Origin of the sequence: Ancylobacter polymorphus (assembly GCF_030813495.1) — a bacterium.
Classification (GTDB): Bacteria; Pseudomonadota; Alphaproteobacteria; order Rhizobiales; family Xanthobacteraceae; genus Ancylobacter; species Ancylobacter polymorphus.
Genome location: NZ_JAUSUI010000005.1, coordinates 115,344 through 227,944, shown reverse-complemented (window position 1 = coordinate 227,944; position 112,601 = coordinate 115,344). Strand labels below are relative to the sequence as shown.

The window sequence follows — 112,601 nt, the reverse complement described above, 5'->3', positions numbered from 1 at the left end:
GCACATCGGGGGCTTCCGGCAGGCGGGCGGCGCTGGAGACGCCGAGGATGCGCAGCTTGCCGGCCTTGGCCTGCGCGTCATATTCCGACAGGCTGGAAATGCCGACCGTGACCTTGCCGCCGAGGATGGAGGCGAGCGATTCGCCGCCGCCGGAGAAGGCGATGTAGTTCACCTTGCGCGGATCGACGCCGATCGCCTTGGTGAACAGCCCGGCGGTGATGTGGTCGGTGCCGCCGGCCGAGCCGCCGGCCCAGGACACTTTCTGCGGGTCCGCCTTCAGCGCCGCGACCAGATCGGCCAGCGACTTCAGCGGCGAATTCGCCGGCACCGCGATCGCCTCATACTCGCCGGTGAGGCGGGCGATCGGGGTGACCATGGACAGGTTCACCGGCGACTTGTTGGTGATGATGGCGCCGACCATGACATAGCCGCCGACGATCATCACATTCGGATCGCCCTTGCTGCCATTGACGAATTGGGCGAGGCCGATGGTGCCGCCGGCGCCGGGCACGTTCAGCACCTGGACGTTCTGAACCAGCTTGTCGGTCTGCAGCACATGCTGAATGGACCGCGCCGTCTGGTCCCAGCCGCCGCCGGGCGCGGCGGGGGCGATGATCTTCAGCTCGTTGATCTCGGCATAGGCCGCACCGAGGGGCGCGGCAGCGACGGCGGCGGCGAGCAGCGCCCCGCGAAACAGATGCTTCATGGTTTCCTCCGAGGACTGGGCGACGGCGCATTGGACGCTGGCCGCCGCTTTGGACGCACTGACGGAAGCTAAGGCCGCCGGGGCCTCGCTGTCGAGTTCCCCGCAAGTATGAGTTGCCCTCGCCCCCACGAATTCGCACGGGAGCCATGCCGATGCTTGACGGGGGCGGCGCGCGGGGCGACATGCGAGAGACAGCGCAGCGCGGAGAGCCTCACATGGACCAGTTCGACGTCGACCTCTTCGTCATCGGCGGCGGCTCGGGTGGCGTGCGCGCCGCCCGCATCGCGGCAGGCCACGGGGCCAAGGTGATGCTGGCGGAGGAATACCGGCTCGGCGGCACCTGCGTCATCCGTGGCTGCGTGCCCAAGAAGCTGTTCGTCTATGCCGCCCGCTTCGCCCATGAATTCGAGGACGCCGCCGGCTTCGGCTGGAGCGTCGAAGGGGCCCGCTTCGACTGGCCGACGCTGATCGCCAACAAGGACAAGGAAATCGCCCGGCTGGAAGGCGCCTATACCGCCAACCTCGCCCGTTCCGGCGTCGAAATCGTGCACCAGAGGGCGAGCCTTGCCGGCCCGCACACCGTGCGCCTCGCCGACGGAACCGAGCTGCGGGCGCGCACCATCCTCATCGCCACGGGCGGGCGGCCCAATCGCGGGCTGGACTTCCCCGGCTGCGAGCTGGGCATCTCCTCCAACGAGATCTTCCACCTCGAACGCTTCCCCGCCCGCATCGTCATTCAGGGCGCGGGTTATATCGCGCTGGAATTTGCCAGCCTGCTCGCCGGGCTCGGCGCCAAGGTCACGGTCATCCATCGCGGCGACAAGCTGCTGCGCGGCTTCGACGGCGACATTCGCGACCGTATCGTCGACGAGATGGCGCAGACCGGGGTGGAGTTCGCCTTCAACGTCACCATCGAGGGCATTTATGCCGAGGGCGGCGAGAAGCGCGTGCGGCTCAATGACGGGCGCGACCTCTATGCGGACGAGGTGATGCTGGCCATCGGCCGGGTGCCGAACACGATCGGCCTCGGCCTCGACGCGGCCGAAGTGCATCTCGACGAGGCCGGCGCCATCGCAGTGGACGAACATTCCCGCACCAACATCCCCTCCATCTACGCGGTGGGCGATGTCACCAACCGGGTGAACCTCACCCCCGTCGCCATCCGCGAGGGCCACGCCTTCGCCGATACGGTGTTCGGCCAGCGGCCCTGGCAGGTGACCTACGACAACATTCCCACCGCCGTGTTCACCGAGCCGGAGATCGGCACGGTGGGGCTGACGGAGGAGGAGGCGCGGGCGCAGGGCCGGCGGCTCGACATCTACAAGACCGATTTCCGCCCGCTCAAGGCGACGCTGTCGGGCCGCACCTCGCGCGTGTTCATGAAGATCGTCGTCGACCAGGCCGATGACCGCGTGCTCGGTCTCCATCTCATTGGCGAGGGTTCGGGCGAGATAGTGCAGATGGCGGCGATCGCGATGAATATCGGTGCCACCAAGGCCGATTTCGACCGCACCATGGCGCTACACCCCTCCAGCGCGGAAGAACTGGTGACGCTGCGTTCCAGGCACGCCAGCAGCGACCCGCTGCCCGAGGCTTCCACCGAGGCGACCCCGGCTTTGTGAGCGGCGGGGCCGTCCAGGCGTCATCCCGGACAGCCGCAGGCTGAGCCGGGATCGCGAGCGAATGGAGAGCGGTCCCGGCTCTGCGCTGCGCTCCGGCCGGGACGACGCATGCGGTTACCCTGCAAGGCGGCCGGGCACATCAGGAGGACGGTGCAGGAGAGCGGCGTGCGCAAGGGCGCGCGGGGGCATGCCTGCCCTTGCGGCGCCGCACTGGCGCGGCGGCGAGGCTTGGGTGTATAAGGCCCGCCTTTCCGCCGGGAAGAGCCCGGCGTGTGTGGAGCTTTTGGAGGCCGTCATGTCTGATCGCTGGACGCCGGATAGCTGGAGGGCACTGCCCGTTCAGCAGGTGCCGGAATATCCGGACGCCGCCGCTTTGGCGGCGGTGGAGCGTCAGCTGGCCTCGTTTCCGCCGCTGGTGTTTGCCGGTGAGGCGCGGCGCCTGAAGCGCGAACTGGCGAAGGTCGCCAATGGCGAGGCCTTCCTGCTGCAGGGCGGCGACTGCGCCGAGAGTTTCGCCGAGCATTCGGCCGACAACATCCGCGATTTCTTCCGCGTCTTCCTGCAGATGGCGGTGGTGCTGACCTATGCCGGCGCCTCCCCCGTGGTGAAGGTGGGGCGCATCGCCGGCCAGTTCGCCAAGCCGCGCTCGGCGCCGATGGAAACCGTGAACGGGGTGGAGCTGCCCTCCTATCGCGGCGACATCGTCAACGACATCGAGTTCACGCCGGAAGCGCGCATCCCCGATCCGCGCCGCCAGCTGGAAGCGTACCGCCAGTCGGCGGCGACGCTGAATCTTCTGCGCGCCTTCGCCAATGGCGGCTATGCCAGCCTGGGCAATGCGCATCAGTGGATGCTCGGTTTCATCAAGGATAGCCCGCAGTCCGGCCGCTATCAGGCGCTCGCCGACCGCATCACCGAGGCGCTCGACTTCATGCGCGCCATCGGCATCGACCCGGAGCACCATCCGGAAATGCGCTCGACCGAGTTCTTCACCTCGCATGAGGCGCTGCTGCTCGGCTTCGAGGAAGCGCTGACCCGGGTGGATTCGACCACGGGCGACTGGTACGCCACCTCCGGCCACATGATCTGGATCGGCGACCGCACCCGCCAGGCCGACCACGCGCATATGGAATATTGCCGTGGCGTGAAGAACCCGCTCGGGCTGAAGTGCGGCCCGTCGCTGAAGCCGGATGACCTGATCCGCCTCATCGACACGCTGAACCCGCAGAACGAGGCCGGTCGTCTCACGCTGATCGCCCGCTTCGGCGCCGACAAGGTGGGCGACCACCTGCCGGCTCTGGTGCGCGCGGTGAAGCGCGAGGGCCGTACCGTGGTGTGGTCCTGCGACCCGATGCACGGCAACACCATCAAGGCGGCGTCGGGCTACAAGACCCGGCCCTTCGACCAGATCCTCAAGGAGGTGAAGGACTTCTTCGCCGTCCACGCGGCCGAGGGCACCTTCGCCGGCGGCGTGCATCTGGAAATGACCGGCAAGAACGTCACCGAATGCACCGGCGGCGCGCGCGCGATCTCGGATGCGGACCTCAAGGACCGCTACCACACCTATTGCGATCCGCGCCTCAATGCCGAGCAGGCCATCGAGATGGCCTTCCTCGTCGCCGAGCTGCTCAAGCAGGAGCGCTCGAACCGGGTGCGCCCGGTGACCGAGGCCGCCGAATAAGCCCGCGCCGCCCCGCGCGGGCGGGCGTCCGGGCAGCAACGCACCGCAGTCTTCGGGCTGCGGTGCTTTGGTGAGGAGGATGCGTGTCGCAGCCTGAGACCGCACGGTATATCCTGTTTGAAACCGAGAATGTGCGTGTCGTCCGCACCGGCGGCACCCGCAGCGATGTGGTGTTCGTCACCTTCGAACCGCATGTGCTCGACAAGAATCCCGAGCGTCAGGCCTTCGCCGAGAAGTTCCTGCGCGACAACGGCTTTCCCGCCTACCATTTCTTCGCCAACGACAATTTCTGGTTCCAGTACCCGGAAATGGAAGAGGTGCTGGACAGGGTGCGGGCCGATATCGCCCCCGGCACCGAGATCGTCGCCTATGCCGTGAGCATGGGCGCCTATGCCGCCATCCGCTTCGCCGGCCGGCTCGGGGTGACGCGTATCCTCGCCTTCTCCCCGCAATACAGCATCGATCCGAAGAAAGTGCCGTGGGACAGCCGCTGGGACCGGCTGTTCGACCGCCCGCGCCAGATCCTGTGGGAGCATCTGATGGCCCCGCGCGGCGTGCCGATCTATCTGTTCTACGATCCGCACAATCGCGACCGCCGGCATGTGCGGCTCTACGCGCGCGAGGCCGATGTGGTGCCGGTGCGGGTGCCCTATGTCGGCCATGGCTCGATCACCGCCGTGATGCAGAGCGGGCTGCTCGCCAAGGCGGTTCTTGATGTCGGCGAGAACCGCTTCGATGCGGCCGGCTTCCAGCGGGAACTCGCCTCACAGCTCGACCGCTCGCCGCTCTACCGCGAGAAGCGGGCGCTGAAGCGCCGGCGTTTCCACCGCCGCCTCATCGCCGACATCATCGACCGCTTCGGCCTCTGACGCCGCGCCGCGCCGGCGGGTCGCGGACATTATCGCGCAACCTTCGGAAATTGTGATTGTCTGCCGGCGACGCCTCTGTCTAGTTTGCCGTCGCATGAAGGGGCCCCTGCTGGCGGCCCAGCGAGGCAGGCGTGCGTGAGCTCATCTTCGAGAGCGAGAACTTAACGGTCGTCAAGGTTCACGGGGAGCGCGACGATACGGCGTTCGTGACTTTCGAATCGATGCGGGCGGATTGGCCCAAGGGCCGCAAGGGCTTCGGCGAGGAGTTCTTCGCCAAGCGCGCCCATACGGCCTATCATTTCCTGCCCTCTGGCAATTGCTGGTATCAATATCCTGAAATGTCCGAGGCGCTGGCGCGGGTGCGGGCCGATGTTCCGCGCGGCACGCGCATCATCACCTATGGCATGAGCATGGGCGGCTATGCCGCCTATCGCTTCTCCGCGCCGCTCGGCGCCGATGTGGTGATCGCCTTCTCGCCGCAATACAGCATCGACCGCTGGCGCGTGTGGTGGGAGCGGCGCTGGCGCTCGCAGAGCCGCTCTGTCATCTGGGACCGGCAGAGGCCGCGCGCCGAGGCGGTGAAATACGTCTTCTACGACCCGCTGAACCAGGACCGGCGCCATATCCGCGCCATGCGGCGGGAGGCGCCGCTGGAACTGGTGCGCATCTATTTCAGCGGCCATGCCTCCATCGCCTATGTCAATGACTGCGGCCTGCTGGAAACGGTGGTGATGGACATCGCCGAGGGGCGCTTCGACGCGGCCGGCTTCGAGCGGCGCATCTGGCAGCGGCGGCAGGTCTCGGAAACCTACGCCAAGGTCCGCCAGCGCAAGCGCACCGGCCTGTTCCGCCGGCTGCGCTACCTCGTCATCGAGCATCTTCTCGAACGCCGGCTCGGTACGGGCCGCGGTTCCGACGCGGCGGGGCTGACCCCCGACCGCGCGCGCTAAGGGCCTCACGATGCGAAAAGCTCTGTTTCGCTCCGAAAATATCGAGGTAGTGAAGGTATCAGGCGGGCACACTGATGTTGTCTTCGTTACCTTCGAACCGAAGTTGCTTGTTCGGCCCCCGGAACGGAGCGGCTTTGGCGAAGCCTTCTTCGCCAAGCGCGGCTACACCGCTTATCACGTGCGGTGCCGGGGCAATGACTGGTACCATTACCCGGACATGGAGGCCGGGCTGGCGGCACTCCGTGCCGATATCCCGCCCGCGACGCGCGTCGTGCTCTATGGCTCCAGCATGGGGGGCTATGCCGCGCTGCGCTTCTCCAACTGGCTCCGCGCCGATGCCGTCATCGCACTCGCCCCGCAGGCGAGTGTTGATCCGACCCGCGTCGGATGGGAAAAACGCTGGGCGCCGGAAACCTCGGTACTGATCTGGGACCGACTGCCGCCGCACCCGAACGCGGCCTGCTACGTCGTTTATGACCCCTTCGACGCGGATCGCCGGCATGTGGCAATTCTGCGGCGAGAGGCGGCGCTTGTACCCCTTCACAGCTATTTCAGCGGCCACCACGTTACAGAATATCTGATGGAGAGCGGCCTGCTGGAATCGCTGCTTGTGAGTGTAGCGCGGGGCGAGTTCGACCCGCCGGCCTGGCAGGCCGAGCTTTGGCGGCGCAGGCTGATGACATCGTACTACAGCGTCATTCGCCTGCGTAAATGCCGGACGCTGCTGCGCCGCTGGCGCTATGACCTCATCGAGCGCTGGCTCGATTTGCGCTACCGCCGAGTGGCTGCCCGCCGCCCCCTGGCGGCACTGCCTTTGGAGGCAGTGCCGCGCGGAGACTGAACATCAGTCCCAGCCTTCCAGCACGATCTTGCCGATGGTGCTGCCGCTCTCGATGGCGGCGTGGGCGCGCCTGAGATGTTCCGCGTTGATGGTGCCGAGCGCGGTGCCCGCCGTGGCGATCAGCGTGCCGGCATCGACGAGGCGCGACACCTCCCGCAGGATCTCGTGCTGACGGATCATGTCGGGGGTGGTGAACAGCGAGCGGGTGAACATCAGTTCCCAGTGCAGCGACAGGCTCTTGGCCTTGAGCGGCAGGGCGTCGAGGCTGGCCGGATCGTCGATGAGGGCGATGCGGCCCTGCGGGCGGGCGGCCTTGACGATCTCGGCCCAATGCCGGTCGGTCTGGGTCAGCGAATAGGTGTAGTCGATCGGCCCGAGCCCGGCGGCGGCGATCTCATCGCTGAGCGGGCGGGAATGGTCGATCACCGCATGGGCGCCGAGCCGCTCCACCCAGGCGCGGCTTTCCGGCCGCGACGCCGTGCCGATGACGGTGAGGCGGGTGAGCTGGCGGGCGAGCTGCACCACCATGGAGCCGACGCCGCCGGCGGCGCCGACAACCAGCAGGTTTGCCCCTTCGCCCCCGTCCACCGGCACCTGAAGCCGGTCGAACAGCCCTTCCCAGGCGGTGAGCGCGGTGAGCGGCAGGGCGGCGGCCTCGGCGAAGCCGAGCGAGGCGGGCTTCGGCCCGACGAGGCGCTCATCGACGAGGTGAAGCTCGGCATTGGTGCCGGGGCGGTTGAGGTCGCCGGCATAGAACACCGCGTCGCCGGGCTTGAACAGCGTCACCTCGGCGCCCACGGCCTCGACGATGCCGGCGGCGTCCCAGCCGAGAATCACCGGCGCCTCCGCGCTGCCCGCGCGGCGCATCCGCACCTTGGTGTCGACAGGATTGACCGAGACCGCCTTCACCCGCACCAGCAGGTCGCGCGGGCCGGGGGTCGGGGCGGCGGTCTCGAAATCGAACAGTGCCTGCGCCTCGGTGATGGGAAGCGAGGTGGTGTAGCCGATGGCCTTCATCTGGGTTCTCCTGCGCCGCGCCGCCAAGGGGCGCGTGGGGTGACGATCTGTCCCCAGATGTCGCGATGCGGACGCCGGGCGCAAGAACGCACGAAAATGTCGGCTGATATCGAAAAAGATACGCCCTTTTCCCCACGCCTCCGAAATCCTAGATTTGGCGCCCGGAGCGGAGACAGGCCATGGCAAGGCGGCATCAGGATTATGCGTGCGGCGAGGGCTGCCCGGTGGAGGCGGCGCTGGAGATCATCGGCGCCAAATGGAAGGGCGGCATCGTCTATCACCTGCTTTCCGGCGAGGTACGGTTCGCCGAACTCCGGCGGCGCATGGCCAATGTCACGCCACGCATCCTTGCCAAGGCGCTGCGCGAGCTGGAGGCGGACGGGGTGATCGCCCGCACGGTCTATCCCACCGTTCCGCCGCAGGTCGGCTACAGCCTCACCGACGAGGGGCAGGGCCTTCGTCCCGCTATTCTGGCGCTGCACCGCTGGGGCAGCCGGCGGCAAGGCGCGCGTGGCGGCACGCTGGCGGTCGCCGCCGAGTGAGTTTGCGCGCCAAGCCTCTGGCCTTCGCCGGCCGCGCTCTTTAGAAAACCCCGGCAAGCGCCGGGCGGCGCCGGGTTTGCTGCCGGGAACGTCCGCCGCTCTCTTCGCCTCGTCGCATCGGCCCGCCGGAGTGTCATGACCCGTCCCGAGTCTTCCCTGCCGGATCAGGCCTCGCCGGCGACCGATGGTCCGGCCAAAGACCGCCCGGCCAAGCGCGCGCGCTACCATATGCCCAAGCAGCGCAGCCCGCTGCGGCGCTGGATCACCGCCCGCACCCAGAAGACCGGCCGGCAGCTGGGCCAGCTGCTGTTCGACGCCGAAGGGCGCCCGCGCGCCTTTTTGCGCGCGCTGCTGTTCGACGCCTATCAGCGCCCGCGCCCCGGGCTGGAAGGGGTGATCTTCAAGGAGCCCGGTCGGCCGCGCCGTCCCTTCGCCGGCTGGCTTACTCAGGCCGATGCGACGCTGGCCCCGCTCGCCGCCGGTTTCGCCTTTCCCCCGCCCGTCGCCGGGCGGCGCACCGTGCTCGTGGTGATCGAGAGCCGCGCCAAGCCCGCCGCACGGCTGCTGCGCGCGCTGGCGCGGGACCACGCCGTGGTGGTGGCGGTGCTGGATGGCGGCGGCGACACCGGCGACAGTGGCGCGGTCGAGGTGCCGGTAGCGCTCGCCCGCTCCCGCGCGCCGCGCGCGGTGATGCTGGATGCGCTGGCCTATCGCGCCCGCGCCGAGCGGCCGCTCTTCGCCGTCACCGTGGGGCTTTCGACCATCGACGCCGCCGACGCGCTGGAACAGCGCAACATTCCCGTCGTCGCGGTGATCGGCGCGACGGAGAGCGAGAGGGCCGGGCCGCTGGCGCAAGACCTCGCGCAAAACCTCGCGCAGGACCTCGCGCTCGGCCCGGCGCTGGAACTGGCGCTGGACCGGGCGAGCGCGCTGGTCTTTCCCTCGCCGGCTGCGCGCGAGGCGGCGCTGGCGGCCATGCCGCGCTTCGCCGCAAGGCGGCGGCTGGTGGCGGCCGGGGACCCGCTGGGGGCGGGTGCCGCCGAGGTTGTCGCCATCGGCCGTGAGATTGGCGAGGAGCTGGACCGGGAAGTGGCGCTGGTGCTGGCGACCGAGCCGGAGCGGCTGGAAGTGCTCGACATCCCGCGCGAGAACGACCCGCCGGGCGATTTCACAGTGGTGGAGAAGCTGGAAGCGCGGATCGCCGACTGGCGGCGCAAGGCGCTGTTGAAGCGCCACCCCAACCGCCCGCCGCTGCGGCGGCCCTATTCCGGCTTCCACCCGCTGATCTATGCCGAGCACCACCCGGTCGCGTGCTTCGACCAGCGGCGCTACCCGCTCGCGCACTGGATCGAGCGCGGGCGCCCGGCGGGGCCGTGGGCGATCCCCGTCTTCGGGCCGCTGCCGGAGCCGCGCGCGAGCGGGCTGAGAACCGCGCTGCACGGGCATTTCTTCTATCCCGACCTGCTGCCGGAACTGCTGGAGCGCATCGCGGTCAATGCCGCGCGGCCCGACCTGTTCCTCACGACAGACACGCCGGCCAAGGCGGCGGAGCTGAGGGCGCTGACGGCGACCTATCCTGCGCCGGTGCGGATCGACGTGGTGCCCAATGTCGGGCGCGATGTCGGGCCGTTCCTCACCGCGCTGCGCGACGTGCTGGCGGGCGGCGGCTATGACGTGTTCCTGCATGTCCATGGCAAGAAGACCAAGGGAAGGCGCCGCGCCATCGGCGACCCGTGGCGGCATTTCCTGTGGGAGAACCTGATCGGCGGCGCGCACCCGATGCTCGACGCCGTGCTCGCCCATATGGAAGCGCAGCCGAGGGTCGGCCTCGTCTACCCCGAGGACACGCATCTGCTCGACTGGGCGCGCAATGGCCGCATCGCCGAGGAGCTGCGCGCGGATCTGGCGCTGAGCGAGCCGCCCGGCACCTATGTCGATTTTCCCGTCGGCAACATGTTCGCCATCCGCCCGGCGGCGCTGGCGCCCTATCTCGCGCTCGGCCTCGATTGGGCGGACTATCCCGCCGAGCCGATTCCCGATGACGGCACGCTGATGCACGGGCTGGAGCGGCTGCTGCCCATGGCGGTGCGCAAGGCCGGCTTCACCACCGCCGCCGTGCGCGTGCCGGGCACGGACTGGGACTGACGCGCGGAAACGAGGCGCGAAGACCGGGCACGGGGGGCGGCGATTGCCGCCACCGCAGGGGAAGGCTACATCACGCCGCATGTCCAGCACGCTCTCCTCCGCGCCCGCCGACCAGCTGCTCATTGCGGTTGCCCAGCTGAACCCCGTGGCCGGCGATATCGCCGGCAATGTGCGGCGCGTGCGCGAGGCGCGGGCCTTGGCGGGCGGACAGGGGGCCGAGTTGCTGGTGTTCCCCGAACTGTTCCTCTCCGGCGGCCTGCCCAGGGACCGGGCGCCCGCTTTCATCGCCGCCTGCCGGGGCGCGGTGGAGGAACTGGCACGCGACACCGGCGAGGACGGGCCGGCACTGCTGATCGGCGCGCCGTGGGACGAGGGCGGCCGGCTGTACAATGCCGCTCTGCTGCTCGATGGCGGCGCGGTGGCGGCGAGCCGCTTCAAGGTGGAACTGCCTGATGTCGGCGACGAACGGGGCGTGTTCACCCCCGGCCCGATGCCGGGGCCGATGGCGTTTCGCGGCGTGCGGCTCGGCGTGCCGCTGGGCGAGGACATCGCCGCGCCCGACGTGGCCGAATGCCTGATGGAGACGGGGGCGGAAATCCTGCTCGTCCCCAGCGCCTCGCCTTATCACCGCGACGCGCAGGACGCGCGGCTGAACCGCGTCGTGGCGCGGGTGGTGGAGAGCGGGCTGCCGCTGGCCTTCGTCAATCGTCTGGGCGGGCAGGGCGAGGCTGTGTTTGACGGTGGCTCCTTCGTGCTCAATGCCGACCGCTCGCTGGCGGTGCAACTGCCGAACTTCCAGGAGCGGGTCCGCATCACGCGCTGGGAACGCTGGGCCGATGGCTGGCGCTGCGAAGAGGGCGCGCGGGCGCCGCTGCTGGCCGGCGACGAGGCGGATTATGCCGCGGGCGTGCTGAGCCTTCGCGACCAGGTGGAAAAGAGCGGCGCGCGCGGGGCGCTGCTCGCCCTGTCCGCCGATCGCGATTCGGCGCTGGCGGCGGTGATGGCCGTGGACGCGCTGGGGCCGGAGCGGGTGCGGGCTGTGGCGCTGCCGTTTGACGCACCCTCGCCGGAAGCCTTCACGGAGACGGCGGCCCTCGCCGGGGCGCTGGGCGTGCGCGTCGACCGCGTGCCGCTCGACCCGGCAGTGGCGGCGCTGGAAGCGCTGCTGACGCCGCTCGCCGGTCCTGCCGAGCCGGAGGCCGCCGCCGCGCTGGCGTGCGGCATGCGCGGCGCGCTGCTCACCGCTCTGGCCGAACGGCTCGGCGCGCGCCTGGTGACGCCCGACGGCGCCCTGCGCCACCTCGACGCCGCGCGGCGGCACGCTCTGGCCGCGCTGCGCAACCGCTGGAAGCCGGCCGGGGCGCTCGGCCCGGAGGGGCCGGTTATCCCCGCAAAGCTGCTCGTCTCGACAGACGCGGAACCGGCCGGGGCGGACGGCCCGCCCTCGGCCTGATCGCGCGGGCCCCGCTCACCCCGCGAAATGGCGGGCCAGCGCCGTCCAGAGCGGCGCGGCGACGGCGAAGCCGATCACGCTGACGATCAGCGTCGAGGACGCGAGGCCGACATAGGTCTGTTCGCGGCCGGCGATGACGATGCCGGAAAAGGCCGGCGGCAGCGCGGCGAGCAGCACCACCTGTTCGAGATGGGTGGGGCTGACGCCCGTCATCACCGCGAGGGCGAGCATCGAGGCCGGCATCAGCCCGACCTTCACCAGCGAATTCCACAGCACTTCCGTGTTCAGCTGGAATTTATGCGCCGACAGCACCAGCCCGGCGGCGAACACGGCGACGCCTGATGTGGCGTGGCCGATCAGCGCCAGCGGCGCCTGCAACAGTTCCGGCATGCGCACGCCGGCCAGCACCAGCGCCACGGCGATCATCGGCGCCAGCACCACCGGCTCCTTCGCCGCCTTGATCAGTGCCGCCGCCGGCTTCGTGCCCTTGGGCGCGACGAAGAACATGCCGAGCGGCACGAGAATCACGTTCACGACCAGCGCGACGATGGCGACACTCAGTGCAGCCGTGCCGCCGAACAGCGGCGAGAGCACCGCCATGCCGAGAAAGCCCACGGTCGGCGCGCCGGCGCTGAGGCCGGCGATGCCCGCTTCGCGCCGGTCATGGCCGAAGACGAACAGCGCCCCGGCAAAGGCGACGAAGTACCAGAACAGCAGCACGATGACGGAGATCGACAGCAGCCGCGTGTCGGAGAACAGCGCCTCGCGCGAGGAATTGGCGATGGAGACAAAGAGCAGCGCCGGCAGGCAGTAGGTGAGTACCAGATGATTGAAGCCGGAGGCCTGGGCCTGATCGAAACTGGAGCGTTTTCCCGCGACATATCCAAGAGCGAGGACGAAGAAGATGGAGAAAATATCCTGGATGATCGGGGTCACGCGAAACTCCACTAATCCGCGCCGCAGCGCCTCATGCATATTGTCGACCACCGCAGCCTCTCATTTGCGGCTGCTGAGGTAAAGCTGTGGGGCGCTGCGCGCCGGCGCGAGTGCTTGCTCCGGGGGGGCGTCCTCGGCGATAAGACGCCATGCCCGACACCGCTCCCGACACCCCGCCCGTCCTGCGCTTCGCGCCTTCGCCCACCGGCCTGCTGCATGTCGGCAACGCCCGGACGGCGCTGTACAACGCCCTCTATGCGCGGCAATGGGGTGGAACGTTCATCCTGCGCTATGACGACACCGACACGGCGCGCTCCACCGACGCCTTCGCCGAGGCGATCGCGCAGGATGTCGCCTGGCTCGGCCTCGCCCCGGACCGGGTGGAGCACCAGTCGCGGCGGCTGCCGCGTTACGATGAGGCCGTGGCGCGGCTGAAGGCGCAGGGCCGGCTCTACCCGGCCTATGAGAGCGAGGAGGAACTGGAGGCGATGCGCCAGTCGCGGCGCCGGCGCGGGCTGCCGCCGGTCTATGACCGCGCGGCGCTGAAGCTCACCCCGGCGGAGCGCGCCGCGCGCGAGGCCGAGGGCCGCCGCCCGCATTGGCGCTTCCGTCTCGATGGCCGGCAGGTGGTGTGGGACGATCTGGTGCGCGGGCGGCAGGGCGTCGACACCGCCACCCTTTCCGACCCGGTGCTGGTGCGCGAGGACGGGTCCTATCTCTACACACTGACCTCGGTGGTCGACGATATCGACATGGGCGTGACCCATGTGGTGCGCGGCGAGGACCACGTGACCAATACCGGCGTGCAGATCGAGATCATCGAGGCGCTGGGTGGGTTTGTTCCGCGCTTCGGCCACCACAATCTGCTGGTGCTGCCGAGCGGGGAGGGGCTGTCCAAGCGGCTCGGCCATCTCTCGCTGCGGGCCTTGCGGGCGGAAGGGGAAGAGGCGCTCGCCGTGGCCAGCCTCGCCGTGCTCACCGGCACCTCGCTGGCGGTGGAGCCGGTGGTCTCGCTGGAGGCGCTGGCAGGCAAGATCGACTTCGCCAAGATCTCCCGCGCCCCGGCGCGCTTCGACCCGGCCGAGCTTTCCGCGCTGACCGCCGCGACGCTGCATCACCTGCCCCATGAGGCGGTGGCCGCGCGGCTTGAGGGTCTCGGTATCGGCGGCGGCGAAGCGTTCTGGCTGGCGGTGCGGGGCAATCTCGCCCGCCTCGCGGAGGCCGCCGATTGGTGGCGCGTGGTCGAGGGGCCGCTGGCGCCGGTGACGGCCCCGGAGGATGCCGATTTCCTCGCGGCGGCGGCGGCGCTGCTGCCGCAGGCGTGGGGCGAGGATGTCTATCCGCGCTGGATCGCGGCGCTGAAACCAGCGAGCGGGCGCACGGGGCGGGCGCTGTTCCACCCGCTGCGCCTCGCCCTCACCGGGCGCGAGAGCGGGCCGGAAATGAAGGCGCTGCTGCCGCTGATCGGCCGCGAAAAGGCGGCGGCGCGGCTGCGGGGCGAGAGCGCCTAGCGCGGGCTGGACAGGCTCCGGCCGTCCGGGATGACGGATATTCGGAAGATCAGGGCTTCTTGGTAGCGGGCGGTGTGGCCGGGCGCGGCTGGGACATTTCGCGCGAGGCATCCTCGGTCACGACGATGTCGCCCTTGCGCAAGGTCGGGTCCTCTGCGCCGGACAGCGCCTGCGCCCAGCTCATCCCGGCGGGGCGGCAGGAGCAGGCGGCGACATATTCCTTCTTGAACAGCAGCGCCGTGGGCAGCGACATATAGGGCTGGCCGTTGATGCCGACCGCCTGGTTGATGTCCTCGCCGGGGTTGCGATAGGCGAACAGCCGCGCCTCGGTGCCGGGGCACTGGCGCTGGCACTGCGCCTCGTCCGAGCCGAACTTGGCCGGGGTGGCGGCGAAGGAAATGGGGAAGAAGAAGCCGTCGCAGGTCCGCACGCACACGGTGCGGTAGGTCGAGACCTTCGGCATTTCCAGCGGCTGCACGTCGAGCGGGCCGGATTCTTCCGCCGGCACGCCGAACAATTGCTCGATGAAATTGCGCGGGCGGCGATTGGCGTTGCCGTAGTTTCCGCCGCCGCCACCGCCCTGGCCGAGCGCGGCCTGATATTGCGGGCCGCAATTGTTCTGGGCGAGGGCGTAGATGAGCTGGCGGCGCTGCTCGTCATTGCCGCTCTGCTGGCCGCGCGCCTGCATCATGGTGCGGTCGAGCGTCGAGCGGGCCTGGGTGAGGCGCCGGTTGAGCGATTCGCACTGCGGCGGCAACTGCGGCTGGAAGATGAGGAAGCCGCGCTTGTCGCAGCCGAGCTGGCGCACCTGCGCGGACAGGTTGGCGATGTCCTGCTGCTGCTGGGCAATGGCGGCGCCGTAATCGGGCTGGCCGCCGCCCTGGCCGCGATCGAGCCCGGCAAGCTGGCCTTCCAGCCGGATGCAGACCGAGCGGTCGCCGCCATCATAGCCGCCGCCGCCGTCATACCCCCCGCCGACGCTGCCGGGCGGATAGTTCTGCGCGACCGCGAGGCCGGCCGGAGCCATGAGGGCCGCGGCGACGAGGAGGCGGACGGCGAAGCGGGGACGGCGGAACATCATCAAGGGGACTGCAATCGCGATGGCGGACGGGAGAGGGTGTGCCGGAATCGGACGAAGGGCGCAATGAGCATGGCAAGCTTGTCGAAAGTTTGAACCCGCTTTCGCCGCACGCGGCCACCCTGTCCGCGCCGGGGAGAGCCGTTGCGCGCGGGCCTGGCCTCCCCATATGCGAGGCGTTCCGACCGGAGTTCACATCCGCATGATCCGCGCCCCCCGCCTTTCCGCCTTCCGCAGCGCCGCCCTTGCCGCCCTGGCGCTGGCCGCCGGCCTCGCCGTCGCGCCCGCAGCGGCCCAGGAGCCGGACCTGATCTTCCGCAAGTCGACCGTGTGGAAGTTCCTCACTCCCGACGACAAGCTCGCGACCTATGGCATCGACGATCCCGTGGTCGATGGCGTCGCCTGCCACTACACCGTGCCCGAGCGCGGCGGGGTGAAGGGCATGCTCGGCGTGGCGGAGGAGGTGTCGGACATTTCCATCGCCTGCCGGCAGATCGGCCCGATCAGCTTCAAGCGCAAATTCGAGCAGGGCGATGTGGTCTATCGCGAGAGCCGCTCGCTGATCTTCAAGAAGATGCAGATCGTGCGCGGCTGCGACGCCAAGCGCAACGTGCTGGTCTATCTCGTCTATTCTGACAAGCTGATCGAAGGCAGCCCGAAGAACTCGACCTCGACCGTTCCCATCATGCCGTGGGGCGCGACCAATGAGGCGCCCAAATGCGCCGATTTTCTCAAGTGAGAGAGAAGGGGCGCCCCCGCTGTGGCGCGCCCGGCGGCGTCAGCGCGCGCAGGTGATGGCGACGGCGCCCTGGCAGGCGCTGCCTTCGCAGGCGGCGGTGCGCACGGGGGCGGCGACCTCGCCGAGGCTGGCCTGCACGTCCGAGCGGGCCACGCCGAAGCTGGTGGCGCGGGTGAAGCCGTGCACCCGGCACCACGCATCCGCCATCGCCTGGCCGCAGCTCGCGCCCGAGGCGATGCAGGTGTCGATGCCGTAGCCGTCGGAAAGATCGACGCTGAAGATTCCGGTGTTCTCTTCCGCCTGGGCGAGGCCGGGGGCCAGCATCAGGGCAAGGGCAAGCAGGGACGGGGCGAGCAGAGACAGGCGCAGGCGCGGCATCGCGTTCATGGCAGGTGCGTTCACTGGTGGCGACAAGGTGGCGTTCCGACAACGTGAATGTGGCGAAAAGGTTTGAACCGACCCTTAAAGTTTCGCACCGCCATCGTCGTGGCCGGGGGATAACCCCGCCGTCCCGATGCGTCAACAGCCGCCGGGCGACCGCAGCGGGCGTTGCGGAAAACCGCGCGGGCGGGGGCGTTGTCGCCGGCTCGGCTTGACGCGGCGGGCCAAACGGACGACAGACGCCACGCCGCGCCTCATCGGGCGCGGCAGGATCAAGAAGGCACACTCATGTCGGGCATACAGGCGCTTCCCGAGCTGAAGCTCTACAACACGCTCTCGCGGACCAAGGAGGTTTTCACGCCTCTCGATCCCGCCAAGGTGCGCATGTATGTCTGTGGTCCGACGGTCTACGACTTCGCCCATATCGGCAATGCGCGCCCGGTGATCGTGTTCGATCTGCTCTATCGGCTGCTGCGCCACCTCTATGGCGCCGACCACGTCAAATATGTGCGCAACATCACCGACGTGGACGACAAGATCAACGCGCGCGCGGCGGCGGAACATCCCGGCCTCGACCTCAACGAGGCGATCGCCAAGGTGACGTTCACCACCGAGGCGCAGTTTCATGACGACCTCGAAGCGCTCGGCGTGCTGCACCCCGATGTGGAGCCGCGCGCGACCGAGCACATCGCCGAGATGCGCCAACTGATCGAGATGCTGGTCGCCTCCGGCCATGCCTATGTCGCCGAGGACCATGTGCTGTTCTCGGTGCCGTCCATGCCCGATTACGGCAAGCTCTCCAACCGCCCGCTGGACGACATGCTCGCCGGCGCGCGGGTGGATGTCGCGCCCTATAAGCAGGACGCGATGGACTTCGTGCTGTGGAAGCCTTCCAAGCCGGGCGAACCGGGCTGGCCCTCGCCGGCAGGCATCACGGTGCCCGGCCGGCCGGGCTGGCACATCGAGTGCTCGGCCATGAGCTGGAAGCACCTCGGCGAGACCTTCGACATTCATGGCGGCGGCATCGATCTCGTCTTCCCGCACCATGAGAACGAGGTGGCGCAGTCGCGCTGCGCCTTCCATTCCGGGCTGATGGCCAAGGTTTGGATGCATAACGGCTTCCTGCAGGTGGAAGGCGAGAAGATGTCGAAATCGCTCGGCAACTTCATCACCATCCGCCAGCTGCTGGCCGACTGGCCCGGCCCGGTGCTGCGGCTCAACATGCTGAAGACCCATTACCGCCAGCCGATCGACTGGACGGTGAAGGGGCTGGAGGAGAGCGCCAAGACGCTGGAGCAGTGGTTCGACGCCGCCGCCCCGGACGCCTATCCGCGCCCGGCGCCCTCCGTGCTGGAGGCGCTGGCCGACGATCTCAACACGCCCAAGGCGATCGCCGAGATGCACGCGCTGCGCGACCATGCCGGCAAGAAGGCGCTCGCCGGTACGCTGGCCTTTCTCGGCTTCGAGCCCGGCCCGCTGGAAGCCTGGGCGGCGGCCCGCGTGCCGGCGCTGGCCATCGCACCGGAAGAGGTGGAAGCGCGCATCGCCGAGCGCATCGTCGCCCGGCAGAACCGCGACTGGGCGGCCTCCGACCGCATCCGCGACGAGCTGCTGGCCCTCGGCGTGGCGCTGAAAGACAACAAGGACGGCACCACAAGCTGGGAGCCGAAGCGGTGAGCGGCGCCAACCGGCCCCCCGCCGCGGCGCTGCGCCCGGCGCTGCCGGGCGACCTGCCGGTGCTCGCCGCCATCGCCGAGGCGGCGATCCTCGAACTGACGGGCGAGGATTACGACAGCGACCAGCAGGAAGCCTGGGCGGCGGCGGCATCCGACGTGGAGGCGCTGGCGGCGCGGTTGAAGGACCATCTCACTTTGGTCGCCACTCGTGACGGGGAGCCGGTGGGTTTCATCGCGCTGGCCGACAACAAGCTGGTGGACATGCTCTATGTCCGGCCGGATGTGGCGGGGGAGGGCGTCGGCGCGCTGCTCTATGACGCCATCGAGCGGTTGGCGGGCGCGCGCGGGGCCAAGAGCCTGACGGTCGACGCCAGCGACACCGCGCTCGATTTCTTCGGCAAGCGCGGCTTCCAGCCCAAGCAGCGCAACACGCTCTCGCTGGGCGGGGTGTGGCTGGCCAACACGACGATGGAAAAGCTGCTCGCCGCGCCGGAAGGGCCGGTCCACTGAGGGGGCGGGCAAGGCCGCCCCTGCTCACATCCGGTCGAGCACGCGCTCCTCGGCCGCGCCGTGCAGCTCGCCCTCGCCGAGATGGGCGACGGCGCCGTGCAGCTTCGGCAGGACGGCGCGCACATTATGCGCCACCAGCAGCTTCACCGGCCGGGCGACATTGACGAAGCCGGTGGCCTGCATGTGGTCGAGCAGGGTGAGCAGCGGATCCCAGAAATTGGCGACGTTCAGCACCATCACCGGCTTGGCGTGGCGGTTGAGCTGCACCCAGGTGAGCTGTTCGATCAGCTCTTCCAGCGTGCCGATGCCGCCGGGCAGGGCGATGAAGGCGTCCGCCCGCTCGAACATCAGCCGCTTGCGCTCATGCATGTCCTTGGTGACGATCAGTTCGTGGGCATGGTCGAACGCCTGCTCCTTGCCGATCAGGAAATCCGGGATGATGCCGGTCACCCGGCCGCCCGCTTCCGCGCAGGCGCGGGCGGTGGCGCCCATCAAGCCGACGCCGCCGCCGCCATAGACGAGGCGGATGCCCTCGGCGGCGAGCAGGCGCCCGAGGGCGATCGCGGTGTCGAGATAGACGGCATCGGCCCCGGTGGCCGCGCCGCAATAGACGCAAATGCTCTTGATCTTTGTCATGGCCACCATGGTGCACTGCAGCACGAGCGGGTTCAAGCGGTCTTGTGTTCCTCACATGGCATTGCCACCCGCCCGGTGCAAATGGCAAGCCCGTCGCCGCTTGCTCCGATGGGCGCAGCGCCTCGTCCGCCAGCGCCGTCTTGAAATCATCGTCAATCGACGATAAACGATGGCGATGAACGTTCATGAGATCCCAGCTGAGGCGGACGAGGTGCTGGCGCTGCGCTTGCGGGCGCTGGCGCATCCGGCGCGGCTCGCCATCGTCCGGGCGCTGGCGCAGACCGGGCGCTGCCAGTGCGGGCAGATCGTGCGCGGGCTCACTTTGGCGCAGTCTACCGTCTCCCAGCATCTCAAGGTGCTGAAGGAGGCCGGGCTGATCACCGGCACCATCGAGGGGCCGCGCTCCTGCTACTGCCTCGACCGCGCCACGGTGCAGGCGCTGGCGGACGAAGTGCTGCCGCTGCTGGCGCGGCTCGCGGCCCCGGCGGCCGAAGCCGAGGCCTCCGAGACCGACGCGCCCGGCAACCCTGATCCGCGCGCGGGCGCTCTGGCCTGAGCGCGCCGCATCACCATCTGGACGACGACTGACCCGCACGGGCCGCCGCCGCCCGCGCTTGAGAAGAACGGAAATCCGCATGTCCGCTGCCCAGGGCGTTCCCGCCGTCGCCCGCCCGTCCAAAGCGTCCGAGATCAATCCGCGCGGCAGCCTGCTGATCGCGCTCAAGGGGCTGTGGCCCTATCTCTGGCCCGCCGATCGCGCCGATCTGCGCGCCCGCGTCGTGTGGGGCCTGTTGCTGCTGGTGCTGGCCAAGATCGCCACCCTGTCCACGCCCTTCTTCTTCAAATGGGCGACCGACGCGGTGGCGGAGGGCGAGGGCGCGCGCATTTCCACCGACGCCATCGCCTGGCTGGTCGCCGGTCCGCTGATGCTGACGCTGGCCTATGGCTTCTCGCGCATCGTCATGGCCGGGCTGACCCAGTGGCGGGACGGCTTGTTCGCTAAAGTGGCGATCCACGCGGTGCGGCGCCTCGCACTGGAGACCTTCCAGCACATGCACGCGCTGTCCCTGCGCTTCCATCTGGAGCGCAAGACCGGCGGCCTGACCCGCGTGCTGGAGCGTTCGCGCGAGGGCATCGAGACCATCGTGCGCATGCTGGTGCTGCATCTCGGTCCCACCATCCTCGAATTCGCCATGGTAATCGGGGTGCTGTTCTGGCAGTTCGACTGGCGCTATGTGGCGGCGACCATCGGCATGATCGTCGGCTACACCGTCTTCACCTTCGTGATGACTGAGTACCGCATGGGCATCCGTGCGGCGATGAATGAGAGCGACACCGAGGCCAACGCCAAGGCGGTGGACAGCCTGCTCAATTACGAGACGGTGAAGTATTTCGGCGCGGAAAAATGGGAATCCGAGCGCTATGACCGCTCCATGGCCCGCTATGAGCGCGCCACCGTTTCCACCCACACCTCGCTGGCCTGGCTGAATGCCGGGCAGGCGGCGATCTTCACCCTCGGCCTCACCGCGGTCATGGTGCTGTGCGTGCTCGACATCCGCGCCGGTCGGCAGTCGGTCGGCTCCTTCGTCATGGTCAACGCCATGATGATCCAGCTCTACCAGCCGCTGAACTTTCTCGGCATGATCTATCGCGAGATCAAGCAGTCGCTGATCGACATCGAGGCGATGTTCGCCATCCTCGCCCGCTCGCCGGAAATTCGCGACCGGGCCGGCGCGCCGGCGCTGGCGCTGGCCGGGGGGACGGTGCGGTTCGAGGAGGTGCGCTTCTCCTACGATCCCGACCGCGAAATCCTCAAAGGGGTCAGCTTCGAGGTGCCGGCCGGGCGCACCGTGGCCATTGTCGGGCCGTCGGGCGCGGGCAAGTCGACCATTTCCCGCCTGCTGTACCGCTTCTACGACGTGAATGCCGGCCGCATCCTCATCGACGGGCAGGACATTCGCGAGGTATCGCAGCAGACGCTGCGCGCCGCCATCGGCATGGTGCCGCAGGACACGGTGCTGTTCAACGACACGCTCGGCTACAATATCCGCTATGGCCGCGCCGGTGCCTCGGAAGAGGAGGTGGTGCGCGCGGCGGAACTGGCGCAGATCGACGGCTTCGTGCGCCGCACGCCCAAGGGCTATGCGACGGAAGTGGGCGAGCGCGGGCTGAAACTCTCGGGCGGCGAGAAGCAGCGCGTCGCCATCGCCCGCACCATCCTGAAGGACCCGCCGATCCTCATTCTCGACGAGGCCACCTCGGCGCTCGACAGCCACACCGAGCGCGAGATCCAGGACGCGCTGGAGCGCGTCTCGCGCGGGCGCACCACGCTGGTGATCGCGCACCGCCTCTCCACCGTGGTCGGGGCGGACGAGATCATCGTGCTGGAACATGGCCGCATCGCCGAGCGCGGCACCCATGGCGAACTGATGGACCGTGGCGGGCTCTACCATTCCATGTGGGAGCGCCAGCGCGAGGCCGAGCGCGCCCGCGAGACGCTGAAAGAGGCGGAGGCGGAGGACGTGGACGCGCCGGACACGGCGCTCGCCTGAGCCGGGGCGCCGGCCGGCGGCTGCCGATGCGGAACCATGTCGCGCATCCGGCATTTGACGGCCGGGCCGGCTGGCCCTACCTCTCGCCGCAGGACCCGGCGCAGGCCCCAGGGGCGCCGGGCAGAAAGGCCAGTTGATGTCCGTCCTCGATTCGATCCGCAGCGGTCTCGCCCCCGTCCACCGCGAGGGCTACCCCTTCATCCTGATCGGCGCCGCCGTGGCGTTGCTGTTCCTGTGGCTGTTCCCGCCGCTGGGCTGGATCTGCGTGCTGATCACCGCCTGGATCTGCTATTTCTTCCGCGATCCCGAGCGGGTGACGCCGGTGCGCGAGGGGCTGGTCGTCTCCCCGGCCGATGGCCGCGTCTGCCTCGTCGGCCCGGCCGTGCCGCCGGCCGAGCTCGGCCTCGGCGATCTGCCGCTGCCGCGCGTGTGCATCTTCATGAACGTGTTCGACGTGCATGTGAACCGCGCCCCGCTCGCCGGCCGCATCACCCGCATCGCCTATCGCCCGGGCAAGTTCCTCAATGCCGACCTCGACAAGGCGAGCGAGGACAATGAGCGCAGCGGCATGGTGCTCGACACCGCCATCGGGCCGGTGGGCGTCGTTCAGATCGCCGGGCTGGTGGCGCGCCGCATCGTCAGCTTCGTGCGCGAGGGCGATCTGCTGGCGCCGGGCGAACGCTTCGGGCTGATCCGCTTCGGCTCGCGCGTCGATGTCTATCTGCCGCTCGGCACCCGTCCCGCCGTGGCCGAAGGCCAGCGCGCCATCGCCGGTGAAACCGTGCTGGCGGACCGCGGGGCGTTCGGCGCCGAGCCGACCTTCCGCGTCGACTGAGTTCCTCAAGCCGCGAGCGTGCGATGGCCGATCCTTTTGCGCCTTTTGAGCCGAATGCCCCCGAGCCGCCGCGCCGCCGTTTCCAGGCGGTGCCGCTGCGCGTGCTGCTGCCCAATCTGGTGACGCTGCTGGCGCTGTGCGCCGGCCTCACCGGCATCCGCATGGCGATCGAGGGCCGGCTGGAACTGGCGCTCGGCGCCATTGTGCTGGCGGCGGTGCTGGACGGGCTCGACGGAAGGCTGGCGCGCCTGCTGCAGGGCACGTCGCGCTTTGGCGCGGAACTCGACAGCCTCTCCGACTTCGTCTGCTTCGGCGTGGCGCCGGGGCTGGTGCTGTATATGTGGGGGCTGGAGACGCTGGGCTCGGTCGGCTGGATCGCCGCGCTGGCCTTCGCCATCTGCGCCGCGCTCCGTCTCGCCCGCTTCAACGTGATGCTGGAAGACCCCAACAAGCCGGCCTTCGCCGGCGACTTCTTCACCGGCATTCCCGCGCCGGCGGGCGCGATCTGCGTGCTGCTGCCGGTCTATCTCGAACTGATCGGCCTGCCGCGCCTCGTCGCCTCGCCGGCAGTGGCGGCGTTCTACTGCCTGGCGATGGCGCTGCTGATGGTCTCCAAGCTGCCGGCCTATTCCGGCAAGCGGCTGGGCGCGCGCATTCCCCGCGACAAGGTGCTGCCGCTGTTCGTCTGCGTGGTGCTGTTCGTCGCGGTGCTGGTGACCTGGCCCTGGGCGGTGCTCTCGGTGATCTGCGTCGCCTATCTCGCGGCGCTGCCCTTCTCGGTCATGCGCTACAACAAGCTGGCGCGCGAGTATGAGCAGCATCGGTCCCGTGAAAACGCCGCTGCGCTGCATGCTGCCCCGCTGGCAGGCACTGCGCATGAAGACCGGCCGGGGCCGCTGAACTAGGCGATCTTAACGCCCGCCATTCAGCGGGCGCGGGCCTTCATCGCCTCGACACGGGCCGAGAGCGGAACGGCGGGAAAGGCCTGCCGCAGCAGACGCAGGGCTTCGGCATCCGAGTCAGGGCGGGCGAGGTCGAGATGCTGGGACATCATCTGCGCCGCGTTTGCGGCGTCGGGCCGGCCATAGGCGAGGCGGGGCTCGGCCGCGCGGAGCGGGCCGGAGGTCGGAGCCGTCACTGTCACACGCGCTGACTGCAGCATCACAACATCCTCCGATCGCCGTCACGAATCAATCGGCTTTGCTCATGCTCAAGATGAGCGTGCCAGACGCCAAACGCACGAACTAAATCCGCGTTCCCGGTGATGTGAGCGGGAGTGCGATCACGCTCTCACACCGTGAGCCTGCCCGCCATACGAGACAGTACGAAGACGCAGGCCAGCCTATCCACGCCTTGTTGCGGGGCTTTCCGGTTCGAACGTCGAGGGAGGCGGTAAGCCGAGGCGCCCTTTCAGGGCGCGGGCGATCAGGTGCGGGTCAGCGTCACCTTGGCGCCGTCGCCGGTGGCGACGCCGTCATACTGGCCGGCGCCGGCGGGTTGCAGCCGGGCGGTGACCTTGCCGACATGGTTCTGCAGCACGATCTCGCTGCCCCACACGTCCCAGCCCTTGGTCATGAAGATATCGTTGGGGCAGTCGACATCGGCGGTGGCGGCGAAGCCGGACATGCCGCGATCGGTGGAAAGCGTGACCTTGCAGCTCTTCTGGCCGCCGTCCCAGCTGTAGTTCCATGTGCCGGCGAGCTGGGTGCGGGCGGCGCCCGGCTCGGCATAGGCGACGCCGCCCGGCGCGGTGGCTGCCGGCGGGGCGAGTGCGACCGGTGTGGCGGAACTCTGGCTCGTGGGGGTGACGGCGGCGGCGGCGGTGGCCGCCGAGGCGCCATAGCCGGTGGGCGCCGCGACGGGCGAACTTTCCACCGAGCCGGACGGGGCGGGGGTGATCTGGCTGGTTTCGACGGGACTGGGCGCCTTGTCGCCGAACCCGTCGAGCACGGTGCTGCACCCGCCCAGAAGCAGGGCGGCGGCGGACGTGAGGACGAGGGCGCTGCACTTCATCAACTCGTACTCCTCGCCCGGCACGGCGGCCGGGCGTCTCCTACAACTTACACGCGGCAGGGACGGGCGCGACATGCGCACTTTCCCTGCTGCCGGCCCCGTCTCCACGCGGAAACAGAGGGTCCTGTTTCGGTGGGGAAGATGGCATCAGCGTGACCCTAACGCCCCGCAACCGGGGCAGGGTTTCGTCGGACCGCCATTTGGCGCGGTTATGCTCAAGGAAAGCTTAACGCGGCGCACCGTCAAGGCAATAAGATACCGTGCGCCCGCTCTGCTCTCGGCACCGTTCAGTTTTGCCGCGAACTGGTCTATGTGCGTTGCAGCGAAGAGGAGCTGCGCCATGTATGAGATGCTGGATCCCGCCACACTGCGTGTCCTTGTCACCGGAGCCACCTCCGGCATCGGCGCCGCCACGGCCCGGCGCTTCGCGCTGGCGGGCGCGCGCGTCGTCGGCACCGGCCGCCGCGCCGACCGGCTGATCGCCCTGCGCGACGAACTCGGTAGCCATTTCCACCCGCTGGAGGTGGATGTGCGCAACAATGACGCGCTGGTCGCGGCGCTGGCCGGCGTGCCGGAAGCCTTCGCCCCGTTCAATGTCGTGTTCGCCAATGCCGGGCTCGCCCTCGGGCTGGAGCCCGCCCATGCCGCCAGCCTGAAGGACTGGGACGACATGGTGGAGACCAACATCAAGGGCCTGCTCTACACCGTCCGCGCCACGCTGCCGGCCATGGTGGAAGCGAAGGAGGGGCATGTTCTGTTCACCGGCTCGGTGGCCGGCGACTACCCCTATCCCGGCGGCAACGCCTATGGCGCCAGCAAGGCCTTCGTGAAGCAGTTCGCGCTCAACCTGATTTCCGATGTCGCCGGCACCGGCGTGCGCGTCACCAATATCGAGCCGGGCATGGTGGAGACGGAGTTTTCGCTGGTGCGCTTCCATGGCGACGCCGCCAAGTCGGAGAGCGTCTATGCCGGCACGGAGTCGATGACGGCCGAGGACATCGCCGAGCAGGTGTTCTTCGCCGCGACCCTGCCGCGCCGGGTCAACATCAACCGTATCCAGGCCTTCGCTACCTGCCAGAGCTTCGCCCCGTTCAAGGTTTCGCGCGGCTGAGCCCTTTAGAGAAGAACGGCGCCGCCGAGGGCGGCCGGTGCTTTCTAGAGAAGAACGGCGCCGCCGAGGGCGGCCGGTGCTTTCTAGAGAAGAACGGCGCCGCCGAGGGCGGCGCCGGCGACCACCGCCCAGGCCGGCACCCGCCACAGCACCAGGGCGAGATAGGCGATGAGCGCCAGCGCGAAGCCGCGGCCCGAGGTGACGCTGGAGGTGAACACCGGATCCCACAGCGCCGCGCCGAGCAGCCCGACCACCGCCGCATTGATGCCCGCGAGGGCGTCGCGCACGCGCCGGTCGGTCGACAGGCGGGTCCAGAAGCGTAGCGCGCCATAGACCAGCAGGGCGGAGGGAAGGAACACCGCCACCAGCGCCACCAGCCCGCCGGCAAGACCATTAGGCGCCACCGGCATGACGGCGCCGACATAGGCGGCGAAGGAGAACAGCGGCCCCGGCACCGCCTGCGCCGCGCCATAGCCGGCGAGAAAGACCTCCCGCGTCAGCCCGCCGGGTTTCACCAGTTCCGCCTCGATCAGCGGCAGCACCACATGGCCGCCGCCGAACACCAGCGCCCCGGCGCGATAGAGCGTGTCGAACAGGGAAATCCCGGCATTGCCCGTCACCTGCGCCAGCACGGGAAGGCCGACGAGCAGCAGCGCGAACAGTGCGAAGGCGGCGAGCGAGGCCGCGCGGCCCGGCAGATGGTGCCGCGCCGGCTCGGTCACGGCGACCCCATCGAGTCGGATGACGGCAAGGCCGATGAGCGCGCCGCCGGCGATGATGCCGATCTGGCCCAAAGCGCCCGGCACCAGCGCCGCTGCCGCCGCCGCCACGAGGGCGAGGCTGCGGCGGGTGCGGTCGGGGCACAGGGTCTTGGCCATGCCGAGCACCGCGTCGGCGACGATGGCCACCGCCGCGACCTTCAGCCCGGCGAGCCAGCCGCCCGCGAGGCCGGCCTTGTCCGCATGCGTGACCCCATAGGCGAAGGCGAGCATCAGCAGGGCCGAGGGCAGGGTGAACGCCACCCAGGCCGCCGCCATGCCCAGCGGCCCGGCGCGCATCAGCCCCACCGCCATGCCGACCTGGCTGGAGGCCGGACCCGGCAGGAACTGGCAGAGCGCAACGAGGCTGGCATAGCTCTCCTCGCTCAGCCAGCGGCGCCGCTTCACCAGATCCTCGCGGAAGAAGCCGAGATGCGCCACCGGCCCGCCGAAGGAGGTGAGACCGAGGCGCAGAAAGGCGAGGAACACCTCGCGCGGCGTCCCTTCATGCGGCGGGGTGGTGGGGGCGTGTGTGTCGCTCATGGCGCGGCTTTACCGCGCCCGCACGCCCGCTGCATGTGAATTTTTGACGACGCCGGTGGGCCGCAGGGCGGAGGCGTCAGGCGGCTTCGACAACCGGCATCGCCATCGCCGCGCGCAGCATGTCGGCAAGGCGGCGGGCGGCGGCGGAGGCGGCGGGGGCGAGGAACAGCGCGACCTCTATATCCGGCAGCGGCGGCAGCCCGTCCGCCGGGCCGAGCCGGCGCCAGTCCGCCGGCGCGGCGCATTCCGGCAGCGCGGTGATGCACAGCCCGGTTTCGATCGCCGCATGGATGCCGCCCTGCGAGGACGAGGTGCAGGCCACCCGCCAGCTCAGCCCCGCCTTGTCGAGGCTGGAGGCGATATGCGGGCGGGCCCGGCAGCCGGTGGGAAACAGCGCCAGCGGCAGAGGCGAATTGCGCTCGGGTCGGTAGCCGCGGGCCGCCAGCCAGAGCAGCTTCTCGCGCTTGATCAGTTCGCCGGTCGGCCGGGTGCTGTCTCGGGTGAGCAGCGCCACGTCGATATGGCCGCGATCGACTTCCGGCTCGATATGCTTGGAGAGATCGGCGCGGATGGAAATCTCGACGCGCGGATAGGCGGCGGCGAAGCGGGCGATGGTGGGGGTGAAATAGGCGTCGACATAATCGTCGGGCATGCCGACGCGCACGCTGCCCTCCGGCGTGCCGCCCTTCAGGTCCGCCAGCGCCTCGCTCTCATAGGCCAGCAGGCGGCGGGCATGGGCGACGAGACGCTCGCCGGTCTCGGTGAGCGAGATGCCGCGCCGCGAGCGCTCCAGCAGCCGCACGCCGAGATTGTCCTCCAGCTGGGCGATGCGGGCCGAGACCGCGGACTGGGTGCGCCCGACGCGCTCGGCTGCCGCCGTGAACCCGCCCGTGTCGACAATGGCGATCAGCATGCCCAGCGATTCGGTGTCGAGATGTCGCATCGCGCCCCCCGGTCCGCCGGATGAGTATGGTCCGCGCCGAGACCGGCGCGCGGGACTTATATCAGAAACCATGATGGAATGACAAAATAAACTCGCTTTGGCGATTTCAGCCGGCGGGTTAGACATCTGCCATGGGCCTGCCGACATAGGCCCGCCCCGGCCGCCGCGCCGGTGCGGCCCCGTCGGGTGCAGGCCACGTCACCTGTGCACCTGTCGAGTCCGGCAATGTCTCCGCCCCCCGCCGCCACCATCGAGCCTTCGCTCGGGGGGCTCCCCCTCGCGACCCCTTCCATGCTGCGGGAGACGCAGCTGCGCCGGCAGGCCTTCTTCGCCGTGGTCATGGCCGCGATCTGCATCGGCTTCTCGGCGCCGCTGGTGCGTCTCGCCGATGCCGGACCGGCGGCGATCGGCTTCTGGCGCCTGTTCTTCGCGCTCGGACCGGCCATTGTGTGGGCTTATGCCGAGCATCGCGCGCGCGTGCGCCTGGCGCGTCTCACCGGCGCGACGGCGCTGCGCCCCTCGGCGCGGCAGATTCTGCTCGCCATGCTGGCGGGCGTGTTCTTCGGCGCCGACCTCATCGTGTTCCACAAGGGGCTGGCGCTCACCAGCACGGCCAACGCATTGCTGCTCGGCAATCTCGCCGTGGTGTTCGTCTTCGTCTTCGGCTGGCTGATCCTGCGCGAGCGGCCGACGCGCGGGCTGCTGATCGCGCTGGTGCTGGCGCTCACCGGAACGTTCATCATCATCGGCTCCAGCGCGCTGGGCGGCGGTCATGCCGGCAGCCGTGCGGTGAGCGTGGCCGGCGACCTTCTCTGCGTCGGCGCTGCTCTCGCCTATGCCGGCTACATGCTGGTGACGCGCGCCGTGCGCCGCGCCGGGCGCGGGGATGCGGTGCCGCTCGGCGGGGGCATGGTGTCGCTGGTGGCGAGCGCCACCGGCGCCGTGGTCTGCCTCGCCTGGGCGGTGGCGAGCGGGGAAGTGCTGGTCCCGCAGTCCTTGCAGGGATTGCTGGCGGTGATCGGGCTTGGGCTGATCGCCCATGCCACCGGCCAGGGGCTGGCCACCTTCGCGCTCGGCCGGCTGCCGGCGGGCGTGATCTCGGTGGTGCTGCTGCTGCAGATCGTCGTCGGCACGGCGCTGGCGGCGCTGCTGTTCGGCGAAGTGCCCTCGCTCATCGTGCTGGCCGGCGGGCTGCTGGTGGTCGCGGGCGTCACCACGGCGCGGCCGAATTGACCGGCTCTTGACGGCAACGGACTTGCGCGCTCCGGCTCATGGCACTACGTCGTCCCATGAGCCAAGGAGCACGACGATGCAGCCCAACCCGTTCGGTGGCGTGATCGAGAATCTGACGGTCGAGCAGGTGAAGGCCGGTCTTGAGGACGGCACCATCCTTCTCGTCGATGTGCGCGAGCCGAACGAGCTGGCGGCCGAGCGCATTCCCGGCGCAGTGGATTTTCCGCTGTCGAGCTTCGATGCCACCGCCCTGCCGGACCCCGGCGCGAAGACGCTGGTGTTCTCCTGCCGCTCCGGCCAGCGCTCGCAGAAGGCCGCCGCCGCCGCGCAGGCCGCCGGGCTCGATCTGCACCGCCACATGGCGGGCGGCATTCTCGCCTGGAAAGCCGCCGGCTTCGAGACGACGCAGGGCTGATGGGGGGCCCGCGCGCCCTTCGTCTTCCCAGGAGATGGCGCGACGCGCTGGCCAAAAGGCGCGCCGAGGCGCTCGCCGCGCGCGAGCCGGAGCCGCGTCCCCGGCGCCTGTTGCTGCATGTCGGCGGCCCCAAATGCGGCAGCTCGGCGATACAGGCGGCGCTTGCGGCCAATAGCGCGGCACTGGCGGCGCGGGGCGTGCTGCTGGCCTCCGACCGAATGGACGCGGAGGGCGGCTTCATCCATGGTCAGGTCGGCTATTTCGATGCGTTGAAAGGCCGGCCGGACAGCGCCGCGGAACTCGCGGGCCGCTTCAGGCAGCTGGCCGTCGCTATGGACGAGCGGGCCGCCGGCACATTGGTAATCAGTGCGGAAAACCTGCTATTGCGGACCGGCGCCGCCGAGATGCTGATTCCGCCGGCGCGGGCTGCCGGGTTCACGCCCGAGGTCGTGGCCTATGTGCGCCGGTGGGACGACTTCCTGATCGCGGCCTGGCAGCAATGGGGCATCAAGACCCATGACTCGCCCGAGGCCTATTGGAAGGATCACGGTTTCCCCAGCTGGCTTACGGGCCTGCGGGCGTGGGAAGACCAGGCCGGGCTGCCGGCGCTGAAGGTCTTTCCGTTCCGGCGCGACATCTTCCCCGAGGGCGACGTGACGGCGCATTTCTTCGAGGTCACCGGCCTGTCCTTTCCCGGCATGCTGCGCCCGCCGCCGGCCAATCCCAGCACCAGCGAGGCTCTGTCCGATCTGATGAACCGCGCGCGCGACCTGTTTGCGGATAGGAACGACAATGACGTGCTCGGCATCCTGGCGCCGCTGATCGGGCCGGCGGCCTATAAATCCGGCTCGGCCTCCTATTTCCTCAACCTCGACCAGCGCCGTGCCCTGCTCGAGCAGGCGCACACGGACGATGAGGCGCTGAAGGCGCGTTACTTGCCGCAGCTCGGCGCCGCGCCGCTGTTTCCGCCATTGCGGCCGGAGCAGGTGACGGAATGTTCGGACATCGACAAGCTGCGCGCCGAAAACGCGCTGCTGCTGCGTGCGGTCCATACGCTGGGCCAGCGCCTTTCGGCGCTTGAGACGCGCACGGCCAAAGCCGCGCCGTTACGGCCCTGGCGGCGCTGGCGGCTGAAACTCTAGAGCACGTTCCGATCTGATTGCAGCGCAATCCGATCGGCAAAACGTTCTCTATCAATAGTCTAGAGGCTGATTCACCGATCAGGTCCTTTCAACCTGATCGGATCAGGCTCTAGCTAGCCAGCCGCTCCACTACATTGCGCGTGGCGGCGACCAGATTGTCGACCTGCGCCTCCGACGTGGCCGGTGAGGCCAGCATCATGTCGTGGAAGGGCGAGATCAGCACCCCGCGCACCAGCAGCGCGAGGTGGATGGTCGCTTCCAGTGCCGGGAAATGCGCCCCCTTGGCCTGGCGCCCATCGGTAAGGGGAGCTGGCGCGCGCACCACTTCCACACGGGCACCGCAGCGGGCGACGTGCCAGGGCAGGCGGGCCTCGCTCAGCACCTGCGCCAGCCCCGCCTCCATACGGTCGGCGAGGTGATTCATTTGCGCATAGGCCGCGTCGGTGGCGACTTCTTCGAGATTGGCGCGCAGGGCGGCGAGCTGCAGCGGGCTGCCGGACAGGGTGGTGCCCATGCCGGAAGGGCCGTCCGGCCGGTTGATGCGGGCGGTGCGGAAGCGCTCCGCCACCTCCGCGGTCATGCCCCAGACGGCGGCGGGAATGCCGCCGGCCACCGCCTTGCCGGCGACGAACATGTCCGGCTCAAGCCCATGCGCCCTTGTATAGCCGCCCGGCCCGGTGGAGAGGGTGTGGGTCTCGTCGATCAGCAGCAGCGTGCCATGGCGGCGGGTGATCTCGCGCAGTCCCTCATGGAAGCCGGGGCGGGGCAGCACCATGGCGCAATTGGTCATGACCGGCTCGGTGATGACGCAGGCCACGGTGCGGTCGGCCAGCGCCGCTTCCAGCGCGTCGAGATCGTTGAACGGAACGACGCGGGTGAGCTGGGCGAGGTCGCGCGGCTCGCCCATCAGCGCCGGGCGGTTGGCGGCGCGCCCGTCCGGGCCGATTTCCACGAAGGTCTCGTCCACCGCGCCGTGATAGGCGCCGTCGAAGACGAGAATGCGCGGGCGTCCGGTGGCGGCGCGGGCGGCGCGCAGGGCGAAGCGGTTGGCGTCGGTGGCGGTGGTGGCAATCTGCCAATAGGGCAGGCCGAAGCGCGCGCTCAAGAGATCGCCAACAACCGCCGCATCCGGGCTCGGCAGCATGGTGGCAAGGCCGCGCTGCCCCTGTCGCGCCAGCGCCTGCGCCACCGGCGCCGGCCCGTGGCCGAACAGCGAGGCGGTGTCGCCGAGGCAGAAATCGTCATAGCCGTGGCCGTCGACATCCAGCAGACGTGCGCCGGTGGCTTCGGCGATGACCAGCGGCACCGGGGTCGACCAGTCGACCATCCAGTGCATGGGCACGCCGTCGAGCAGATGCGCGGCGGCGCCGGCGGCGGCGCGGGTCTTCGGGCGGGTGCCGAGATAGAGCGCTTCCGCCTCCGCGCGCAGGGCGGCGGTGCGGGCCGGGCTGACGCCCGGTCCTTCGGCGAAGGAGGTCACGGCATTCATGTCCGGGCTCGTGCGTTGTCTCGGCGCCAGGGCGCCCCGTGGGGCACAGTTAAGCACGTTTCGCCGCGGGGGGCGCCTAGCGCACCCAGCCCCAGCGCTTGAGCTCGGCGAAGGTGTCGTCCAGCGTCTTGCGGACGCGGGCGATGAGCTCGTCGCATTCCTCATGCGAGATGACGAGCGGCGGGGCGATGATCAGCCGGTCGCGCACGGCGCGCATGACGAGGTTGTTCTTGAACGAGAAGTCGCGCGCCAGCGTGCCGACCTTGCCGACATCGGGGAATTTGGTGCGGCCAAGCTTGTCCGGCGTCAGTTCCAGCGCGCCGACGAGGCCGAGCATCGGCGCCTCGCCCACCAGCGGGTGTTCGGCCAGAGCGTTCCACCGGGCCTGGAGATAGGGGCCGACATCGTTGGCCACGCGGCCGACGAGGTCCTCGCGCTGCATGATGGCGAGATTGGCCAGCGCCGCGGCGCAGGCGGCGGGATGGCCGGAATAGGTGTAGCCATGGTTGAAGTCGCCGCCTTCATGCAGCACTTCCGCCACCCGGTCCGCCACCATGACGCCACCCAGCGGCATGTAGCCCGAGGTGATGCCCTTGGCCATGACCAGAATGTCCGGCTCTGTGCCGAAGGTCTCGCAACCGAACCAGCTGCCCGTGCGGCCGAAGCCGCAGATCACTTCGTCGGAAACGAACAGGATGTCGCGCTCGCGGCAGATGCGGGCGATCTCCGGCCAGTAGCTGGCGGGCGGAATGATGACGCCGCCGGCGCCCTGCACCGGCTCGGCGATGAAGGCAGCGATGCGGTCCTCACCCATGGCGTCGATCGCGGCTTCGAGCGCCCGGGCGGTGCGCAGGCCGAACTCCTCCGGCGTCTCGCCCTGGCGGGCTTCGCCCCAGAAATAGGGCTGGGCGATGTGCAGAATGTCAGGGATGACCGCGCTCTGGCCGTGCATCGGCGCCATGCCCCCTAAGCTGCCGGCGGCGACGGTGGAACCGTGATAGGCGTTGCGGCGGGAGATGATGATCTTCTTCTCCGGCTTTTCCTTGATCTGGAAATAGCGGCGGACGAGCTTGATCACCGTGTCGTTGGATTCCGACCCGGAGCCGGTGAAGAACACCTTGTTGAACTGCGGCGGGGTCAGCTCGGCGAGCTTGGCCGAGAGTTCGATGGCCGGGCGGTGGGTGGTCTTGAAGAAGGTGTTGTAATAGGGCAGCTCGCGCAGCTGCGCGGCCACCGCCTCGACGATCTCCTCGCGGCCATAGCCGACATTCACGCACCACAGGCCGGACATGCCGTCGAGGATGCGGTTGCCATCGGAGTCGGTCAGCCAGACGCCTTCCGCCTTCACCACGATGCGGGAGCCTTCCGCGTTCAGGGACTTCATGTCGCTGAACGGGTGGAGGTGATGGGCGGCATCGAGCGCACGCAGCTCGGCGGTGGTTTTCGGCAGGGTCATGACGCGCACTCGCGAGAGTTATGAAGCTGACCGGCACAATGTGATCACATTTTGCGTGCGTCAAGCCTTGCCGCGTGTCACAAGTGCGCTCGGCGGACCGGGGGTCGGCCGGCCCCCGACGCGCAAGCGGGGGGTGCTTGACCGAGGCCCCCGCACCGTGACCAGAATTGACGTGTCGACTTTTACCAGGTGGATCATGCCATTGCCCGAAGCCGTGGGAGACGCCACGGCCGCTGCCCGCGAGACCGTTCCGCAAATCGACGAATTCGGCGCCTATGTCGCCGCGCATGGCGCGCCCGAGATCGTCGAGGTGCTCTTGCCCGACACCCATGGGGTGCTGCGCGGCAAATGGATTCCCGGCGGGGCAGGGGGCAAAATCTGGGGCGACGGCGTCGCCATTCCGCTCTCCATCTTCGGGCTCGACATCTGGGGCCGCGAGGTCGAGGAGACCGGCATCCATATCGAGACCGGCGACCGCGACGGCATCTGCCGCCCGGTGCCGGGCACGCTGAAGCCGGTGCCGTGGTCGCCGCGCCCGGCGGCGCAGGTGATGCTCACCATGAACGAGCCGGACGGGCGCGGCGGCGAGCGGCCCTGGGACCTCGACCCGCGCCACAAGCTGGAGGCGCAGGTGCAGCGCCTCGCCGCGCTGGGGCTCACCCCCTGCGTCGCCTTCGAGCTGGAATTCTACCTGCTCAAGCCGGCGCCGGGGCCGAATGGCGTGCCGGAGCCGGTGTTTCCCGCCTCCTCCGGCGGGCCGGCGCGGCAGAACATGTATTCCATGTCCGATCTCGACGCCTATGCGCCGCTGCTGCACGACATTCGCGAGGCCGCGCGCATTCAGGGCCTGCCGGCGGACACGGTGATCTCGGAAGCTGCGCCCGGCCAGTATGAGGTGAATCTCTATCACCGCCGCGACCCGATGGCGGCGGCGGACGACGCCATCCTGCTGCGCCGGCTGATCGACGGCGTCGCCCGCAAGCATGGGGTGCGGGCGAGCTTCATGGCCAAGCCCTTTCTCGACTTCGCCGGTTCGGGCATGCATGTGCATGTGAGCCTGACCGACGCCGCCGGCCACAACGCCTTCGGCGCCGGCGAGGCGGGCGACCGGCTGCTGCGCCATTGCGCGGCCGGGCTGCTCACCACCATGGCCGACACCGCCGTGCTTTATGTGCCGAGCTATAACGGCTTCCGCCGGCTGGTGCCGGGCAGCTACGCCCCCACCAGCGTCTCCTGGGGCTATGACAACCGCGCCGTGGCGGTGCGGGTGCCGAACGGTCCCCCCAAGGCGCGCCGGCTGGAGCACCGTATCGCCGGCGCCGACGCCCATCCCCATCTCGTCCTGGCGGCGATCCTCGCCGGCATGCTGGAAGGCATCGAGCGCGGCGAGGAGCCGCCGGCGCCGCTGACCGGCAATGCCTATGAGCAGGCCGCGCCGGGCCTGTCCTACGACATGGGCGAGGCGATCCGGCTGTTCGGCGCCTCCGACTTCGTGGGGCGGGCCTTCGGCAGCGAGTATCAGCGCGTGTTCGCCATCATGAAGGAAGCGGAGCTGTTCGCCTTCGAGCGGCGCATCAACCCGCTGGAATACGAGACCTATTTGTAAGCACGGCCAAGGGATGAGCAAACAGCGGGTTGAGCAAAGCCCTTGGACGCTCTAGCCTTGGTACGATGAGGCTGCGAACCTCAGCCGAACAACGCTTTCCCGAGGAGAATAGGATGTCCCGCCTCCTGACCACCATCGCGGCCGGCCTGCTGACCGCGCTGGCCATCGCGCCGGCTGCGGCGCAGGACAAGGTCGTGAACGTCTACAACTGGTCCGACTACATCGACGAATCGGTGTTGGAGGAGTTCACCAAGGAAACCGGCATCAAGGTCCGGTACGACGTCTTCGACTCGAACGAGGTGCTGGAGACCAAGCTCCTCGGCGGCAAGACCGGCTATGACGTGGTGGTGCCGACCGGCTCCTTCCTGCAGCGTCAGATCCAGGCCGGCGTGTTCCTCAAGCTCGACAAGGCCAAGCTGCCCAATTTGCAGTATCAGTGGCCGCTGATCTCCGAGCGCCTCGCCGTCTATGATCCCGGCAACGAATATGCCGTGAACTATATGTGGGGCACGACCGGCATCGGCATGAATGTCGACAAGGTGAAGGAGCGCCTCGGCGACACCCCTCTCAACAGCTGGGACATCATCTTCAAGCCGGAACTGCTGGCCAAGCTGAAGGATTGCGGCGTCTACATCCTCGACGGGCCGGAAGAGGTGATCCCGACGGCGCTGCGCTATCTCGGCAAGGACCCGAATTCCAAGGACCCGGCCGATATCGAAGCCGCCGGCAAGCTGCTGGCGCCGATCCGCAAATATGTGAAGAAGTTCGATTCCTCGGGCTATATCAACGCGCTCGCCGGCGGCGACATCTGCATCGCGCTCGGCTGGTCCGGCGACGTGTTCCAGGCCAAGGCCCGTGCCGAAGAGGCCGCGGAGAAGACCGGCAAGAAGCCGGTCAACATCGAGTACGTCATCCCCAAGGAAGGCGCCCTGATGTGGTTCGACAACTTCGCCATCCCCAAGGATGCCCCGCATCCGGACGAGGCGCTGGCCTTCATCAACTTCATGATGAAGCCGGAAGTGGCGGCGAAGAACGCCAACTTCATCTCCTATGCCAGCGGCAATCTCGGCGCGCAGCAGTTCATCGACAAGGCGATCATCGACAATCCCGCGATCTACCCGGACAAGGAGACGCAGGCGAAGCTGTTCACCGTCACCACCTACCCGCAGAAGGTCCAGCGCGTGGTCACCCGCACCTGGAACGACTTCAAGCGCGGCAAGTGAGCGTGCGGCGAACAAGGTTCTCAGTTGATGCGAAAGGCCGGGCCCAGCGCCCGGCCTTTTTGTTTGTGGGCGGTGCGAAGGCGGTATGCGACATCATCCTGAGGTGCGCGCGCAGCGCGCCTCGAAGGATGGTTCGGCGGGCGCAGGGCCTGCGTGCTTCGAGGCGGGGCTGCGCCCGGCACCTCAGCATGACGGAGGAAGGCGCGGGGAAGCCGTCATCCCGGCCGAGCGGAGCGAGAGCCGGGATCGTGGCCCCGGCCCCTCGGTTGGCAAGACGCAGGCGATCCCGGCTCGACCTTCGGTCGTCCGGGATGACATCTTAGGAGCCAGATCTCGCAGCGTCCGCGCCCGCCTACATCCGCCAGCGCTTGTAGAACCACGTCCACTGCTCGGGATATTCGCGCACCCAGCCTTCGACGACGGAGGTGATCATCTGCATCGCGCCGTCCACGTCGATGCGCCCGCTGGCGTCGCGCGGCAGGTTGAGCGCCGGGGTGCACTGGATGCGGAAGCGGCCTTCCGGCAGGCGGATCACCCGCACCCCGTGCACCGGGCACTCATAGAGCCGGGCGAGGCGGGCAATGGTGGGGTTGGCGGAGCAGGGCTGGCCGAAGAACTGCACGGTGGGCCCGCCGCGGCGCGCCTGATCCACGAGAATGCCGAGATGCTTGCCCTGGTCGAGCACGGCGGCGAGCTCGAACACCGCCACATGCGAGGCGGCGACCAGATTGCCCATCACCCGGCTGCGCGCCTCGAACAAAAGGTCGGCGAAGAAGGAATTGTCCGGCGCGCGGAACAGCACGGCGCTGTCCAGCCCCTGCGCGGCGGCGGCGATGGCCGGCAGTTCCCAATTGGCGAGATGCGCGGTGAACACCAGCGCCGGCTTGCCGTCCACCCGCATGGCGACGAAGTTCGACACGCCCGTGGTCTCGATCCGGCTCTTGGCCGGCTCCCACATATTGTACTGCCAGATGCGGTCGAGATGGACGAACTCGCCGGCCATGCGGCCGAGATTGTCCCACATGCCGCGCGCGATCGCCTCGCGCTCGGCCTCGGTCTTCTCGGGATAGGCGCGGCGCAGATTGCTCAGCGTCACCCGGTGGATCGAGGTGTAGGGCCCGATCAGGCGGGCCCAGAAGCCGCCATTCCACGAGGCGAAGCGCGGCGGCTGCAGCCGCATGACGCGCATCAGCGTCCACACGCCCGCCGACAGCGCGGCATCGCGCAGGCGCGTGGTCCAGGGGCGGGAAGGGGTCATCGCGTTTACGGCCCGAACCTCGCCTGCGTTCAGAAGGTGATGACGACCTTGCCGAACACGCGGCGGGTTTCCAGCCGTTCCAGCCCGGCGCCGAACTGCTCCAGCGGGAATTCGGAATCGATCACCGGCTTGACCCCGCGCTCCATCCGCTTCAGCCCGTCGGCAATGGCGCGGATCGGCGCGCCGAAGGAGCCGATGATGCGGTACTGGCGCTGGAACAGCTGCATCAGGTTCATGTTGACCGACACGCCCGAGGTCGAGCCGCAGGTGACGAGACGCGCGCCCGGCTTCATCGACAGCAGCGAGCCGTTCCACGTCTCGGCGCCGACATGCTCGAACACCACGTCGACACCCTTCTTCTTGGTGATCTTGCGCACCTCGTGCTCGAAGCGGTCGGTCTTGTAGTTGATGACGTGGTCGGCGCCGAGGGCCTTCGCCTTGGCGCATTTCTCGTCGTCGCCCGCCGTGGTGATGACGGTGCAGCCGATCTCCTTGGCCATGCGGATCGCCACCGTGCCGATGCCGGAGCCGGCGGCGTGGACGAGAATGGTCTCGCCCGGCTCAAGCTTGGCATTGTCGAACAGCATGTGCTCGACGGTGGAGAAGGTGACGGGCGCGGTGGCGGCGTCGGTCCAGGAAATGCCGTCCGGGATCGGCACGCACAGGCGTTCCTTGATGTTGAGCTGGTCGCGGGCGAAGCCGTCGACATGGAAGCCCATGACGCCGGCGACTTCCTCGCAGAGATTGTCGCGGCCCTGCCGGCACATCTTGCACTGGCCGCAGGTGAGCGCGCCATACATGGCGACCTTGGAGCCCGGCCGGAAGCGGGTGACGCCCTCGCCAATGGCGGTGACTTCGCCCACGGCCTCGGCCCCCACCACCAGCGGCATCTTGCGCTTGGCGAAGGCCATGCCGCGCCAGCCCCACACGTCGATATGGTTCAGCGCCAGCGCCTTGATGCTGACCTGCACCTCGCCCGGTTCCGGCGCGCCGGGGGCGGGCAGGTCGGTGAGGATGAGTTCGCGGTCGGAGACCAGCTGAAGCGCGCGCATGAACAACTCCGGACAGACGGCGGCGGCAGGACGCGCCCCGCGACCCGTGGATACGGGGGTGGGGCGCGCGTGGATGCCGTCCGCGAAAGGACGAGGGTGGATAACGAAATCAGCGCTGTATGGCTAGTGCGGCGGTGAGGCCGCCATCCACCGGCAGGGTTGCGCCGGTAACATAGGCGGCGCCGGGCGAGAGCAGGAACGACACCACGCCCGCCACATCCTCCGGCGCGGCGAAGCGGCCGGCGGGAATCTGCTTCTCGACATTGGCACGGTAGGCGGCATAGGGCGCCAGCATCGCCGTATCGACGAAGCCGGGAGCGACGACATTCACCGTCACCCCGCGCCGGGCGCTCTCGATCGCCAGTGTGCGGCAATAGCCGGCCAGCGCGGCCTTGGAGCCGGCATAGATGGCGTTGCCGGCATTGGCGACATCGGCGGCGATGGAGCCGATGGCAATGATGCGCCCGGCCCGCGCCCGCGTCATCGGCCGCACCAGCGCCCCGACCAGCTTGACGAAGGACCAGTAATTTACCTGCATCAGCTGTTCGGCCCGTTGCTGGTCGACCAGCGCCGCGAGCGTGTCGTAGCTCATGCCGGCATTGTGGACGAAGCCGAAATAGGTCGGCTCCTCCGCGAGCAGGGCGGCGAAGGCCTCCACCGCGCCCTTGTCCGCGAGGTCGAGCGCGCGGGCCTCGATGCGGGCGTCCGGCGTTTCGGCCGTGATGGCGGCGATCAGGGCCTGCGCCTCGGCCTCCGCCGTGCGGACAGTGAACACGACCTCGAACCCCGCGAGCGCGAGGGTGCGCACGATGGCGGCGCCGACGCCGCGCCCGCCGCCGGTGACGAGGACGCGCTGGCTCACGCGGGTTCGCCCGTGAGGATCAGGCACACATTCTGCCCGCCGAAGCCGAACGAGTTCGACATCACCCGCGTGACCTTGGCGTCGCGGGCGACGTTCGGCACCACGTCGAGCGGGATGGCCGGGTCGGGGATCTCGTAATTGATGGTCGGCGGAATGCGGCCATTGGCGATGGTCATCAGCGAGACCACGGCCTCGATGGCGCCGGCGGCGGTGAGCGTATGGCCGATCATCGACTTGTTGGACGAGATCGGGATGCCCGCCAGCCGCTCGCCGAACACGGCGCTCATGCCGGTGAACTCCATGCGGTCATTCTCGGGCGTCGAGGTGCCGTGGGCGTTGATGTAGTCGATGGCGTCGGGATCGACGCCGGCATCGGCCAGCGCGTTGCGCATGCAGCCGATCACCGGCTTGGCATCCGGCGAGGAGCGGGTGCGGTGGAAGCTGTCGGCCATTTCGCCGACGCCCTCGACCACGCCGAGAATCTTGGCGCCGCGCGCCAGCGCGTGCTCCAGGCTCTCCAGCACCAGCGCGCCGGCGCCCTCGGCGATGATGAAGCCGTCGCGGTTCTTGGCGAAGGGGCGGGAGGCGGCTTCCGGCACGTCGTTATTGGTGGACAGCGCCGAGAGCAGGGAGAAGCGGATCAGTGCTTCCGCTGTCACCGAGCCGTCGGTCGCGATGGAAAGGGCCGCGTCGCAGTCGCCGCGCCGGATCGCCTCGACGCCGAGCTGGATCGAGGTGTTGCCGGAGGCGCAGGCGGTGGACAGCGAGATCGGCTGGCCCTTGGTGCCGAAGCGGTCGGCGAGGTGGTCGGCGATCGAGCCGTAGAGGAAGCGCTCGTGCCAGGCATCGTGGCCATGGGCTTCGGCGGCGCGCAGCAGGTCGTCATAGGAGACGGGCGCGTTGGGCGCGGCTTCCTGGGCGAGGATGCGGCGCTGCGGCCATTCCAGTTCGATCGGCGGCACGGCGCAGAACAGCGGGCCGGGGAAGGTGCCCTTGCCGCCAATGCCGGATTCGGCGATCGCCTCTTCCGCCGCCAGCGTCGCCAGTTCCTCGGAAAGATCGGGCGCGGTGCTCTTGCTCTTCGGCAGATAGTCCACCGTGCCGGCGATGGTGGTGCGCATCGCGTCGATGGGGAAGCGGGTGATGCGGTGAATGCCGGACGTGCCGGAGGTCAGCTTCGCCCAGTTATCCTGCTTGCCCTGGCCGAGCGAGGTGACGAGCCCCATGCCGGTGACGACGACAATCGGCCGGCCGGCCTTGTCGGTATAGGAAGCCATGATCTGCTCCTCGGAAGCGATATGCTCCCGGCTGGTGGGTCAGTCGGCGCGCTCGACCAGCGCGACGCCTTCCCCACGCCAATGCCCCACTGCGGTCACGATGGCACGGGAAAGCGGGCCATCGAAAGGCTTTTCAAGCGTCTCGCCGTCGAGCGGCGGGAACAGCTTGCCCTCGGCGACGCAGAGCGCGGCCAGCGCCAGCGCCACCGGCATCTGCGCTTCCAGCCCATGGCCGACACGATCCGTGACGGAACGCACCGGCAGGCCGGATCGGGCGAGCACGGCGGCTTCCGCCTGCGTCGGCTCGGGCGCGCCGCTGGCGGCGGAGAACAACGCGGTCGCTTCCGCGTCCGTGGCGCCGGCGGTCTTCAGCAGTTCGCCCAGCACCGCCTCGACCGCGCCGGGCTCATTGCGGCGGGCGCGTTCCGACCACACGCCGGAGAGCTTGGCGATGGGCTTGGCGCCGCGCGCCGTCGCGTGCTCGGGCGATTCCAGCACCAGGAAGGCGCCGGCGGAGCCGGTCGGCACGCCCTTCGGCTCCGCCAGCACCGGCGCCCAGGGCGCATGCATGGCGAGGCGCTTGAGCGCGAAGAGCAGCAGCATGTCGCGCCGCTCGGCATTGTAGGCGCCGCCCACAAGGGCGATCTCGCTGGTGCCGGCGGCGATGCGCGACCAGCCGATGCGCACCGCGTCCGTGCCGGAGCTTTCTTCGCCCATGAAGGTGCGCGAGGAGCCGGTGACGCCATGGACGATGGAGATGTTGCCGGCGAGCAGGTTCGAGAGCTGCGCCAGGAACAGCGTCGGACGCAGATTGGACTGCAGCTGCTCGTTGAGGAACACCTCGGGGTTCGGCTGCTTCTCGATGTCTGTGAGAATGGCGCCGTCGACCGCCTGGTCACGCTCACCGCCGCCCGCCGCGACCACCATGTCGGTGGTGGAGAGAATGTCCTTGTTGCCCTTGATGCCGGCGGAATCCAGCGCGAGGCCGGCGGCATAGGTGCCGATGCGCTGCCAGGGCTCCATCTGCCGCTGGTCGCCCTTCTTGGGGATCTGCGCGTCGAAGCTGATCGGGGCGAGCGGATGCACGACGTAGGGCGCGAAGCCCGATTCGTCGATCACCGGGCGAGCGCCGGAGGACAGCGCCTGCCAATGGGCCTCAGGCCCTTCACCGAGCGAGGAAACGAGCCCGATGCCGGTGATCCAGACGTCGCGACGATTAGACATGCGTGAGATTTCCTGCGGCTTCCGCCGTGTCGAACACGGCCTCGCCCATCGGCATGCCGATGCGTTCGGCGGTGGAAAGCAGATAGCCGCGCAGCTCCGGGGCCGGGAAGGGCATGGTCTTGAGCGTCACGTCGGCATTGCAGACGAGCTTGCCGTCGACGCGCCCCTCGGCCTTGAGCCGGGCGAAGCCGGAGCCGTCATGATCGAGGCGCGCGAACACGTCGATCACCTGGCCCGGCGTCACGAAGGTCCGCAGCTTGCCCTTGTCGACCGAGGCAAGGAACGCCATGCGGTCGTAATTGTGCAGCCGCAGCAGCAGCATGCCGCAGCTTTGCGCCATGATCTCGAACAGCAGCACGCCCGGCAGCAGCGGGTGCCCGGGGAAATGGCCTTCAAAGATCGGGCTCTCGCACGGGACGGTGTTGGCGGTCCGCAAGGTGCGAGCCTCAAGGTCAAGCTCAACCACCTTGTCGATCATCTGGAAATATTCGAGGCGCATTACCCGTCCCGCTTCTACGTCGCCCTTCCGCCGGATCAGGCGGACTTGGCCGCGATCAGCTCGTCGATGCGCGCGCAGAGGTTCTTGAGCACGAAATACTGCTCGGTCGTGGCCTTGCCCTCATTGACTTCCTGGGTCCAGCTTTCAAGCGGCAGCTTGATGCCGAACGCCTTGTCGATGGCGAAGGCGATGTCGAGGAAGTCCAGGCTGTCGATGCCGAGATCGTCGATGGCGTGGCTCTCGGGCGTGATGTTCTCGCGCGGAATGTCGCACGTTTCGGCAATGATGTTGGCGACGGTCTCGAACGTGGTCGACATGAAAGGCCTCTGATCTCGCAGCCGCGTCCGGCCACAGTTGAATGGGTTCGCCCGGCGCTCCCGCGTCGCAGGCCCCCGAATGGATGTCGGCCCGTATACCTAAGCGCGACCGGCGATTCAATGGCGCCGGCACGGCAATCCTCGGCAGTGTGACATCCCTGCCGTCGCGCTTTGGCCGGCCCGGCATCCACATGGGTTGCGCGGCGTCATGGCGAGGTGATCGATTTCGTCCTATCGTCCCCCGCGTCGGTCGGCATTCCAGTTGCGGAGCAGGTGTCATGAACCCTTTTACTTCGGCCTTTTCATGGCTCGGAAAGGGGGCGGCGCTTTCGCTCCTCGCGCTCTCGCTCGCCACAGCCGCCCACGCGCAGGCCCAGAAGCCGGCGGCAACCAAGCCGGCCGCCGCTGCGGCTGCGGCCGCCGCGGCCACCACCGCGAAGCCGGCTGCCGCCACGCCGACCGCCGCCGCCCCGGCCAAGCCGGCGCCGGATGCCCTGCCGAAAACCTACGCGCCGCAGGAACTGGTGGAAGCCGCGCGCCGCTTGCAGGCCCTGCTGCAGCGCGAGCGCGGTCCGCTGCCCAAGCCCGCCGCCCAGCTGCGCAAGGATGCCGACGCCGCGCTGGCCGCCGGGGATGCGCGCACCGCCGCCGATCTCTACGGCAGGCTGGCGCAGGCGAGCCCCGGCGATGCCGGGCTGTGGCAGCGCCTCTCGCGCGCCCTCTCGCGCATCAAGCCGAACGATGATGAGAGCGCCGACACCTTCCTCGAACGGGCGCAGGCCGCCGCCTTCCTCGCCTATCGCGCGGCGACGACCAAGGCGCAGCAAGCGGACGCGCTGTTCGCCATCGGCCGCCTCTACGACCAGCGCTCGCTCTGGCGCCCGGCGCTCGACACGCTCGCCACCGGCCTCACCTATGTCGACGTGCCGGAGCAGCGCGCCTTCTACAACAAGCTGCGCGAGGAGCGCGGCTTCCGCATTCTCGACTACAGCGTCGATTCGGACGCCTCGAATCCGCGCATCTGCGTGCAGTTCTCCGAACCGCTGGTGAAGGGCGGCAAGGACTATTCCGCCTATGTGACGCTGCGCGGGCCGCAGGGTCCGGTGGACAAGCCGGCGGTGACGGCGGAGGAGAGCCAGCTCTGCGTCGAAGGGCTCAAGCATGGCGAGAGCTATGACGTGACGCTACGCGCCGGGTTGCCGTCCTCGATTGCCGCCGAGCCGCTCGCCGCCGCCTCCGAACTCACCATCTATGTGCGCGACCGCAAGCCGGGGGTGCGCTTCACCGGGCGCAATTATGTGCTGCCGCGCACCGGCCCGCGCGGCATTCCGGTCGTCTCGGTCAATACCTCCAAGGTGGCGGTCGATCTCTACCGCATCGGCGACCGCAGCCTGATTCCGACCGCCATTGACGGTGAGTTCCGCCGCGATCTCGGCGGCTATGACCTGCAGCAGCTGAAAGACGGCAAGGCCGAACTCGTCTTCAAGGGCGAGCTGGAGACCGCCTCGCCGCTCAATGAGGACGTGACCACCTCGTTCCCCGTCGATGAGGCGGTGAAGACGCTGGCGCCCGGCGTCTATGTGCTCGCCGCCCGCCCGGGTGGGGATGCCGCCGACCCGAATGACGAGTGGCAATCGCGCGCGACGCAATGGTTCGTCGTCTCCGATCTCGGCCTCACCGCCCTGTCCGGCAGCAACGGACTGACCGTGCTGGTGCGCGCGCTCGGCACCGCGCAGCCGCTGGAAGGGGTGGAACTGCGCCTGCTCGCCAAATCCAACGACGTGCTCGCCACCGCCCGCACCGATGCCAGCGGCAGCGCCGCCTTCGATGCCGGCCTGATGCGCGGCAAGGAGGGCTTCGCCCCGGCGGTGATCGTCGCCCAGGCCAAGGAAGGCGACTATGCCTTCCTCTCGCTGGCCGACCAGGCCTTCGACCTTACCGATCGCGGCGTCGGCGGGCGAGCGGCGCCGGAGCGTTATGACGCCTTCGTCACCACCGAGCGCGGCGTCTACCGCTCCGGTGAGCAGGTGCACGTCACCGCGCTGCTGCGCAGCCCGCAGGTGGCGGCGGCGGCGGGCGTGCCGCTCACCGTCATCTTCAAGCGGCCGGACGGCGTGGAGGAGCGCCGTGAACTGGTTGCCGACCAGGGCGCGGGCGGGCGGACCGTCACCTATTCCCTGATGAGTGACGCCATGACCGGCACCTGGCGGGTCGAGGCCTATGTCGATCCGCGCGGCGCGCCAGTGGGTTCCACCACCTTCCTGCTTGAGGACTATGTGCCCGAGCGGCTCGCGCTCGACCTCTCCACCACCGCCACAACGATCGCGCCGAACGCGCCGGTGACGGTGGCGGCCGATGGGCGCTGGCTGTTCGGCCCGCCGGCGGCCGGGCTCGATATCGACGCGGAGATCGAGGTGCGCGTCGCCGATTCCCGCCCCGGCCTGCCGGGCTGGCGTTTTGGCCGCACCGATGACGGCTTCACTCCCGTGCGCCAGCCGCTGGCCGACACGCCGGTGACGGATGCGCAGGGCAAGGCGAGCCTTTCCGTGCTTCTGCCCACCCTGCCGCCCACCGCGCGACCGCTGGAGGCGGAGATCTTTGTCGGCCTGAACGAGGGCGCGGGCCGCGCGGTGCGCCGCTCGCTGGTGCTGCCGGTGCAGCCCGCCGGCAATGGCATCGGCGTCAAGCCGCTGTTCGACAAGGCGGGGCCGGGCGAGAACGGCAATGCCGGCTTCGAGGTGCAGGGCTTCGACGCCGCCGGCCAGCCGGTGGCGCTGAAGGGCGCGCAATGGGCGCTCTACCGCATCGAGACCCGCTATCAATGGTACCGCCTCGGCGGCAGCTGGGATTTCGAGCCGGTCGAATCGGTGGCGAAGGTCGCCGACGGCACGCTCGACCTCACCGGCGGCACCCCGGCGCGGCTCAACGTGCCGGTCGCCTGGGGCCGTTACCGGCTGGAAGTGACCGACGGCACCCGCGCCACCGCCGTGCCGTTCAATGCCGGCTGGGGCGGCGGCGCCACCGCCGATGCGCCGGACCGGCTGGAGGTCGGCCTCGACAAGGCGCAATACGCCGCCGGCGACGCGCTCAAGGTGAACCTCACCAGCCGCTATGCCGGCTCGGCCACCGTGCTGATCGTCGGCGACGGCGTGCTGGCGGCGAAGACGCTTGACGTGAAGGCGGGCGACAACGCGGTCGATTTCAAGGTCGCCGCCGGCTGGGCGCCGGGCGCCTATGCGCTCGCCTTCCTGCACCGCCCGCTCGATGTGGCGGCGGGCCGTAATCCCGGCCGCGCCATCGGTCTCGCCTGGTTCGGCGTCGACCGTGCCGAGCGGGTGCTGGCGGTGAAGCTGGACGCGCCCGCGCTCGCCCGGCCGGAGACGACGCTGTCCGTGCCTGTGCAGCTGACGGGCAATGGTCAAGGCGAGGCCTATGTGACGCTCGCGCTGGTCGATGTCGGCATTCTCAACCTTACCGGCTTCAAGGCGCCGGACCCGGACGGCTTCTATCTCGGCCAGCGGGCGCTGGGCACAGAGGTGCGCGACTTCTACGGCCAGCTGATCGACGGCATGTTGGGGGCCCGCGGGCGCCTGCGCGCCGGCGGCGACGCCATGGATATGGGGCTGCAGGCCGAGCCGCCGACGCAGCCCCCGCTCGCTCTGTTCTCCGGCCTCGTCAAGCTCGATGCCCAGGGCCGGGGTACCATCGACTTCACCCTGCCGCCCTTCGACGGCACCGGCCGGCTGATGGCGGTGGCGTGGTCCGGCGCGGCGGTGGGTCATGCGCAGGCCGATGTGGTGATCCGCGACCCCGTGGTCATCACCGCCACCCTGCCGCGCTTCCTCGCCGCCGGCGACCGCTCGACGCTCAACCTCTCGCTTGACAATGTGGATGGCGAGGCGGGCGATTATGCGCTGGAGGTCGTCACCGACGGGCCGGTGAAGCTGGCCAGCGCGCCGAAGACGGTGCCGCTCGCCAAGGGCGCGCGCCAGTCCTTCGCCGTGCAGATGAACGGGACCGGCATTGGCGAGGCGAAGGTCTCGGTGCGGCTGTCGGGCGCCGGCGGCCTCGCCATCGTGCGCGACTATGCGCTCAATGTCCGCCCGGCCTATCCCGCCATCTCCCGCCGCAGCGTCGAGACGCTGGCGCCGGGGGCGGCGCTGACGCTGAGCGCCGATCTCGTCGCCGATCTGGTGCCGGGCCGGGGCGGGGTCAGCGTCTCCGCCGGGCTCGATCCGGCCTTCGACGTGCCGGCGCTGATCGGTGCGCTCGACCGCTACCCCTTCGCCTGTTCCGAACAGCTCACCAGCCGGGCGCTGCCGCTGCTCTATCTCAGCGATTTCGGCCCGCCCAACCGCTTCCGCCTGACCAAGGACCCGGCGGAGACGATCCGCAACGCCATCGCCCGGCTCGTTGCCCGGCAGGGTTCGGACGGCTCCTTCGGCCTGTGGGACGCGGGCGGCAACGATCTGTGGCTCGACGCCTATGTGAGCGACTTCCTCACCCGGGCCCGCGAGCGCGGCTACACCGTGCCGGATCAGCCCTTCACCCTCGCGCTCGACCGGCTGCGCAATTCGCTGGCCTATGCCGGCGACGGCGCCACCGATGACGGGGCCGCCTATGCCATCTATGTGCTGGCGCGCAACGGCCGGGCACCGCTGGGCGACCTGCGTTATGTCGCCGACGCCAAGCTCGACGCGGTGACCAGCGCCATGGCGCGCGGCCAGCTCGCGGCGGCGCTTGCCATGCTCGGCGACAAGGGGCGGGCGGAAAAGGTGTTCAACGCGGCGCTGGAGATTCTCCCCGACGCCTCGGAGACGCTGACCACCGGCCGGCCGGATTTCGGCTCGATCCTGCGCGACGCCGCCGGCGTGGCGACGCTCGCCTCGGAAGCCGGCTTCACCGCCACCGCCCGCACCGCGCGCCAGCGCGTCGCCACCGCCTTTGTCGAGGCGGGTCCCACCTCGACGCAGGAAGACGCCTGGCTGCTGCTCGCCGCCCGCGCGCTGCGCGAGGGCAAGGGCATCGCGCTCGACATCGACGGCCGGGCGCATACCGGCCTCTATGAGCGCAGCCTGACGCCGCAGGAACTCGCCAAGCCGATCATCCTCACCAATCGCGGCATCGCCCCGCTGGATGTCGCGGTCTCCATCGACGGCCCGCCGGCGGCGCCCGAGCCGGCGGCGGCGGACGGTTTCACCCTGACCCGCAGCTATTACACGCTGGCCGGCGTCCCCGCCGATCCCGCCAAGGTGGCGCAGAACCAGCGCCTCGTCGTGGTGCTGGAAGCGACCGAGGAGGAGGCCGGGCCGAGCCATGTGCTGCTGGTCGACCATCTGCCCGCCGGCTTCGAGATCGACAATCCGGCGCTGGCGGTAGGCGCTGACACCGGGGCTCTGGCCTGGCTGGGCGATACCTCGCAGCCCGACCATGCGGAGTTCCGCGACGCCTTCTTCGCCGCCGCCTTCGACCGCACCCAGGGCGGCGAGGAGCCCGGCCTGCTGCGCGTCGCCTATATCGTGCGCGCGGTGTCGCCCGGCCGGTATGCCCATCCCCCGGCCATTGTCGAGGATATGTACCGTCCCGGCCGCTTCGCCCGCACCAGCGCCGGCCAGACCGAGGTGACGGGGCCGGCGCGATGAGAGGGCAATTATGAGGGGCGCGCGGTGAGGCCCGCTCTGCAGCGACTCGCGGCCGGGGGCCTGCTCGGCGCGATGCTGCTGGGCGGTGGCTCTATTGCCTGGCTCGCCGGCGTCCGCGCCAGCGCGCCGCCGCCGCCCCTTCTCGCGCTCTCGGTGGAGGTGCGCGACCGCGAGGGCCGGCTGCTGCGCCCCTTCGCTTTGCCGGACGGCCGCTGGCGGCTGCCGGCGCAGACGCGCGACATCGACCGGCGTTTCCGCGACATGCTGATCGCCTATGAGGACCGGCGCTTCTACGCCCATGGCGGCGTCGATCCGCTGGCCCTGCTGCGGGCGGCCGGGCAGATGCTGCGCCATGGGCGCATCGTCTCCGGCGGTTCCACCCTCACCATGCAGGTGGCGCGGCTGCTGGAGCCGCGCGAGGGGAGTGGCTTTGCTGCCAAGCTCGGCGCCAAGCTGGCCGAGATTCGGCGAGCGATCCAGCTGGAGGCGCGGCTGAGCAAGGACGAGATCCTCGCGCTCTATCTCACCCTCGCGCCTTATGGCGGCAATATCGAAGGCGTGCGGGCGGCGAGCCTTGCCTGGTTCGGCAAGGAGCCGCGCCGGCTCTCGCTCGCCGAGGCGGCGCTCTTGGTGGCGCTGCCGCAGGCGCCCGAATCGCGCCGGCCCGACCGTTTCCCGCAGCGGGCGGCGCGGGCGCGGGAGAAGGTGCTCACCCGGCTTGGCGAAGCCGGGCTGTTCGGCCCGGCGGAGGTGGAGTACGCCCTGCGCGCCCCCGCGCCGGGCGGCCGCCTCGACCTGCCGAAGCTCGCCCCGCACGCGGCGGAGGAGGCGCGGCGCCAGCAGCCGGCCCTGCAGCGGCACGACCTCGCCATCGACGGGTCGGCACAGGCGCGGCTGGAAGAACTGGCCATGGAGCGGGTGCGCGAACTCGGCACCGGCGTGTCGCTGGCGCTGGTCATGGTGGACAATGCCAGCGGCGAGGTGCTGGCCCGGGTGAGCGGCGCCGACCCGCTGGACGCCACCCGCGCCGGGGCGGTGGACCTGACGCGCGCCATACGTTCGCCCGGCTCGACGCTGAAGCCCTTCATCTACGGCCTCGCCTTCGAGGATGGCATCGCCCATCCCGAAACGCTGATCGAGGACCGGCCGGCGCGCTTCGGCGCTTATCGGCCGCGTAATTTCGACCGCGACTATCAGGGCACGGTATCGGTGCGGCAGGCGCTGCAATTGTCGCTGAATGTCCCGGCCGTGGTGCTGCTGCAGGCGGTGGGGCCGCAGCGCCTCGCCAGCCGGCTCGGCCAGTCCGGCTTCGCCCTGAAGCTGCCGCCGGGCGAGGTGCCGGGGCTGGCCGTGGGGCTGGGCGGCGTCGGCATGAGCCTCGATGCGCTCGCCGGGCTTTATGCCGGCATCGCCAATGGCGGGCGGGCCCAGGCGCTGCGCGAGCGGCTGGACGGCGCGGCTTCCGGACCCGACGGGGCGCGCGAACTGATGAGCCCGGTGGCGGCGGCCTATCTCGCGCAGTCGCTCGCCGGCACGCCGGCACCGCGCAATGAGCGCGCCGGGCGCATCGCCTTCAAGACCGGCACCTCCTTCGGCTATCGCGACGCCTGGGCGGTGGGGTTCGACGGGCGGCGTACCATCGCCGTGTGGGTGGGGCGACCGGACGGCCAGCCGGTGCCGGGCATGATCGGACGCGAGGCGGCGGCGCCGATCCTGTTCGAGGCCTTCGCCCGGCTGGTGACGCGGCCGGCGCCCTTCGCGCCGGCGCCGCGCGAGGCCATTGAGGCGAAGAACGCGCAATTGCCGCCGCCGCTCCGGTTTTTCGGGCGGGCGTCGGGGCAGGGCGGCGCGGAGGGAGGGCCGAAGATCGCGTTTCCGCCCGATGGGGCGAATCTGGAGCGCGACGGCGATGAGCCGATGGTGCTCAAGGTGAGCGGCGGGACGGGCGCGCTGACCGTGTTTGTCGACGGCGTGCCGGCCAGCCAGCCCGCCGGGGCCGCCACATTGTTCTGGCGGCCGGCGGGCGCGGGCTTCGTGCGTCTGACCGTCATGGACGCTGCGGGATCATCCGACAGCGTCACCTTGCGTATTCGCGGAGCGGCCGATGAGGAAGGGGCCGCTCAGAAGGGACGTCTCAGCGGCCGTTGACGGCGGCGCGGGCGATGTCCTGGCGGGTCAGGCCACGCTTGGCGAGGGCGGCGTCGGACAGGCGCGACAGGGCTTCATAGCGCTGGGCGATGCGGCGGCCTTCACCGATGGCTTCGAAGAAGCTGGTGACGTTCTCGACGAAACGCGAGAAGAAATCGGACGAGGTGTGGTTCAGGGTTGTGGTGGTCATCTCTGGCTCCTGTATTCTGTATGCCAGCGAATATAGAGATTTCACCGCAGCGCAAAAGACGGAATGCTGCATGGCAGCACTGAGGGGCGTGCATGCCTCCCTCTGCCTGTTAAGCCGGCATTAACGGTGGTGGGGTGGCGAAATCAACCGAAATGGTTGGAAATGATCCAAAGTCGGCGAATTTGCCGCCCATATCTTCGCCTTTTGGCGGAGAAGCTATGCCAAAAGTGCTTGTCGGCATGCCTGCCCTTCCTTTGCGGCATGGCTGGGCTTGGCAGGCCGCAGGATGCGCAACGTCGCGCAAGGCGCGGCGCGGGCCAAGGCGCGCCGCGCCGCGCGCGCCGGACAGGCGGGCCTGCTTCTGTTGCGCGGGTGCCCATCTGGGGAGGACGGTGGAAACTGCGCGAGAGGGGGTAGACCGGGCCAGCGGGAGCGTCTATAGAGCGCGCCACTGCCGCTGCCCCGCGCCCCGACATCCCTAGAGTCGACGCGGAAAGCCCTGGAAGCGTCGTTTGCGGCGCTCTGGTGGGGGATAGTTTAACGGTAGAACTGCGGACTCTGACTCCGTTAGTCCAGGTTCGAATCCTGGTCCCCCAGCCATCTCCGATAGGGCCCTGGAATCAAGGGCGCGATGCCCCGGCGGCCACAGGCCACGCAACGGCCTCAGCCCATAGGCCGGATGACGGACCCTCCCGGGATTGGCAATGACAGCAAAGCCGCGACTCTATGTGTTGGGGGCCTCCTGTTCGGGTGTTTCAACGTTGGGCGGCACTCTGGCCACGCGGTTCGGTGTCCCGCATCTCGACGTTGACGATTTCTACTGGATGCCGACCGATCCGCCTTACAGCATCAAGCGTACGCCGGCGGACCGGGTGCGCCTGATCGCGCAGCAGCAGCGGGAAGCCGATGGCTGGGTGCTTTCCGGCTCGTTCATCGGCTGGGGTGAGGCGCTGGTGCAGGCTGTGGACCTGATCGTGTTCCTCATCACGCCGACAATGGTTCGGCTGCAGCGTCTCGACGCGCGGGAGGAGGACCGGCACGGCGCGCGCATTCGCCCCGGCGGGGACATGCACGAGGCCAGCCGTGCGTTCCGCGAATGGGCGTCGCGTTATGACGATCCATCCTTCGAGGGCCGTAACCGTGCCCAGCATGAGCGCTGGCTGGCCGGGCAGGGCGCTCCGGTGCAGCGCCTCGACGGCGAGCGCCCTGTCGAGGAGCTGGTGCTGTCCGTGGCCGAAGCGCTTTCCCGTCGCTAAAGCGCTTTCCCGCCGCTCTCTTCGTCGCTGATTGAGCGGGCCTTGGGCCGGGGCGGGAGGCGTCTCAGCCGCCGCGACGCTCCATGTTGCCAACGGGGCTGGGAGCCTCAGCTGCCGCTGTCGTCGGCATGCCCGGCCTTTGGCGGGCGGCGCGGGAAGATGCGGTAGACCGTGGCCGGGGACACGCCGAGCGCGCGGGCGACATCGGGCACCGGATTGCCGCTCGCCAGCAGGCGGTGGGCTTTGGCAATATCCTTGTTGGACAGCGATTGCGGCCGCCCCCGGCGGCGCGGGCCGCCGCTCGTGGTCGCCGCGACGGGAGCGGGCTCGCTGAGCTGGGCGAGCGCGCGGCAAGCGAAAGCGAGGGCTTCTCCGGAGGGGATCATCATGTCCATCGGCATATGGCCGAGCTGGATGGTGACGCCCTTCCGGCTGAGCGAGGCCACGATGCGCACCACGGCCTCCAGATCCACGCCGAGATGATTGAGCGCCGGCACCACCAAGACGTCGCCCACCCGCGCGAAATCGATCGCCGCCCGCAGGCCGGGCCGGTCGATCCGCCGGTCGTCGTCAATGTCGCTGAACACATGCTCGCAGCCCAGCGCCCGCAGCGCGGCGGCTTCGGAAGGCTCTGATCCAGCGGCCGGCGGCAGCGCGTCGCGACGGGCAAGAAGTGTGGATTCGGCGATGGAGCGGGAGGTTACCCCCCCTTCGGATTCGACCAGACAATAACCGATGAGCATCTTTCCCCGCAGGCTGGATGCGCCTCCCGCAACGGCGCGCATGACCGGAACCGCTCCGATGTGACCGCCAGCCTCCCCTCATTAGGTGCAAAAATAGCACACATTGCGAGAACCGCTAGGACGCGAGGCCCGGAAATCCGGGAGGTAACATTTTGGCGAAAATTGTGAGAAATGAGCCTGCAGCCGTTTTCGGTTTATAAAACATTGAATTTCCGCGCATCTTCGCACAATGGCCGCGCGGCGCCTTCAACTTGAGTTTTTTTGCGCCATTTTTGCGAGATTGCGGCGCTCCTGCGGCCGTCTTGTGGCTTCAGTCAAGCCCGGACTAGGGTGCAGTCGACTCGAACCGTCGTGCCATGCGGGTGCTGATGGATTCGAAAAACAAGCACGGATGGCGGCAGCGCCGCACCTAATAACCGGGGGCATTGATGTCGAAGAAGTTTGCCACTCCGCGCCGGGGCGCGGGCAAGGCCAAGCTCGTGATCCGCCGCAAGGCTGCGCCCGTGGCGCCCGCGGCCGTCGATCACAGCAAGGTTGCACTGTTCGGCTCGGCCTCGGCCGTGGCCCTCGCCGCGCTGCTCACCGTGGGCTTCATGGCCAGCCCCGTTCATGCAGCCCCGGCGAGCTGCACGGAGACAAGCCCAGGTAGCTGGTTCTGCAACAACAATCCGCCCCTGAGCGAGGGCGACATTGACGGCAATGCTGATGCCAACACCATCACCATTGTCGGCGGCAGCTATTCCTGGTCCGATGACAAGTATAGGACCGATATCAACGCGGATGATGGCAACGATATCATCAATATCGCGCCGGATTCCGCGCAGACCCCCAATGGTTCCATCGATATCCGAGGGACGATCTACGGTGAGGGTGGTGACGATACCATCACCTTCGGTGGCGGTTCGCTGACGAGCCCGTCGGGCTGGACATCGCTCCATCAGGGCGACATCGATGGTGGTGACGGCAACGACACCATAAATGTCACAGCCTCCGACCAGGTGGCGACCTACATCACCCAGGACGGAGCCAAGGACGCCGCCAATATTCTCGGCGGCGCTGGCGACGACGAGATCAACATCACCAATGCGTCTAAGCAGGGCATCACTATTGATGGCGGCGTGGAAGGCAATTCCGGCGCCGACAAGATCACGATCAGCCAGACGGGCGATTCGAAGACTTCGATTGGCGATGATATCGATGGCGGCACGGGTGCCGACACGATCAAGCTGTCGGTTGGCACGGGCGAACTCGGCATTGCCGATCTCACCGGCGGCGATGACAACGACACCATCACGGTGCTGGCTGAAGATGATGGCACGTTCACCGCCGGCGACCTGAAGGGCGGCGATGGCAAGGACAGCATCACCATCACCGGCAAGACCGATGGCACGTTCACAGCGGGCGTGGTCGATGGCGGCAATGGCGACGACACCATCGAGATCGGCGCCACGGATTCCGATGTCACTGTCGGCGACGTGAAGGGTGGTGCTGACAATGACAAGATCACGCTCGACGCCGGCGACGGCGGCAATATCGTAGCGGAAGATCTGGGCGGCGGCAGCGGCAATGACGAACTGAAAATCGTCGCGACCGATGGCGGCGACGTCACGGTCACCTCGATCGATGGCGGCGACGGCAGCGACACGGTCGAGCTGAAGGCGACGGATAAGGGCAGCACAATCGGCGTTACGGCCAACATCAAGGGCGCTAGCGGCGAAGACACCATCACCCTGACCGCCACTGACGAGGGCGTCATCACCGCCGTCGACATTACCGGTGGCGATGACAACGACACGATCACCGTCAAGGCCACAGGCAACAGGAGCGACATCACCCTCAGCGACATTGAAGGCGGCAATGGCGTCGATAAGATCAGCGTGATCGCCGAGGACTGGGGCGAGGTCGAGTTCGTTGATATCGACGGCGGCGACGGTGCTGACACGATCAAGCTGTCCGCTAAGGATATCGGTTCCAATGTTCGCGGAGAAAACGTCGAAGGTGGTGACGGCGACGATTCCATCACCCTCGAAGCCTCCAAAATTGGCCAGGTCGATGTCGACGATATCAAGGGTGGTATCGGCGAGGACACCATCTCGCTGCTGGCGACTGAGCAGGGTGATATCACTGTCGACGGCGATATCGACGGCGGCGATGACCAGGACAAGATTACCCTGACCGCAGAGAATGGGAATATCGGCCTCGTCGATCTCTTCGGCGGTCAGGCCGATGATGAAATCACGCTGGAAGCGAGCGATAGCGGTACGATCACCCTCACGAATGGGAGCATCGAAGGCGGTTCGGGTGAAGACACGATCGGCCTGACGGCGGATGGTGAGAAAAGCAAGATCACCCTCGACAATATCGACGGCGGCACGGGTGCCGACGAGATCACGCTGAAGGCGGCCAACGAGGGTGATATCAGCGTCGACGGCGATATCGACGGCGGTGATGACCAGGACAAGATCACTCTGACCGCTGAGGATGGGAACATCGACCTCGTCGATCTCATCGGCGGCCAGGCCGATGATGAAATCGGGCTGGAAGCGACCAAGGGCGGCACGATCACCCTCGAGAATCTCGACGGCGGCACGGGTGAAGACACGATCGGCCTGAAGGCGGATGGTGAGGGGAGCAAGATCTCCCTCGACAATATCTACGGCGACACGGGTGCGGACGATATCACCCTGACGGCGACCAATGGGGGTGAGATCACCCTGACGGAGAATATCGAGGCCGGCACGGGTAACGACGAGATCAGCCTGAGTGCTGATGGTGGTTCGATCAGCCTCAATGATATCGAAGGCGGCAATGGCGCCGACGAGATCACGCTGACGGGGACCCGCACCGAGGGGACCCTCATTACCGTTGACGATATCCGTGGCGGTGAGGACGATGACGATGTCACGCTCTCGGGGCTCAACAACATCCTCACAGGCGCCAAGAACTTCGAGATCAGTGGTGAGATCGACGGTGGCGACGACTTTGATCGTCTCTATGTCGAGAATGGCAGTGCCCTGTCGCTCAACGACGTGGATGGGTTCCAGGAGCTGCATGTCGAGACCAAGTCCTTCCTCCAGCTGACCCAGCAAACCGTCAAATTCAACGGTGCCGATGAACGCGAGGGGCTGGTGCAGGTCGATGCGACATCCTATCTGCGGCTCTCCGATCACGCGGCTGTGCTGGAGACTGGCAACGTCGTTCTTGACGCGGCAGAGGGCCTCGATGGCTACCGCTCGATCTATACCGGCCGTGATGCCGGCTGGCTGAACCAGACCGGCGGCGTGCTGGACGTTTCGGGTTACGCCGTCGCCGTCGACGACAGCGTCGAACTGTCCGTTACCGAAGGTGTCACGCCCGATCCGCTCCTCCCGGAGATGACCTTCATCAACAACGGCACCATTGCCCTGCATAACGGCATCAGTGACGTGGTGGGTGATCGCTTCACCATCAACGGAAACTACCAGGGTGGCGGCAATCTGCTGATCGACACCTATCTGGGCGCCTCCAACAGCCCGACCGACATCCTCGTCATCAATGGCGATGTGGCGCCGGGTTCCACCACCACCATCTATGTCAACAACACCAACACGGGTGAAGGCGTCTTCACCGGCTCGGGCCTCGGCCAGGGCATCAAGGTGGTGGATGTGGCGGAATACGGTGTCTCGCCGGACGACGCCTTCCAGCTGGCGCGCAACAGCGTCAGCGGCCAGCGCGAAGTGATGGCGGGCGCCTATTCCTACCGCCTGTTCCAGGATCCGGATAACACCAACCTCAGCAAGTCGATTGCTGACACGGGCGCGGGCGACTGGTATCTGCGCGCGGGCTACACCGCCCAGGCCACCGGCTATGCCACGGCGCCCTCGGCGATCCAGCGCCACTTCTATGGCGGCCTCGACACGCTGAACAAGCGGCTCGGCGAGGTGCGCCAGCAGGACCAGCTGGAAGGCCGCAATGCCGATCTGGCCGTGTCGGCGACCAAGGCCCCAGCCTATCAGCCGGTGCCGGCGCCGAAGTTCCAGATGTGGGGTCGCGGCGGCGGATCGGACCTCAGCTATGACGTCAGCAACGGGTGGGACTTCTCGCAGCAGAGCTGGGGTCTGCAGGCGGGCGGCGACTACACCTTCGACTATGACAGCTGGCGGATCACGGCCGGCGCCTTCGGCGGCTATGGCTGGTCGGATGTCGATGTGGACGGCGACTGGACGTCGTGGGGCGGCAGCTCCTCGCTCAACATCGATGGCTGGAACGCCGGCGTCTATGCCAGCATCCGGCAGGTCGGCCTGGTGCGCGGCGCGGGCTTCTATACCGACATCGTCGGCAAGGTGGACGTGCTCGACCTCGACATCGCCTCGACCAGCAACGTGACGGCGAATACCAACGCCACGGTGTGGGGTGGTTCGATCGAGATGGGCTACGGCTTCGATCTCGGGAACAGCTGGGTGATCCAGCCCCAGGCGCAGCTGGCCTATGTCAGCGCCAATCAGGACGCCTATGTCGACTCGATCGGGACCTATGTCACGCCGGGTGACGCGGAATCGCTGATCGGTCGCCTGGGTCTGCAGGTGCAGTCCACCTTCGTCATGGCCACCGGCCAGACGATTACGCCCTACGCGATCTTCAACGTGAACTCGGAGTTCCTGGGCGACAACAAGACCAATGTCGCGGGCACCATCCTCACCAGCGACATCAACGGCACCTGGTACAATGCCGGCATCGGCTTTACCGCCGATCTGAATGGCAGTGTGGCCCTGTTCGGCAACGGCGAATACAATTTCGGCGATGTGCAGGGCTGGGCCGGCCAGGGCGGCATCAAGGTCCGCTGGTAAGCTCTGGCGCGTGGCGCGCGGCCTCTGTCGCGCGCTGGCAGGAAATAGCTGGGCCGGCCCTCGTGGTCGGCCCATTGCTTTTGGGCTTCGTCGCGCCGGCTGTCGCCAGCTCTCGCCAAGCGCCATGATCGGTGGCACAGACGGAGCCGTGATTTTCACCCCGTGGCGTGCCATGACGGCACTTCGCCCCTCGCCCATGCCCGGGACCGTTCCGGAGGACCTCATGCACCGTTTCGCCCGCCGTGCCGCCGCCTTGATGCTCGGCCCGTGCCTTCTCGCCGGCGCACCCGCCGCCTTCGCGCAGACCGCGCCGGCCGCGCCCAAGGCGCCCGTCCGCACCGAGACCACCACCTTCGACAACTGGGTCGTCACCTGCCGCGCCAGCCTGGAGAAGGGGGCGAAGAAAAGCTGCGTCGCCTCGCTCAAGGTGACGGAATCGAAGTCGAAGAAGACCGTGCTGCTGTGGCAGATCGGCCAGGACAAGGCCGGGGCGCCGACCTATCTGGTGCGCACACCCCTCGGCGTCCGGTTGAAGGACGGGGTGCAGATCACCATTGCCAAGGGCAAGCCGCGCAAGATCGACTACGCTTCGTGCCATGAAGGCGGCTGCGAGGCCATCGGTCCGTTCGAGGAGGCGTTCGGCAAGGAACTCCTCACCGCGAAAGAGGTGGTCGCGAGTTTCGTGCTTGCCAATGGCCAGACGGTGAACGTCACCCTGCCGATGGCCGGCATTGCCCAGGCGCTGCCGGCGCTGAAGGGCTGAGCGCGGGCCCCCCTCGGCCGCGCGTCGAGGGCCGGCGGCGAATCGCCGATCGGCGCGAGCGTCCGGCGGCCTATGTCATCCACGTGACCGGCAGGATGGGCGGATGCGCCCTTGTCCTGCCGGGCTTTGCGCCGGGATGAGCCCCGCCTCCCGCGCCGGGCTGCCATGAAGTCGATTGCGCCAGCGCTGGCGAATGTTACATTTCATTCGAGATGTTGAACAATGCGAGCCTGGAACCGCACTGCGCGCGGCCGGCACGACGGCTTCGGCCGGGGAAGTTGAAATGGTCGACGAGACCCAGATATGGGCCGGGGAGCGGGTGACGGAAACGTCCGCCGGCGACGAGCGGCCCTCTGTGCGTGTGCGTCCGAACGCGCCACCCTATGGCGGGGCGTCCGGTGCGGCGGGGCGCGACCCGCGAGCGACGGCGCGCCCGCGTAACAACGACCCCTGCTATGCCGCGCTCGATCTCGGCACCAATAATTGCCGGCTGCTCGTCGCCCGCCCCACCGGCAGCGGCTTCCGCGTCGTCGATGCCTTCTCGCGCATCGTCCGGCTGGGAGAGGGACTGATCTGCTCTGGCCGGCTCGGCGCGGCGGCGATGGACCGCGCGGTCGAGGCGCTGAAGGTCTGCGCCGCCAAGATCGAGGCGCGCCACATCGTCGATCGCCGGCTGATCGCCACCGAGGCCTGCCGCTCCGCGGTCAATGGCGCGGAGTTCATCGACCGTGTGACGCGCGAGACCGGGCTCGAACTGGAGATCGTCGACCGCGAGACCGAGGCGCGCCTCGCCGCTTCCGGCTGCACGCCGCTGGTGGATCCCACCTCCGACGGGGCGGTGCTGTTCGATATTGGCGGCGGTTCGACCGAAGTGGTGTGGCTCGACCGGGTGGAAACGCGCGATGGCGGCCCGCCGGCGGCGGTGATCCGCGCCTGGGTGTCGGTGCCGCTCGGCGTCGTCACCGTGGCCGAACGCCATGGCGGGGTGAAGGTGACCCGCGACGATTTCGAAGCGATGGTCAATGAGTTCACGCCGCATCTCGCCGGCTTCGTGCAGGCGGTGGGCCCGCACAATTGCGGCCGGCTGCATCTGCTCGGTACATCGGGCACGGTGACGACCATTGCCGGCGTGCATCTCGATCTGCCGCGCTATGACCGTTCGCAGGTCGATGGCACCTGGCTCGGTGCCGAGCAGGTGCGGGTTGTGGTGGACCGGCTGCTGGCCATGCCCTTCGCCGAGCGCGCGGCCAATCCGTGCATCGGGGTGGAGCGGGCCGACCTGGTGCTGGCGGGCTGTGCGATCCTCGAATCGGTGCGCCGGGCTTTTCCCTGCGACCGCCTGCGCGTGGCCGATCGCGGCCTCAGGGAAGGAATTCTGGTGGAACTTATGCGTGCCGATGGTGTGTGGCGTCCGAGGGGCGGAGCCTCGACGTGATCGATAAGCCCCAGCCCGGCAAGGGCGGCGAGGCGCGGCCGCTGAAGGTGCGGCTGAAAAAGGCCCGCTCGCTCAGTTCCTCTTCGCAGAAATGGCTCCAGCGCCAGCTCAACGATCCCTATGTCGCCCGCGCCAAGCGTGAGGGCTGGCGCTCGCGCGCCGCCTTCAAGCTGATCGAGATCGACGACAAGCTGAAGATCCTCAAGCCCGGCCTGCGCGTGGTCGATCTCGGCGCCGCCCCCGGCGGCTGGAGCCAGGTCGCGGCGAAGAAGCTGAAGGTGGACGAAGGGCGCGGCAAGATCGTCGCCATCGATCTTCTGGAGATCGACCCCATCCCCGGTGTCGATTTCGCCCAGATGGACTTCCTCAAGGACGAGGCGCCCGAGCAGCTCAAGGCCATGCTCGGCGGCGAGGCGGATATCGTCATGTCCGACATGGCCGCCAACACGACAGGGCACAGGGCGACCGACCATCTGCGCATCGTCGGGCTGGTGGAACTGGCCATCGATTTTGCCCGCCAGGTGCTGGCGCCCGGCGGCTGCTTCATCGCCAAGGTGTTCCAGGGCGGCACGGAAGGCACGCTGCTGGCGGACCTGAAGCGTGACTTCACCGCCGTGCGCCACATCAAGCCGCAGGCGAGCCGGGCGGATTCGGCGGAGCTCTATGTGGTGGCGACGGGCTTCCGTGGCCGGAAGCGGGCGGCTTTGGCATCCGATTAGCCCGCACTCCCCATTTCCCCCGGTGGCTCGGGCACCTGCGCGGGCTTGACCCGCCTCTGTGCCAGCTCGGCCCCGGCATTGGGCGGCAGGCGCAGGAAGAAGAACACCGAGCACACCGCGATCCCAGCCACGACCAGGAAGGCGACGCTGAAATCACTGAGGGCGATGGTGCCGTCGCCGCGCCAGCTGCGCAGCCCGTCGAGCACCAGCGCCGCCACCGCCACGCCGGTGGAGATCGACACCTGCTGCGCCACGCTGGCGAAGCTGGTGGCCCGGCTCATCGCCTCCGACGAGACATCGGCATAGGAGAGGGCGTTGGTGCTGGTGAATTGCAGCGAGCGGAAGAACCCGCCGAGCAGCAGCGCCCCGACCAGCACGAGATAGGGCATGCCCGGCCGGAACAGCGCCCCCACCGCGATGAACGCGGCGGCGATGACGCAGTTCACCACCAGCACGCGGCGGAAGCCGAAGGCGCGGATGATGGGGGCGGCGGTGAATTTCATCGTCATCGCTCCCGCCGCCGAGGCGAAGGTGATCATGCCTGAGGCGAAGGGGCTCAAGCCGAAGCCGAGTTGCAGCAGCAGCGGCAGCAAGAAGGGCAGGGCGCCGATGCCGACGCGAAACAGCGAGGCACCGACCACGCCGGCGAAGAAGGTCGGGATCTTCAACAGTGCCAGATCGAGGATCGGTTTCACCGTGCGCCGGGCGTGGCGGATGTAGAAGCCCATCGACACCGAGCCGACGACGATGACGGCGAGCGCGAGGGAGGGCGCCACCGCGTGCTGGCCGAGCAGGGCGAAGCCGAAGACGAGACCGGCAAGGCCGAGGCCGGACAGGCACATGCCCTTGAGATCGAAGGGCGGCACGTTCGGTTCGCGGATATCGGGAATGAAGCGGCTCACCAGCAGGAAGCCGAGCAGGCCGATGGGCAGGTTGAGGAAGAAGATGTAGCGCCAGTCGAAATAGGTGGTGATGAAGCCGCCGAGCGGCGGGCCGATCACCGGGCCCAGGAGCGCGGGAATGGTGAGCCAGGCGAGCGCGGAGACAAGCTCCTCCTTCGGCACGGTGCGCAGGATGACCAGCCGCCCCACCGGCACCATCATTGCCCCGCCCATGCCCTGCAATATGCGATAGGCGACGAAGTCCGGCAGCGAATGGGCGAGCCCGCACAGCAGGGAGCCGGCGGTGAAGATGGCGATGGCGGCGCGGAACACCGTGCGCGAGCCGAAGCGATCCGCGAACCAGCCACTTGCCGGAATGAACACGGCGAGGCTGAGCAGATAGGAGGTGAGCGCCAGCTTGAGCGAGATCGGGTCTTCGCGCAGATCGGCAGCGATGGCTGGCAGCGAGGTGGCGATCACGGTCGAATCGAGCTGCTCCATGAACAGCGCGCAGGCGACGATAAGCGGGACGAGACGTTCGGAGCGCACGGGCCGGTCCGGTATTGCGGGCGGGAGGAGACGGGCAGCTTTCCGGCTATAACGCCGCAATAGCGCCCCCGCGACCGCAAACGCACGCACAAATCTGTCATCCACGCCGGTTACGCAGGGGCTTCCTGGCGCGTATCGGCATTGCGTTCTGCACAGAGATAGACGCCTAGGAAAGCGTACAAGGCCATGGTATGAGCCCTCGCCAACTCGAAGCGCGCGGGCGCTGTCTCAAAGGCCCGGTTCGCTTCGTTTCATCCATCCATCGGGCGGGTCGGGAGCCGTGTTCCCCTTGCCCCTAATCGGGAGTTGGCGATGTCGGTCTATGACGGCCTCGCGCGGGAAGCGCTCACCTTCGACGACGTGCTGCTGAAGCCCGGCCTGTCCGATGTCATGCCGGGCGAAGTCGATATTCGCTCGCGGGTGACGCGGAACATCTCGCTCAACATCCCGATCCTGTCTTCGGCCATGGATACCGTCACCGAATGGCGGCTCGCCATCGCCATGGCCCAGGCCGGTGGCCTCGGCGTCATTCACCGCAACCTCGATCCCGAGGTGCAGGCCGAGCATGTGCGCCTTGTCAAGAAGTTCGAAAGCGGCATGGTGGTGAACCCCGTCACCATCCATCCCGACCAGCCTCTGGCCGATGCGCTGGCGCTGATGAAGAACCACGGCATTTCCGGCATCCCGGTGGTCGAGCGCGGCCCGAATGGGCGCGGCGGCAAGCTGGTGGGCATTCTCACCAACCGCGACGTGCGTTTCGCCACCAACCCCGCGCAGCCGATTTCCGAGCTGATGACCAAGGAACGGCTGATCACCGTGCGCGAAGGCGTCGATCAGGCCGAGGCCAAGCGCCTGCTGCACAGCTACCGCATCGAAAAGCTGCTGGTGGTGGACGATGAAGGCCGCTGCGTCGGCCTTATCACCGTCAAGGACATGGAAAAGGCCGTCACCAACCCCAACGCCGCCAAGGACGAGCAGGGCCGCCTGCGCGTCGGCGCCGCCACCACGGTGGGCGAGGACGGCTATCGCCGGGCCGAATTGCTGATCGAGGCCGGTGTCGATCTCGTGGTGGTCGACACCGCGCACGGCCATTCCCGCAAGGTGCTCGATCAGGTGAGCCGCATCAAGACGCTGTCCAACAGCGTGCAGATTCTCGCCGGCAATGTCGCCACCGCCGAGGCGACGCAGGCGCTGATCGACGCGGGCGCCGACGCGATCAAGGTTGGCATCGGTCCGGGGTCGATCTGCACCACCCGCATCGTCGCCGGTGTCGGCGTGCCGCAGCTCACCGCCATTCTCGACGCGGTGGAGGCCGCGAAGAAGAGCGACGTGCCCGTAATCGCCGATGGCGGCATCAAGTTCTCCGGCGATCTCGCCAAGGCGCTGGCCGCCGGCGCGGACTGCGCGATGATCGGCTCGCTGCTGGCCGGCACGGATGAGAGCCCAGGCGAGGTCTATCTCTACCAGGGCCGCTCCTATAAGTCGTATCGCGGCATGGGCTCGGTTGGTGCCATGGCCCGCGGCTCGGCCGACCGCTATTTCCAGGCCGAGGTGAAGGACACGCTGAAGCTGGTGCCGGAAGGCATTGAAGGGCAGGTGGCCTATAAGGGGCCTGTCGGCGGCGTGCTGCACCAGCTGGCCGGCGGGCTGCGCGCCGCCATGGGCTATGTCGGCGGCGCCACGCTGCAGGATTTCCGCGAGAAGGCGCAGTTCGTGCGCATCTCCGGCGCCTCGCTGCGCGAGAGCCATGTGCATGACGTGACCATTACCCGCGAGAGCCCGAACTATCCGGGAGCCGTCTGAGCGCCCGGCCTTCCGCCGGCGCCGCACCGATGAAGGAGGGCGGATCCATGTACGTCACTGCCACGCTGTTGCCCGTGTTCGTGCAGGTCGCCCTTACCTTCGCCGTGCTGTTCCGGCTGGGGGCGGTGCGTCTCAAAGCCATCCGCGCCGGCGGGCTGGTGCGCGAGGAGGTGGTGCTGGGCGACACGGGCTGGCCGCCGATTGTGCGGCAGGCCAGCAATTGCTTCCGCAACCAGTTCGAACTGCCGGTGCTGTTCTATGTGCTGGCGGTTCTGGCGCTGGTGACGCGCCACGCGAGCGACCTGTTTCTCGTGCTGGCGTGGCTGTTCGTCCTGAGCCGCATCGTCCACGCCTATGTCTATGTGACCAGCAATCACATTGGCTGGCGCTTCGGCGCCTTTGCCTTCGGTGCGGTGATGCTGCTGGCGATGTGGGTGCTGTTCGCACTCGCGATCCTGCTGGCGCCGGCGCTGCCGTGACGCCTTTGTTTATTGTGGAGTTGACATGACGCCGGCTGCCAGGCTTTCCGCCGCCATCGAGGTGATCGGCACGATCCTCGCCGAACGCCGTCCGGCTGCCGACGTGCTGAAGGATTGGGGCCGCAGCCACCGCTTCGCCGGCTCCGGCGACCGCGCGGCGCTGGCCTCGATAGCTTATGACACGTTACGCCGCCGCGCCTCATCAGCCTGGATCATGGGCGAGCGGGTCGGCGAGGAGACACCGCGCGGGCTGGTTCTCGGCATGCTGAAAGTGGCGCGCGGCCTTGATGTCGACGCCATCGCCGCCTTGTGCGACGGCGGGCGCTTCGCCCCCGCGCCGCTGAGCGACAAAGAGCGTCAGCATCTTTCTCAGGCGAGCCTCGACAGCGCGCCCGCGCCGGTGCGCGGCGATTACCCGGAATGGCTCGACGCCCCGCTCGCTGCCGTGTTCGGCGAGGCGCGTGCCGAGGAGGGCGCGGCGCTGGCCGAGCGCGCGCCGCTCGACCTCCGGGTCAATTCGCTGAAAGGCGATGTGGAGAAGGCCGGCGAACTCATCGCCCATCTCGCGCCGGCTCCCGGCGCCTGGTCGCCGCTCGCCCTGCGCATCGCGCTGGAGGCCGACGGCAAGGCGCCGCCGCTCACTTCCGAGCCGGCCTATCTCAAGGGGCTGGTGGAGATCCAGGACGAAGGCTCGCAGATCGCCGCCATTCTCGCCGCCCCGCCGCGCGGCGGGCAGGTGCTGGACCTGTGCGCCGGCGGTGGCGGCAAGACGCTGGAACTCGCCGCGCTGATGGATGGTGCCGGCCAGCTCTACGCCTATGACGACGATCTGCGCCGCCTCGCCCCTATCCATGAGCGGGTGCAGCGCGCCGGCGCCCACAATGTCCAGGTCCGCTCGCCGCGCGGCAAGGCGGATGTGCTGGAAGACCTCGCCGGCCGCATGGACCTCGTTCTGGTCGATGCGCCCTGCACCGGCACCGGCACCTGGCGCCGCAACCCGGATGCGAAATGGCGCATGCGCCCCGGCGCGCTCGCCGAGCGGGTGAAGGAGCAGGCCTCCATCCTCGATGCCGCTGCCCACTATGTGAAGCTTGGGGGGCGGCTGGCCTATGTCACCTGTTCGCTGCTGGACGAAGAGAATGTCGACCAGGTGCGGGGTTTCCTCGCCCGCCATCCCGGCTTCCACCTCGTGCCGCCGGCGGAAGCCGCGCTGGCGCTTGGCGAGCGCGGCATCACGCTGCGCGCTGCCGCGCTGGAGCGGCCCGAGGGCCTGCTGCTGACCCCGCGCCGCACCGGCACGGACGGCTTCTTCATCAGCCTGATGGTGCGGGCCGACCAAGCCGGATAAATGAACGCCACCGAGACCGCCCGCGCCGCCGACAGCCACCAGATAGAGCCCGCCATGACCCATTTTGAACCGACCGCCGCCACCGCCGAGCACGACACGATTCTCATCATCGACTTCGGCTCGCAGGTCACGCAGCTCATCGCCCGCCGCGTGCGCGAGGAGGGGGTCTATTCCGAGATCGTGCCGTTCCAGAGCGCGGCGGAAGCGGTGCGGCGGCTCAATCCGGTCGGCATCATCTTCTCCGGCGGCCCGGCCTCGGTGATGGACGAAGGCAGCCCGCGCGCGCCGCAGGAGGCGTTCGACCTCGGCGTTCCGATCTTCGCCATCTGCTACGGCCAGCAGACCTGCGCGCTGCAGCTCGGCGGCGAGGTGGAGGGCGGCCACGCCGCCGAGTTCGGCCGGGCCGAGGTGACGGTGCACAAGCCGAGCGCGCTCTATGACGGCGTGTGGGAAGTGGGCGAGCGCTATCCCGTGTGGATGAGCCATGGCGACCGCGTGACCCGCCTTCCGGAAGGCTTCGAGGTGGTCGCCACCTCCGAGAACGCGCCCTTCGCCGTGGCGGTGAATGAACAGCGGCGCATCTACACCACCATGTTCCACCCCGAGGTGGTGCACACGCCGCATGGCGCGGCGCTGATCCGCAATTTCGTCCGCAAGATCGCCGGCGCCCGCGGCGACTGGGGCATGCGGGCCTATCGCGAAGAAGCCATCCGCCGCATCCGCGAGCAGGTGGGGTCGGAAAAGGTGATCTGCGGCCTCTCCGGCGGCGTCGATTCCTCGGTCGCGGCGGTGCTGATCCATGAGGCGATCGGCGACCAGCTCACCTGCGTCTTCGTCGATCACGGGCTTCTGCGCCTCGGCGAGGCGCAGAAGGTGGTCACCCTGTTCCGCGACGCCTACAACATTCCGCTGGTGCATGTGGATGCCTCCGAGATGTTCCTCGGCGCGCTGGAAGGGGTCACCGACCCCGAGGTGAAGCGCAAGACCATCGGCAAGCTGTTCATCGACGTGTTCGAGGCGGAAGCGAAGAAGGTCGGCGGCGCTGCCTTCCTCGCCCAGGGCACGCTCTATCCCGATGTGATCGAGAGTGTGTCCTTCACCGGCGGCCCCTCGGTGACGATCAAGAGCCACCACAATGTCGGTGGCCTGCCCGCGCGCATGAACATGAAGCTGGTGGAGCCGCTGCGTGAACTGTTCAAGGACGAGGTGCGGGCGCTTGGCCGCGAACTCGGCCTGCCGGACGTGTTCGTCGGCCGCCACCCCTTCCCCGGGCCGGGTCTCGCCATTCGCTGCCCCGGCGAGATCACCCGCGAGAAGCTGGACATCCTGCGCCTCGCCGACGAGATCTATCTTGAAGAAATCCGCCGCCACGGGCTTTACGAGGAAATCTGGCAGGCCTTCGCCGTCATCCTGCCGGTGAAGACCGTGGGGGTGATGGGCGATTTCCGCACCTATGACTATGTGGTCGGCCTGCGCGCCGTGACCTCGGTGGACGGCATGACGGCGGATTTCTACCCGTTCGATATGGCCTTCCTCGGCCGCGTCGCCACCCGCATCGTCAACGAGGTCAAGGGCGTCAACCGCGTGGTCTACGACGTGACCTCCAAGCCGCCCGGGACCATCGAGTGGGAGTGACCCGGGCCGGCATCGGCGTGGGGCTGAGGTTCGGTCTTGCCGTCCGTCCCGCGGAGGCTGTTCTCCCAGCCCAGATCGCCCGTGTAGCGCCACGCCACGCGGCCTTCCTCGTTCAGGGTGAGCAGGTGCAGCCAGCGATTGTCGAATAGCGCGCGGACCTCCGGGTGTCGTTCCAATAGGCCGGCCGCCGCTTCACGCGGGGCCTCGATCAGCACGGAAAGGCGCAGGGGTTCATGCGTCAGCCGTTCGCCATCATGCACAGACTGCCACGGCAACCCCGCCCGCAGCGGGCCACCATTGCCTTCCACGACGCCAATGCCGCCCGTCACGTTGTGCAGAAGCTTGTTGCCCGCTCCGAAGACGTCGGGCGCGACGGTTGATCCGTAATATTGCAGGCTGATCCAGCTGGCGACGACGACAGGTGCGGTCAGGATCAACTCCAGCACGCCAAAGCCCTCGTCGCGCCGCCAGTCATAGTCGTGGAGAAAGGCCCTTCCGGCGAGATCCAGCCCGGCCGTGCGCGACCGTGGCGCGGCGATGAAGGCCTGGCAACCGGCCAGCGCCCATTCGGGGCGCAGCTCGGCCCAATTGCGGGCCCGATGCAGGATGTCCCGAGCGCGCTGTGCGCGAGGCAGGCGCAAGGCCCGTTCTCCCCGGGCGAGCACGCCGGCGGATGTCAGCCAGCGCTCCGCCCGAACGATATCCTCGGCATGGGTCGGGGAAGGATGATCGCCGGCATAGATCGTGACATCGTCGGTCGTCGTGTCGTGCAGGGCGGCCAGGAATAGCGTGTCGTCGGGAATGATGACGCCGCGCTCCACAAGACCGGCCCTTACCTCCGGGTCATTGAGCAGCGAGGCCAGCAGCCGCGCATTCACTTCGCCCGAATAGCCCCCGCATGCGCCGCAGTTCAGCGCACTGGCATGGGGATTGTTGACCGCGCTGGCGCCGTGGCCGGCAAGGAGAACGAGCCGTGCAAAGCCTGCGGTGAGCGACATCGCCTTGAGCACGCGCATGGCCATCGTCATCTTTGTAGGAAGGTCGAGACCCTGCATCGGGCGCGGCGCGAGATATTCGGGCGCGCTGTTGCGCGTCAGTCCGAGCCCATCCCGCAGGAGCTTGGCGACATAGAGCGGGCCGGTGGCCTCGACGAAAGCAAAGGAGGAAATGGCGGCGAGCTTGAAGCGTCCCCAGGCGCGATGGGCGCGGGCGGTGATTCGGGCGGCCAGTTCCGCTTTCGCGACGGCTGGCGTCGCCTCGCCCGCGCAGGTGAAAACGCCCGGAGACAGCAGCACCGGCAGACGCGCCTCGACAATGTCCGAAGCGAAGCGGCGATGGCCGATGCCCAGCCCGAAGAACCCGGCGAAACCCAGCGTGCGGATGCCGGTATCGAGGCTCTCCAACGCGCGGCGGAACACTTCCGAGCGCACGTCGATGCAGAAAGCCATTTGCAGCGTCGGACGCCCAGGCGTTGCGGGAAGCGGTGCGCGTCTTGTCAACAGCGCGTCGAGCCGCCTCTGCGCCGCGCGCTCGACAGCTTCCTGCAACAGGGCGTCGATAATGTCCTCCGGGCAGGCGCAAACCGGCTCGGCATAGGCCGCGCGCGTGGCCTGCCACTGCGGCGCGAGCGCAGCGCCGAAATGGCGCAAAAGAGCCACCTCCCAGATCAGGCGGATGGCGAGGAGGTCGGTGACCGACGCGTCGCTGCCGCCGCCCAGTTCCGCCTGCCAGAGCCGATGGCGGGCGAGCTGACTCCAGCCGCCGAGCGACGCCAGCAGGCGGTGGAAATAGCTGTCCAGCGCGGCCCTCGGGAGGCCAAGCTGGGCGACACAGTCGATGATCGCGTCTTCGGCCTTGGGTGGCGCCTCCGCCACATGCCGTGCGAAGCCGGTGAGGCCGGCGATTTCGGGGGTCAGATCGCGGGTGGCGACGACCCGCCAGGCGGCGTAGGTGCCGTCTGTCCGCCCGCTGGCCCAGAGGGCCTGGCCCTGATCGAAATGTCCGGCGGCCCAGTGGCTGATGCGCTCGCCGACCACGCCCGGCCAGTCGATCGCCGCCGCATCGCGCGCCAGATCGGCGACGGTCGGGAGTGCAACAGGGGCGGGGCGTTCCGTCTGGATGGCCTCCTTGAACGCGCCGAAGGTCGCCGGCCGGCGGGCGGCGGGCGCGCTGTGGAAGGCCGCGTGCAGATCGTCCTCGGTCATCTCGCCGGAACGCAGCCGCTCCGCGTACCAGCTCCGTGGCATGGTCAGGGCAATGCCGGCCACGCGGCGCAGGCGGGCGGCGGCCGTCGCCAGGGGCTCGCCGGTCTGGCCGAGAAAGGGATTGACCGCAACGCTGGAGGCGAGGGGCCAGAGCGGGGGAATGGCGCGCACCGCCCGGTTGGCCGCCTCAAGCACGGCATCGGGTGACGGCAGCGACGGAGTGATCGGGGTCATCAGCATGGGCTTGTCCTGGGAGTTCTTCGGTCACGACGCTCTGGAGACGGACCAGCCGCCGAGGATGCGATCGAGGATGGCGTTGACATAAAGCCCGTTCGCGAGATGGACGCGCAGGCCGGCGGCGGCGGGATGCGAGGCCCAGAGCGGGAACAGCGCCTGTGCCACGGCCACCAGCCCAAAGCTCAGCACGGCAAGCGCCATCAGCGTCCATTCCAGCCGTCCCGGCGCCGGCGTCGGCGGGAGAAGCCCGCGCGTCAGCCATTCGGCCGCAGTCTGGAGCGCGAAGTACCCGATGGCAGCGGCACCGGCGAAGAGCGCGGTCTTGCGTGTCAGCGGTCGCGGCGCGGCGTCCGCCAGACCCTGCGCCAGCAAATAGGCGACACCGAAGATCAGGATGGCGCCGAGCGCGAGTGCCTGGGGCGACTTATGCTCGAAACCGAAGGCGGTGCCGAACGCCGCGCCGATTGCGGCATAGATGCCGAGCGCGATCAGGAAGGCGCGGCCGACCGCAAGCCCGTCGGGGACTGCGACCGGACCCGGGCGTCGAAGGGCGGTCACCTGCTCCACCGCTCCGCCGGAGGCCAGGAACGCATGCGCCTTGTAGAGCGAGTGGGCGACAATATGGAGCAGGGCGAGCGGAAACAGCGCCAAGCCGCACTGCAGCATCATGAAGCCCATTTGCGCCACCGTGGACCAGGCGAGCGAGGTCTTCACCGCCGGCTGCGTCAGCATCACGAGCGCGCCGAACAGCGCGGTGAGCCCGCCGATCATCGCCAGCACGGCAAGCACGCCGGGCGCGGCGAGCATCACATCGGCGAAACGGATCAGCAGGAAGCCACCCGCATTGATCACCCCGGCATGGAGGAGGGCCGAGACCGGTGTCGGCGCCTCCATCACCTCGGTGAGCCAGCCATGGGTCGGGAACTGCGCCGATTTCAGCAGGGCGGCGAGCGCGAGCAGGGCGGCTGCCGTGACGCCGAGCCAGGAGCCGTCGCCGTTGTGCGCCAGCGCGTTGATCGTGGCGATATCGCTCGTGCCGGAATTCATCCACACGAGACCGGCGGCGGTCACCAGGGCGGTGGCGCCGATCGCGGAGAAAAGGCGCTTCTTGCGGGCGGCGCGCTGCGCCGCCGGGCGCTCGGGGTAGAACAGAAGCAGGCGATGCAGCGCGGCGCTGGTGGCGAGCCATGCCAGAACCAGCTGGACGACATTGCCCGCGAGGACGAGAGCCAGGACCGCCGCGAGCGTCGCGCAGAGCCAGCCGAGAGAAAGGCCCTGCCGCTCCTCGCCATCGAGATAGGTGCGCGCGTATCTCACCACGATCCAGCCGATGAAGGTGACAAGCAGGAGCATGGTCGCGCTGACCGCGTCGAGCCGGATCGACAGGCCGATGCCCGCCCATCCGATCAGCCCGCTGTCGCCGGGGCCGCGAAGGATCAGAGCCGCGAGCGACGCGAGCGCGATCAGCAGTGCGCCGAGCGCGGCGCCCTCTGCGGCAACGGGCACAAAGGGCGGGCGACGGCATTGCCGCGCGAACCCGGCGAGGGCGGCGAACAGCAGCAGAAGCGGAGCGATGAGTGGGAGCAGATAGAGCGACAAGGCGGGTCCCCTGCACGGATGGCGGTTGGCGGCCTTGGTTATCGACGGGCGGAATGGAATGAAAATTCATTGTCGGCATTGAATCGTTCGCTAGTATCGAACGTTATGTCCTCGCTGAATTACAACCATCTGCGCTATTTCTGGGCGGTCGCGCATGACGGCCACCTGACCCGCACCGCGGAGCGGCTGAATCTCACCCAGTCGGCGCTCTCGGTGCAGATCCGCAAACTTGAGGAACGGCTGGGTCACGCGCTGTTCGAGCGTCGCGGGCGGCAGCTGCATCTGACAGAGGCCGGCAAGATCGTCCTCGACCATGCCGACGCCATTTTCGCGACGGGCGACGAATTGCTGGGGACGCTGCGGCAAACAGGAGCGGCCCGGCAGGCCCTGAGGGTCGGTTCGCTTGCCACGCTGTCGCGGAATTTCCAGATGGAGTTCCTGCGCCCGGTGCTCGGGCGCACGGATATCGATCTCGTTTTGCGCTCGGGCAGCGCGGGCGAATTGCTGCGGGCGCTGGAGGCGCTCAATCTCGATGTCGTTTTGCTGAATCAGGCCCCGGCCGGTGATGCCCTGACCCCTTTCGTCACCCATCGTTTGGCGGAGCGTCCGGTCAGTCTGGTCGGAACACCCGACCGGCTGGGCCATGCCGCGAGCTTCGCGGAGCGGCTTCGGCGCCACCCCATCATCCTGCCGACCGTGGACAGCCCCGTACGCATCGGCTTCGACGCCTTTGCCGATCGCCTCGGCGTCCGGCCGCAAATCGTGGCGGAAGTCGAGGACATGGCGATGATGCGCCTTCTCGCCCGCGAGGATATCGGGCTGGCCGTTCTTCCGCCCATCGTCGTCAAGGACGAGATTGCGGCGGGCATGCTCGTGGAAGGTGATCAGTTGCCGGGCATCGTGGAGACGTTCCACGCGGTCACCATGGCGCGACGTTTCCCAAATCCCCTGGTCCGGCTTCTCCTCCAGCCGGCGCACATGCCAGCACCCTCCGGGATCTAGGCGACCGCCCGAAAGCTGAGGCCGATACGGGCGCCGGTGTGCGAGCGGAACGAAATTCCCCCGCGGGCGGAACTCGCCTGCATCAGGCGCGTTTAGGCACGTCGAGGTCCCTTCCGGCGGGAGGCAGGGCCCACTCTTGGGTCATGGGGTGTGAAGTGCGGCTGGACGAGAGCGTCGTGAACACCGATCGCGCATTCATTGCCGGCGGTGGCCCCCTTGCGCGACGCATCGCGGCGTTCGACTGGTCCGCAACGCCGATTGGTCCGTTGGACGGCTGGCCGGCCAGCCTTCGCCACACCGTCGGACTGATGCTCGCAAGCCCGGTGCCGCTCGTCCTGCTGTGGGGCGAGCACGGGGTGATGATCTACAACGATGCCTATTCGGTCTTCGCCGGCGGGCGTGACAGTCGCCTGCTGGGCTCCAATGTCCGGGAAGGCTGGCCGGAAGTCGCCGACTTCAACGACAATGTCATGCGGGTCGGCTTGGCGGGTGGCACGCTGTCCTATCGCGACCTGCCGCTGACCCTGCACCGCGACGGCCATCCCGAACAGGTTTGGCTCAACCTCGATTATTCGCCCGTGGCCGGTGACGACGGGGCGCCCGCCGGGGTCATCGCCATCGTGGTGGAAGTCACCGACGCCCATCATACGCGGGTGGCGCTGGAAGAGAGCGAGACGCGGCTGCGCTTTCTCGACGCGCTCGGCCGCGCCGTGGCCGACAGCCGGGATGCCGCCGACATCCTCGGCACCATCACGCGCATGGCCGCGCAGCATTTGCGGCTCTCCAGCTGTTCCTATGCCGACATGGACGCGGATGAGGACGGGCTTACCGTGCTCGGCGACTGGCACGCGCCCGGCACGAAGTCGCTTGTCGGGCGTTACCGCCTTGCCGATTTCGGCAAGCGTGCGGTGGCCGATCTGCGTGGCGGCGCTCCCTTCATCGTCAACGACTATGCCACGGAACTCCCCGCCAGCGTGGCGGCGGCGTACCACGAGGTCGGCATTGCCGCGGCGGTCTGCATGCCACTGATCCGCGAAGGCCGGCTGACCGCGCTGATGGCGATGCATGACAGCGTGCCGCGTCGCTGGTCGGAATATGAACTCGCCGTCATCCGCGAGGTCACGGAGCGATCATGGGCGCACATCCAGCGCGCCAGCGCCGAAGGCGTGCTGCGCGAACGCGAGGCCCATCACCGGCAGATCCTCGATAGTGCCATCGATTACGGCATCGTCTCCACCGATCTCGAAGGGCTGTGCACGCTCTGGAACCGGGGCGCCGCCGAGATGCTCGGCTGGAGCGAGGCGGAGTTGCTTGGCCAGCCCATGGACACCTTCTTCACCGCCGAGGATCGGGCGGCGGGCCGTCCGGCGGCGAAGCGGCGGGAGGCACTGGAGACCGGTCGAGCGCATGACGCGCGCTGGCACCTGCGCAAGAGCGGCGAACTCTTCTGGGGCCTCAGCGAGATGATGCCGCTGCGCGACGAGTGCGGCCGTCCGATCGGCTTCGTCAAGCTCATCCGCGACCGGACCGCCGAGTATGAGGCGCAGGAGGCGCTGCGCCAAAGTGAGGAGCGGCTGCGCCGCGCCCAGGCGGCGGGCGGGGTCGGGCTGTTCTCGATCGACCTGCGCACCAATCTCATCAGCGCAACCCCTGAATTCTGTCGCCTGTTCGGCTTCGAGCCTGTCCAGGACATACCCGCCGAGCAGGTCGAGGCGCTGGTGGTTCCGGAGCACGCCGGCATCGTCTCCAACGCCGCGAGCCGGGCCGCCGGGGTCGCGCTTCTCGATGTCGAGTACCGCATCCGCCGCCACGACACCGGCGAGGAGCGGATCATGGCGCGCAAGGCTGCCTATGACCGCGACGAGACGGGCGCGCCGCTGCGGCTGGTCGGCGCCGTGCTCGATGTCACCGAGCGGCGCCGCACCCAGATGGCGCTGGAAAAGAGCGAGGCGCAGTTCAGCGCGCTGGCGCAGAACATGCCCAACCAGGTGTGGACGGCGCGGGCCGATGGCGGGCTCGACTGGTTCAACGACCAGATCTACGCCTATTCAGGGACGGAGCGCGGCAGTCTCGACGGCGATGGCTGGACGCGATTGGTGCATGCGGACGACCTGCCGGGCGCTCGCGAGCGCTGGGCCCAGGCGCTTGCCTCGGGCGACACCTATGAGGCCGAGTTCCGCCTGCGCGCCGCCGATGGCGGCTATCGCTGGCATCTGGCCCGCGCTGTGCCACTCATCGATGCGCGCGGCAGCATCACCGCCTGGGTGGGCACCAATACCGACATCGAGGCGCAGAAGCGGGCGGAGGAAGCCTTTGCCCAGGATCGCGACCGGCTCTGGCGGATCAGCCAGGACCTGATGCTCGTCTGCGATTTCGAGGGCGTCATCACGGCCGTCAACCCGTCGGCCGAGCGGCTTCTGGGGTGGGACGAGGCGGAGATGGTGGGCCGTAGGATTGCCGAGTTCCTGCATCCCGAGGACCTGGAGGCAAACACGCGCGAACTGCAGAAGTGCTCGGACGGCCGGACCACCATCGGCTTCGAGAACCGCTATCGCACCAAGGCGGATGAGTACCGCCTCCTTGCCTGGAGCGCGGTCCCCGGCAATGGCCGCATCCACGCCGTGGGGCGCGATATCACCGAACAGCGTTCGGTGGAGGAAGCGCTCCGCCAGAGCCAGAAGATGGAGGCGGTCGGCCAGCTCACCGGCGGCATCGCCCATGATTTCAACAATCTGCTGCAAGGTATCACCGGCAGCCTCGACATTCTCGGCAACCGCATCGCGCAGGGCCGCACGGATGATCTCGCGCGCTGGGTGGGTGGGGCGAAGACCTGCGCCGACCGCGCGGCCTCGCTCACCCACCGGCTCCTCGCTTTCTCGCGCCGCCAGCCGCTCGACCCGCGCCCGGTGCGGGCCAACCCGCTGATCGCTTCGCTGGAGGACATGCTGCGGCGCACATTGGGCGAGCGTATCGAACTGGAGCTGGTGCTCGGCGGCGGTCTGTGGCTGACGCGCTGCGACCCCAATCAGCTGGAAAGCGCCATTCTCAACCTCGCCATCAATGCGCGCGATGCAATGCCGGAAGGCGGCAAGCTGACCATCGAGACCTGCAACGCCCATCTCGACAGCCACTTCGCCGCCCGCCAGCGCGAGGTCAAGCCCGGCCAGTATGTCTGCATCTGTGTCACCGATACCGGCACCGGCATGAGCCGGGAGACCATTGCCCGTGCCTTCGAGCCCTTCTTCACCACCAAGCCTATCGGGCAGGGGACCGGGCTCGGCCTCTCCATGGTCTACGGTTTCACCCGCCAGTCCGAAGGCTATGCCCGCATCTACTCCGAACTGGGGCAGGGCACGACGATCAAACTCTATCTGCCGCGCTATCGCGGCGAGGAGGAGATTGAGGAAGCCGGGAGCAGCCTCAGCGAAGCCCCGGGTTCGGAGGATGGAGAGGTGGTGCTGGTGGTCGAGGACGAGCCGGTTGTGCGCGGCCTCATCGTCGAAGTGCTGGGCGAACTCGGCTATCGCGCCATCGAGGCGGGGGACGGGCCCAAGGGGCTGGAAATCCTCCAGTCCCGCCAGCGCATCGACCTCCTCATCACCGATGTCGGTCTGCCCGGGCTCAACGGGCGGCAGGTCGCCGATGGCGGGCGAGTCTCCCGGCCGCACCTCAAGGTGCTGTTCATGACCGGCTATGCCGAGAACGCGGCGCTGGCGTCTGGCTTCCTCGAACCGGGCATGGCGATGATCACCAAGCCTTTCGCGATGGACGTGCTGGCAACCCGCATTCGCGAGATTATCGAGAAATAGTGGTAGCTTAAGCCGAGCGGGGCTGTCGGCCGCGAGTCGTCATCACGGGCCGATATGTTGCGCAGCATCGGTGCAGCGAAGGCTCTCGCCATCGGTTTCCCGCTCACGTCAACGCGACATCTCTTGTTTTTGTGCAGTGCAGCAACGATCTGGGAGGAGGGGCGTTAGCCTTTCGCCGCCCAGATACTGGGCGCCGCAACCAGGAGACTTCCCTTGCGGACAATGTCGGACACCATGGCCCAGTTCGCCGCCTTCGGCGCGCGCCAGGGCTCGTTTCACATGCCGGGCTCCTCGCCCAGCCGGCTCGAATCTCTTGCCGATTTCGGCTCCAATCCCGGCCGGCTGCGGGGGCATGGCTACTGCCCGGCGGGGCTTGCGAGAAAAGCGCCGCTCGTCGTCGTGCTGCACGGCTGCAAACAGAATGCCGGCGATTATGACCATCGCTCCGGCTGGTCGCAGCTCGCCGATCTGGCCGGCTTCGCGCTGCTCTATCCCGAGCAGAGCCCCGGCAACAATCCCAACCTGTGCTTCAACTGGTTCCGCCCCGGCGATACGCGGCGCGATTCCGGCGAGGCGCTGTCCATCCGCCAGATGATCGACGCCATGATCGCGGCCCACGGCCTCGATCGCGACCGCGTTTTCGTCACCGGCCTTTCCGCCGGCGGGGCGATGGCGAATGTGATGCTGGCGACCTATCCGGAAGTGTTCGCCGGCGGCGCGATCATTGCCGGCCTTGCCTATGGTTGTGCGTCGAGCGTGCCGGAAGCCTTCGACTGCATGCGCGGGCAGGCGCCGTCGTCGGACGAGGAGCTGTGGGCCCAGCTGCGGCAGGCTTCTCCTCATGCCGGACCGTGGCCGCGGGTGGCGATCTGGCAGGGTATGGCTGATCATACCGTGGCGCCTTCCAATGCCGAGGACATCGCCGCGCAATGGCGAACGGCGCATCGGCTCGACGACGCGCCGACGCGGGAGGAAATCTCCGGCGGCCGGATGCGGCGCATCTGGAGCAACCGGGCCGGGGAAGCGGTGATCGAGCTGAACACCGTCGCGGCCATGGGCCACGGCACGCCGCTGGCCAGCGATCTCGGCGCGCCCGGGCCTTACATGCTCGATGTCGGTATTTCCTCGACGCGGGAAATCGCCGCTTTCTGGGGTATCGCCGACGATGCTTCCCGAGCCGTTTCGGCCCAAAATGTCCCGCCCAAGTCGGTTTCGCCGAAGCCCATCCCCAGGAGCGGCCCGGCCGCGAGAACGCCGTTGGCCGCGCCGCCTCCGCGAACGTCCGGCGCCACCGTGAAGGCTGATCCCGCCTCGCCCACGAGCCCGGCGGCCGTTTCCCGCATCAAGGACGTCATCGAGCAGGCGTTGCGCGCGGCGGGTTTGATGAAATAGGGCAGGTGCGCCCGGCGCTTCACCAGAGGTGCCGCCTTGTTGCGGCGCCGGGTTCGTGCTTGTGATCGATGGGGCGCCGCCGCGCGCCACGTATAAGGGGTGGGGAAACGCATGATCATCGAGATTGCCGAACTACGGATCAAGCCGGGCGAGGAAGCCGCCTTCGAGGCGGGCGTCGCCAAGGCCGTGCCGCTGTTCCTTCGCGCCAAGGGCTGTCACGGCGTCGCCTTGCACCAGGTGATCGAGACGCCGAATGTCTACCGCCTCGTCGTGCGCTGGGAGACGCTCGACAACCACATGGTGGATTTCCGCAACTCGGAGGATTTCCAGTCCTGGCGGGGCCTCGTCGGGCCCACTTTCGAGGCGCCGCCGGTGGTGACGCATGAGCGCATCGTCGATCTCGGGCCGGCCATCTGAGATCTTGCCCGGCGACCGGGCGCGTTCGAAAGGGCAGCCCGATCTACCGGGCTGCCCATAGACTGACTACAGAAGGCTGACCTTGCCCGTGGCAAGATCATAGATACCTCCGACAACCTTCAGCTTCCCGCTCGCGACGTATTCGGTGATGATCGGCGTCGCCTCGGACAGTTCTTTCACATTATAGCGCACATTTTCCACGATCGCCGCGTTGAGCGGGTCTTGCGGGTTGGATTTCAACGCGATCTGGACAGCGGGCTTGATGCTGTCGATGAGATCATCGAGATGCCCCGGCAGGCTGATGTTTTCCTTCACCACCTTGATCGCCGCGTCGACGGCGCCGCAATTGGTGTGGCCGAGCACCATGATGAGCGGCACACCCAGAAACTTCACGCCATATTCCAGGCTGGCGAGACCGTCGTCATTGACGAAGTTGCCCGCCACGCGGACCACGAACAATTCGCCCGGTCCCTGGTCGAAGGCGAGTTCCGGGGCAACGCGGGAATCGGCGCAGCTCACCAGCCCGGCGAAGGGGTACTGCGCCTTGGCCCGCGCAGCGCGTCCCGCCGAGAAGTCGCGGTTGTTGAGCGCGTTCGAGGTGTAGCGGCCATTGCCGTCCATCAGTCGCTTCAGCGCCTCGTCGGGGCTGATGGCGTTCGGCGGCGCTTCCTGCGCGAAGGCGCCCATCGGCAACGCCAGGCCACCGAGGAAGGCCGCCGAGGCCAGCCCCAGACCGGCGGCGAGCGTCATGCGGCGCGATGGGACAAAGGTGTGATCGTTGCACATGGGCGGTTCTCCCGGGGGCGTGTCGTGGGTGATGGCGACGGCGTGCAGTGGCCGACGAAGGCGCCCGGCTCAGGCTACCTCCGCTCTCAGGTCGGTTCCAAGTATTTCTAAGTCGATCGGGCCGACCAGCCCAAACTTTGCAGGTATCACTTGTGGCGCGGCGCACGCTGGAGCAGGGAACACGCGGCCCAACCGGCCGGCCAGCGGGACTTCCCGCCGAACTTTCCGCGCGCGCGGACGATCTGCTGCGCCATCCCGGCCTTCCGCTTGCCTTGGCTGAGTACTGCGCCGGGATGGCGGCGGGCCCGCCGGTGCGCTGGCCCTATTACAAAATGTTCGATCAGCTGGGGCGCTATCTCGTCTGCTATATGCTGATCCATAATTACTACCAGTGGCGCCACCGGGCCGGGCCGCCGCCGACGCTCTCCGCCCTGCAGAAGGTGGCGGGGGTGAGCCCGCGCCAGACCGCCGGCTTCGTTGCGGCGCTGCGGGCCGGTCGGCTCGTGGCGGTCGAATCCGACCCCGCCGACCGCCGCGTCACCTTGCTGCGCCCCTCTCCGGTGGTGATCGCCGAAATCGGTCGCTCGCTGCGGCTGTTCGTCGGGGCCCTCGATCGGCTCGATCCGCCCTCCGAGCGCGCGCGGCCGCTCCGCACCGCGCTTCTCGGCGATGCCGATGCCCTTGGCGATATCATCGCCCGTTCGGCAGCCTATGTGCTTGCACATGGCACGCTGCTGCACCCTTTCCCCCGCGTGCTGTCCTTCGCTCAGCGCGATTGCGGCTATCTGCTGCTGACTGTCGTGATCGGCAACCATTACGCGCAGAGCGTCCAAGGCGCCGCCCTGAATCTACCGCTGCGGCGGCGCGATCTCGCCGACCGGCTTCAGGTGTCGACGGCCCATATCGGCAGCCTCCTCGCCGATGCAGAGGCGAAAGGCTGGTTCCGCGTGGGCTCTGGCGGGCGTCTCGCCGCTCTCGATGCGGCCTTTCTCGCCGAATTCGAGCGTTGGTCTGTCTGGCAGATGGCACATTTCGAGTGGCTGGGGGAGGCGCAGGCCGCTAAGGGGGCTGCAACTGGAGGTGTCATGGCGTCATCATTCGATGGTATCCTGTAGCTTGCCGTGGCAAGCTCGGCATCGGCGAATTCACGAGGTGGCGTCATGAAGCTTCTCTTCCCGGCATGGCAGGGCGCGTTGCTGCTCTTCGCCGCTCTTGGGTTTGCGGATCATGCCAGGGCGCAGACGCCGTCGGTGGACGATCCCGCCATGGTCATGACGCAGCAGGGCGCGGTGCGCGGCGTCGTCGCGGAGGGCGTGAGGGCGTTCAAGGGTATTCCCTATGCGCTACCGCCGACCGGCGAGCGCCGCTTCGCGCCGCCGGAGCCGGCGGCATCCTGGAGCGGCGTGCGCGACGCGACCCGCTATGGCAGCGCCTGCCCGCAGCTGGAACGCTACGGCATTCCGGAATCGAGTCGCGATGAGGACTGCCTGTTCGTCAATGTCACCGTTCCTTACCGTCCCGGAGAAGCCGCCGCCGCGCCACGCCCGGTGCTGGTATGGATCCATGGCGGGGCGTTTGTCGGCGGCTCCAGCGGCCTCTACCCGCTGGACGCACTGGCGAAGGACGGCGATCTCGTCGTCGTTTCGTTCAATTACCGGCTGGGCGCCTTCGGCTTTGTCGCCCATCCCTCCTTTGCCGCTGATTACAATGGCGGCTATGGTTTGCTGGATCAGCGCGCGGCGCTCGCCTGGGTCAAGCGCAACATCGCGGCCTTCGGCGGTGATCCCGGCAATGTGACGGTGGCGGGTGAATCGGCGGGCGCCGGTTCCGTCTGCATGCACCTGTTGGCGCCGGATGAGACCACGGGCCTGTTTGAGCGTGCCATCGTGGTGAGCGCCGGTTGTGCCAGCTGGCTGCCGAGCGTTGCCGAGGGCGAGAAGGTCGGCCTGGCGATGGCGGCCAAGGTCGGCTGCGGCGATCCCGCGAGCGCGCTGGCCTGCCTGCGGGCGAAGCCGGTGGACGAACTGCTGAAGGCAGCGGCCGACATTGCCGGCGCCAACATCCTCACCTTCACGCCGCTGATCGGCGCCAAGACCGTGCCGCTGCCGGGCGCCGAGGCGTTTCCGGCCGGCAAATTCGTCAAAGTGCCCGTCATGAACGGGGGCACAAGGGACGAGCAGCGGCTTTACGTCGGCTATGCCGCCCTTGAAGGCGAGGTGGTCACAGCGGCGAACTATCCCGACGAAATCCGCAAGGTCTATGGCGACAAGGCGGAGGCGGTGCTGGAAAAATACCCGCCGACCTACGCGTCTTCGCCGCCGGCGACACTCGGCTCGGTATGGTCGGATTTCCGTCGGGATGTCGGGATCAACAACTGCGCCTATCTGGAAGCGGCCAAGCTGATGGGCGCCTTCGTGCCGGTCTATGAATTCGTCTTCGCCGATTCGGAGGCGCCGCCGGTGACGCCTTCCGATCCCGGTTTTGAGATGGGGGCGGTGCATTCGTCCGAGCTGCCTTACCTCTTTCCCCATTTCGACAACACGATGAAGCGCGCCGGACCCGCTCTGACGCCGGCATCGCAGCAGCTTGCGACTGTCATGACGGCCTATTGGTCGAGCTTCGCGCGCACCGGCACGCCTTCCGCACCGGCGGCGCCCGCATGGAAGCCCTTCCGGTCCGATGACGACGTGATGAATCTGGAGCCGGGCAAGCTGGGGCTTTTCAATGCCTCGGCGGCGCATAACTGTGCTTTCTGGAAGTCGCTCTATCCCGCCGATCTCACCCGCTGAAGCGGCTGCCGCGACGAAATGCGCCGGGCGTTTCGCGGATAGCGGGCTGGACCTTTCGGCCTCTAGGATCATTCTAAAGGTGGCGCTATCATCCGCGCCCGCTCGCAAGCGCCTCGCATAAGGGCGCCATTCAATGATCACCGCCTGGAAGGACGCCATGAATCGCTTCGTCACCACTGCCGCCCTGCTCGTTCTCGGTACCACTGCTGCACTGGCCCAGAGCCCGGCCGGCGATGCCGAAAAGGGCGCCAACGTCTTCAAGAAGTGCATGGCTTGCCACGCCGTCGGCGAAGGCGCCAAGAACAAGGTCGGCCCGGAACTCAACGGCATCATCGGCCGCAAGATGGGTTCGGTCGAAGGTTTCGCCTATTCCGATACGCTGAAGGAGCACAACGCCAAGGGCGATGTGTGGACGGCGGAAGTGCTGAGCGCCTATCTGGAAAACCCGAAGGGCTACATGCCGGGCGTCAAGATGGTGTTCGCCGGCCTGCCGAAGGAAAGCGACCGCCTGAACCTTGAGGCCTATCTCGGCCAGTTCAACGCCGACGGCACCAAGAAATAGTCGGCGTGCCTCCTCAAGGAGGCAGTGCGTGAGGTGCGGCGATGGTAGACCTGCCGCGACTGCATAGGCGTCACCTGCTCACCCTCGGTGCGGCCCTGGCACTCGGGAGCGGGCGATCCGCCTGGGGGCAGGCCGAGCCGGCGAGTGCCGGCCATGCTCTCGCCCTTGAAGCCGTGGCGCCGGGTGTGCATGTGTTCCGCGCGCCCTATGAACTGGTCGCTCCGTCCAATGACGGGGCGATCGCCAATATGACGCTGATCGTCGGCGATGACGCCGCCGCTGTGATCGACACCGGCAATAGTTACCGTGCCGGTGCGCTGATGCGCGAAGCCATGCGCGCGGTGACGGACAAGCCGCTGCGCTACGTCGTCAATACCCATATGCACCCCGACCACACGCTGGGTAATGCCGCCTTTGCGGAGGACGGCGTTCGCTTCGTCGCGCACCACAAGATGCCGCGGGCTCTTTCACTTCGAGCCGAAACCTATCTTGCCCAGGTCGAGCGCCTGCTCGGGCCTGCGGGGGCGGGGACGCGGATCGTGCTGCCGGACCTGCTGGTCGAGGACCGACTGACGCTCGATCTCGGCGGCCGTCCGCTGGAACTGCGCGCCCATCCCACAGCGCATACCGACAACGACCTCACCATCGTCGATCCGAAGACCGGCACCCGGGTCATGGGCGATCTGCTGTTCGTCGGTCACATCCCGACTCTCGACGGCAGCCTCAACGGCTGGCTGACGCTGCTCGACCGGCTGGCGCAGGATTCGGTCACCCGCGCCGTTCCCGGCCACGGACCCGCCAGCGTCGCCTGGCCGCAGGGGGCGGAAGCGGAGCGACGCTACCTCGCCGCGCTGCGTCGCGACATTCGCCAGCTTCTCGAGGCCGGTCGACCGATGAGCGAGGCGCCCGCACACGCGGTTGTGTCCGAGCGCGACGACTGGGCGCTTTTCGCCGAGTTCAACGCGCGTAACGCGATCGCGGCCTATCACGAGCTGGAATGGGAATAGTGTGCTGCATTGCAGCAGGTCGCGGCGGTAAAACTGCCCGGAAAACAGTGCTTGCTTGTGGTATTTTGTATATCTTTTCGCTCTTGCAGCAAAAATATAATAAGAGCGATTTCTCATAAGAGTTCTTATTGCCAGTCCGAGGGATTCGGATTAGCGTAACCTCGTCTTCGGCTTCAACGGCAATCGGGAAGAAGTTCCCGGGTCCGGTTCGTAGGCCAGCTTGGGGCAGGAGCCCCCGTGAGATCCGGCTGTTTCTCCCTCCAGCCGGTCGTGACACGCTGTCGAAGACAAAAAGGTCAGACGGCAAACAAGCCGCGGCGGGTCGTCCGTGCATTCGGTCGGTCCCGGAGGATCGTTCACGAGGAGAATAAGCATGCGCAAGTTTCTTGCGACAGCACTGTTGGGTGCTGCGGCGCTCTATGCTTGGCCCGCATCGGCCAATGACGGGCTGGTCAGCATCATCAAGGACCCCAAGCAATGGGGTATCCAGACCGGCGACTACGCCAATACCCGCTATTCCAAGCTCGACCAGATCAATGCCAGCAATGTCGGCAAGATTCAGGTGGCCTGGACCTTCTCGACGGGCGTCCTCCGTGGTCATGAGGGCGGCCCGCTCATCATCGGCGATGTGATGTATGTCCACACGCCGTTCCCGAACATCGTGTACGCGCTCGATCTGAACGATGACGGGCGTATCATCTGGAAGTACGAGCCGAAGCAGGACCCGAACGTCATCCCGGTGATGTGCTGCGACACCGTCAACCGCGGTCTGGCCTATTCCGACGGCACGATCTTCCTGCATCAGGCCGACACCACTCTCGTCGCGCTCGACGCCAAGACCGGTGCCAAGAAGTGGTCGGTCGTCAACGGCGACCCGAAGAAGGGCGAAACCAACACCGCCACCGTTCTCCCGGTGAAGGACAAGGTCATCGTCGGTATCTCCGGTGGCGAGTTCGGCGTGCGTTGCCACGTGACGGCCTATGACACCAAGACCGGCAAGCAGGTGTGGCGCGGCTATTCCATGGGCCCGGACAATGAGATGCTCATTGACCCGGAGAAGACCACGGCGCTCGGCAAGCCGGTCGGCAAGGATTCCTCGCTGAAGAGCTGGGAAGGCGACCAGTGGAAGATCGGCGGCGGGTGCACCTGGGGCTGGTATTCCTATGACCCCGAAACCAACCTCGTCTATTACGGCTCGGGCAACCCCTCGACCTGGAACCCGGCTCAGCGTCCTGGCGACAACAAGTGGTCGATGACCATCTGGGCTCGCGACGCGGACACGGGTGTCGCCAAGTGGGTCTACCAGATGACCCCGCATGACGAATGGGACTTCGACGGCGTCAACGAGATGATCCTCACGGATCAGCAGTTCGACGGCAAGCCGCGCAAGCTGCTCACCCATTTCGACCGTAACGGCTTCGGCTACACCCTCGACCGCGTCACCGGTGAACTGCTCGTCGCCGAGAAGTTCGATCCGGTGGTGAACTGGGCCACCAAGGTCGACATGGACAAGAACAGCCCGACCTATGGTCGTCCGCTGGTCGTGGCCAAGTATTCGACCGCCCAGCAGGGTGAAGACGTGAACACCAAGGGCATCTGCCCGGCCGCCCTCGGCACCAAGGACCAGCAGCCGGCGGCGTTCTCGCCCAAGACCAACCTGTTCTACGTGCCCACCAACCACGTCTGCATGGACTACGAGCCGTTCCGCGTCAGCTACACCGCGGGCCAGCCCTATGTCGGTGCCACCCTGTCGATGTATCCCGCGCCGAACAGCCATGGCGGCATGGGCAACTTCATCGCCTGGGACAACACCAAGGGTAAGATCGTCTGGTCGCTGCCGGAGCCCTTCTCGGTGTGGTCGGGTGCTCTCGCCACCGCCGGCGACGTGGTCTTCTACGGCACGCTCGAAGGTTACCTGAAGGCGGTTGACGCCAAGACGGGCAAGGAACTCTACAAGTTCAAGACCCCGTCGGGCATCATCGGCAACGTCACCACCTATGAGCACAAGGGCAAGCAGTACATCGCCATCCTGTCGGGTGTCGGTGGCTGGGCGGGCATCGGCCTGGCGGCCGGCCTGACCGATCCGAATGCCGGCCTCGGTGCGGTGGGTGGTTATGCCGCCCTGTCCAACTACACCAATCTCGGCGGCCAGCTGACCGTGTTCGCTCTGCCGAACTGAGCCAAGGAACGGCGGGCGTCTTACGGCGCCCGCCGGTTCGAGACGAAAAGGGGCCTGGCCGCCGGCTTGTCCGGTGCGCCGGGCCCTCACGTCTCGCAGCCCCGGCGTTTATGAGACTCTTAGAAAAATTCCAAGCCGTGGAGCGGCGTCCTGCGTGACGCTGCCCGGACGCCAGAATGGCCCCTGCGGCGCCTTGAGGAGACTGCTTCATGACGAAACCTGTTCGCGGATGGTTTGTTTCCGGCATGCTGCCGGCATCCGCCGGCGCTGCGGCGCTCATCCTGGCGGCCGCCCTGTCCCTTCCCGCTCCGGTCCTCGCGCAGGAACAGGCCCCGGCCGCCGCCGCCCCGGCACCGGTCGAGAAGGAGAAGGACGAGCTCGGCAAGTACACGCTGCCAGATGGCGATCCGATCTATAACATCCAGCCCGACGGCACGATGGACTGGTACACCTATTCCGGCTATCGCCGCTACCATGCCGAGTGCCATGTCTGCCACGGCCCGGACGGCATGGGCTCCAGCTACGCGCCGGCGCTCGCCAACTCGCTGAAGACCATGACCTATGCGCAGTTCATGGAAATCGTCGTCAACGGCAAGCAGAACGTCGGTGTCGGCACGGCCGACCAGGTCATGCCCGCCTTCGGCGAGAACAAGAACGTCATGTGCTACCTCGACGACATCTACGTCTATCTCAAGGCCCGTGCCGACGGCGCGCTCGGCCGCGAACGTCCCAGCAAGCGCGAGGACAAGACGAAGGCGTATACGGCAAATGAAAACCAGTGCTTCGGACGGCCGAGCTGAGCCCATGGCGGACAGGGCGCAGCCGGGACCTTGCCATCGCTCGGCGCGCCGTAAGGGGAGGGGTGTCGCGGCCTGCGTGACGCTCCTCGCCCTCGCCGCCTTTCCCCACGCGGCCTCGGCCCAGGTGGCCGATCTGGTCGATCGCTCGACTTTGCGTGTCTGCGCCGATCCCGCGAATATGCCTTTCACCAATGAGGATGGGCAGGGCTTCGAGAACAAGATCGCCGAGCTCATGGCCGAGAAGCTCGGCCTCGCCCTTGACTACACCTGGTTCCCGCAGGCGACCGGCTTCTACCGCATGACACTCGGCGCCAAGCGCTGCGATGTTGTAATGGGTTATGTCGCCGCCGGTGACCCAATCCTCAACACCAATCCCTATTACCGCTCGGCCTGGGTGCTGATCACCAAGAAGGACGGGGATCTCGCCGGCGTCGACACGCTGGAAGACCCGCGTCTGAAGGGCCGGCGGATCGGCGTGATCGCGGGCACGCCGCCGGGCGATCTCCTGACCCGTAATGGCCTGATGCCGCTGGCGAGGCCCTATGCGCTGATGGTGGATCGCCGCTTCGACAGCCCGGCGGAGGCGATGATTGCCGATCTCGACGAGGGCGAGATCGATGCCGGCATCCTGTGGGGCCCGATCGGCGGCTACTACGCCAAGAAGTCGGCTATCCCCCTCTCCGTGATTCCGCTGGTGAAGGAGAAGGGCGATCCCTCGCTCATCTACCGCATCACCTTCGGCATCCGCCCCGGCGAGCTGAACTGGAAGCACCAGCTGAACGGCTTCATCCAGAAGGAGCAGGGTGCGATCAACCGTATCCTGCTCGATTACGGCGTGCCCCTTCTCGACAATCAGGATCGCCCCATCGAAGCGGCGCCTTAGACCTGCAGGAGGCGGCGGTGAAACACTATCGACCCGACCCTACCCTCCGCCGCTTGGCCTGGCTGGGCATGGCCGGGCTCGCCGCTGTGCTCTATGTCTTCGCTCCGACCGTCGGCCGGGGCGAAGAGGTTGTGCCCGAGCCGACGGGCTACCGTATGGATGCTTACCGGGCCCCGACGCCGGCCACCCTCAAGGGCGCCCAGGTGATCGACACGGCACAGGCCGAGAAGCTCTGGCGCGCCAGGGCCGCGATCTTCGTTGACGTGATGCCGCGGGATGTGAAGCCGGCGAACCTCCCTCCGGGCACGCTGTGGCGCGACAAGAGGCGCGATCATCTGCCCGGCAGCGTCTGGCTTCCCAATGTCGGCTATGGTGCGCTTTCGGCCGAGACCGACGCCTATTTCCGCACCCGCCTCGACGCGCTAGCCGGCGGCAACCGCGCGGCGCCGCTGGTGTTCTATTGCCAGACCGATTGCTGGATGAGCTGGAACGCGGCCAAGCGTGCGATCACCGAATATGGCTACACCAACATCGCCTGGTATCCCGCCGGTAGCGATGGCTGGGCCAGGGCCGGGCTGCCGCTGGAACAAGGCCAGCCGAAGCCCTGAAGGTCGTCGTCACCTCTGCGCGCGCGACCATGCGCCGGTTGAGAGACGCCCCGGCCGCGCAGGCCGGGGCCGCCTGTTCACGGCAGCTTTTCCTGAATGGCGCGGGCGAGGGCGAAGACGCGCTGTTCCAGCAGTACCGGGCTTTCGCACACCGCCGTCATCGATTGCTGGCGCGCATCATAAACGCGCGTGTCCCACAGCAATTGCTTCTCCAGTTCCTGCGCCTTCGTCTTTTCCTCGTCCGTGGTCGCGGCCTTCTTGGCCTTGGCGAGGGCGAGGCTCTGCTCCTTGATGCGTTTGGAAAGTTCGATCTGGTGTTCGGAATAGCGCTCAATGCCGCTCATGATGCGGCTGCGCCGAGCATTGATTTGCTCGAACACGCCGGCGAACAGCAGGGTGAGGCGCTGTTTGTCGTTTGGCCCGAGCGTGCCGGCGAAGGCGTCGATCTGTTTCGTCGCTTCCTCGATGGGCGTGCGCTGGGCGGCCAGCACCGGCACAAGATCGGCGACCTGCCGGTCGTCCTGCCATTGCAGGTTTTCGATCGGAGGACCGGACCACATCTGACCGACCGCAAGCTCAGGTACCTTGCGCTGGATGCACGGCCAGAGCCCCCCGCTGGGGGCGGCGGCGAGGGCGGGGCCGAGGCCCACGAGCAGGAGAGGCACGGCGAGGCTTAGGCGACGCAAGGCAGGGTGGAATGTGGGCATGGGCTTTTCCTCGAGATATTGCCCGGAAGCTCTTCGGCTTCCGTTTCGACAGGGCCGTGCAGGGGCCGGCTCATTTTGCCGTTTCCGGTCCGCCGCGACGGGCCATGACACCAGCGGAAGGATCATAGGCCAAGATCGAGGCGGCGAGGAACAGCGCCGCGCACCCCGCGACCACCAGCGCGGCAAAAGGCGCGAATTGGCCGTAAAGCGCGAAGCGGATCAGCTCCACGGCATAGGTGAACGGGTTGAAGGTGCAGATCCACCATAGTGCTAGGCTGCTCTCCTGCACCCGCCAGAGCGGGTAGAGCGCCGAGGAGGCGAAGAACATCGGAAAGATGACGAAGTTCATCACGCTGGCGAAGTTCTCCATCTGCCGGAACACCGAGGACATGAGCAGCCCCATGGCGCCGAGCATCAGGCCGGAGAGGAGCAGCGCGGGGATCACGGTGACATAGCCGACGGGCGGCAGTTCCACCTCCCAGAACCAGGCGACGGCGAGGAAGGCATAGACCTGCAGCAGCGACACGCCGATGCCGGCGATGAGCTTGCACACCAGCAGGTACCAGCGCGGATAGGGGCTCACCAGAAGGATACGCATGGCGCCGACTTCGCGGTCGTGGACCATGGAGAGCGAGGATTGCAAACCGTTGAACAGCTGAATCATCGCCACCAGCCCCGGCGTCACATAGACCTCGTAGAGCACATAGGTCTCATAAGGCGGGATGATCGAGACGCCGAGCACCGAGCGGAAGCCGGCGGCGAAGATGAACAGCCACACCAGCGGGCGCACCAGGGCGGAGAGAAAGCGGCCGCGCTGGTTGAGAAAGCGTAGCGCCTCGCGCCAGCAAATGCCGGTGAGGACGATGACATAGCCGGTCAGCGGCAGGCGGAATCGCGCCGGGGTCATGCCGCTGCCTCACCCGTATCGCTGACCAGCTGCAGAAAGGCCGTGGACAGGTCCTCGCCGCCGGCGCGGGCGCGCATCTCTTCATAGGAACCGCTGGCGCGGATCTGTCCGCGGTGAAGCACCACGACGCGGTCGCCGGGGCCAATCTCCTCGATGATGTGGGTCGCCCACAGCACGCCGATCCCTTCATCAGCCACCAGCGCGCGGACAAGGGCGACCACGGCCGCGCGCGAGGCGATGTCGAGGCCGACGGTCGGCTCGTCGAGCAGCAGCAGGCGCGGGCGGTGCATGAGCGCACGCACGATCTCCACCCGGCGCATCTGGCCGCCCGAGAGGTTGCGCACCTTGTCGCGCGCGCGTTCAGCCAGGCCATCCTGCGCCAGCAGCTCCATCGCCCGGCGGCGTCCGGCGCCGAAGCCGATGCCGTGCAGCGTGGCGTGGTAGAGCAGATTGTCGAGGACGGAGAGTTCGAGGTCGAGCGTGCGCGCCTGAAACACCACGCCGAGCCGGCTGAGCGCTTCGGCGGGCCGGCGCCGCACATCGGCTCCGAGCACATGGATCGCGCCGCTGCGGTTGTCGTAGAGCCGGGTGACCAGTGAGAACAGCGTGGTCTTGCCGGCGCCGTTGGGGCCGAGCAGGGCGGTGAAGCTGCCGGCGGGCACGGTGAGGCTGACATCGTCCAGCGCCTTGCGCGTGCCAAAAGCATGGCTGACCGCGCGGATATCGAGCGCCGGCATGCCATCGGCCGGGCCGGAGGCGTGGCGCGTGGAGCTGGTCGGTTCCGTCATGGCATCTCCCGTACCGAGAGAAGAAAGTCCCCGGCGGGGCCGGGGACGAGGGTCACGAGGATCGAAATACAGGCCTGGTCGAGGTTACTTGACGATGAACTCGCCCTTCATGCCCCGCTCCTCCATGCCCTTGCAGTACCAGGCGAAGGTGCCAGGCTTGATGGGCACGAAGAACATTTCGGCCTCACCTTCTTCCTCGAATTCAAGCTCGGTGAGGTGGATGGCCTTGATCTCCATGCCGCCGGCCTCGACCTTGCGCAGGAAGATGCTCTGGAACAGCCCCGGCGACTGCCAGGCGCACTCCTTCTTGCCGGTTGACTTGACCGTCAGCGAATAAGACTTGCCGGTCTCCAGCTCATACTTGGTCTGCGAGACGCCGAAGCCGGAATTGCCGGTGCCGACGGTCAGTTCTTCCAGCTCCACGGGCTTGAGGGTGAGGTCGCCCTTGGCATAGGCGACGCCCGAGAGGGCGAGGGTGGCGGCGGCGGCGAGAACAAGGTGGGTCTTCATGGCGTTTCCTCTGAATGGAATGATTGATTGATCTCGTGGGATCACGGCACCACGACCACGCCCCAGGGCAGGCGGCCGACCGTGACGGATTTGGTGACTTTCTCATCGGCGACGTCGATCACCGAGATGTCGTTGGAATTGCCGTTGGTCGAGAGCAGGAACTTCTCGTCCGGCGTGAAGCCGAGCTGCCAGACGCGCTGGCCGACCAGCAGATATTTCTCGACTTCCAGCGTCTTGGCATTGACGACCGCCACCCTGTTGGCCGGGCCAAGCGCGATGAAGGCCTTCGAACCGTCCTTGGTGATGCGTACGCCGACGGGCTGGATGGCGTCGTCCGCCACGCCGGGAATCTTGAACGAGATTTTCTTGACGATCTTCCAGGTCGCGGGGTCGATCACCGCCACCGTGCCGCCAACCTCCGCCGACACCCAGAGCTGCTTGCCGTCCTTGCTGAACTCAGCGATGCGCGGGCGGGAATCGACGAGGATGTTCTCGATGATCTCGTTGTTCGAGGTGTCGACCACATGCGCCATGTTGGTCGTCTCGGACGTGTTGACCATGTACTTGCCGTCGGGGCTGATGCCCATGCCTTCCGGCTCGACGCCGACCGGGATCTCGGCGATCAGGTCGTTGTTCTCGACATTCACCACCGTGACCATGTTGTCGTCTTCGTTGGCGATATAGAGCGGGTTGCCCGAGGGGTGGAGCACGAACAGCTCCGGGTCAGGGCCCGAACGCAGCGTCTTCACCAGCTTCAGGGTCGCCGCGTCATAGACCTCGACGCGGTTGTCGTCGGAGGCGCAGACATAGATCAGCTTGCCGTCAGGGCTGGCGATGATGCCGCGCGGCCGCCGGCCGGTTTTGATAGTGTTCGTGACCTTCAGCGTCGACATGTCGACGACGCTCATCGTGTGGTCGCGCTCATTGGTCACGAAGGCGCGCGGAGACGCCTCGGCCGGCAGGGCATCCGCCAGCATCAGCCCCGCAAGGGTGGCCAGGCCGGTGGACAGCAGCATCTGTCGTTTCATCGTTTCCTCCAGGCAATCGTTTGAATTTTATTGGAATTTGCAGAGCGTTTCCGGTCGGTCGAAGCCCAGCGTGTCGAGCGGAGACGTCTGGTGCAGGAAACCGGCCTGCGGCGAGAGCGTCACCGTATTGGTGGCGTGGGTCAGCAGGATCGGCTGGCGCAACTGGTGGTCCCAGCTGCGAAATGACGCGGCCACGCCCTTGAACACCGGCAGGTCGTAGTCCGGCGAGAGCAACTGCGCCTCGATCTTCGCCGGGTCGCTGTTGCGCGTCTTCAGGCTGGCCGAGCCGACGGCGAACACGCCCTGCCACATCTGGAAATCCAGCGGCTGCATCATCCGCTTGGACTGCTTGAAGAACCGGCTTTGCAGCTGCGAGGCGCCCCAGTTTTCCATCGTCGGGTGCCAGGAAAGCGCCATCAGCCCCTGGGTGCCGGCGATCGGGCGGGGCAGCCAGGTATTGTAGGGCAGGATGTCGCCGAACTCGCCGAGTTCGTCGGCGACGATGAGCAGGTCATACTCGCCAACCTGCGTGCCGCGCGGCACTTCCGACTGGGCGGTGGCGCGCGCGTCCGGTCCGTAGTCCCAGGTCTTCTCAGCAACGATCTTGGCGCCGAACTTCTTGGCCGAGCGCTTCACCGCCTCGCCATAGAGCTTGTCATTGTCGGTGCGCCCCACCATCAGAAACCAGTTCTGCCAGCGCTTGGTGACGAGGAACTGGGCCAGCGCATCGGTCAGCATCGAGCGGCTGGGGGCAATGTGGAACACATTGGCCCGGCAGTCCTTTTGCCGCAGCCGGTCATCGGTGGCGCCGACATTGATGAAGACGATGTCGCGGTCCTTGTAGTTGTCGGCGATTTTCAGCAGCGCATCCGGCGGCACGTCGAGCAGGATGAAGCGGTTGCCAGCCTCAACCAGCTTTTGGACCGCCGGCAGCGGATCGCCATCCGTGGGCACGATCTCGCTCGACAGCTTGTAGTCGAGCTTCAGGAAGCGGCCGCTGGTGAGGTTGTCGCGAATGCCGAGCTCGGCGCCGGCGATGCCGAGATCATCGGGGGGCATCTGCAGGGGGGCGACCCAGGGGGGCGGCTCCGGTAGCTGGCGCACCACGCCGATGAGAAACGTCTGTTCCGGCCCGATCGTCGCCGCCGGCTTGGCGGCCAAAGGCGGGGAGGCGGGGGGAGCGGCGGGCGCCACAGCTTCCTGCGCCCCGGCGGGGACAGACGTGTACACCATCGCCATAAGCGTCGCGCCGACGGCGCCTGCCATCCTCATCATCGGCTTTCCATCCCGCGGCTTGCGTTCTCGAGGAGATGGTCCTCGGAACTTTTCTCGTGTGCCTTGGGGAAAACTCTACGCAAACAAAAACAGGCATTCAATAAAATTGAGTGCATAAGAAACTAATAAGAGAATGTAACGCTCCCATTGTCGCAAGCATAGGCGAAATATTTCAATCGGGAACTTTTTCCCGGTGGGTTGCAGGAGGAGTTCTTGTCGATATGATTGCGCGGGCCGGGAAGAAATCGCCAAGCGAGGAGGCAAGCCGGATGAGATTTCCAGTTCGTGCCGGACGGCTCCTCGGTTTGGGTCTCGCCTTGTCGACGTCGCTGGGGACCGGCCTTGGAGCGGTGAGCGCCGCGCAGGCGGCGACGCGGGTTGCGGTGTTCGAATTCGAACTGCTCGACACCAGCAGCGAAGTCGACATTCGCGGCCCGAAGCCGGAGGAGATCCGAAGGCTCGACCTCATCACCGACGAGGTTCGGCGTCGGCTGAAGGAGGCGGGCTATGACGTGCTGGACCTTTCGCCCCAGCAGGCGCAGATCGTGGAAGCCGCGCCGTTTCGCAACTGCAACAGCTGCGAATTGCCGATCGCCCAGGCCCTCGGTGCGCAGATCGAGGTCATAGGATTGGTGCAGAAGGTGTCGAACCTCATCCTCAACATCAATTTCCAGCTGCGCGATGTCGCCACCGGCGAGGTGCTGCGTGCCGGCAGCGCCGATATCCGCAACAACACCGATGAATCCTGGCTGCGCGGTGTCTCCTATCTCGTGCGCAACCGTCTGCTTGATCCGCCGCTTACCGGGAAGGCCGCTCCATGACCCGTGTCACGCTCACGCCGCTCTCGCGTCGGGCCTTGCTCGCGGCGGTGGCGGGCCTCGTTGCCACGCCCTCGCTGCTGCGCGCCGAAGGCGGGCCGGCGTTGGCGCTGCGTGTCGGGACGCTGAAATTCGGCACGCTCAACTGGCTGGTGGAGACCATCCGTGCGGAGGGGCTCGACCAGCGCGAAGGGCTGGCGCTGGAAAGCGTCGATTTCGCCAGCGGGCAGGCGACAACGGTGGCGCTGCAGGCGGGTGATATCGACCTCATCGTCAGCGATTGGCTCTGGGCGATGCGGCGCACCAGCGATGGTGAGCGCATGCGTTTCGCACCGTTTTCCAACGCCCTGGGCGCGGTGATGGTGGCGGCGAAGGGGCCGGTGACGACACTGGAGGATCTGCGCGGCCGGCGCATCGGCGTCGCCGGCGGCGCGCTCGACAAGAGTTGGCTGCTGCTGCGCGCTTATGGCAAGGCAAAGCTCGGCGTCGACCTCGCCAGCGCCGCCGAACCGGTCTATGGCGCGCCGCCTCTGGTGAGCGAGCAATTGCCGCTCGGCCGCGTCGATGCGGTGCTGACCTTCTGGCCCTATGCCGCGCGGCTCGACGCCCGCGGCTTCGCCCGGCTGATGGATGTCAGCGAAATGGTACGGGGGCTCGGCATCGACCCCGTGCCTCCGCTGGTTGGCTTCGTCTGGCGCAACGCCGTCATGGCGGAACGCGGCGCGGCGATCGCGGCCTTCCTGCGCGCGGCGGCGGCGGCCAATCGCGTGCTGGCGACCGACGATTCGGCGTGGAACCGTGTTCGCCCGCTGATGCAGGCGGCGGACGATGCTGAATTTGCCCGCCTGCGCGACTATTACCGCGCCGGCATTCCCGGCGCATTCGGCGAGGCGGAGCGGGTTTCCTGCGCCAAGCTGTACGAGGTGCTGGCGCAGATTGGCGGAGAGGAATTGGTGGGGCCCGATCCCCGTTTCGACCGTTCGCTGTTCGGCCCTATCGGCGAGTGAAACCGTGTCCACGTCCCGGCGTTTGCTGCTGACGGCCGCCTCCTTGCTGGCGCTGCTGCTGTTCTGGCAAGTCGCCGCGCTGTGGGCGCAGTCGCGCCTGCTGCCCGGCCCGCTTGACGTGTTCGCGGCCATGCTGCGCGCCACGCGGACCGGCGTGCTGCCCGAGAGCGTCGCCATCACGCTCGCCCGGGTCGCCACGAGTTTTCTCATCGCCATGACGCTGGGCTCGGCGATCGGCATCGTGCTGGGCCGTTCGATAGCGCTCAACGAGTTGTTCGGGCCGTGGCTGGTGGTGCTGCTCAACCTGCCGGCGCTGGTCGTCATCATTCTCTGCTATGTCTGGTTCGGTCTGACCGAGGTGGCGGCGATCACGGCGGTGGCGATCAACAAGATCCCCAATGTCGCGGTGACAATGCGGGAAGGCGCGGCGGCGCTTTCGCGCGATCTTGATGAGATGGTGCAGGTCTACCGGGTGCCGCGCCTGCGGGTGCTGCGCGAGGTCGTCCTGCCGCAGTTGGTGCCGTTCTTCGCCGCCAGCGCCCGCTCCGGCCTGGCGCTCACCTGGAAAATCGTGCTCGTTGTGGAACTGCTCGGCCGGTCCAACGGCGTCGGCTTCGAATTGCAGACCGCGTTCCAGCTGTTCGATGTCGCCGGTATCCTTGCTTATGCGCTCGCCTTCACGGCAGTGGTGCAGCTGATCGAAATCGGCCTTCTCCAGCCTTGGGAGCGCCGTGCCAACAGGTGGCGGCGATGAGCGCCATCACGATCGAGATCGACGAGAAGCGCTATCCAGCGCAGGCGGCTGGGCCGGGCCGTGTCGTCTTTCGCCGCTTCCACCTCGATATCGCGGAAGGCGCCTTCGTGGCCCTGCTGGGTGAATCGGGCATCGGCAAGACCACGCTGCTCAACATCGTGGCCGGGCTGGACCGCGATTTTCGTGGCGCGATCCGTTTCGGCACTGCGGCGCCGCGCCTCGCTTATGCGTTCCAGAACCCCCGGCTGCTGCCATGGCGCACGGTGCTTCAGAACGTCGCCCTGCCGCTGCCGGCGGGTGACGTGGGCCGCCGGGCGGCGGAGGCGATGCTTCAGGAGGTCGGGCTGGCCGACCTCGCGGGGGCCTATCCCGAGCGCCTGTCGCTTGGCCAGCAGCGGCGCGTGGCGCTGGCCCGCGCCTTCGCCATCGCGCCCGACGTGTTGTTGATGGACGAGCCGTTTGTCTCGCTTGATGAGGCGGGTGCGGCGCGGCTGCGGGATCTGCTGCGCCGCCTGCTCGCCCGGCGGCCGTCCACCGTGCTGTTCGTCACGCATGACCGGCGCGAGGCGGTGGAGCTGGCGAGCCGTATCGTCGTGCTGGACGGCGCGCCGGTGCGGGTCATCCGCGACATGCCGATCAACCTGACGCCGGAGGAGCGGGCGACGCCTGCGTGCCTCGACGCGGTGCGCCATAGCCTGGATGCGGCCTAGCCGAACGGAGCAAGGCTATTGTTCGGTGGTCTGACTCGTCGGCAGCGTTATCCGGCCATCCGCGCGCTTTCAGCCCGCCCCGAATGAAAAAGGCCCGGAGCGGTGAAGCCCCGGGCCAAAATGATCTGCGTCGGCGTGAGAGGGCGGAAACCGCCGCCTCCGTGGCGCAAGTAAGGACGTGCGCGGCCCTCACTTGTTCAGGAAGATCGCCGCCAACCGCTGGAGCAGGCCCTTCGGGTATTGGGCCGCGGGCGGAGCTGTTGTCTGCCCAGGGTTGCTTCCGATCTAAGCGGCGAAGGGATGCTTGGCAGAAGCGGCCTGAGCGAGAACTTCCTTGACCGTCGGCTGGCCTTCCACGGCGCGCTTGAGCGCTTCCTTGGTGGCCTCATAGTTGAACTGCTGGATCTTGGCGTCGTCCGCCGCTTCCCAGTGGATGAACACGCCGACCGAGATGAACAGGTCGTCGGCTTCGTCTTCCGGGATCACGCCTTCAGCGACGCTGTCGACGACAGCCTTGGCGACCGCGTACTGGGCCGGGCCGAACATCTGGACGGCCTGGCGGGCGTCCTTGATGGTCACTTTGTTGAAGAGAATGGTGTTCGGCTTGGCGAGCAGGTTCGGGGTCACGACCGCGAGCAGCGAGGTGAAGCCGTCCTTGTTGTTGGTCAGCGCATTCAGGAAGGCGCTTTCGGCCGCGGAGCCGCGCGGTCCGATGATGAGGTCGATATGGGCGACCTCGTTGCCGTCGCCCACCAGCGACTCGCCGATGAGTACCTTGTTGATCTTGGCCATCTATTCCTCCCAGAACGGGGTTGCATGACAAGGGACGGGAATTGTCCCCCGATGTCCCGGCTATCTTTGTTGCAGCGTTTGGAACACCAAACCGGTTGGCCCGATAGCGCGACCAGACACGTTACGGCGAGAGACTAGGCCCGCTTCGCCTTTATCTGCAAGGGATTCTTCATTCGTATGACGCCGGCAGGCGCGCTTGCCCCACGGAATATTGTCGCGCATGGCTAATGGTCGCGCCTTGAGGAAACTGGCGGCACGACCAAAAATGCGGCATAGTTCGCCGGCTGTGGTCGCGGGCTGCTCACAAGCGCCCGGAACGCGCGGCAGGGGCCAGGCCGGATGCAATTGGCAAGGTTCTTGCTGCGTTGCAGCATTGACGAGTGATCCAACTGCCGCGTGCGGCGTAGAGATCGAAGCCGGCCTTCGGGGAACGCTCGGACGGCGTTGCACTCACGCCACGAGGACCAACATGGAGCTCATTCTTTCCATCTGCCTCATTGCCAGCCCCGGCACGTGCCGCGAGGAGGCGGTCTCTGTCGGGCTTGAAGCGCCGCCGGCGCCCATGCAGTGCATGATCGGCGCGATGCCGGTGATTGCCGAATGGACCGAGACCCACCCTAAATGGAAGGTGCTCAAATGGCGCTGCGCTTCCCCCGGCGCGGGCGGGCGCGAGATTTGATCACGGCGTAGCGCGCCGCCGTCGCACGCGCGTCCTGTTGCATCGCAGCGTGCGCAAGGGTCGCGTCCGTGAAATCATTGGGGCGCCATCGCATGGGGATGGCGTCATCCGGTGAGGCGGGATGGGGCGCGGCTTGTTCTCATCGCTCAGAGCGCGCATGGCGCTCTTGCTGTCGGTTGCCGTCTTCGTGACGGCGGCTTCGACTTTGGCGCTTGTCCTCGCGCTGGGGGCTGTCAGCAGCCAGCTGGATCGGCTGGTGTCGGCGCAGAGCCGGCTGGAACTCCTCTCCACGATTTCCGGGCGCATCGGCGATTACGCACTTCTGGCGTTGCAGGCCGGGCATGAGCCGCCCCACGCCGAGCGTACCCCGGCCCGCGCCGGCCGCGTTCTCGCCGCCGAGCGGACGCGGGAAGCCTTCGCGCGGCTGGAGGAGGCGCTCTCCTCCTATGTCGGCCGGCTGGTCGGCGAGGAGCAGCGGACATTGATGGCGGCCCGCAGCCGCACCATCGCCCGGCTGCGGGCACAGTTCGATGTGCTGGACCGGCAGGTCGACCTCGCGCTGCAGGCGGAGGAGCCCGCAACGGCGGCCCGCGTTGCGCTGGACGTGTTCGCCGCCGGCTTCGGCGCGCCGCTCAGCCAGGCCATGGAGGAGGAACGTACCACCGCCCTCGACGCCTATAATCAGGTGCGGGAACTGCGTGAGCGCACCATCCGCTGGGGGCTGGCCGGCGTGGCGCTCGCCTTCCTGCTGGCGGTCGCTCTCTACCATCTCCTCGGCCGCACGCTGGTGAACCGCGTGGCCGATGTCGCGGCGGCGGCGGCGGCGATCGCGCGCGGGCGGTCGGACACACGTGTCAACGTGACGGGCCATGACGAACTCAGCCTCGCCATGGCGCGGTTCAACCGCATGGCGGCGCATCTCGCCCGCCGCGAAGCCCGGCTGGTGGCCGATCAGAAGCAGTTGCAGCAAATCGTCGAGGCCCGCACGGCCGAATTGCGCGCCGCCAATACCCGGCTTGAGAATGTCGACATGGCGCGCCGGCGCTTCTTCACCGATGTCAGCCACGAATTGCGCACGCCGCTGACGGTGATCCTCGGCGAGGTCGAGATCACGCTGCGCCCGCAGAAGCCGCGCGAGGAGGATCTGCGCGCGGCCCTGCTGGTGATCCAGTCGCGCGCGCGCCGTCTACATCGCCGGGTGGAGGACCTCCTGCGAATCGCGCGGTCCGAAAGCGGCCAGATCGAACTCGACCGCTCGCTGTTCCTGGTGTCGGACCTGTTGAGCGACGTGTGCGAGGGCATGGCGCCGCTGGCGCGGGCGAGCGGGCTCGTGCTGGAGGCAGAAGAGGGGGCGGAGGGGCTCGCCGTCGATGCCGACCGCGAATGGCTGCGCCAGACTTTCGACGGGCTCGTCGCCAATGCGGTACGTCACTCGCCTCCCGGCGAGAGCGTGCGGCTCGCCGCGCGAAAGGAGGGTGGGGAGGTGGTGATCGAGGTGCGCGACCATGGCACCGGCATTCCGCCCGACGAACTGCCGCATGTGTTCGAGCGCTTCTGGCGCGGCTCGGCGGGCACGCGCGAAGGGACGGGTTTCGGTATCGGTCTCGCCCTCGCAAAGTGGATCGTCGACCGCCATGGGGGTCGAATCGCCATTGAAAGCAGTACGGGAAAGGCCGGGGGACGACGCGGCACCTGCGTCGCAGTGCGCCTGCCGCTCCCGCTACCGGACATCACACTGGAGGCCGCCCAATGAACATTCTGGTCGTTGAGGACGATCCCGATATCGGCTCGCTGCTGCGGCGGGGCTTTTCCTCCGAGAGTTACGACGTGGAACTGGTCGGTGACGGCGAGGCGGCGCTGCGGGTTGCCACAGGCAAGCCGTGGGGGGCGATCATTCTCGACGTCATGCTGCCGGGGCGTTCGGGCATCGAAGTGTGCAAGGCGCTGCGGGCCGGCGGGCAGACGGCGCCAATTCTCATGCTCTCCGCCCGTTCCAGCGTGAATGAGCGCACCGAGGGGTTAATGGCGGGGGCGGACGACTACATCGTCAAGCCCTTCGCCTTCGAGGAACTGCTGGCGCGGGTGAAGGTGCAGGCTTTGCGCCGCAGCAGTGCAGAGAGTGAGCCCCGCACGCTGGAGGTCGGCGCGCTCTCGCTCGATCTCGACACCCGGCAGGCCCAGTTTGGCGGCGTCCGTGTGCGGCTGACCGAACGTGAGGTGGAACTTCTGGCGCTGCTCATGCGTCATCCCGGCGAGCCCCTGTCGCGCGCGGATATCTTCGCCGCGCTTTGGGCTGGCCATGGCGGCGCCTCTCTGAACGTCGTGGATGTGTATGTCGGCTATCTCCGCCACAAGCTGGCGGAGGCTCTGCCGGAAGGGGCGCACCTCATCGTGACGGTGCGCGGCCGCGGCTTCATGCTGGATGCGGACGGGAAATGAGATGCACCGCTCGCGATCACATCCCTGTGGTATAATGTGTGCCTGAGGGAAAGATGGTCAGGTCTTCTTGACGGATGACCAAAGGATCATCACATTATTGAAGCGGTGAAATATCCGCAAAGCAACTCAATCTCTTATAATCTTCTTATGAAGTAAAGAGGGATTGGATAACATCAGGAGGACGATATGGCCTGGACTGCTCCTCGCATTGTTGAAGTCTGCGTCGGCATGGAAGTCAACGCCTACTATCCGGCTGACTTCTGAGCCTTCTGGGGACGGGATGGCATGAAATCGCTTTGCCGATGACAACGCCCCCGTCCCACTTCAAGCTGGTGATCCTCGGATCAGCCGCGGGCGGTGGGTTCCCTCAGTGGAACTGCCGCTGCGCGGTCTGTTCGCTTGCATGGGCGAACGATCCCCGCGTTCGGCGGCGAACACAGGCGTCGATCGCTGTGACTTCCAATGGTCGCGACTGGGCGCTGGTGAACTGCGCGCCCGAAATTCTCGGGCAATTGCAGGCAACCCCTGCCTTGCAGCCGCGCGAGGGGCTGCGGCATTCGCCGCTCAAATCCGTGCTGTTGACCAATGCCGATATCGACCATGTCGCGGGGCTGCTCAGCCTGCGCGAGGCGCAGCCATTCACGCTGATGGCGACGCCGGGCGTGCACGGAGTGCTCGCAGGCAGCAGCGCCTTCGATGTGCTGGCCCCCGATGTCGTTGCGCGCCGCCCAGTGCAACTGGGCGCGTCGTTTGAACTGGTCTCAGGCGTGCACGCGACGATTTTTCCGGTGCCGGGCAAGATCGCCCTCTATCTTGAAGCGCGCGAGCAGGCCGAGCAGGGGTCGCTCACCACCGATCGCGAGGGCGAGCAAACCATCGGTGTCGAACTCGCTGCCGGCGGCCGGCGCGTTCTCTATATTCCCGGCTGCGCGGCCATGACGGACACCTTGCGCGCCCGGCTGGACGGCGCCGACGCCGTGCTGTTCGACGGCACGCTCTGGCAGGATGACGAGATGGTGCTCGCCGGTGTCGGCACCAAGACCGGGGCGCGGATGGGGCATATGTCGATGTCCGGTCCGCGCGGTTCGATCGAGGCTTTGCGCGAGGTCAACGTCGGGCGGAAAATCTATGTTCACATCAACAACACCAATCCGGTGCTGGTTGATGGCTCAGATGAGCGGATCACGGCGAATAAAGCCGGATGGGAAATCGCTCACGATGGGATGGAGATTGCCCTATGACCACGCTTCTTTCGCCGGAAGAACTTGAGGCGCGCCTGCGCGACGTTGGTACGCGCCGCTATCACAGCCTGCATCCCTTTCACAAGTTACTGCATAATGGCCAGCTGACCTTTGGTCAGGTTCAGGCCTGGGCGCTCAATCGCTATTACTACCAGGCGATGATCCCGGTGAAGGATTCTGCCATTCTCGCCCGCATGGAGGAGCCGGAACTGCGCCGCGTCTGGCGTCAGCGCATCGTCGATCACGATGGCGACCATGAGGGGGAGGGCGGCATTGCCCGCTGGCTGGTGCTGACCGACAGCCTTGGACTCGACCGCCATACCGTCACTTCGCTGCGCGGCCTGCTGCCGGCGACCAAGTTCGCGGTCGACGCCTATGTGCATTTCGTCCGTGAGAAGACGCTGCTTGAGGCGATCGCCTCCTCGCTCACGGAGATGTTCTCGCCCGGCATCATCGGCGAGCGTGTCGCCGGCATGCTGAAGAACTATGATTTCGTCTCCAAGGAGACGCTGGCCTATTTCGACAAGCGGCTGACCCAGGCGCCGCGCGATGCCGACTTCGCGCTCGACTATGTGAAGCAGCACGCCCGCACGCCGGAGCAGCAGGAACAGGCGATCCGCGCGCTGGAGTTCAAGTGCGACGTCCTGTGGGTGCAGCTCGACGCGCTCTATTTCGCCTATATCGACCCGAAAATGGCCTATCCGGGAGCCTTCGTCCCGAAGGAGGGGTGATGACAGCGACTCTTGCGGCCAACAGTGTTCCCAGGCTGGCGCGCGGCGTGCGCCTGCGGCATGACGAGGCGCGGGGCCAGTGGGTGCTGCTGGCGCCCGAGCGTGTGCTCAATCCCGATCCGGTCGCGGTCGAGATCCTGAAGAAAGTGGACGGTGCGCGCTCCATCGGCCTCATCGTCGATGAACTCGCGGCCGCCTTCACAGTGGAGCGTCAGACCATCGCCACAGATGTCGATGCCTTCCTCGCCGGGCTCGCCGAGAAAGGGCTGATCGAGGTCACCTCGCCATTGGTCGGGGATGCCGCATCATGAGTCTGATCGACGAACCACGCCACCAGCTGGAGGTGCCGGCACGCCCGGCGCCTCCCATCCCCTATGGCATGCTGGCGGAGCTGACGCATCGCTGCCCGCTGCAATGCCCCTATTGCTCCAATCCGGTGGAACTGGACCGGCGGAATGTCGAACTCGACACCGAAACCTGGCTGCGGGTGTTCTCCGAAGCGGCCAAGCTCGGCGTGCTCCAGGTCCATCTCTCCGGCGGCGAGCCCACGGCGCGGCGCGATCTCGAACAGATGATCCGCCACTGTGTCGAGGTGGGGCTCTACACTAACCTCATCACCGCCGGCGTGGGCGTGACGACGGAGCGGCTGCAGTCCATTTCCGATGCCGGAATCGACCATGTTCAGCTGTCCTTCCAGGGCGCGACGGCTGACATGACCGACAAGGTCTCCAATTTCCGTGGCGCGCATGAGAGGAAGCTCGCCGTTGCCCATGAGGTCCGGCGGCTCGGACTGCCGCTCACCATCAATTCCGTGGTGCACCGGGCCAACATCCACCAGATCCCGGACTTTATCGAGCTCGCCTTGTCCCTCGGTGCCAAGCGCATCGAGATCGCCCATTCGCAATATTATGGCTGGGCGCTGCGCAATCGCGGCGCGTTGATGCCGACCCGCGACCAGGTGTTCTGGGCGCTCGACGTGGTGGAGGAGGCGCGCACGCGGCTCAAGGGCATCCTTACCATCGACGCCGTCGTGCCGGACTATTACGCCAAATATCCCAAGCCCTGCATGAATGGCTGGGGCCGGCAGTCGCTCAATGTCACGCCCTCCGGCAAGGTGCTGCCCTGCCACGCGGCGGAGACGATTCCGAACCTCGATTTCTGGAACGTGCGCGACCATTCGCTCAGCGATGTCTGGGTGAATTCGCCGGCCTTCAACGCCTTTCGCGGCACCGACTGGATGCCGCCGCTGTGCAAGAGCTGCGACCGCAAGGAAATCGACTGGGGCGGCTGCCGCTGCCAGGCCATGGCCATTGCCGGCGATGCTGCTGCCACCGATCCCGCCTGCCATTTGTCGCCGCTGCACGCCGACCTGCTGGCGCTGGCCGAAGCCGATGCCGACGGCTCCGAGGTCTATGACTACCGACGCTATTTCCAGCCCGACCGCGCCGGCTGACGGAGACGTTCCATGTTGCGTATTGCCCGCACCCTTGCCGCCGCGGCCTCGCTGGCGACCCTTGTCGCGACCGCCGCGTTTGCCGCGCCGACGGCTGCCGAACTGTTCTTCGAGCGTCCCTATCTCGCACAGGTGCAGCCCGGAACGACGCTGACCTATGCCTATAAGCACGTAACGTCCGAGGCCAAGCTCGGCGACGGCTTTGAGGAAACGCTCGACATGAAGGTCGAGGCGCCGGCCGACGATCCCGCCAAGCGGGTCGCGGATGTCATCATCCATCGCGGCAGCCAGGAGGGTGAGGCCGGGCCTTTCCCGACCATGAACGGCAATCCGATCGCGCTCATCCTGCTGGAACGCGACGTGAAGGAAATCGCGCAGCTGACCAAGGGCAGCCCGTTCTATCTGCGCAACCGCGTGCGCGAGCATCTTTCCACCGGCACCGTGACGCCGGCGCGCTTTTCCTATGGCGGCCAGGAGATCGAGGGCTGGAAGCTCACCATGCTGCCCTTCGCCGGGGACCCCAACAAGGACAAGCTGCTGGAACTGGTGGGGCGGCGCTACGAATTCCTGTTCGCCGACGCGGTGCCCGGCGGGCTTTATTCCATCAATGTCGTCACGCCCAAGGCGGATGGCAGCGCCAACCTGATCGAGACCAGCCTGACGCTGACCGGCGTGACCCATGCGCCGGCAGTGAAATAGGCGGCCGCCCCAGGAGAGGAATGACCATGGCGAACACACGGTCCGTGCGGACGGCGAAGGCGGGGCGCCTCGCTGCCGTCCTTATGTTCACGCTGCTGGGGGCCGGCGGTGTGCTGGCGCAGGAGATGCTCTCCCCCGGCCTCACCGCCGGTGCGCGCAAGCCGGTGCCCAAGGCGCCGAATTCCGGCCTGATCAACGATTACCCCACGGCGGCGCGGGCCGACTATGTGTTCGCCTGCATGATCGTGAACGGCCAGACGCGGCAGGCGCTCGAAAAGTGCTCCTGCTCGATCGACACCATCGCGACCATCATGCCCTATGAGCGCTATGAAGAAGCCGAGACCATCATGAGCGTCAGCCAGGTGGCGGGGCAGCAGGCCGAGCTGTTCCGCAATACCGGCCTGTTCCGCGACATCGTGGCCGATCTGCATCGGGCGCAGGCGGAAGCGGAAGTCACCTGTTTCTATTGATGGAGAGCGGGAGCGGCGCGAGGCGCGGCTCCCGCTTGTCGCTGGCCCGGCGGTCAACTCGCCGGCTTCAGCTCGCCCTCGAACTTGCGTCCGTCCGTGTCGCCGGCGTCGACATGAACTTCCTTGCCGTCCGGGTCATAGGAGACGCGGATGGCGGGGTCCTCGCTGAGCGAGATGCCGCCGACCATGGAGAAGATCAGCTCGTCGCCCTGGGTCACCCGGATATTGTCGACGAACTTGGCGGGGATATAGGCCCGCGTCAGCGGGTCCATCTGCAGGCCGGAATAGTTGGGGTGACGGATCATCAGCTGCAACTGCGAGACGCGGCTTGCCTGGCTGGCGTCACCCATCCCGTCCGCCTTCACCGATTTCAGCTTGAGCTGGCCGAGATTTTTCAGCTGCGCTTCTTCGTCCTTCATCGCCGGGGCGGAGCAGCCGCCCGAGGCCTTCACATAGCGCTCGGCCATGTGCAGGCCGCCATCGCTGGTCTCCGCGATGGCGCGCACATAAGAATAGGAGTTCACCCGCAGCCGGGTGCCGAGCGCCACATCGCGGCGACTGCCACCGAAGGTGAAGGTGGCCGCAAGCGGAGCGGGGTTCTCGTCGACGATCAGCGTCAGCTTGGAAACGGTGCGCGGATCGCCCTCGGGCAGCACGATTTCGACATCGATCGGCACCATGGCGGCGTCCTCCGCCCGTTTCGGGGCGGTGAGACGAACGAGCGGGCTCGCCTCCTCAATGGGACGCTCGCCGAAGATGTCCGGCCGCAGCGACTTCCAGGAGGCATCGGCTCCCGGCTCCTGCGCGGCGGCAGCGTTGACGGCGAGGGCAGAAAACAGAGTGACGGCAAGGAACAGGCGTAGGCGGCGTTGATAACGGTGCATGGCGACCTCCCGGCCTGCCGGATCGTTGCCCGTCCGGCGGTTGGCACCATCATACACCTTTTCCACGTTGAATCGCAGTCCACGATACCGCGAGCTGCGACGATTGCGCGGGCAGCGCGCGGCGCTCATCATCGGGCTTCGCGACGCCCACGCCCTGCTCAAGGCTTGGCTGCTGCCGCGCCTCTTTCAAGCTGGAGTGAGCCTGATGCTCTCGCGTCGATCCCTTCTCAAGGTCGCTGCCGCCCTTCTCTCCGCGCCGCTCGGTATCGCCGCGCATCAGACGGCACAGGCGCAGTCCGCGCCAACCAGCCCTCCGCCGGCTCCCCGACGCGAACCTCGCCCGGCGCCGCGCCGGGGGTACACCTGGGTGCCGGGACATTGGGCCTGGTGGCCGGGGCGGGGATGGGTTTGGTCGGCAGGCCACTGGGAAGAAAGCCGCCGTGGGTTTGAATATGTTGGTCCGCGCTGGGTGCTGCGCCGAGGTCAATGGGTCTACGAACCCGGCCGTTGGGTGAGAAGCTGGCGCTGAGGGTCTTCGCTTCTGGGTGGCCCTCCGTGCTTATGCTTAGTCGAGCGCGATTGTGAGGCGGACAGGTGGGAGGTAGTTTCAGCTATCGAATCCTGGGGAGAACGCCAATGTCCAAAGCCATCGCTACGAAGCTCACCGTCATCGCCGTCGCCGCTCTCCTCGTCGCCGGCTGCACCACCACCCAGCGCCGGGCGGGTACGGGCGCTGTGATCGGCGCAGGTACCGGCGCAGTGATCGGCGGCATCGCCGGCGGCGGCACCGGTGCCGCCTGGGGCGCGGGCATTGGCGCGGTTGCCGGTGGTGCCATCGGTGCCGCGACCGCCAAGTAGATCGCGGCCTGCGGTCTTCAAACGCCGTGCCGTCCCCGCTATCACGGGGACGGCATTGCGGAGGAGGCGAGCGTGAGCGTCACGATCTATGGCATCAAGAACTGCGACACGATGAAGAAGGCGCGCGCCTGGCTCGACGGGCGGGGCGTCGCCTATCTGTTCCACGATTACAAAGCTGCCGGCATCGACGCGGCCCGGCTGCAGAACTGGGCCGGCAAGGTCGGCTGGGAAGTCCTGCTCAACCGCGCCGGCACAACGTTCCGCAAGCTGCCCGATGCCGATAAGGCCCATATTGATGAGGCGAAAGCGCTGGAGCTGATGCAGGCCCAGCCATCCCTCATCAAGCGGCCGGTGCTCGAAGCCGACGGCACGCTTCTGGTCGGCTTCAAGCCCGAACTCTACGAGAAGCAGTTCGGCTGATGGCGGCCTTCCCGTATCACGGAAAGCCGCTCACCCCTTGATCCGGCGCGGCTTCCCTGCCACATCGGCTCGCATGAACGCACTCTCCAATTCCGCAGCCTCGCCCATCGCCACCGAGGTTGCGCGCCGCCGCACCTTCGCGATCATCTCGCATCCCGATGCGGGCAAGACCACGCTGACCGAAAAGCTGCTGCTGTTCGGTGGCGCGATCCAGCTTGCCGGCCAGGTGCGGGCGAAGAAGGACCGCCGCTCCACGCGCTCGGACTGGATGGCGATCGAGCGCGAGCGCGGCATTTCGGTCGCGACCTCGGTGATGACCTTCGAGTTCGACGGCCATGTGTTCAACCTGCTGGACACACCGGGCCACGAGGATTTCTCGGAAGATACCTACCGCACGCTGACGGCGGTTGACGCGGCGGTGATGGTGATCGACGCCGCCAAGGGCATCGAGGCGCGCACCCGCAAGCTGCTGGAAGTGTGCCGCCTGCGCGACATTCCGATCATCACCTTCATCAACAAGATGGACCGCGAGAGCCGCGATCCGTTCGAGATTCTCGACGAGATTGAGAAGACGCTGGCGCTCGACACCACGCCGATGACCTGGCCGGTGGGGCAGGGGCGTGATTTCGTCGGCACCATGGACGTCGCCACCGGCGGCATGCGCCTGCTCGATGGCGACGAGGGCAAGACCGGCCCGCTGCGGCAGATGAGCATGGCGCAGATTGCCGCGCTCAATGTCACGCTGGATGAGGAGAATCTGGCGGAGGAGCTGGGTCTCGTGCGCGAGGTCGGCAATTCCTTCGACATTCAGGCCTTCCTCGAGGGGCATCTTACGCCGGTCTATTTCGGCTCGGCGCTGCGCAATTTCGGCGTCGGCGACCTGCTGGAAGGGCTCGGCCGCTACGCCCCGCCGCCGCGCGCGCAGCAGGCGGACAAGCGCAAGGTTGAGGCCGAGGAAGCGCGGATGACTGCGTTCGTGTTCAAGATCCAGGCGAACATGGATCCGAACCATCGCGACCGCATCGCCTTTGCCCGCCTGTGCTCGGGCAAGCTGCAGCGCGGCATGAAGGCGAAGCTGGTGCGCACCGGCAAGCCGATGAGTCTTGCGACGCCGCAGTTCTTCTTCGCCCAGGATCGCCAGCTTGCCGAAGAAGCTTATGCCGGCGACGTGGTGGGCATTCCCAACCACGGCAATCTGCGTATCGGCGACACGCTGACCGAGGGCGAGGACATCAATTTCGTTGGTGTGCCGTCCTTCGCGCCGGAGATCCTGCGCCGGGTGAAGCTGCCCGACGCGATGAAAGCCAAGAAACTGAAGCAGGCGCTGCAGGAAATGGCCGAGGAAGGTGTGGTGCAGGTGTTCCGTCCCACCGACGGCTCGCCCGCGCTGGTCGGCGTTGTCGGCCCGTTGCAGCTCGACGTGCTGAAGAACCGGCTGGAGGCCGAATACGGGCTGGAGGTCGGCTTCGATATGTCGGAATTCCAGCTGGCCCGCTGGGTGTCGTCAGAGGACCCCAAGAAGCTCGCGGATTTCGCCGCCGGCAATCGTCTGTCGACGGCGGAGGACCTGGATGGCGATCTGGTGTTCCTCAGCCCCTCGGCCTTCATGATCGGCTACACCGGCGATCGTTGGCCGGGCATCGTCTTCACCGATGTGAAGGATGTGAAGAAGGCGGCGTGACCTGCGCCGCCTTCCGGCCCGCTCTCAGCGGCTGACGGTGATCTGCGTGTTGGCGCGGCCATGTTCGCTTACCAGGGCGAAGAGTGCACGAGCATTGTTCGGGTGCAGGCGGACGCAGCCATGCGAAGCGGGGCGGCCGAGCCGGCCGATGGCGTTCGTGCCGTGGATCGCCCAGCCACGGTGGAAGAAGATCGCGTAGGGCATCGGCGCATTGTCGTATTTGCGCGAGAAATAGCGCTTGTGCATGCGCTCCGGCCGGTAGGTGCCGAGCGGGGTGCGGTAGCCCTTGCGGGCGGTCGAAACCGGCCAAGCATAGCGCTCCTTGCCGGCGACCGACACCACCATGCGCTGCTTGGAAAGGCTGATAACCACCTCCACGTCGGGCGGCGGCACCGCCGCGGCTTCCAGCGGGGTGGGGAGGGGAGCGGCCGATGCCGCCTCCATCGGTGGCGAAGTAGCCGACGGCGCGGCCACGGGGAGAGCGCCGTCCGGCGTGGTGGATACGGCGGGCGCGGAGAGCGCGGCTGGGGTAGCCGTGGAGGGCGGGCTCATTTCCGGCGGCGCTGCGACCGTTGCCGGCGGCGCGTCGACAGCCGCCATCCGCATGGACTGGGCGGATGCCGGCTGTACGAGAGCCGACGCAAGACCCAGCGCAAGAAACGCCAGCACGGCTTTCATTCCCGCTCCTCCCACTAATGGTGTCATCATTGTGGCATGCGCGCGTCGGCGGTGGGAGAGCGGACGCGCCCTATGGTTTACGCATTGCCGCGGCACCCCAGCATCGGCGAGAGCGGGACAAAAAGTCGACCCTTGCCCGGATGGCGCGGGGGTTGGAAACGCTCTAGCGTGCGCGCCGTCACACGGGGAGGATGATCATGATCCTGATGCTGGCGGGGCTCGCCCTGTTCGTTGCCATTCACATCATTGCCGCGCGCCGCAAAATGGCCGCAGCGGCCACGGCGCAGCCGGGGGCCACCACCTATCGCATCGTGCATGGCGTCCTCGCCATCGCCGGCGTGCTGATGATCGCCTATGGCTTCGGCCAGTGGCGTGCGGAAGGGCCGGCGCAACTCTATGATCCGCCGGTGGGTCTGCGCCATCTGGCTCTGTTGCTCATGCTGTTCTCGTCCATCTTCGCCGTGGCGGCGCTGGTGCCGAGCCATATCAAGGCGTGGCTGAAGTTTCCCTTCCTCGTCGCCATCAAGACCTGGGCGCTGGCGCATCTTCTCGCCAATGGCGACGCTGCGACGGTGACGCTCGCTGTCGTCATCCTCGCCTGGGCGGTGGTGCTGCGGATCATGGCCAAGCGCCGGAAGGCGCCGCTCCCCGTGGCGCCGCGCAACTGGTGGGGCGATCTCGTTGCGGTGGGCTTGGGTGTCGTGCTTTATGCCTTCCTCTCTTTCTGGTTCCACCCTTACATCGTCGGGGTGCCGGTCATGGGCTGAGCAAGCCCATGCAGGAAAACGAGGAAATCGCCTGACATGTCCGTTCAGTCCGCTGTCCGCCGCCTTACCGCTCCGGACATTCGCGCGAAGAAGGGCGGCGAGCCCATTGTCTCGCTGACCGCCTACCACGCCCACACCGCCCGCCTGATCGACCCGCATGTCGACTTCATGCTGGTGGGCGATTCGCTCGGCATGGTGATGCACGGCATGGAGACCACCGTGCCGGTGACCGTGGACATGATGATCCTGCAGGGGCAGGCGGTGATGCGCGGCTCGGCGCGGGCGCTGGTGGTGGTAGACCTGCCCTTCGGTTCCTATGAGGGGTCCCCGCAGCAGGCCTTCGCCACCGCCGCACGGGTGCTGAAGGAAAGCGGCGCTGGCGCCGTGAAGCTGGAAGGCGGCCGCCGCATGGCGGAGACGGTGCGCTTTCTCGCCGATCGCGGTGTGCCGGTCATGGGCCATGTCGGCCTGACGCCGCAGGCGATCAACACGCTCGGCTCGTTCAAGGCGCTGGGCCGCGATGAGGCGAGCGCGGCGCTGATTCTCGACGATGCCCGCTCCATCGCCGATGCCGGCGCCTTTTCCATCGTGCTGGAGGCGATTTCCGAGCCGCTGGCCCGCCAGATCACGCAAGAGGTTGCTCCTCCCACGATCGCTATCGGCGGCTCGCCGGCCTGCGACGGGCAGATTCTCGTGCTGGAAGACATGCTCGGCCTGTCCGACCGCGTGCCCCGTTTCGTCAAGAAGTTCGCCGAAATCGGGCCCGCCATCGGCGCCGCTGTGGAGGCCTATGCCAGCGAGGTGCGTGCGCGCAGCTTCCCCGGCCCGGAGCATGTCTACGCCCCCAAGAAGGGATAGGCGGCGTCTTTCCCGGGCAAAGCGCGGCGCCGCCCCGTCCGCCGCGCGATTTGCCTTGTTCAAGCCGCATCGGTAGTTTACGCGGCCCTTTATCAGTACCGGCCCCGCCTTGCTGCGGCGGCCCGCGACGAGTTGCTCACGGACGTTTCATGGCTGACATCTTCAACGAGATCGACGAGGACCTGCGCCGCGAGCGTTTCGGCCGCCTGTGGACCCGCTATGGCGGCTTTGTCATCGGCCTGGCCGTGCTCATCGTCGTCGCCGTCGCCGGCTGGCGCGGTTATGAATGGTGGAAGCTGAAGCAGGATCAGGCTGCCGGCGCGCAATTCGAGGCGGCCCAGAAGCTGGCTTCCGAGGGCAAGACGGCGGAAGCCGAAGCTGCTTTCGTCGCGCTGGAGAAGGACGGCACCAGCGGCTACCGGCTCCTCGCGCGTTTCCGAGCGGCCGACGAACTTGCCAAGACCGATGCCGCCGCTGCCGTCGCGGATTACGACGCGCTGGCGAAGGACCCGTCGGTCAGCGCGTTGATGCAGAATGTCGCCCAGGTTCGCGCGGCGCTGCTGCTGGTCGATACGGCTTCGCTCGCCGACATCGAAGGTCGGATGAAGCCGCTCGACACGCCCGAGGGGGCGTTCCGCCACTCCGCCCGCGAGATCATCGGCCTCGCCCAGTACAAGGCCGGCGACTATAAAGCGGCGACGGAGACCTTCACCGCGATCCTCAACGATGGGCAGACGCCGCCCGGTCTGCGCCGCCGCGCCGAGCTGATGCGCACGCTCGCGGCCTCTTCGATGCCGGTGCCGGCAGCTGCCGTGCCTGCGGCGGCCGCTCCCGCCGCGACGCCCACCGCCACGCCGGCCCCTGCCGAGCCCGTTCCGGCCACGCCGCCGGCTTCCGCTCCCCCCGCGCCGTGAGGAGGTGCTGATGCGCCGTGACACGTCCTCTTATCGTTCCCGCCTGCGCCGCGCCCTGTTTCTGCTGCCGGTTCTCGGTCTGACGCTGGCTGCCGCCGGCTGCGAGACGCTCGACGCGATCAACCCGTTCAACGAACGCGAGAAGCCGCTTCCCGGCGCGCGCCAGCCGGTTTTCCCCGAAGGTGTTCCGGGGGTCGACTATAATCAGGCCCCGCCGCAGCCGGCGAATTCGGCCTATAATCCCTACCAGAACGAGCCGCCGGCGGCCGGAGCGGCGAGCGCTACTGCGCCGGCCCGGTAAAGCTGACGGGCGCGGAGGCCCCTTTTTCCAATGACGATGACCGTCGCGATTGTCGGCCGGCCGAATGTCGGCAAGTCGACGCTGTTCAATCGTCTGGTCGGCAAGCGCCTTGCGCTGGTCGATGATCGCCCGGGCGTCACCCGCGACCGGCGCGAGGGGGATGCGCGGCTCGGCCATCTCTCCTTCCGTGTCATCGACACGGCGGGGCTGGAGGAGGCCAAGGCGGAATCGCTCGAAGGCCGTATGCGCGCCCAGACGGAAGCCGCCATCGCCGATGCCGATGTGCTGCTGTTCCTGATCGACGCCAAGGCCGGCGTCACACCGAGTGACCGAGCGTTTGGCGAATTGGCGCGGCGTTCCGGCAAGCACACCATCCTCGTCGCCAACAAGGCTGAAGCCAAGGGATCTGAAAGCGGCACGCTCGATGCCTACTCCCTCGG

The 112,601-nt window shown here is 67.7% G+C and carries 103 protein-coding genes and 1 tRNA gene (2 of these 104 cut by a window edge); 69 read left to right on the top strand and 35 right to left on the bottom strand.

The genetic code is table 11. The features are described 5' to 3' along the window. A protein-coding gene (locus tag J2S75_RS12935; protein WP_307020274.1) for a Bug family tripartite tricarboxylate transporter substrate binding protein crosses the window boundary here: on the bottom strand, window positions 1–706 show its 5' portion. 260 nt of this gene lie to the left of the window's left edge; only the first 706 of its 966 coding nucleotides appear in the window; the start codon lies at window positions 704–706; its stop codon lies off the left edge, out of view. A gap of 215 nt (window positions 707–921) precedes the next feature. On the opposite strand from J2S75_RS12935, the gene gor reads away from it, so the two are divergent. From gor to J2S75_RS12910, 5 genes are all read left to right on the top strand, one after another. Continuing rightward, window positions 922–2,328 (top strand): glutathione-disulfide reductase, encoded by a 1,407-nt coding sequence (gene gor / locus J2S75_RS12930; RefSeq protein ID WP_307020273.1) that lies wholly within the window; start codon window positions 922–924, stop codon window positions 2,326–2,328. Window positions 2,329–2,623: 295 nt separating this feature from the next. After that, complete coding sequence (locus tag J2S75_RS12925) at window positions 2,624–4,009, top strand: class II 3-deoxy-7-phosphoheptulonate synthase (protein WP_307020272.1); 1,386 nt, start codon at window positions 2,624–2,626, stop codon at window positions 4,007–4,009. 83 nt (window positions 4,010–4,092) lie between these two features. Further along, window positions 4,093–4,878: an MBL fold metallo-hydrolase gene (locus J2S75_RS12920; RefSeq protein WP_307020270.1), complete on the top strand. Its 786-nt coding sequence runs from the start codon at window positions 4,093–4,095 to the stop codon at window positions 4,876–4,878. Window positions 4,879–5,009: 131 nt separating this feature from the next. Then, window positions 5,010–5,828, top strand: coding sequence for an alpha/beta hydrolase (locus J2S75_RS12915; RefSeq protein WP_307020269.1), 819 nt, complete (start codon window positions 5,010–5,012; stop codon window positions 5,826–5,828). Window positions 5,829–5,838: 10 nt separating this feature from the next. Then, the gene (locus J2S75_RS12910; RefSeq protein ID WP_307020268.1) at window positions 5,839–6,669 is read left to right on the top strand and encodes an alpha/beta hydrolase family protein; all 831 of its coding nucleotides are present in this window, start codon (window positions 5,839–5,841) and stop codon (window positions 6,667–6,669) included. 3 nt (window positions 6,670–6,672) lie between these two features. Here J2S75_RS12910 and J2S75_RS12905 read toward each other — a convergent pair whose 3' ends face one another. Next, window positions 6,673–7,686 carry a zinc-binding alcohol dehydrogenase family protein gene (locus tag J2S75_RS12905; protein ID WP_307020266.1) on the bottom strand — a complete coding sequence of 338 codons (1,014 nt, stop codon included), beginning with the start codon at window positions 7,684–7,686 and terminating at the stop codon, window positions 6,673–6,675. A 179-nt stretch (window positions 7,687–7,865) separates the two neighbouring features. On the opposite strand from J2S75_RS12905, the gene J2S75_RS12900 reads away from it, so the two are divergent. The 3 genes from J2S75_RS12900 (at window position 7,866) to J2S75_RS12890 (ending at window position 11,826) form a co-directional block, all read left to right on the top strand. Next, window positions 7,866–8,228 (top strand): winged helix-turn-helix transcriptional regulator, encoded by a 363-nt coding sequence (locus J2S75_RS12900; protein WP_307020264.1) that lies wholly within the window; start codon window positions 7,866–7,868, stop codon window positions 8,226–8,228. A gap of 135 nt (window positions 8,229–8,363) precedes the next feature. Then, the gene (locus J2S75_RS12895) at window positions 8,364–10,373 is read left to right on the top strand and encodes a rhamnan synthesis F family protein (protein WP_307020262.1); all 2,010 of its coding nucleotides are present in this window, start codon (window positions 8,364–8,366) and stop codon (window positions 10,371–10,373) included. Between the two features lie 79 nt (window positions 10,374–10,452). After that, window positions 10,453–11,826, top strand: coding sequence for a nitrilase-related carbon-nitrogen hydrolase (locus tag J2S75_RS12890; RefSeq protein ID WP_307020261.1), 1,374 nt, complete (start codon window positions 10,453–10,455; stop codon window positions 11,824–11,826). Window positions 11,827–11,841: 15 nt separating this feature from the next. On the opposite strand, the gene J2S75_RS12885 is transcribed toward J2S75_RS12890, so the two are convergent. Then, the gene (locus J2S75_RS12885) at window positions 11,842–12,762 is read right to left on the bottom strand and encodes an AEC family transporter (RefSeq protein ID WP_307020259.1); all 921 of its coding nucleotides are present in this window, start codon (window positions 12,760–12,762) and stop codon (window positions 11,842–11,844) included. Between the two features lie 149 nt (window positions 12,763–12,911). On the opposite strand from J2S75_RS12885, the gene J2S75_RS12880 reads away from it, so the two are divergent. Next, the gene (locus tag J2S75_RS12880; RefSeq protein ID WP_307020257.1) at window positions 12,912–14,273 is read left to right on the top strand and encodes a glutamate--tRNA ligase; all 1,362 of its coding nucleotides are present in this window, start codon (window positions 12,912–12,914) and stop codon (window positions 14,271–14,273) included. 49 nt (window positions 14,274–14,322) lie between these two features. On the opposite strand, the gene J2S75_RS12875 is transcribed toward J2S75_RS12880, so the two are convergent. Beyond that, the gene (locus J2S75_RS12875) at window positions 14,323–15,354 is read right to left on the bottom strand and encodes a DUF2865 domain-containing protein (protein WP_307020256.1); all 1,032 of its coding nucleotides are present in this window, start codon (window positions 15,352–15,354) and stop codon (window positions 14,323–14,325) included. Between the two features lie 199 nt (window positions 15,355–15,553). On the opposite strand from J2S75_RS12875, the gene J2S75_RS12870 reads away from it, so the two are divergent. After that, the gene (locus J2S75_RS12870; RefSeq protein ID WP_307020254.1) at window positions 15,554–16,090 is read left to right on the top strand and encodes a CreA family protein; all 537 of its coding nucleotides are present in this window, start codon (window positions 15,554–15,556) and stop codon (window positions 16,088–16,090) included. Between the two features lie 39 nt (window positions 16,091–16,129). On the opposite strand, the gene J2S75_RS12865 is transcribed toward J2S75_RS12870, so the two are convergent. Beyond that, entirely contained in the window at window positions 16,130–16,477 is a 348-nt protein-coding gene (locus J2S75_RS12865; protein ID WP_307020252.1) for a hypothetical protein, read from the bottom strand. A 282-nt stretch (window positions 16,478–16,759) separates the two neighbouring features. On the opposite strand from J2S75_RS12865, the gene cysS reads away from it, so the two are divergent. Continuing rightward, window positions 16,760–18,148 (top strand): cysteine--tRNA ligase, encoded by a 1,389-nt coding sequence (gene cysS / locus J2S75_RS12860; protein ID WP_307020251.1) that lies wholly within the window; start codon window positions 16,760–16,762, stop codon window positions 18,146–18,148. Next, a complete protein-coding gene (locus J2S75_RS12855) occupies window positions 18,130–18,657 on the top strand; it encodes a GNAT family N-acetyltransferase (RefSeq protein ID WP_370874139.1) in 528 nt (175 codons plus the stop codon). The genes cysS and J2S75_RS12855 overlap by 19 nt, the downstream gene beginning before the upstream one ends. Window positions 18,658–18,681: 24 nt before the next feature. On the opposite strand, the gene J2S75_RS12850 is transcribed toward J2S75_RS12855, so the two are convergent. Then, a complete protein-coding gene (locus J2S75_RS12850; protein ID WP_465252682.1) occupies window positions 18,682–19,293 on the bottom strand; it encodes an LOG family protein in 612 nt (203 codons plus the stop codon). 169 nt (window positions 19,294–19,462) lie between these two features. On the opposite strand from J2S75_RS12850, the gene J2S75_RS12845 reads away from it, so the two are divergent. From J2S75_RS12845 to pssA, 4 genes are all read left to right on the top strand, one after another. Next, entirely contained in the window at window positions 19,463–19,849 is a 387-nt protein-coding gene (locus tag J2S75_RS12845; RefSeq protein WP_307020249.1) for an ArsR/SmtB family transcription factor, read from the top strand. A 79-nt stretch (window positions 19,850–19,928) separates the two neighbouring features. Beyond that, window positions 19,929–21,845, top strand: a complete 1,917-nt coding sequence (locus tag J2S75_RS12840; RefSeq protein ID WP_307020248.1) for an ABCB family ABC transporter ATP-binding protein/permease — start codon at window positions 19,929–19,931, stop codon at window positions 21,843–21,845. Window positions 21,846–21,981: 136 nt separating this feature from the next. Next, window positions 21,982–22,680 (top strand): phosphatidylserine decarboxylase, encoded by a 699-nt coding sequence (locus J2S75_RS12835; protein ID WP_307020247.1) that lies wholly within the window; start codon window positions 21,982–21,984, stop codon window positions 22,678–22,680. Between the two features lie 23 nt (window positions 22,681–22,703). After that, window positions 22,704–23,585: a CDP-diacylglycerol--serine O-phosphatidyltransferase gene (pssA, locus tag J2S75_RS12830; RefSeq protein ID WP_307020246.1), complete on the top strand. Its 882-nt coding sequence runs from the start codon at window positions 22,704–22,706 to the stop codon at window positions 23,583–23,585. Between the two features lie 20 nt (window positions 23,586–23,605). On the opposite strand, the gene J2S75_RS12825 is transcribed toward pssA, so the two are convergent. Both J2S75_RS12825 and J2S75_RS12820 read right to left on the bottom strand, forming a co-directional pair. Next, a complete protein-coding gene (locus J2S75_RS12825) occupies window positions 23,606–23,842 on the bottom strand; it encodes a transferase (protein ID WP_307020245.1) in 237 nt (78 codons plus the stop codon). A 263-nt stretch (window positions 23,843–24,105) separates the two neighbouring features. Then, complete coding sequence (locus tag J2S75_RS12820; RefSeq protein WP_307020244.1) at window positions 24,106–24,768, bottom strand: protease inhibitor Inh/omp19 family protein; 663 nt, start codon at window positions 24,766–24,768, stop codon at window positions 24,106–24,108. A 265-nt stretch (window positions 24,769–25,033) separates the two neighbouring features. On the opposite strand from J2S75_RS12820, the gene J2S75_RS12815 reads away from it, so the two are divergent. Then, window positions 25,034–25,804 carry an SDR family NAD(P)-dependent oxidoreductase gene (locus tag J2S75_RS12815; protein ID WP_307020243.1) on the top strand — a complete coding sequence of 257 codons (771 nt, stop codon included), beginning with the start codon at window positions 25,034–25,036 and terminating at the stop codon, window positions 25,802–25,804. Between the two features lie 83 nt (window positions 25,805–25,887). Here J2S75_RS12815 and chrA read toward each other — a convergent pair whose 3' ends face one another. Both chrA and J2S75_RS12805 read right to left on the bottom strand, forming a co-directional pair. Continuing rightward, a complete protein-coding gene (gene chrA / locus J2S75_RS12810; RefSeq protein ID WP_307020242.1) occupies window positions 25,888–27,105 on the bottom strand; it encodes a chromate efflux transporter in 1,218 nt (405 codons plus the stop codon). 76 nt (window positions 27,106–27,181) lie between these two features. Next, window positions 27,182–28,048, bottom strand: coding sequence for a LysR substrate-binding domain-containing protein (locus tag J2S75_RS12805; protein WP_307020240.1), 867 nt, complete (start codon window positions 28,046–28,048; stop codon window positions 27,182–27,184). A gap of 225 nt (window positions 28,049–28,273) precedes the next feature. Here J2S75_RS12805 and J2S75_RS12800 point away from each other — a divergent pair, with 225 nt between their 5' ends. The 3 genes from J2S75_RS12800 to J2S75_RS12790 all read left to right on the top strand — a co-directional run bounded on the left by J2S75_RS12800 (window position 28,274) and on the right by J2S75_RS12790 (window position 30,838). Continuing rightward, complete coding sequence (locus tag J2S75_RS12800) at window positions 28,274–29,281, top strand: DMT family transporter (protein WP_307020239.1); 1,008 nt, start codon at window positions 28,274–28,276, stop codon at window positions 29,279–29,281. A 76-nt stretch (window positions 29,282–29,357) separates the two neighbouring features. Next, complete coding sequence (locus J2S75_RS12795) at window positions 29,358–29,696, top strand: rhodanese-like domain-containing protein (protein ID WP_307020238.1); 339 nt, start codon at window positions 29,358–29,360, stop codon at window positions 29,694–29,696. Then, window positions 29,696–30,838 (top strand): hypothetical protein, encoded by a 1,143-nt coding sequence (locus tag J2S75_RS12790; protein WP_307020237.1) that lies wholly within the window; start codon window positions 29,696–29,698, stop codon window positions 30,836–30,838. Before J2S75_RS12795 ends, J2S75_RS12790 begins: the two co-directional genes overlap by 1 nt. A gap of 109 nt (window positions 30,839–30,947) precedes the next feature. Here J2S75_RS12790 and J2S75_RS12785 read toward each other — a convergent pair whose 3' ends face one another. Together J2S75_RS12785 and J2S75_RS12780 are read right to left on the bottom strand one after the other, a co-directional pair. Then, a complete protein-coding gene (locus J2S75_RS12785; protein WP_307020236.1) occupies window positions 30,948–32,327 on the bottom strand; it encodes a transaminase in 1,380 nt (459 codons plus the stop codon). A 76-nt stretch (window positions 32,328–32,403) separates the two neighbouring features. Continuing rightward, window positions 32,404–33,783 carry an aspartate aminotransferase family protein gene (locus tag J2S75_RS12780; protein WP_307020235.1) on the bottom strand — a complete coding sequence of 460 codons (1,380 nt, stop codon included), beginning with the start codon at window positions 33,781–33,783 and terminating at the stop codon, window positions 32,404–32,406. Between the two features lie 196 nt (window positions 33,784–33,979). Here J2S75_RS12780 and J2S75_RS12775 point away from each other — a divergent pair, with 196 nt between their 5' ends. Both J2S75_RS12775 and J2S75_RS12770 read left to right on the top strand, forming a co-directional pair. Then, a complete protein-coding gene (locus J2S75_RS12775) occupies window positions 33,980–35,389 on the top strand; it encodes a glutamine synthetase family protein (RefSeq protein ID WP_307020234.1) in 1,410 nt (469 codons plus the stop codon). Between the two features lie 113 nt (window positions 35,390–35,502). Further along, window positions 35,503–36,612, top strand: coding sequence for a polyamine ABC transporter substrate-binding protein (locus tag J2S75_RS12770; RefSeq protein ID WP_307020233.1), 1,110 nt, complete (start codon window positions 35,503–35,505; stop codon window positions 36,610–36,612). 352 nt (window positions 36,613–36,964) lie between these two features. Here the strand turns inward: J2S75_RS12770 and J2S75_RS12765 are convergent, their stop codons facing one another. The 7 genes from J2S75_RS12765 to J2S75_RS12735 all read right to left on the bottom strand — a co-directional run bounded on the left by J2S75_RS12765 (window position 36,965) and on the right by J2S75_RS12735 (window position 43,101). Further along, on the bottom strand, window positions 36,965–37,870 hold the full coding sequence (locus tag J2S75_RS12765; protein WP_307020232.1) for a lipid A biosynthesis lauroyl acyltransferase: 906 nt from the start codon (window positions 37,868–37,870) through the stop codon (window positions 36,965–36,967). 29 nt (window positions 37,871–37,899) lie between these two features. Beyond that, window positions 37,900–38,922 carry a zinc-binding dehydrogenase gene (locus J2S75_RS12760; protein ID WP_244377449.1) on the bottom strand — a complete coding sequence of 341 codons (1,023 nt, stop codon included), beginning with the start codon at window positions 38,920–38,922 and terminating at the stop codon, window positions 37,900–37,902. A 109-nt stretch (window positions 38,923–39,031) separates the two neighbouring features. Beyond that, window positions 39,032–39,811 (bottom strand): SDR family oxidoreductase, encoded by a 780-nt coding sequence (locus J2S75_RS12755; protein ID WP_307020231.1) that lies wholly within the window; start codon window positions 39,809–39,811, stop codon window positions 39,032–39,034. Beyond that, window positions 39,781–41,061 (bottom strand): beta-ketoacyl-ACP synthase, encoded by a 1,281-nt coding sequence (locus tag J2S75_RS12750; protein WP_307020230.1) that lies wholly within the window; start codon window positions 41,059–41,061, stop codon window positions 39,781–39,783. Before J2S75_RS12750 ends, J2S75_RS12755 begins: the two co-directional genes overlap by 31 nt. Before the next feature lie 39 nt (window positions 41,062–41,100). Continuing rightward, window positions 41,101–42,285 carry a beta-ketoacyl-ACP synthase gene (locus J2S75_RS12745; protein WP_307020229.1) on the bottom strand — a complete coding sequence of 395 codons (1,185 nt, stop codon included), beginning with the start codon at window positions 42,283–42,285 and terminating at the stop codon, window positions 41,101–41,103. After that, the gene (locus tag J2S75_RS12740) at window positions 42,278–42,784 is read right to left on the bottom strand and encodes a 3-hydroxyacyl-ACP dehydratase FabZ family protein (protein ID WP_307020228.1); all 507 of its coding nucleotides are present in this window, start codon (window positions 42,782–42,784) and stop codon (window positions 42,278–42,280) included. The genes J2S75_RS12745 and J2S75_RS12740 overlap by 8 nt, the downstream gene beginning before the upstream one ends. A 35-nt stretch (window positions 42,785–42,819) precedes the next feature. After that, entirely contained in the window at window positions 42,820–43,101 is a 282-nt protein-coding gene (locus tag J2S75_RS12735; protein WP_018390121.1) for an acyl carrier protein, read from the bottom strand. Between the two features lie 278 nt (window positions 43,102–43,379). Here J2S75_RS12735 and J2S75_RS12730 point away from each other — a divergent pair, with 278 nt between their 5' ends. Beyond that, on the top strand, window positions 43,380–48,743 hold the full coding sequence (locus tag J2S75_RS12730) for an alpha-2-macroglobulin family protein (RefSeq protein WP_307020227.1): 5,364 nt from the start codon (window positions 43,380–43,382) through the stop codon (window positions 48,741–48,743). Window positions 48,744–48,815: 72 nt separating this feature from the next. Next, on the top strand, window positions 48,816–50,891 hold the full coding sequence (gene pbpC, locus J2S75_RS12725; protein WP_370874138.1) for a penicillin-binding protein 1C: 2,076 nt from the start codon (window positions 48,816–48,818) through the stop codon (window positions 50,889–50,891). Here the strand turns inward: pbpC and J2S75_RS12720 are convergent. Continuing rightward, window positions 50,878–51,081 carry a DUF1127 domain-containing protein gene (locus J2S75_RS12720; RefSeq protein WP_244377435.1) on the bottom strand — a complete coding sequence of 68 codons (204 nt, stop codon included), beginning with the start codon at window positions 51,079–51,081 and terminating at the stop codon, window positions 50,878–50,880. The genes pbpC and J2S75_RS12720 overlap by 14 nt on opposite strands. A gap of 526 nt (window positions 51,082–51,607) precedes the next feature. Between J2S75_RS12720 and J2S75_RS12715 the strand changes: the two genes are divergently transcribed. Together J2S75_RS12715 and J2S75_RS12710 are read left to right on the top strand one after the other, a co-directional pair. Then, a tRNA-Gln gene (locus J2S75_RS12715) sits at window positions 51,608–51,681 on the top strand. A gap of 104 nt (window positions 51,682–51,785) precedes the next feature. After that, window positions 51,786–52,337 carry an ATP-binding protein gene (locus J2S75_RS12710; protein WP_307020224.1) on the top strand — a complete coding sequence of 184 codons (552 nt, stop codon included), beginning with the start codon at window positions 51,786–51,788 and terminating at the stop codon, window positions 52,335–52,337. Between the two features lie 107 nt (window positions 52,338–52,444). Here J2S75_RS12710 and J2S75_RS12705 read toward each other — a convergent pair whose 3' ends face one another. Next, window positions 52,445–53,080 carry a recombinase family protein gene (locus J2S75_RS12705; protein WP_307020223.1) on the bottom strand — a complete coding sequence of 212 codons (636 nt, stop codon included), beginning with the start codon at window positions 53,078–53,080 and terminating at the stop codon, window positions 52,445–52,447. A gap of 428 nt (window positions 53,081–53,508) precedes the next feature. Here J2S75_RS12705 and J2S75_RS12700 point away from each other — a divergent pair, with 428 nt between their 5' ends. The 4 genes from J2S75_RS12700 to J2S75_RS12685 all read left to right on the top strand — a co-directional run bounded on the left by J2S75_RS12700 (window position 53,509) and on the right by J2S75_RS12685 (window position 60,823). Further along, window positions 53,509–57,906, top strand: coding sequence for an autotransporter outer membrane beta-barrel domain-containing protein (locus J2S75_RS12700; protein WP_307020222.1), 4,398 nt, complete (start codon window positions 53,509–53,511; stop codon window positions 57,904–57,906). Between the two features lie 223 nt (window positions 57,907–58,129). Next, a complete protein-coding gene (locus J2S75_RS12695) occupies window positions 58,130–58,669 on the top strand; it encodes an invasion associated locus B family protein (protein ID WP_307020220.1) in 540 nt (179 codons plus the stop codon). A 283-nt stretch (window positions 58,670–58,952) separates the two neighbouring features. Further along, window positions 58,953–60,104: a Ppx/GppA phosphatase family protein gene (locus tag J2S75_RS12690; RefSeq protein ID WP_307020219.1), complete on the top strand. Its 1,152-nt coding sequence runs from the start codon at window positions 58,953–58,955 to the stop codon at window positions 60,102–60,104. Next, a complete protein-coding gene (locus J2S75_RS12685) occupies window positions 60,101–60,823 on the top strand; it encodes an RlmE family RNA methyltransferase (protein ID WP_307020218.1) in 723 nt (240 codons plus the stop codon). The genes J2S75_RS12690 and J2S75_RS12685 overlap by 4 nt, the downstream gene beginning before the upstream one ends. Here the strand turns inward: J2S75_RS12685 and J2S75_RS12680 are convergent. Then, window positions 60,820–62,253 carry an MFS transporter gene (locus J2S75_RS12680; protein ID WP_307020217.1) on the bottom strand — a complete coding sequence of 478 codons (1,434 nt, stop codon included), beginning with the start codon at window positions 62,251–62,253 and terminating at the stop codon, window positions 60,820–60,822. The two genes, J2S75_RS12685 and J2S75_RS12680, sit on opposite strands and share 4 nt — an antisense overlap. Window positions 62,254–62,565: 312 nt before the next feature. Between J2S75_RS12680 and guaB the strand changes: the two genes are divergently transcribed. Genes guaB through guaA form a run of 4 tightly spaced genes read left to right on the top strand, consistent with a single transcriptional unit; the run spans window position 62,566 to window position 67,518 of the window. Continuing rightward, window positions 62,566–64,056 (top strand): IMP dehydrogenase, encoded by a 1,491-nt coding sequence (gene guaB, locus J2S75_RS12675; RefSeq protein WP_307020216.1) that lies wholly within the window; start codon window positions 62,566–62,568, stop codon window positions 64,054–64,056. A gap of 47 nt (window positions 64,057–64,103) precedes the next feature. Then, on the top strand, window positions 64,104–64,535 hold the full coding sequence (locus J2S75_RS12670; protein ID WP_307020215.1) for an MAPEG family protein: 432 nt from the start codon (window positions 64,104–64,106) through the stop codon (window positions 64,533–64,535). Between the two features lie 25 nt (window positions 64,536–64,560). Further along, window positions 64,561–65,883: an RsmB/NOP family class I SAM-dependent RNA methyltransferase gene (locus tag J2S75_RS12665; protein ID WP_307020214.1), complete on the top strand. Its 1,323-nt coding sequence runs from the start codon at window positions 64,561–64,563 to the stop codon at window positions 65,881–65,883. A 54-nt stretch (window positions 65,884–65,937) separates the two neighbouring features. Then, window positions 65,938–67,518 (top strand): glutamine-hydrolyzing GMP synthase, encoded by a 1,581-nt coding sequence (guaA, locus tag J2S75_RS12660; RefSeq protein WP_307020213.1) that lies wholly within the window; start codon window positions 65,938–65,940, stop codon window positions 67,516–67,518. Here the strand turns inward: guaA and J2S75_RS12655 are convergent. Further along, window positions 67,473–69,956, bottom strand: coding sequence for a YbcC family protein (locus tag J2S75_RS12655; RefSeq protein WP_370874137.1), 2,484 nt, complete (start codon window positions 69,954–69,956; stop codon window positions 67,473–67,475). The genes guaA and J2S75_RS12655 overlap by 46 nt on opposite strands. 30 nt (window positions 69,957–69,986) lie before the next feature. Further along, window positions 69,987–71,558 carry a proton-conducting transporter transmembrane domain-containing protein gene (locus J2S75_RS12650; protein WP_307020211.1) on the bottom strand — a complete coding sequence of 524 codons (1,572 nt, stop codon included), beginning with the start codon at window positions 71,556–71,558 and terminating at the stop codon, window positions 69,987–69,989. 105 nt (window positions 71,559–71,663) lie between these two features. Between J2S75_RS12650 and J2S75_RS12645 the strand changes: the two genes are divergently transcribed. The 4 genes from J2S75_RS12645 (at window position 71,664) to J2S75_RS12630 (ending at window position 78,178) form a co-directional block, all read left to right on the top strand. Next, window positions 71,664–72,560 carry a LysR family transcriptional regulator gene (locus J2S75_RS12645; protein WP_307020574.1) on the top strand — a complete coding sequence of 299 codons (897 nt, stop codon included), beginning with the start codon at window positions 71,664–71,666 and terminating at the stop codon, window positions 72,558–72,560. A gap of 143 nt (window positions 72,561–72,703) precedes the next feature. Continuing rightward, on the top strand, window positions 72,704–76,369 hold the full coding sequence (locus J2S75_RS12640) for a PAS domain S-box protein (RefSeq protein WP_370874127.1): 3,666 nt from the start codon (window positions 72,704–72,706) through the stop codon (window positions 76,367–76,369). 213 nt (window positions 76,370–76,582) lie between these two features. After that, entirely contained in the window at window positions 76,583–77,761 is a 1,179-nt protein-coding gene (locus J2S75_RS12635) for an extracellular catalytic domain type 1 short-chain-length polyhydroxyalkanoate depolymerase (RefSeq protein WP_370874126.1), read from the top strand. 111 nt (window positions 77,762–77,872) lie between these two features. Next, entirely contained in the window at window positions 77,873–78,178 is a 306-nt protein-coding gene (locus J2S75_RS12630; RefSeq protein ID WP_307020209.1) for an antibiotic biosynthesis monooxygenase family protein, read from the top strand. 66 nt (window positions 78,179–78,244) lie between these two features. Here the strand turns inward: J2S75_RS12630 and J2S75_RS12625 are convergent, their stop codons facing one another. Further along, on the bottom strand, window positions 78,245–78,964 hold the full coding sequence (locus J2S75_RS12625) for a carbonic anhydrase (protein WP_307020208.1): 720 nt from the start codon (window positions 78,962–78,964) through the stop codon (window positions 78,245–78,247). A 293-nt stretch (window positions 78,965–79,257) separates the two neighbouring features. Here J2S75_RS12625 and J2S75_RS12620 point away from each other — a divergent pair, with 293 nt between their 5' ends. From J2S75_RS12620 to J2S75_RS12585, 8 genes are all read left to right on the top strand, one after another. Continuing rightward, window positions 79,258–80,079 carry a hypothetical protein gene (locus tag J2S75_RS12620; RefSeq protein WP_307020207.1) on the top strand — a complete coding sequence of 274 codons (822 nt, stop codon included), beginning with the start codon at window positions 79,258–79,260 and terminating at the stop codon, window positions 80,077–80,079. A gap of 45 nt (window positions 80,080–80,124) precedes the next feature. Next, the gene (locus J2S75_RS12615; protein ID WP_307020206.1) at window positions 80,125–81,753 is read left to right on the top strand and encodes a carboxylesterase/lipase family protein; all 1,629 of its coding nucleotides are present in this window, start codon (window positions 80,125–80,127) and stop codon (window positions 81,751–81,753) included. Window positions 81,754–81,886: 133 nt separating this feature from the next. Further along, entirely contained in the window at window positions 81,887–82,315 is a 429-nt protein-coding gene (locus tag J2S75_RS12610) for a c-type cytochrome (protein WP_307020205.1), read from the top strand. A gap of 41 nt (window positions 82,316–82,356) precedes the next feature. Then, entirely contained in the window at window positions 82,357–83,322 is a 966-nt protein-coding gene (locus J2S75_RS12605) for a quinoprotein relay system zinc metallohydrolase 2 (protein ID WP_307020204.1), read from the top strand. 373 nt (window positions 83,323–83,695) lie between these two features. Beyond that, window positions 83,696–85,501, top strand: a complete 1,806-nt coding sequence (gene xoxF5 / locus J2S75_RS12600; RefSeq protein ID WP_307020203.1) for a lanthanide-dependent methanol dehydrogenase XoxF5 — start codon at window positions 83,696–83,698, stop codon at window positions 85,499–85,501. A 209-nt stretch (window positions 85,502–85,710) separates the two neighbouring features. Beyond that, entirely contained in the window at window positions 85,711–86,301 is a 591-nt protein-coding gene (locus tag J2S75_RS12595) for a c-type cytochrome, methanol metabolism-related (protein WP_307020202.1), read from the top strand. Between the two features lie 4 nt (window positions 86,302–86,305). Then, window positions 86,306–87,184 (top strand): substrate-binding domain-containing protein, encoded by an 879-nt coding sequence (locus tag J2S75_RS12590; protein WP_307020201.1) that lies wholly within the window; start codon window positions 86,306–86,308, stop codon window positions 87,182–87,184. 68 nt (window positions 87,185–87,252) lie between these two features. Further along, window positions 87,253–87,792: a PQQ-dependent catabolism-associated CXXCW motif protein gene (locus tag J2S75_RS12585; RefSeq protein ID WP_370874136.1), complete on the top strand. Its 540-nt coding sequence runs from the start codon at window positions 87,253–87,255 to the stop codon at window positions 87,790–87,792. 77 nt (window positions 87,793–87,869) lie between these two features. Here J2S75_RS12585 and J2S75_RS12580 read toward each other — a convergent pair whose 3' ends face one another. The 6 genes from J2S75_RS12580 to J2S75_RS12555 form a co-directional block, all read right to left on the bottom strand. Beyond that, on the bottom strand, window positions 87,870–88,499 hold the full coding sequence (locus J2S75_RS12580) for a hypothetical protein (RefSeq protein ID WP_307020199.1): 630 nt from the start codon (window positions 88,497–88,499) through the stop codon (window positions 87,870–87,872). Between the two features lie 70 nt (window positions 88,500–88,569). Further along, the gene (locus J2S75_RS12575) at window positions 88,570–89,406 is read right to left on the bottom strand and encodes a lanthanide ABC transporter permease protein PedC (RefSeq protein WP_307020198.1); all 837 of its coding nucleotides are present in this window, start codon (window positions 89,404–89,406) and stop codon (window positions 88,570–88,572) included. Then, window positions 89,403–90,194, bottom strand: coding sequence for a lanthanide ABC transporter ATP-binding protein PedB/LutE (locus tag J2S75_RS12570; RefSeq protein ID WP_307020197.1), 792 nt, complete (start codon window positions 90,192–90,194; stop codon window positions 89,403–89,405). The genes J2S75_RS12575 and J2S75_RS12570 overlap by 4 nt, the downstream gene beginning before the upstream one ends. 84 nt (window positions 90,195–90,278) lie before the next feature. Beyond that, the gene (locus J2S75_RS12565; RefSeq protein WP_307020196.1) at window positions 90,279–90,704 is read right to left on the bottom strand and encodes a cupredoxin domain-containing protein; all 426 of its coding nucleotides are present in this window, start codon (window positions 90,702–90,704) and stop codon (window positions 90,279–90,281) included. Window positions 90,705–90,745: 41 nt separating this feature from the next. Then, complete coding sequence (locus J2S75_RS12560) at window positions 90,746–91,732, bottom strand: PQQ-dependent catabolism-associated beta-propeller protein (protein ID WP_307020195.1); 987 nt, start codon at window positions 91,730–91,732, stop codon at window positions 90,746–90,748. A gap of 27 nt (window positions 91,733–91,759) precedes the next feature. After that, on the bottom strand, window positions 91,760–93,007 hold the full coding sequence (locus tag J2S75_RS12555) for a lanthanide ABC transporter ABC transporter substrate-binding protein PedA1 (protein WP_307020194.1): 1,248 nt from the start codon (window positions 93,005–93,007) through the stop codon (window positions 91,760–91,762). 317 nt (window positions 93,008–93,324) lie between these two features. Between J2S75_RS12555 and J2S75_RS12550 the strand changes: the two genes are divergently transcribed. The 4 genes from J2S75_RS12550 to J2S75_RS12535 are packed head-to-tail and all read left to right on the top strand — an operon-like array spanning window position 93,325 to window position 96,296. Next, on the top strand, window positions 93,325–93,828 hold the full coding sequence (locus J2S75_RS12550) for a DUF3280 domain-containing protein (protein WP_307020192.1): 504 nt from the start codon (window positions 93,325–93,327) through the stop codon (window positions 93,826–93,828). Beyond that, window positions 93,825–94,832 (top strand): ABC transporter substrate-binding protein, encoded by a 1,008-nt coding sequence (locus J2S75_RS12545; protein ID WP_307020191.1) that lies wholly within the window; start codon window positions 93,825–93,827, stop codon window positions 94,830–94,832. Before J2S75_RS12550 ends, J2S75_RS12545 begins: the two co-directional genes overlap by 4 nt. Window positions 94,833–94,836: 4 nt before the next feature. Further along, entirely contained in the window at window positions 94,837–95,586 is a 750-nt protein-coding gene (locus J2S75_RS12540) for an ABC transporter permease (RefSeq protein ID WP_307020190.1), read from the top strand. Then, on the top strand, window positions 95,583–96,296 hold the full coding sequence (locus tag J2S75_RS12535) for an ABC transporter ATP-binding protein (protein WP_307020189.1): 714 nt from the start codon (window positions 95,583–95,585) through the stop codon (window positions 96,294–96,296). The genes J2S75_RS12540 and J2S75_RS12535 overlap by 4 nt, the downstream gene beginning before the upstream one ends. Window positions 96,297–96,581: 285 nt before the next feature. On the opposite strand, the gene fae is transcribed toward J2S75_RS12535, so the two are convergent. After that, the gene (fae, locus tag J2S75_RS12530; RefSeq protein WP_126278901.1) at window positions 96,582–97,088 is read right to left on the bottom strand and encodes a formaldehyde-activating enzyme; all 507 of its coding nucleotides are present in this window, start codon (window positions 97,086–97,088) and stop codon (window positions 96,582–96,584) included. Window positions 97,089–97,557: 469 nt separating this feature from the next. Between fae and J2S75_RS12525 the strand changes: the two genes are divergently transcribed. The 10 genes from J2S75_RS12525 to J2S75_RS12480 all read left to right on the top strand — a co-directional run bounded on the left by J2S75_RS12525 (window position 97,558) and on the right by J2S75_RS12480 (window position 104,800). Next, the gene (locus tag J2S75_RS12525; RefSeq protein WP_244377353.1) at window positions 97,558–97,767 is read left to right on the top strand and encodes a hypothetical protein; all 210 of its coding nucleotides are present in this window, start codon (window positions 97,558–97,560) and stop codon (window positions 97,765–97,767) included. 157 nt (window positions 97,768–97,924) lie between these two features. Further along, a complete protein-coding gene (locus J2S75_RS12520) occupies window positions 97,925–99,520 on the top strand; it encodes a sensor histidine kinase (RefSeq protein WP_307020188.1) in 1,596 nt (531 codons plus the stop codon). Beyond that, a complete protein-coding gene (locus tag J2S75_RS12515; protein WP_307020187.1) occupies window positions 99,517–100,206 on the top strand; it encodes a response regulator transcription factor in 690 nt (229 codons plus the stop codon). The genes J2S75_RS12520 and J2S75_RS12515 overlap by 4 nt, the downstream gene beginning before the upstream one ends. A gap of 186 nt (window positions 100,207–100,392) precedes the next feature. After that, window positions 100,393–100,470, top strand: coding sequence for a pyrroloquinoline quinone precursor peptide PqqA (gene pqqA, locus J2S75_RS12510; protein WP_081620376.1), 78 nt, complete (start codon window positions 100,393–100,395; stop codon window positions 100,468–100,470). 38 nt (window positions 100,471–100,508) lie between these two features. Further along, window positions 100,509–101,447: a pyrroloquinoline quinone biosynthesis protein PqqB gene (gene pqqB, locus J2S75_RS12505; RefSeq protein WP_307020186.1), complete on the top strand. Its 939-nt coding sequence runs from the start codon at window positions 100,509–100,511 to the stop codon at window positions 101,445–101,447. Further along, entirely contained in the window at window positions 101,444–102,178 is a 735-nt protein-coding gene (gene pqqC / locus J2S75_RS12500) for a pyrroloquinoline-quinone synthase PqqC (RefSeq protein ID WP_307020185.1), read from the top strand. The genes pqqB and pqqC overlap by 4 nt, the downstream gene beginning before the upstream one ends. Next, the gene (gene pqqD, locus J2S75_RS12495) at window positions 102,178–102,489 is read left to right on the top strand and encodes a pyrroloquinoline quinone biosynthesis peptide chaperone PqqD (RefSeq protein ID WP_307020184.1); all 312 of its coding nucleotides are present in this window, start codon (window positions 102,178–102,180) and stop codon (window positions 102,487–102,489) included. Before pqqC ends, pqqD begins: the two co-directional genes overlap by 1 nt. Then, entirely contained in the window at window positions 102,486–103,631 is a 1,146-nt protein-coding gene (gene pqqE / locus J2S75_RS12490) for a pyrroloquinoline quinone biosynthesis protein PqqE (RefSeq protein WP_307020183.1), read from the top strand. Before pqqD ends, pqqE begins: the two co-directional genes overlap by 4 nt. 12 nt (window positions 103,632–103,643) lie before the next feature. Continuing rightward, the gene (locus J2S75_RS12485; RefSeq protein WP_307020182.1) at window positions 103,644–104,330 is read left to right on the top strand and encodes a hypothetical protein; all 687 of its coding nucleotides are present in this window, start codon (window positions 103,644–103,646) and stop codon (window positions 104,328–104,330) included. An 83-nt stretch (window positions 104,331–104,413) separates the two neighbouring features. Continuing rightward, complete coding sequence (locus tag J2S75_RS12480; protein WP_370874135.1) at window positions 104,414–104,800, top strand: hypothetical protein; 387 nt, start codon at window positions 104,414–104,416, stop codon at window positions 104,798–104,800. 53 nt (window positions 104,801–104,853) lie between these two features. Here the strand turns inward: J2S75_RS12480 and J2S75_RS12475 are convergent, their stop codons facing one another. Next, a complete protein-coding gene (locus J2S75_RS12475) occupies window positions 104,854–105,684 on the bottom strand; it encodes a quinoprotein dehydrogenase-associated SoxYZ-like carrier (RefSeq protein ID WP_307020180.1) in 831 nt (276 codons plus the stop codon). A 49-nt stretch (window positions 105,685–105,733) separates the two neighbouring features. Then, the gene (locus J2S75_RS12470; protein ID WP_307020582.1) at window positions 105,734–105,961 is read right to left on the bottom strand and encodes a hypothetical protein; all 228 of its coding nucleotides are present in this window, start codon (window positions 105,959–105,961) and stop codon (window positions 105,734–105,736) included. On the opposite strand from J2S75_RS12470, the gene J2S75_RS12465 reads away from it, so the two are divergent. The 4 genes from J2S75_RS12465 to J2S75_RS12450 all read left to right on the top strand — a co-directional run bounded on the left by J2S75_RS12465 (window position 105,890) and on the right by J2S75_RS12450 (window position 108,643). Then, window positions 105,890–106,213, top strand: a complete 324-nt coding sequence (locus J2S75_RS12465; RefSeq protein WP_307020569.1) for a hypothetical protein — start codon at window positions 105,890–105,892, stop codon at window positions 106,211–106,213. The genes J2S75_RS12470 and J2S75_RS12465 overlap by 72 nt on opposite strands. Window positions 106,214–106,320: 107 nt before the next feature. Further along, the gene (locus tag J2S75_RS12460) at window positions 106,321–106,542 is read left to right on the top strand and encodes a YMGG-like glycine zipper-containing protein (protein WP_244377335.1); all 222 of its coding nucleotides are present in this window, start codon (window positions 106,321–106,323) and stop codon (window positions 106,540–106,542) included. Window positions 106,543–106,614: 72 nt separating this feature from the next. Beyond that, window positions 106,615–106,962: an ArsC family reductase gene (locus tag J2S75_RS12455; RefSeq protein ID WP_307020179.1), complete on the top strand. Its 348-nt coding sequence runs from the start codon at window positions 106,615–106,617 to the stop codon at window positions 106,960–106,962. A 73-nt stretch (window positions 106,963–107,035) separates the two neighbouring features. After that, on the top strand, window positions 107,036–108,643 hold the full coding sequence (locus J2S75_RS12450; protein ID WP_244377331.1) for a peptide chain release factor 3: 1,608 nt from the start codon (window positions 107,036–107,038) through the stop codon (window positions 108,641–108,643). A gap of 24 nt (window positions 108,644–108,667) precedes the next feature. Here J2S75_RS12450 and J2S75_RS12445 read toward each other — a convergent pair whose 3' ends face one another. Then, window positions 108,668–109,321, bottom strand: a complete 654-nt coding sequence (locus J2S75_RS12445) for a L,D-transpeptidase family protein (protein WP_307020178.1) — start codon at window positions 109,319–109,321, stop codon at window positions 108,668–108,670. Window positions 109,322–109,518: 197 nt separating this feature from the next. Between J2S75_RS12445 and J2S75_RS12440 the strand changes: the two genes are divergently transcribed. The 5 genes from J2S75_RS12440 to der form a co-directional block, all read left to right on the top strand. After that, the gene (locus tag J2S75_RS12440; RefSeq protein ID WP_307020177.1) at window positions 109,519–110,088 is read left to right on the top strand and encodes an NnrU family protein; all 570 of its coding nucleotides are present in this window, start codon (window positions 109,519–109,521) and stop codon (window positions 110,086–110,088) included. Window positions 110,089–110,124: 36 nt separating this feature from the next. Beyond that, on the top strand, window positions 110,125–110,946 hold the full coding sequence (gene panB, locus J2S75_RS12435) for a 3-methyl-2-oxobutanoate hydroxymethyltransferase (RefSeq protein WP_307020176.1): 822 nt from the start codon (window positions 110,125–110,127) through the stop codon (window positions 110,944–110,946). Window positions 110,947–111,095: 149 nt separating this feature from the next. After that, window positions 111,096–111,860, top strand: a complete 765-nt coding sequence (locus J2S75_RS12430; protein WP_307020175.1) for a tetratricopeptide repeat protein — start codon at window positions 111,096–111,098, stop codon at window positions 111,858–111,860. 10 nt (window positions 111,861–111,870) lie between these two features. Continuing rightward, on the top strand, window positions 111,871–112,161 hold the full coding sequence (locus J2S75_RS12425) for a hypothetical protein (RefSeq protein WP_307020174.1): 291 nt from the start codon (window positions 111,871–111,873) through the stop codon (window positions 112,159–112,161). 30 nt (window positions 112,162–112,191) lie between these two features. Then, a protein-coding gene (der, locus tag J2S75_RS12420) for a ribosome biogenesis GTPase Der (protein WP_307020173.1) crosses the window boundary here: on the top strand, window positions 112,192–112,601 show its beginning. 937 nt of this gene lie beyond the right edge of the window; the window shows 410 of its 1,347 coding nt (coding positions 1–410); it begins with the start codon at window positions 112,192–112,194; its stop codon lies off the right edge, out of view.

Excerpts from the sequence above, each read along its gene's own strand:
- J2S75_RS12570 (WP_307020197.1), bottom strand. The coding sequence starts at position 90,194 with ATGACGGAACCGACCAGCTCCACGCGCCACGCCTCCGGCCCGGCCGAT.
- panB (WP_307020176.1), top strand. The coding sequence starts at position 110,125 with ATGTCCGTTCAGTCCGCTGTCCGCCGCCTTACCGCTCCGGACATTCGC.
- pqqC (WP_307020185.1), top strand. The coding sequence starts at position 101,444 with ATGACCACGCTTCTTTCGCCGGAAGAACTTGAGGCGCGCCTGCGCGAC.
- J2S75_RS12520 (WP_307020188.1), top strand. The coding sequence starts at position 97,925 with ATGGCGCTCTTGCTGTCGGTTGCCGTCTTCGTGACGGCGGCTTCGACT.
- gor (WP_307020273.1), top strand. The coding sequence starts at position 922 with ATGGACCAGTTCGACGTCGACCTCTTCGTCATCGGCGGCGGCTCGGGT.
- J2S75_RS12430 (WP_307020175.1), top strand. The coding sequence starts at position 111,096 with ATGGCTGACATCTTCAACGAGATCGACGAGGACCTGCGCCGCGAGCGT.
- J2S75_RS12925 (WP_307020272.1), top strand. The coding sequence starts at position 2,624 with ATGTCTGATCGCTGGACGCCGGATAGCTGGAGGGCACTGCCCGTTCAG.
- J2S75_RS12655 (WP_370874137.1), bottom strand. The coding sequence starts at position 69,956 with ATGACCCCGATCACTCCGTCGCTGCCGTCACCCGATGCCGTGCTTGAG.
- J2S75_RS12670 (WP_307020215.1), top strand. The coding sequence starts at position 64,104 with ATGTACGTCACTGCCACGCTGTTGCCCGTGTTCGTGCAGGTCGCCCTT.
- J2S75_RS12735 (WP_018390121.1), bottom strand. The coding sequence starts at position 43,101 with ATGTCGACCACGTTCGAGACCGTCGCCAACATCATTGCCGAAACGTGC.
- J2S75_RS12870 (WP_307020254.1), top strand. The coding sequence starts at position 15,554 with ATGATCCGCGCCCCCCGCCTTTCCGCCTTCCGCAGCGCCGCCCTTGCC.
- J2S75_RS12470 (WP_307020582.1), bottom strand. The coding sequence starts at position 105,961 with ATGCGCGGCGATACCGAGCGGCGCGGAGAGAAGGGCGGCAGCGACCTT.
- pqqB (WP_307020186.1), top strand. The coding sequence starts at position 100,509 with ATGACAACGCCCCCGTCCCACTTCAAGCTGGTGATCCTCGGATCAGCC.
- J2S75_RS12865 (WP_307020252.1), bottom strand. The coding sequence starts at position 16,477 with ATGAACGCGATGCCGCGCCTGCGCCTGTCTCTGCTCGCCCCGTCCCTG.
- J2S75_RS12845 (WP_307020249.1), top strand. The coding sequence starts at position 19,463 with ATGGCGATGAACGTTCATGAGATCCCAGCTGAGGCGGACGAGGTGCTG.
- J2S75_RS12465 (WP_307020569.1), top strand. The coding sequence starts at position 105,890 with ATGCTCTCGCGTCGATCCCTTCTCAAGGTCGCTGCCGCCCTTCTCTCC.
- J2S75_RS12710 (WP_307020224.1), top strand. The coding sequence starts at position 51,786 with ATGACAGCAAAGCCGCGACTCTATGTGTTGGGGGCCTCCTGTTCGGGT.
- xoxF5 (WP_307020203.1), top strand. The coding sequence starts at position 83,696 with ATGCGCAAGTTTCTTGCGACAGCACTGTTGGGTGCTGCGGCGCTCTAT.
- J2S75_RS12875 (WP_307020256.1), bottom strand. The coding sequence starts at position 15,354 with ATGATGTTCCGCCGTCCCCGCTTCGCCGTCCGCCTCCTCGTCGCCGCG.
- J2S75_RS12695 (WP_307020220.1), top strand. The coding sequence starts at position 58,130 with ATGCACCGTTTCGCCCGCCGTGCCGCCGCCTTGATGCTCGGCCCGTGC.
- J2S75_RS12800 (WP_307020239.1), top strand. The coding sequence starts at position 28,274 with ATGTCTCCGCCCCCCGCCGCCACCATCGAGCCTTCGCTCGGGGGGCTC.
- J2S75_RS12515 (WP_307020187.1), top strand. The coding sequence starts at position 99,517 with ATGAACATTCTGGTCGTTGAGGACGATCCCGATATCGGCTCGCTGCTG.
- J2S75_RS12535 (WP_307020189.1), top strand. The coding sequence starts at position 95,583 with ATGAGCGCCATCACGATCGAGATCGACGAGAAGCGCTATCCAGCGCAG.
- fae (WP_126278901.1), bottom strand. The coding sequence starts at position 97,088 with ATGGCCAAGATCAACAAGGTACTCATCGGCGAGTCGCTGGTGGGCGAC.
- J2S75_RS12595 (WP_307020202.1), top strand. The coding sequence starts at position 85,711 with ATGACGAAACCTGTTCGCGGATGGTTTGTTTCCGGCATGCTGCCGGCA.
- J2S75_RS12525 (WP_244377353.1), top strand. The coding sequence starts at position 97,558 with ATGGAGCTCATTCTTTCCATCTGCCTCATTGCCAGCCCCGGCACGTGC.
- J2S75_RS12630 (WP_307020209.1), top strand. The coding sequence starts at position 77,873 with ATGATCATCGAGATTGCCGAACTACGGATCAAGCCGGGCGAGGAAGCC.
- J2S75_RS12705 (WP_307020223.1), bottom strand. The coding sequence starts at position 53,080 with ATGCTCATCGGTTATTGTCTGGTCGAATCCGAAGGGGGGGTAACCTCC.
- J2S75_RS12910 (WP_307020268.1), top strand. The coding sequence starts at position 5,839 with ATGCGAAAAGCTCTGTTTCGCTCCGAAAATATCGAGGTAGTGAAGGTA.
- J2S75_RS12820 (WP_307020244.1), bottom strand. The coding sequence starts at position 24,768 with ATGTCGCGCCCGTCCCTGCCGCGTGTAAGTTGTAGGAGACGCCCGGCC.
- J2S75_RS12760 (WP_244377449.1), bottom strand. The coding sequence starts at position 38,922 with ATGCGCGCGCTTCAGCTGGTCTCCGACCGCGAACTCATCCTCACCGAC.
- J2S75_RS12555 (WP_307020194.1), bottom strand. The coding sequence starts at position 93,007 with ATGATGAGGATGGCAGGCGCCGTCGGCGCGACGCTTATGGCGATGGTG.
- pqqA (WP_081620376.1), top strand. The coding sequence starts at position 100,393 with ATGGCCTGGACTGCTCCTCGCATTGTTGAAGTCTGCGTCGGCATGGAA.
- J2S75_RS12785 (WP_307020236.1), bottom strand. The coding sequence starts at position 32,327 with ATGAATGCCGTGACCTCCTTCGCCGAAGGACCGGGCGTCAGCCCGGCC.
- J2S75_RS12445 (WP_307020178.1), bottom strand. The coding sequence starts at position 109,321 with ATGAAAGCCGTGCTGGCGTTTCTTGCGCTGGGTCTTGCGTCGGCTCTC.
- J2S75_RS12460 (WP_244377335.1), top strand. The coding sequence starts at position 106,321 with ATGTCCAAAGCCATCGCTACGAAGCTCACCGTCATCGCCGTCGCCGCT.
- J2S75_RS12790 (WP_307020237.1), top strand. The coding sequence starts at position 29,696 with ATGGGGGGCCCGCGCGCCCTTCGTCTTCCCAGGAGATGGCGCGACGCG.
- cysS (WP_307020251.1), top strand. The coding sequence starts at position 16,760 with ATGTCGGGCATACAGGCGCTTCCCGAGCTGAAGCTCTACAACACGCTC.
- J2S75_RS12890 (WP_307020261.1), top strand. The coding sequence starts at position 10,453 with ATGTCCAGCACGCTCTCCTCCGCGCCCGCCGACCAGCTGCTCATTGCG.
- J2S75_RS12780 (WP_307020235.1), bottom strand. The coding sequence starts at position 33,783 with ATGACCCTGCCGAAAACCACCGCCGAGCTGCGTGCGCTCGATGCCGCC.
- J2S75_RS12560 (WP_307020195.1), bottom strand. The coding sequence starts at position 91,732 with ATGAAACGACAGATGCTGCTGTCCACCGGCCTGGCCACCCTTGCGGGG.
- J2S75_RS12485 (WP_307020182.1), top strand. The coding sequence starts at position 103,644 with ATGTTGCGTATTGCCCGCACCCTTGCCGCCGCGGCCTCGCTGGCGACC.
- J2S75_RS12580 (WP_307020199.1), bottom strand. The coding sequence starts at position 88,499 with ATGCCCACATTCCACCCTGCCTTGCGTCGCCTAAGCCTCGCCGTGCCT.
- J2S75_RS12895 (WP_307020262.1), top strand. The coding sequence starts at position 8,364 with ATGACCCGTCCCGAGTCTTCCCTGCCGGATCAGGCCTCGCCGGCGACC.
- J2S75_RS12880 (WP_307020257.1), top strand. The coding sequence starts at position 12,912 with ATGCCCGACACCGCTCCCGACACCCCGCCCGTCCTGCGCTTCGCGCCT.
- J2S75_RS12575 (WP_307020198.1), bottom strand. The coding sequence starts at position 89,406 with ATGACCCCGGCGCGATTCCGCCTGCCGCTGACCGGCTATGTCATCGTC.
- J2S75_RS12585 (WP_370874136.1), top strand. The coding sequence starts at position 87,253 with ATGGCCGGGCTCGCCGCTGTGCTCTATGTCTTCGCTCCGACCGTCGGC.
- J2S75_RS12565 (WP_307020196.1), bottom strand. The coding sequence starts at position 90,704 with ATGAAGACCCACCTTGTTCTCGCCGCCGCCGCCACCCTCGCCCTCTCG.
- J2S75_RS12720 (WP_244377435.1), bottom strand. The coding sequence starts at position 51,081 with ATGACCACCACAACCCTGAACCACACCTCGTCCGATTTCTTCTCGCGT.
- J2S75_RS12480 (WP_370874135.1), top strand. The coding sequence starts at position 104,414 with ATGTTCACGCTGCTGGGGGCCGGCGGTGTGCTGGCGCAGGAGATGCTC.
- guaA (WP_307020213.1), top strand. The coding sequence starts at position 65,938 with ATGACCCATTTTGAACCGACCGCCGCCACCGCCGAGCACGACACGATT.
- J2S75_RS12850 (WP_465252682.1), bottom strand. The coding sequence starts at position 19,293 with ATGACAAAGATCAAGAGCATTTGCGTCTATTGCGGCGCGGCCACCGGG.
- J2S75_RS12840 (WP_307020248.1), top strand. The coding sequence starts at position 19,929 with ATGTCCGCTGCCCAGGGCGTTCCCGCCGTCGCCCGCCCGTCCAAAGCG.
- J2S75_RS12665 (WP_307020214.1), top strand. The coding sequence starts at position 64,561 with ATGACGCCGGCTGCCAGGCTTTCCGCCGCCATCGAGGTGATCGGCACG.
- J2S75_RS12605 (WP_307020204.1), top strand. The coding sequence starts at position 82,357 with ATGGTAGACCTGCCGCGACTGCATAGGCGTCACCTGCTCACCCTCGGT.
- J2S75_RS12730 (WP_307020227.1), top strand. The coding sequence starts at position 43,380 with ATGAACCCTTTTACTTCGGCCTTTTCATGGCTCGGAAAGGGGGCGGCG.
- J2S75_RS12590 (WP_307020201.1), top strand. The coding sequence starts at position 86,306 with ATGGCGGACAGGGCGCAGCCGGGACCTTGCCATCGCTCGGCGCGCCGT.
- J2S75_RS12545 (WP_307020191.1), top strand. The coding sequence starts at position 93,825 with ATGACCCGTGTCACGCTCACGCCGCTCTCGCGTCGGGCCTTGCTCGCG.
- J2S75_RS12610 (WP_307020205.1), top strand. The coding sequence starts at position 81,887 with ATGATCACCGCCTGGAAGGACGCCATGAATCGCTTCGTCACCACTGCC.
- J2S75_RS12640 (WP_370874127.1), top strand. The coding sequence starts at position 72,704 with ATGGGGTGTGAAGTGCGGCTGGACGAGAGCGTCGTGAACACCGATCGC.
- J2S75_RS12615 (WP_307020206.1), top strand. The coding sequence starts at position 80,125 with ATGAAGCTTCTCTTCCCGGCATGGCAGGGCGCGTTGCTGCTCTTCGCC.
- J2S75_RS12795 (WP_307020238.1), top strand. The coding sequence starts at position 29,358 with ATGCAGCCCAACCCGTTCGGTGGCGTGATCGAGAATCTGACGGTCGAG.
- pssA (WP_307020246.1), top strand. The coding sequence starts at position 22,704 with ATGGCCGATCCTTTTGCGCCTTTTGAGCCGAATGCCCCCGAGCCGCCG.
- guaB (WP_307020216.1), top strand. The coding sequence starts at position 62,566 with ATGTCGGTCTATGACGGCCTCGCGCGGGAAGCGCTCACCTTCGACGAC.
- J2S75_RS12620 (WP_307020207.1), top strand. The coding sequence starts at position 79,258 with ATGGCGGCGGGCCCGCCGGTGCGCTGGCCCTATTACAAAATGTTCGAT.
- J2S75_RS12440 (WP_307020177.1), top strand. The coding sequence starts at position 109,519 with ATGATCCTGATGCTGGCGGGGCTCGCCCTGTTCGTTGCCATTCACATC.
- J2S75_RS12900 (WP_307020264.1), top strand. The coding sequence starts at position 7,866 with ATGGCAAGGCGGCATCAGGATTATGCGTGCGGCGAGGGCTGCCCGGTG.
- J2S75_RS12775 (WP_307020234.1), top strand. The coding sequence starts at position 33,980 with ATGCCATTGCCCGAAGCCGTGGGAGACGCCACGGCCGCTGCCCGCGAG.
- J2S75_RS12700 (WP_307020222.1), top strand. The coding sequence starts at position 53,509 with ATGTCGAAGAAGTTTGCCACTCCGCGCCGGGGCGCGGGCAAGGCCAAG.
- J2S75_RS12765 (WP_307020232.1), bottom strand. The coding sequence starts at position 37,870 with ATGACCCCTTCCCGCCCCTGGACCACGCGCCTGCGCGATGCCGCGCTG.
- pqqE (WP_307020183.1), top strand. The coding sequence starts at position 102,486 with ATGAGTCTGATCGACGAACCACGCCACCAGCTGGAGGTGCCGGCACGC.
- J2S75_RS12690 (WP_307020219.1), top strand. The coding sequence starts at position 58,953 with ATGGTCGACGAGACCCAGATATGGGCCGGGGAGCGGGTGACGGAAACG.
- J2S75_RS12770 (WP_307020233.1), top strand. The coding sequence starts at position 35,503 with ATGTCCCGCCTCCTGACCACCATCGCGGCCGGCCTGCTGACCGCGCTG.
- J2S75_RS12645 (WP_307020574.1), top strand. The coding sequence starts at position 71,664 with ATGTCCTCGCTGAATTACAACCATCTGCGCTATTTCTGGGCGGTCGCG.
- J2S75_RS12750 (WP_307020230.1), bottom strand. The coding sequence starts at position 41,061 with ATGGCTTCCTATACCGACAAGGCCGGCCGGCCGATTGTCGTCGTCACC.
- chrA (WP_307020242.1), bottom strand. The coding sequence starts at position 27,105 with ATGAGCGACACACACGCCCCCACCACCCCGCCGCATGAAGGGACGCCG.
- pqqD (WP_307020184.1), top strand. The coding sequence starts at position 102,178 with ATGACAGCGACTCTTGCGGCCAACAGTGTTCCCAGGCTGGCGCGCGGC.
- J2S75_RS12805 (WP_307020240.1), bottom strand. The coding sequence starts at position 28,048 with ATGCGACATCTCGACACCGAATCGCTGGGCATGCTGATCGCCATTGTC.
- J2S75_RS12825 (WP_307020245.1), bottom strand. The coding sequence starts at position 23,842 with ATGCTGCAGTCAGCGCGTGTGACAGTGACGGCTCCGACCTCCGGCCCG.
- J2S75_RS12815 (WP_307020243.1), top strand. The coding sequence starts at position 25,034 with ATGTATGAGATGCTGGATCCCGCCACACTGCGTGTCCTTGTCACCGGA.
- pbpC (WP_370874138.1), top strand. The coding sequence starts at position 48,816 with ATGCTGCTGGGCGGTGGCTCTATTGCCTGGCTCGCCGGCGTCCGCGCC.
- J2S75_RS12835 (WP_307020247.1), top strand. The coding sequence starts at position 21,982 with ATGTCCGTCCTCGATTCGATCCGCAGCGGTCTCGCCCCCGTCCACCGC.
- J2S75_RS12450 (WP_244377331.1), top strand. The coding sequence starts at position 107,036 with ATGAACGCACTCTCCAATTCCGCAGCCTCGCCCATCGCCACCGAGGTT.
- J2S75_RS12905 (WP_307020266.1), bottom strand. The coding sequence starts at position 7,686 with ATGAAGGCCATCGGCTACACCACCTCGCTTCCCATCACCGAGGCGCAG.
- J2S75_RS12740 (WP_307020228.1), bottom strand. The coding sequence starts at position 42,784 with ATGCGCCTCGAATATTTCCAGATGATCGACAAGGTGGTTGAGCTTGAC.
- J2S75_RS12625 (WP_307020208.1), bottom strand. The coding sequence starts at position 78,964 with ATGTGCAACGATCACACCTTTGTCCCATCGCGCCGCATGACGCTCGCC.
- J2S75_RS12475 (WP_307020180.1), bottom strand. The coding sequence starts at position 105,684 with ATGCACCGTTATCAACGCCGCCTACGCCTGTTCCTTGCCGTCACTCTG.
- J2S75_RS12745 (WP_307020229.1), bottom strand. The coding sequence starts at position 42,285 with ATGTCTAATCGTCGCGACGTCTGGATCACCGGCATCGGGCTCGTTTCC.
- J2S75_RS12425 (WP_307020174.1), top strand. The coding sequence starts at position 111,871 with ATGCGCCGTGACACGTCCTCTTATCGTTCCCGCCTGCGCCGCGCCCTG.